At 42.2% G+C, this 115343-nt stretch carries 88 protein-coding genes, 1 other RNA gene, 1 pseudogene and 1 riboswitch (1 of these 91 running past the window's edge); of the genes and pseudogenes, 14 read left to right on the top strand and 76 right to left on the bottom strand.

Going from position 1 to position 115343, the window contains the following annotated elements:
• From G596_RS0103990 to thrC, 12 genes are all read right to left on the bottom strand, one after another.
• Positions 1-12: the 5' end (the start) of a hypothetical protein gene (locus G596_RS0103990; protein ID WP_022760549.1), read on the bottom strand. Its footprint begins 621 nt before the window's first position; 12 of the gene's 633 nt are visible here — the first part of the coding sequence; the start codon lies at positions 10-12; the stop codon falls past the left edge of the window.
• 91 nt (positions 13-103) lie between these two features.
• Entirely contained in the window at positions 104-433 is a 330-nt protein-coding gene (locus G596_RS0103985; protein WP_022760548.1) for a metal-sensing transcriptional repressor, read from the bottom strand.
• Positions 434-471: 38 nt separating this feature from the next.
• Positions 472-1218: an energy-coupling factor ABC transporter ATP-binding protein gene (locus tag G596_RS0103980; protein ID WP_022760547.1), complete on the bottom strand. Its 747-nt coding sequence runs from the start codon at positions 1216-1218 to the stop codon at positions 472-474.
• Between the two features lie 61 nt (positions 1219-1279).
• The gene (cbiQ, locus tag G596_RS0103975; RefSeq protein ID WP_022760546.1) at positions 1280-2053 is read right to left on the bottom strand and encodes a cobalt ECF transporter T component CbiQ; all 774 of its coding nucleotides are present in this window, start codon (positions 2051-2053) and stop codon (positions 1280-1282) included.
• Entirely contained in the window at positions 2053-3063 is a 1011-nt protein-coding gene (locus G596_RS0103970) for an energy-coupling factor ABC transporter permease (protein ID WP_022760545.1), read from the bottom strand. The genes cbiQ and G596_RS0103970 overlap by 1 nt, the downstream gene beginning before the upstream one ends.
• A gap of 448 nt (positions 3064-3511) precedes the next feature.
• Complete coding sequence (locus G596_RS20815) at positions 3512-5425, bottom strand: YgiQ family radical SAM protein (RefSeq protein WP_022760544.1); 1914 nt, start codon at positions 5423-5425, stop codon at positions 3512-3514.
• A gap of 11 nt (positions 5426-5436) precedes the next feature.
• Entirely contained in the window at positions 5437-6738 is a 1302-nt protein-coding gene (locus G596_RS0103960) for an aminotransferase (protein WP_026498512.1), read from the bottom strand.
• A gap of 185 nt (positions 6739-6923) precedes the next feature.
• A complete protein-coding gene (locus tag G596_RS0103955; RefSeq protein WP_022760542.1) occupies positions 6924-8150 on the bottom strand; it encodes an EAL and HDOD domain-containing protein in 1227 nt (408 codons plus the stop codon).
• A gap of 128 nt (positions 8151-8278) precedes the next feature.
• Positions 8279-8488, bottom strand: a non-coding RNA gene (ssrS, locus tag G596_RS24320) — 6S RNA.
• A gap of 150 nt (positions 8489-8638) precedes the next feature.
• The gene (locus tag G596_RS0103950; protein WP_026671187.1) at positions 8639-10456 is read right to left on the bottom strand and encodes an aminopeptidase P family protein; all 1818 of its coding nucleotides are present in this window, start codon (positions 10454-10456) and stop codon (positions 8639-8641) included.
• Positions 10457-10526: 70 nt separating this feature from the next.
• A complete protein-coding gene (locus G596_RS0103945; protein WP_026671186.1) occupies positions 10527-11900 on the bottom strand; it encodes a citrate/2-methylcitrate synthase in 1374 nt (457 codons plus the stop codon).
• 166 nt (positions 11901-12066) lie between these two features.
• Positions 12067-13551, bottom strand: coding sequence for a threonine synthase (gene thrC / locus G596_RS0103935; RefSeq protein WP_022760538.1), 1485 nt, complete (start codon positions 13549-13551; stop codon positions 12067-12069).
• Between the two features lie 185 nt (positions 13552-13736).
• Between thrC and G596_RS0103930 the strand changes: the two genes are divergently transcribed.
• Positions 13737-14567 (top strand): AP2 domain-containing protein, encoded by an 831-nt coding sequence (locus tag G596_RS0103930; RefSeq protein ID WP_022760537.1) that lies wholly within the window; start codon positions 13737-13739, stop codon positions 14565-14567.
• 98 nt (positions 14568-14665) lie between these two features.
• The gene (locus tag G596_RS0103925; protein WP_022760536.1) at positions 14666-15712 is read left to right on the top strand and encodes an FAD:protein FMN transferase; all 1047 of its coding nucleotides are present in this window, start codon (positions 14666-14668) and stop codon (positions 15710-15712) included.
• Here the strand turns inward: G596_RS0103925 and G596_RS0103920 are convergent.
• The 7 genes and pseudogenes from G596_RS0103920 to G596_RS24310 form a co-directional block, all read right to left on the bottom strand.
• The gene (locus G596_RS0103920) at positions 15709-16374 is read right to left on the bottom strand and encodes a flagellin (protein WP_022760535.1); all 666 of its coding nucleotides are present in this window, start codon (positions 16372-16374) and stop codon (positions 15709-15711) included. The two genes, G596_RS0103925 and G596_RS0103920, sit on opposite strands and share 4 nt — an antisense overlap.
• Before the next feature lie 288 nt (positions 16375-16662).
• The gene (locus G596_RS0103915; protein ID WP_022760534.1) at positions 16663-18942 is read right to left on the bottom strand and encodes a DUF6449 domain-containing protein; all 2280 of its coding nucleotides are present in this window, start codon (positions 18940-18942) and stop codon (positions 16663-16665) included.
• Entirely contained in the window at positions 18917-19819 is a 903-nt protein-coding gene (locus G596_RS0103910) for an ABC transporter ATP-binding protein (protein ID WP_022760533.1), read from the bottom strand. The genes G596_RS0103915 and G596_RS0103910 overlap by 26 nt, the downstream gene beginning before the upstream one ends.
• 70 nt (positions 19820-19889) lie before the next feature.
• Positions 19890-20255 carry a GntR family transcriptional regulator gene (locus G596_RS0103905; RefSeq protein ID WP_022760532.1) on the bottom strand — a complete coding sequence of 122 codons (366 nt, stop codon included), beginning with the start codon at positions 20253-20255 and terminating at the stop codon, positions 19890-19892.
• A gap of 192 nt (positions 20256-20447) precedes the next feature.
• The gene (locus tag G596_RS25935) at positions 20448-21302 is read right to left on the bottom strand and encodes an NADAR family protein (RefSeq protein ID WP_442855842.1); all 855 of its coding nucleotides are present in this window, start codon (positions 21300-21302) and stop codon (positions 20448-20450) included.
• A pseudogene (locus G596_RS25930) lies at positions 21285-21770 on the bottom strand (macro domain-containing protein); the annotation flags it as partial. The pseudogene G596_RS25930 and the gene G596_RS25935, both read right to left, overlap by 18 nt.
• Positions 21771-21809: 39 nt before the next feature.
• Positions 21810-22409: a DUF4234 domain-containing protein gene (locus G596_RS24310; RefSeq protein WP_022760530.1), complete on the bottom strand. Its 600-nt coding sequence runs from the start codon at positions 22407-22409 to the stop codon at positions 21810-21812.
• Between the two features lie 89 nt (positions 22410-22498).
• On the opposite strand from G596_RS24310, the gene amrA reads away from it, so the two are divergent.
• Positions 22499-23962, top strand: a complete 1464-nt coding sequence (gene amrA / locus G596_RS0103885; protein ID WP_022760529.1) for an AmmeMemoRadiSam system protein A — start codon at positions 22499-22501, stop codon at positions 23960-23962.
• Positions 23963-24028: 66 nt separating this feature from the next.
• Here amrA and G596_RS0103880 read toward each other — a convergent pair whose 3' ends face one another.
• The 4 genes from G596_RS0103880 to G596_RS0103865 form a co-directional block, all read right to left on the bottom strand.
• Positions 24029-24484, bottom strand: coding sequence for a hypothetical protein (locus G596_RS0103880; protein WP_022760528.1), 456 nt, complete (start codon positions 24482-24484; stop codon positions 24029-24031).
• Between the two features lie 159 nt (positions 24485-24643).
• Positions 24644-26173, bottom strand: coding sequence for a 4-alpha-glucanotransferase (malQ, locus tag G596_RS20800; protein WP_022760527.1), 1530 nt, complete (start codon positions 26171-26173; stop codon positions 24644-24646).
• Between the two features lie 103 nt (positions 26174-26276).
• A complete protein-coding gene (locus G596_RS23450; protein WP_022760526.1) occupies positions 26277-29438 on the bottom strand; it encodes a hypothetical protein in 3162 nt (1053 codons plus the stop codon).
• Positions 29439-29668: 230 nt separating this feature from the next.
• Positions 29669-31321, bottom strand: a complete 1653-nt coding sequence (locus G596_RS0103865; protein WP_022760525.1) for an aminoacyl-histidine dipeptidase — start codon at positions 31319-31321, stop codon at positions 29669-29671.
• Positions 31322-31560: 239 nt separating this feature from the next.
• Between G596_RS0103865 and G596_RS23445 the strand changes: the two genes are divergently transcribed.
• Positions 31561-33027, top strand: a complete 1467-nt coding sequence (locus G596_RS23445) for a methyl-accepting chemotaxis protein (RefSeq protein ID WP_022760524.1) — start codon at positions 31561-31563, stop codon at positions 33025-33027.
• Between the two features lie 86 nt (positions 33028-33113).
• Here the strand turns inward: G596_RS23445 and G596_RS20785 are convergent, their stop codons facing one another.
• The 16 genes from G596_RS20785 to G596_RS0103780 all read right to left on the bottom strand — a co-directional run bounded on the left by G596_RS20785 (position 33114) and on the right by G596_RS0103780 (position 59370).
• Entirely contained in the window at positions 33114-33764 is a 651-nt protein-coding gene (locus G596_RS20785) for a sortase (RefSeq protein WP_022760523.1), read from the bottom strand.
• A 107-nt stretch (positions 33765-33871) separates the two neighbouring features.
• Positions 33872-35065, bottom strand: coding sequence for a Cna B-type domain-containing protein (locus G596_RS0103850; protein ID WP_022760522.1), 1194 nt, complete (start codon positions 35063-35065; stop codon positions 33872-33874).
• 6 nt (positions 35066-35071) lie between these two features.
• Positions 35072-35950: a class C sortase gene (locus G596_RS0103845; RefSeq protein ID WP_022760521.1), complete on the bottom strand. Its 879-nt coding sequence runs from the start codon at positions 35948-35950 to the stop codon at positions 35072-35074.
• 245 nt (positions 35951-36195) lie between these two features.
• On the bottom strand, positions 36196-37635 hold the full coding sequence (locus G596_RS0103840) for a SpaA isopeptide-forming pilin-related protein (RefSeq protein ID WP_022760520.1): 1440 nt from the start codon (positions 37633-37635) through the stop codon (positions 36196-36198).
• Positions 37636-37749: 114 nt separating this feature from the next.
• Complete coding sequence (locus tag G596_RS0103835; protein WP_022760519.1) at positions 37750-42426, bottom strand: Spy0128 family protein; 4677 nt, start codon at positions 42424-42426, stop codon at positions 37750-37752.
• A gap of 34 nt (positions 42427-42460) precedes the next feature.
• Complete coding sequence (lepB, locus tag G596_RS20780) at positions 42461-43144, bottom strand: signal peptidase I (protein WP_022760518.1); 684 nt, start codon at positions 43142-43144, stop codon at positions 42461-42463.
• A gap of 147 nt (positions 43145-43291) precedes the next feature.
• Positions 43292-44359: a hypothetical protein gene (locus G596_RS23440; protein ID WP_022760517.1), complete on the bottom strand. Its 1068-nt coding sequence runs from the start codon at positions 44357-44359 to the stop codon at positions 43292-43294.
• A 165-nt stretch (positions 44360-44524) separates the two neighbouring features.
• On the bottom strand, positions 44525-50689 hold the full coding sequence (locus G596_RS0103820; protein WP_022760516.1) for a Cna B-type domain-containing protein: 6165 nt from the start codon (positions 50687-50689) through the stop codon (positions 44525-44527).
• A gap of 91 nt (positions 50690-50780) precedes the next feature.
• Positions 50781-50860: riboswitch (cyclic di-GMP riboswitch) on the bottom strand.
• Positions 50861-51220: 360 nt separating this feature from the next.
• Positions 51221-51577: a 50S ribosomal protein L20 gene (gene rplT / locus G596_RS0103815; RefSeq protein ID WP_022760515.1), complete on the bottom strand. Its 357-nt coding sequence runs from the start codon at positions 51575-51577 to the stop codon at positions 51221-51223.
• 63 nt (positions 51578-51640) lie between these two features.
• Positions 51641-51841 (bottom strand): 50S ribosomal protein L35, encoded by a 201-nt coding sequence (rpmI, locus tag G596_RS0103810; RefSeq protein WP_022760514.1) that lies wholly within the window; start codon positions 51839-51841, stop codon positions 51641-51643.
• Positions 51842-51961: 120 nt separating this feature from the next.
• Positions 51962-52474, bottom strand: a complete 513-nt coding sequence (infC, locus tag G596_RS0103805; protein ID WP_026498495.1) for a translation initiation factor IF-3 — start codon at positions 52472-52474, stop codon at positions 51962-51964.
• A gap of 241 nt (positions 52475-52715) precedes the next feature.
• Positions 52716-53705 (bottom strand): HAD family hydrolase, encoded by a 990-nt coding sequence (locus G596_RS23435; RefSeq protein ID WP_022760512.1) that lies wholly within the window; start codon positions 53703-53705, stop codon positions 52716-52718.
• A 13-nt stretch (positions 53706-53718) separates the two neighbouring features.
• Positions 53719-55008, bottom strand: a complete 1290-nt coding sequence (locus tag G596_RS0103795) for an adenylosuccinate synthase (RefSeq protein ID WP_022760511.1) — start codon at positions 55006-55008, stop codon at positions 53719-53721.
• 190 nt (positions 55009-55198) lie between these two features.
• Complete coding sequence (locus tag G596_RS0103790) at positions 55199-56365, bottom strand: SGNH/GDSL hydrolase family protein (protein WP_022760510.1); 1167 nt, start codon at positions 56363-56365, stop codon at positions 55199-55201.
• A 282-nt stretch (positions 56366-56647) separates the two neighbouring features.
• Positions 56648-58333 carry an alpha-amylase family glycosyl hydrolase gene (locus G596_RS0103785; RefSeq protein ID WP_022760509.1) on the bottom strand — a complete coding sequence of 562 codons (1686 nt, stop codon included), beginning with the start codon at positions 58331-58333 and terminating at the stop codon, positions 56648-56650.
• A 62-nt stretch (positions 58334-58395) separates the two neighbouring features.
• Positions 58396-59370, bottom strand: coding sequence for a hypothetical protein (locus G596_RS0103780; protein WP_022760508.1), 975 nt, complete (start codon positions 59368-59370; stop codon positions 58396-58398).
• A 170-nt stretch (positions 59371-59540) separates the two neighbouring features.
• Here G596_RS0103780 and G596_RS0103775 point away from each other — a divergent pair, with 170 nt between their 5' ends.
• From G596_RS0103775 to G596_RS0103760, 4 genes are all read left to right on the top strand, one after another.
• On the top strand, positions 59541-60563 hold the full coding sequence (locus G596_RS0103775; RefSeq protein WP_022760507.1) for a LacI family DNA-binding transcriptional regulator: 1023 nt from the start codon (positions 59541-59543) through the stop codon (positions 60561-60563).
• Positions 60564-60933: 370 nt separating this feature from the next.
• On the top strand, positions 60934-62304 hold the full coding sequence (locus G596_RS0103770) for an ABC transporter substrate-binding protein (protein WP_022760506.1): 1371 nt from the start codon (positions 60934-60936) through the stop codon (positions 62302-62304).
• A 107-nt stretch (positions 62305-62411) separates the two neighbouring features.
• The gene (locus G596_RS0103765) at positions 62412-63464 is read left to right on the top strand and encodes a carbohydrate ABC transporter permease (protein ID WP_022760505.1); all 1053 of its coding nucleotides are present in this window, start codon (positions 62412-62414) and stop codon (positions 63462-63464) included.
• Positions 63464-64333, top strand: a complete 870-nt coding sequence (locus G596_RS0103760; protein WP_022760504.1) for a carbohydrate ABC transporter permease — start codon at positions 63464-63466, stop codon at positions 64331-64333. The genes G596_RS0103765 and G596_RS0103760 overlap by 1 nt, the downstream gene beginning before the upstream one ends.
• A gap of 81 nt (positions 64334-64414) precedes the next feature.
• Here G596_RS0103760 and G596_RS0103755 read toward each other — a convergent pair whose 3' ends face one another.
• The 14 genes from G596_RS0103755 to htpG all read right to left on the bottom strand — a co-directional run bounded on the left by G596_RS0103755 (position 64415) and on the right by htpG (position 86302).
• Entirely contained in the window at positions 64415-64885 is a 471-nt protein-coding gene (locus tag G596_RS0103755) for a GAF domain-containing protein (protein WP_022760503.1), read from the bottom strand.
• A 244-nt stretch (positions 64886-65129) separates the two neighbouring features.
• A complete protein-coding gene (locus G596_RS0103750; protein WP_022760502.1) occupies positions 65130-65762 on the bottom strand; it encodes a hypothetical protein in 633 nt (210 codons plus the stop codon).
• A gap of 272 nt (positions 65763-66034) precedes the next feature.
• The gene (locus G596_RS0103745) at positions 66035-68851 is read right to left on the bottom strand and encodes a glycoside hydrolase family 3 protein (RefSeq protein WP_022760501.1); all 2817 of its coding nucleotides are present in this window, start codon (positions 68849-68851) and stop codon (positions 66035-66037) included.
• A 182-nt stretch (positions 68852-69033) separates the two neighbouring features.
• Positions 69034-70467, bottom strand: coding sequence for an adenylosuccinate lyase (purB, locus tag G596_RS0103740; protein ID WP_022760500.1), 1434 nt, complete (start codon positions 70465-70467; stop codon positions 69034-69036).
• A gap of 18 nt (positions 70468-70485) precedes the next feature.
• Positions 70486-71925 (bottom strand): amidophosphoribosyltransferase, encoded by a 1440-nt coding sequence (gene purF, locus G596_RS0103735; RefSeq protein WP_026498484.1) that lies wholly within the window; start codon positions 71923-71925, stop codon positions 70486-70488.
• A gap of 90 nt (positions 71926-72015) precedes the next feature.
• Positions 72016-73212, bottom strand: coding sequence for a hypothetical protein (locus G596_RS0103730; RefSeq protein ID WP_022760498.1), 1197 nt, complete (start codon positions 73210-73212; stop codon positions 72016-72018).
• Entirely contained in the window at positions 73212-74042 is an 831-nt protein-coding gene (locus tag G596_RS23430) for a hypothetical protein (RefSeq protein WP_022760497.1), read from the bottom strand. Before G596_RS23430 ends, G596_RS0103730 begins: the two co-directional genes overlap by 1 nt.
• Entirely contained in the window at positions 74039-75346 is a 1308-nt protein-coding gene (locus tag G596_RS0103720; RefSeq protein WP_022760496.1) for a DUF5716 family protein, read from the bottom strand. The genes G596_RS23430 and G596_RS0103720 overlap by 4 nt, the downstream gene beginning before the upstream one ends.
• Positions 75347-75400: 54 nt before the next feature.
• Positions 75401-78982 (bottom strand): DUF5717 family protein, encoded by a 3582-nt coding sequence (locus G596_RS0103715; RefSeq protein WP_022760495.1) that lies wholly within the window; start codon positions 78980-78982, stop codon positions 75401-75403.
• A 149-nt stretch (positions 78983-79131) separates the two neighbouring features.
• On the bottom strand, positions 79132-80349 hold the full coding sequence (locus G596_RS0103710) for an ABC transporter permease (protein ID WP_022760494.1): 1218 nt from the start codon (positions 80347-80349) through the stop codon (positions 79132-79134).
• A gap of 56 nt (positions 80350-80405) precedes the next feature.
• On the bottom strand, positions 80406-81620 hold the full coding sequence (locus G596_RS0103705) for an ABC transporter permease (protein WP_022760493.1): 1215 nt from the start codon (positions 81618-81620) through the stop codon (positions 80406-80408).
• Positions 81620-83197, bottom strand: coding sequence for an efflux RND transporter periplasmic adaptor subunit (locus G596_RS0103700; protein WP_022760492.1), 1578 nt, complete (start codon positions 83195-83197; stop codon positions 81620-81622). The genes G596_RS0103705 and G596_RS0103700 overlap by 1 nt, the downstream gene beginning before the upstream one ends.
• A gap of 42 nt (positions 83198-83239) precedes the next feature.
• On the bottom strand, positions 83240-83938 hold the full coding sequence (locus G596_RS0103695; RefSeq protein WP_022760491.1) for an ABC transporter ATP-binding protein: 699 nt from the start codon (positions 83936-83938) through the stop codon (positions 83240-83242).
• 243 nt (positions 83939-84181) lie between these two features.
• A complete protein-coding gene (gene htpG / locus G596_RS0103690) occupies positions 84182-86302 on the bottom strand; it encodes a molecular chaperone HtpG (protein ID WP_022760490.1) in 2121 nt (706 codons plus the stop codon).
• A 286-nt stretch (positions 86303-86588) separates the two neighbouring features.
• On the opposite strand from htpG, the gene G596_RS0103685 reads away from it, so the two are divergent.
• A complete protein-coding gene (locus G596_RS0103685) occupies positions 86589-87263 on the top strand; it encodes a DUF3990 domain-containing protein (RefSeq protein ID WP_022760489.1) in 675 nt (224 codons plus the stop codon).
• Positions 87241-87894, top strand: a complete 654-nt coding sequence (locus G596_RS0103680; RefSeq protein ID WP_022760488.1) for a helix-turn-helix domain-containing protein — start codon at positions 87241-87243, stop codon at positions 87892-87894. Before G596_RS0103685 ends, G596_RS0103680 begins: the two co-directional genes overlap by 23 nt.
• A gap of 105 nt (positions 87895-87999) precedes the next feature.
• Here G596_RS0103680 and G596_RS0103675 read toward each other — a convergent pair whose 3' ends face one another.
• The 21 genes from G596_RS0103675 to G596_RS20755 form a co-directional block, all read right to left on the bottom strand.
• The gene (locus G596_RS0103675; RefSeq protein WP_022760487.1) at positions 88000-89031 is read right to left on the bottom strand and encodes a right-handed parallel beta-helix repeat-containing protein; all 1032 of its coding nucleotides are present in this window, start codon (positions 89029-89031) and stop codon (positions 88000-88002) included.
• A gap of 94 nt (positions 89032-89125) precedes the next feature.
• The gene (locus tag G596_RS0103670) at positions 89126-90196 is read right to left on the bottom strand and encodes a peptidylprolyl isomerase (RefSeq protein ID WP_044927846.1); all 1071 of its coding nucleotides are present in this window, start codon (positions 90194-90196) and stop codon (positions 89126-89128) included.
• A 35-nt stretch (positions 90197-90231) separates the two neighbouring features.
• On the bottom strand, positions 90232-91635 hold the full coding sequence (locus G596_RS0103665; RefSeq protein ID WP_022760485.1) for an NAD(P)/FAD-dependent oxidoreductase: 1404 nt from the start codon (positions 91633-91635) through the stop codon (positions 90232-90234).
• 159 nt (positions 91636-91794) lie between these two features.
• Complete coding sequence (locus tag G596_RS0103660; RefSeq protein WP_022760484.1) at positions 91795-92232, bottom strand: SCP2 sterol-binding domain-containing protein; 438 nt, start codon at positions 92230-92232, stop codon at positions 91795-91797.
• 55 nt (positions 92233-92287) lie between these two features.
• Positions 92288-94282: a 2-isopropylmalate synthase gene (locus G596_RS0103655; protein ID WP_022760483.1), complete on the bottom strand. Its 1995-nt coding sequence runs from the start codon at positions 94280-94282 to the stop codon at positions 92288-92290.
• A gap of 221 nt (positions 94283-94503) precedes the next feature.
• Positions 94504-94878 carry a desulfoferrodoxin family protein gene (locus tag G596_RS0103650; RefSeq protein ID WP_022760482.1) on the bottom strand — a complete coding sequence of 125 codons (375 nt, stop codon included), beginning with the start codon at positions 94876-94878 and terminating at the stop codon, positions 94504-94506.
• Between the two features lie 35 nt (positions 94879-94913).
• Positions 94914-95480 (bottom strand): rubrerythrin, encoded by a 567-nt coding sequence (rbr, locus tag G596_RS0103645; protein ID WP_022760481.1) that lies wholly within the window; start codon positions 95478-95480, stop codon positions 94914-94916.
• Positions 95481-95645: 165 nt separating this feature from the next.
• Complete coding sequence (locus G596_RS0103640; protein ID WP_022760480.1) at positions 95646-97241, bottom strand: DUF4153 domain-containing protein; 1596 nt, start codon at positions 97239-97241, stop codon at positions 95646-95648.
• A 64-nt stretch (positions 97242-97305) separates the two neighbouring features.
• On the bottom strand, positions 97306-97521 hold the full coding sequence (locus G596_RS0103635) for a helix-turn-helix domain-containing protein (RefSeq protein WP_026498471.1): 216 nt from the start codon (positions 97519-97521) through the stop codon (positions 97306-97308).
• Positions 97522-97535: 14 nt separating this feature from the next.
• Positions 97536-98012, bottom strand: a complete 477-nt coding sequence (locus G596_RS0103630; protein WP_022760478.1) for a DUF2975 domain-containing protein — start codon at positions 98010-98012, stop codon at positions 97536-97538.
• Positions 98013-98239: 227 nt separating this feature from the next.
• Positions 98240-99670: an APC family permease gene (locus G596_RS0103625; RefSeq protein WP_022760477.1), complete on the bottom strand. Its 1431-nt coding sequence runs from the start codon at positions 99668-99670 to the stop codon at positions 98240-98242.
• 146 nt (positions 99671-99816) lie between these two features.
• Entirely contained in the window at positions 99817-100587 is a 771-nt protein-coding gene (locus tag G596_RS20765; RefSeq protein WP_022760476.1) for a PHP domain-containing protein, read from the bottom strand.
• A 5-nt stretch (positions 100588-100592) separates the two neighbouring features.
• Entirely contained in the window at positions 100593-101198 is a 606-nt protein-coding gene (locus G596_RS0103615) for a low molecular weight protein-tyrosine-phosphatase (protein ID WP_022760475.1), read from the bottom strand.
• Positions 101199-101300: 102 nt separating this feature from the next.
• Positions 101301-102497, bottom strand: coding sequence for a tyrosine-type recombinase/integrase (locus tag G596_RS0103610; protein ID WP_022760474.1), 1197 nt, complete (start codon positions 102495-102497; stop codon positions 101301-101303).
• Between the two features lie 579 nt (positions 102498-103076).
• A complete protein-coding gene (locus tag G596_RS0103600) occupies positions 103077-103307 on the bottom strand; it encodes a hypothetical protein (protein WP_022760472.1) in 231 nt (76 codons plus the stop codon).
• Positions 103308-103394: 87 nt separating this feature from the next.
• Positions 103395-103643: a hypothetical protein gene (locus G596_RS0103595; RefSeq protein WP_155829112.1), complete on the bottom strand. Its 249-nt coding sequence runs from the start codon at positions 103641-103643 to the stop codon at positions 103395-103397.
• Between the two features lie 5 nt (positions 103644-103648).
• Positions 103649-104536, bottom strand: coding sequence for a BRO family protein (locus G596_RS0103590; RefSeq protein WP_022760470.1), 888 nt, complete (start codon positions 104534-104536; stop codon positions 103649-103651).
• Complete coding sequence (locus G596_RS0103585; protein ID WP_022760469.1) at positions 104526-104753, bottom strand: helix-turn-helix domain-containing protein; 228 nt, start codon at positions 104751-104753, stop codon at positions 104526-104528. The genes G596_RS0103590 and G596_RS0103585 overlap by 11 nt, the downstream gene beginning before the upstream one ends.
• Positions 104754-105197: 444 nt before the next feature.
• The gene (locus G596_RS0103580; protein ID WP_022760468.1) at positions 105198-106517 is read right to left on the bottom strand and encodes an IS3 family transposase; all 1320 of its coding nucleotides are present in this window, start codon (positions 106515-106517) and stop codon (positions 105198-105200) included.
• Positions 106518-106552: 35 nt separating this feature from the next.
• Entirely contained in the window at positions 106553-107008 is a 456-nt protein-coding gene (locus tag G596_RS20760; RefSeq protein ID WP_022760467.1) for a hypothetical protein, read from the bottom strand.
• Positions 106977-108929, bottom strand: a complete 1953-nt coding sequence (locus G596_RS20755; protein WP_022760466.1) for an IS3 family transposase — start codon at positions 108927-108929, stop codon at positions 106977-106979. Before G596_RS20755 ends, G596_RS20760 begins: the two co-directional genes overlap by 32 nt.
• A gap of 586 nt (positions 108930-109515) precedes the next feature.
• Between G596_RS20755 and G596_RS0103565 the strand changes: the two genes are divergently transcribed.
• Positions 109516-110982 (top strand): leucine-rich repeat domain-containing protein, encoded by a 1467-nt coding sequence (locus tag G596_RS0103565; RefSeq protein WP_022760465.1) that lies wholly within the window; start codon positions 109516-109518, stop codon positions 110980-110982.
• 318 nt (positions 110983-111300) lie between these two features.
• Here the strand turns inward: G596_RS0103565 and G596_RS24305 are convergent, their stop codons facing one another.
• Complete coding sequence (locus G596_RS24305; RefSeq protein ID WP_022760464.1) at positions 111301-112677, bottom strand: tyrosine-type recombinase/integrase; 1377 nt, start codon at positions 112675-112677, stop codon at positions 111301-111303.
• Between the two features lie 3 nt (positions 112678-112680).
• Complete coding sequence (locus G596_RS0103555; protein ID WP_196805191.1) at positions 112681-113082, bottom strand: hypothetical protein; 402 nt, start codon at positions 113080-113082, stop codon at positions 112681-112683.
• On the opposite strand from G596_RS0103555, the gene G596_RS0103550 reads away from it, so the two are divergent.
• From G596_RS0103550 to G596_RS0103540, 3 genes are all read left to right on the top strand, one after another.
• Complete coding sequence (locus tag G596_RS0103550) at positions 113023-113325, top strand: helix-turn-helix domain-containing protein (protein WP_022760462.1); 303 nt, start codon at positions 113023-113025, stop codon at positions 113323-113325. The genes G596_RS0103555 and G596_RS0103550 overlap by 60 nt on opposite strands.
• A gap of 227 nt (positions 113326-113552) precedes the next feature.
• Positions 113553-114962, top strand: a complete 1410-nt coding sequence (locus G596_RS20745; protein ID WP_022760461.1) for an ISL3 family transposase — start codon at positions 113553-113555, stop codon at positions 114960-114962.
• Between the two features lie 12 nt (positions 114963-114974).
• Entirely contained in the window at positions 114975-115172 is a 198-nt protein-coding gene (locus G596_RS0103540; protein ID WP_022760460.1) for a mobility-associated LCxxNW protein, read from the top strand.
• Positions 115173-115343 lie beyond the last annotated feature (171 nt).

The raw sequence follows: 115343 nt of genomic DNA, 5'->3' as shown, positions 1-115343 counted from the left end.
AGTTTTATCCAACTTTTTAAACCCTCCTCATAAAGAAAATTTAAGAAAATAATCTATATAGTTTATCCTACCATTTTTCGATGTATTCCACAAAACAATTCTATTAAATAAACTTCTGAACAGCCTTCTGAAATTCTTCCACCGCACTGGTGTCGCCATCCTCTATGGCATGAATTATGCAATGAGTCATATGCTCGTTGATTATTTCCTTACCAAGGCTTTTAAGCGCTGAATTAACTGCTGATAGCTGCATCAATACATCTGCGCAATCCTCATCTTCTTCAATCATGGCTTTTACATGATTCAGATGTCCGATAGCTTTGCTAAGCCTGTTTATCTGCTTCTTTTTTATTTCCGGAGAATGATAGTGCGCATGACTATGAATATGTTCGGAATCGTGTTCGTGTTTATGTTCACCTTTTTTACTGCTCATTATTAGACCTCATACTACATGTTACTTTTTAAACCATTTTATACCTTCTGAAACCTCAGCGGCAATTCCAATCCGTGGTCTTCCAAAAGCTTCTTATCTCTTAGTATATCATCTGTTTTTCCGTCTGCCTCTATCCTGCCATCATATAGCAAAACCACTCGCTCGCAGGTATCCATTATGAAATCAAGATCGTGGGATGCAATTATTTTAAGGCATGAAAGCTCGTTCAAAACACCTATGAGATTGCGTCTGTTCCTTGGATCAAGAGCGATTGAAGGCTCATCCATAAGTATTATATCAGGTTCCATGGAAAGAATCGTCGCTATAGCGGAGAGTTTTTTCTCACCTCCGGAGAGCTTGAAGTTCTGCTTTTTTCTAAGCTCCTCGATATGCACCTTTTGAAGTGCCTCAGTCACTCTCTTTTCAACCTCATCCTTGGATAGTCCATAGTTTCTTGGTCCGAAGGCCACATCATCTTCTACTGTCGATAAAAAAAGCTGGCTGTCGGAATCCTGAAAAACGTAGCCTATGTGCTCCCTTATATGGTTTAAGTTCTTGCTGTTTACAGGATGACCTGCCACCTCCAGTTTCCCGTCATAATCAAGGTACAATCCCACAAGAAGCTTTAATAATGTGGACTTTCCGATTCCGTTCGCGCCGATAAGTCCGATACTCTCTCCTTCGGATGCATGAAAATTGATATCAAACAATACCTGGGCATTCTTTTCATAGGAAAAGTTCAGGTTTTCAATTGTTAGTAGTTCGCCGTGTACTCCGGTTTGCATATAGGTCCCCTCATCCACCCTTCGGGCACCTTCCCCCTGTGGGGGAAGGCTTTATTATTCATCATATTTTAATTATATTTCTTATAAATACAAATATCGCGATCCAGGCGATTGTGTATATTATATCAAAAGGCCTAGCCTTAATTTCTTCCATGTCAAAATCTCCTTTAAAGCCTCTAAGGAGCATACTCTCATAAACAACACCTGCTCTGTCCATACTTCTTATCAGCCACATTCCAACGAGGGTTCCCCAAGCCGAGTAGTGGATTCCCTTCTGGCGCGGTGCTCTGAGCTTATAGGCGGTGGCAATTCTGTCTGCCTCTTCGCCCATTATGAAAAAATATCTCTCAATCAGAAGAATTACAATGACTATAATCTTTGGAACATGTATCAGTCTAAGTGCATAACACAGTTTTTCAATGGATGTCGTAGCAATCAGTATATATGCGGCAAGCACTGCATAAAAACCCTTCAGCATAAGCGTGATCATTGAGATAACTCCGCCGCTTATACCAATCTCACCCACATAAAACAATATATCTCTGTCAAAAAACGGATTGAGAATTCCAACGAAAAGTACAAGCGGCAAAATAAGTCTCATGCGATAAATTCCCATTCTAAGGGACAACTCACCGACTATAAATCCGAAAGCAGGATATACAGCCATCAAAATAAGTGGTGCCAGGGCATATTTATCAAAGGATACCACAGTAAAAATGTACATAACGGAAATAAGCAGCTTCCCCAGAGGATGAAGGTCATTCATCCAGTGGGAACGCTGCCATAACTCCTGTATCTTTTGAAATTCACGTAATCTTTTTTCTATTGAATCCATTAAATATTTCCGACAGGTTTATCCTTCTTAAAGAACTTAAATGCGTAGCATGCACCGATCAGGATAGCAACAACTACCAAAGCACCTACTATTCCTGAAAAGCTCGTGCCGACAGCTGCTTCGCTGTTCTTAAACGCATAATCGGGAAGTAGTGATGTTGCTGTCTGAATGCTGTCTGCAACCTCATAAGCGCCGCCTGCTGCTTCAAGTTCTGCTGTTCCCGCAACCTTCTCCATAGACCACTCAAGTCCGTCCGGAAAAGCTGAAGCGAAAAGTGAAACAATACCACCACAGATTGCAGCAATAACACCAAGAACCACAATAGTATTCTTAAGTGAAAGTTTTCCTTCCTTTGCCTTGCTCTCATCTCCAACTCCCCAGAGAAGCTCAGGTCTTGCCTCATTAACAAAAATAAGTACCGCTGCTGTAATAAGTCCCTCAACCGCTCCGATCGCAAGGTGAATCGGCTGCATGGTAGCAACAAATACCGAGAAAGGAAGCTCTGTGATTCCTGAAGCCAGGGTTTCAAGTGTAACTGAAAAAGCTCCCATCTGAAGTGTCAAAACGCAGCCAAGTATTGAAGCTAAAAGTATTTTTCCTCTGGTTGCTCCTTTTTTCATAATGGTCTTCCATATCAAAAGGGCACCTACAAAACACCCATAAAAGGCCATATTCCATACATTACACCCCAAGGCTAGCAGACCTCCGTCCGCAAACAGCAGACATTGTACCAAAAGGACTCCAATCATGGTAAGGAATCCTGCGTAAGGACCAAGAAGAGCTGAAAGCATCATGCCTCCGCAAAGATGCCCCGATGAACCTGTGCCCGGAATTGTAAAGTTGAGCATCTGTGTTGCGAAAACAAATGCACCCATAACACCCATCACAGGGATTTTCTTTGGATCATTCTCCTCTTTAACCTGTTTGATTGAGTAAGCTGCCGCTCCTGTGGATAGTACATACATAGTGCCTGCTACTGCAGGTGAAACCAAAGCATCCGCCATGTGCATAGTAAAAAATCCTCCTGATTTGTCGAAAATACGTGGCAAAAAGCTCTTCAAAACTTTGAATTTTCTTTTTGCTCAAGAAGAATTATAGCTTTACAGGCAGAAGTCGCAAGCCCCCCAGGGGGTTATTTTTCGCCAAAAATCCGTATTTTTTATGTATCGTTATATTTTATGAGATATATTATAGAAAACGATAAACAGAAAAGTTGCAATCATATTTAAGAGTATATTTTACATTATTAGTTTAGTTTATGATTTTATTATAATTAGTTCAGACTTTGGTTATAAATCTTATGCTTCTTTTAGGCTATGTACATACTTTAGACAAACATTAAAGGTATTATACAAGTATCAGAAGTGAGAACTTCTGACTCCCCCAACAAAACTTTTTTCATACCAGAGCTGTCAGATTCCCCATCTGACAGCTCCTCCTCCATTAATGGGGATTTTTTTATTTTCGCCTTTTGTTCTTAGGGTTAGATTCCCTCATCCGGCGCTTCGCGCCACCTGTTTTATTAGAAGTTCTTTTTGAAGCATTTCCTTTTTCTTCATGCTTTATGTTTTGAGAAGGCTTTCGGGGCGGAATGAGGAACTGCGGTCCGAAGCCGATAAGGTCCTCTCTGTTCTCGCGAAGAAGCGCTTCCTTAACAAGATCGTAATTCTCAGGTCTTCTAAACTGAATGAGTGCTCTCTGCATCGCTTTTTCATGCGGATCTCTTGCCACATACACGCTCTCCATAGTAAGCGGATCAAGACCTGTGTAGTACATGCAGGTAGAAACCGTGCCGGGCGTGGGATAAAAATCCTGAACCTGTTCGGGACTGAGCTTATGCTTGCAAAGATACTCAGCAAGGGCTATGGCATCCTTCAGGGTGCTGCCCGGATGCGATGACATCAGGTAAGGCACTGCATACTGCTGCATTCCAAGCTGCTTGTTTACTCTATCGAATTTTTCAATAAAACGATCATAGACCTTAACGCCGGGTTTACCCATCTTACTTAGAACATTATCGGAGATGTGCTCAGGAGCCACTCTCAGCTGCCCGCTGATGTGGTGCTTACACAGCTCCCGTAAAAATGTATCATCCTTATCCGCAAGCAGATAATCGAATCTTATTCCCGACCTTACAAAGACCTTTTTAACCCCGGGCAGTGCGCGGAGCTTCTTTAAAATGCTGAGGTAGTCCTTGTGGTCCACGTCCATGTTTTTGCATACCTCAGGATGAAGGCATTTCTTATTCGGACATGCTCCGAACTTCATCTGCTTTTTGCAGGCAGGTTTTCTGAACTGAGCCGTGGGGCCTCCGACGTCATGGATATAGCCCTTGAAGTCCTTTTCTTCAAGAAAAAGCTTGGCCTCTTTAATGATGGACTCATGACTTCTAGCCTGAACTATTCTCCCCTGATGGAAAGTAAGGGCGCAGAAATTGCACTCCCCAAAACATCCTCTGTTGGAGGTAATGGAATATTTTATCTCATCAAAGGCAGGCACACCTCCCGCAGCATCGTATACGGGGTGCCAGGCCCTCATATAATCTCTCTCATAGACATCGTCAAACTCCTGCTGTGTAAGCGGTCTTGCAGGGGGATTTTGCACCACAAAAAGGCTGCCGTCATAGGTTTCATACAGTCGTTTACCGTTAAAGGGATCCGTATTTTTATACTGTATGCTAAAGCTTTCGGCATACTTTCTTTTATCTGACTTAATCTCTTCAAACGACGGAAGCTTAATCGCATCATAGATATCTTCCTCGTTTCTGGTCTTATAAACAGTGCCGTTTATGAAGGAAACATCAGCGATATTCATGCCTGAAGCCAGGGCATCCGCTATCTCGACTATGCTTACTTCGCCCATTCCATAGGATATAATATCAGCCCCAGAATCAAGCAAAATTGATCTCCTTACTTTATTAGACCAGTAATCGTAGTGTCCAAGTCTTCTAAGGCTGCCCTCTATACCACCCACAATTATGGGCTCATGCTTATAAACTTTTCTGATGAGATTGCAGTATACGATAGTCGCATAATCAGGGCGAAGTCCCATCTTGCCGCCCGGACTGTAGGCATCTGTCTTTCTGCGCTTTCCTGCAACTGTGTAATGGTTCACCATGGAATCCATATTACCGGCAGAGACCAGAAATCCGAGTCTGGGCGTTCCGAGAACCGTTATGCTGTTTTCATCCCTGAAATCGGGCTGACAAATAAGGCCCACGCTGTAACCGTGAGCCTCTAATGTTCTTGTTATGATGGCGGCACCAAAACTTGAATGGTCTACGTAGGCATCGCCGCATACATAGACGAAGTCAAGCTGATCTATACCGCGCTCTTTCATGTCTTCTTTGCTGATTGGAGGAAATTGATTCATTCTTACCTCTTTTATGCGTTCGCTTCGTTCATCTCTTTTAAGAGTTTGTCTGCATATACAAGCTTAACACATACTGTGAAGATCTCCATTGCTGTGCGAAGATCCGCAAGTGAAGGATATGTAGGAGCAATACGAATGTTGCTGTCCTTGGGATCCTTCTTATAGGGGAAAGTTGCACCGGCGCCTGTCATGGTAACTCCGGCCTTCTTAGCTCTGTCTACAATAGCCTTAGCACAGCCCTCAGGTGCATCAAAGCTGATAAAATATCCTCCCTTGGGTCTTGTCCAATCACCGATCTTATACGGAGCCAGATCTCTGTCGAGAATCTCAAGAACTGCTTCGAACTTAGGTCTTATGATCTCGGCATGTTTTTTCATATGTTCCTTCATGCCCTCGATATCGCCGAAGAATCTCACATGACGGAGCTGGTTAACCTTATCGTGTCCGATGGTCTGGTTTGAAAGCTGAGCCTTGATCTCCTCAAGGTTATTGAGAGAGGTTGCAAGGGCAGCGATTCCGCTTCCGGGGAATGTGATCTTGGAAGTCGATGAAAACTTGTAAACCATATCGGGACTTCCGGCCTTCTTACACTCTTCAAGAATCTCAATCAGATAATCCTGATCATCATCATAGAGATGGTGAATTCCGTATGCGTTATCCCAGAAAATTCTGAAGTCTCTTGCAGCGGGGCGAAGTCTTGCAAATCTTCTAACTGTCTCATCTGAATATGAATATCCCTGAGGATTGGAATACTTCGGAACGCACCAGATTCCCTTTATTGATTCATCCTCGGAGACGAGCTTCTCTACCATGTCCATATCCGGTCCTTCGGGTGTCATGGGAACCGGAACATTCTCTATTCCGAAATACTCTGTAATCGCGAAATGTCTGTCATATCCGGGTACAGGGCAAAGGAACTTAACCTTATCAAGCTTACACCAGGGAGTATTGCCCATGATTCCGTGGGTATACGCTCTTGAAACTGTATCATACATTACATTAAGTGATGAATTGCCGTAGATAATGATATTCTCAGGCTTGTTCTCCATCATAGCTCCGATGAGGACCTTAGCCTCATGTATGCCGTCAAGCACTCCGTAATTGCGGCAGTCTGTTCCGTCTTCACAGGAAAGATCAGCGCCGGAATTAAGCGCGTCCATCATTCCCATGGAAATATCAAGCTGCTCGTGGCACGGCTTACCTCTCGCCATGTTGAGGGTCAGATCCATGGCCTGGTATCTCTTGTACTCTGCTCGCATGTTGGCAAGCTCGCGTTCAAGCTCTTCTTTATTCATCTCCTTGTAATCTTTAATCATAACTGTAGGCTCCTTACTTCGATTTAAACTCTAAAGATTATACAACAAATATAAATAAATAGGAAGAAAATAAAAAAGCTGCTGCATTTTTATGCAACAGTTAGAGTCCCTCATCCGGCGCTGCGCGCCACCTTCCCCCAAAGGGGGGAAGGCACTATAGACTATTAACACTAAAAATATAATCAAATTGGATCAATCAAATCTCTGTACCACTTGAGTGCATCCGTGTAAGCTTTGTAGGTCGCATCCATGTCGATTTCTTCGGTAATCATGAGACGTGAAACCTCCTGCCAGGAAGCATTCTCATATTCGAACATGAACTGTAATACAGGCCACAGCTCACCGGTATGTCTAAGGAGAGCATCCTCAATCTTCTTGGATACATGCACCAGCTTAAGTGACTGTTCCATAGTCTGGTCAAGCATGACATCAAGAAGTGAAAACAGTCCGGCTAGGAAGAGCTCAGGTGCAAGGCCTTTTTGCTTAAAGCACTCAGCAAGATTTTCGGCAAATTTTGCTCTCACCATGGAAATACGTGTAATCTCACTTGGCTTATCGGAGCAAAGTTCCTTCGTTACCGCTGTATTTATCCATCTCTTAAGCTCTTTTTGTCCAAGCATTGCAGCCGCATGTCTTACGGAAGTAATCTCAGAATTAAGGCTCATGTGGTTAACCATTTCCAACATAGAAATGACAAGAGCGGCATCCTTTCCGATTACATCAGCAGCAGCCTGGAGATCAAAATCAGGATTGTTGACAACATTCAAAAGCTCAATATATGTAACCTTCAAAGGAGCTACGGTCTTCTCGGATTCTTCTACCGGAAGTCTGAAGAAAATACCTTCATACAGATCATAGGCCCCGTCTGAAGTAAGTCTGTCGTAGTCCTCCTTGGTGTCCACGCCAACAGCGCATAGCTTGATGTCAGGATAAGCTCTGGTAAAATATATCTTAGCACTTCTGATATTCACCTTGCGATGGTCAAGAAGAATATAATCGCACATCTCCAGAATAGGCTTATAGGTCTCAAACTGATTACCTGCAAGCTTTCTTATCGCAATCTTGTAACCCTGTCCTCGAAGATCCCACAGCCTTGACAGATAAGGCTCCTCAGGAAGCACCGAAGTATCCAGAAGAAGAACTATTATGTTCTTAGGTGCTCTGCACTGTTCCTCTATATTGGCAAATAGTGAAATATTGTTGATCTCAACGAAGACTTCCTTACCTCCGGAAAGGACATTTGTTCCAACGCTGTCCACAATGTCAAGACCTACAATGTTGACAACATTATCCAAGAACCCGGTCCCCATCAGATAAGGATTCATCAGATGATTATCTCTCTGTGCAAATACAGAATAGGCACAGACTTTCATTTCATCATCAAACAAAGGAATCAATGAAGCAAGCATTTCAATACTCCTTTCAAAGTTCGCGTACATTTGTCTGTCAATTTATTATATCATTACGAAAAAACATACACAATTGTTTCGTTTATTAAATATGTATGAAAAAAAAACAGCCCCTAAGGCTGTTTTGAAATAATCCCGAGAATGCCGGTTCCGGTTATTTGACTCCTAGCTAACGCCAGGTGGGTTACCGCAGCCCTTTTCGCTGTCTTCCTCTCCCATAGCTTGTCTGCACATGTGCAGGGCCGGAGGCGTGACATTGGAAAATGCAATCTAGGTGTCCCGTTTAAAGTAAATGTAGGTTCAAATTACACCGGAGTTGTCGAGCATCCCAGGCGAGCACTTGGCTCGAAACGCTGATCTGCGTCAGCTTCTAATTACATTATAAACCTACACCCCGCTAAATCAATAGATTTTGCCTAAAAAATTATTAATTTAATATGAAGAAAAGCGCATGAAATCTACACTTCACGCGCTTTTTTATGAAATAATTATTTAATCGGTCTGGTCTGTTTTTTAAGCCATTCTTTTATCTCATTCTCTTCGATAAGAGGTGAGATTGTATCATAAACCAGTTTCTGATATTCATTGATTGCATCAATCTCGCGAGACTGCAGATACTTTTTATCAATGGCATCAGGGTCGAGAGGTACATAAGTAAGATGACGGAATTCAAGGAACTGTCCGTCACTATTCTTCTCACCGTATACAACCTCAAGGATATTCTCGATGCGGATTCCATGCTTACCCTCGATATATACGCCGGGCTCATCCGACATGATCATACCTACCTTAAGCGGTGCTTCATCCTCAGAAGATCTGGACTTCCATCTTATGCTGTGAGGTCCCTCGTGAACATTAAGCATATATCCGATTCCGTGACCTGTTCCACACTTGTAATCGATTCCGATATTCCAAAGGGGCTGTCTTGCAAGAATATCAAGGTTTCTACCGTTGCAGCCTTCAAGGAAATGTGCATTGGCGAGCTGAAGCATTCCCACTGCGGTAAGTGTATAGTGCTTTTTCTCCTCATCGGACACGGGACCGAGAACTATGGTTCTTGTTACATCAGTTGTTCCGCCCATGTAGGTCGCTCCTGAATCAACAAGCAGGAAATCCTCAGGCTTAAGCTCTGCATTGGACTGCGCTGTTGCTTCATAGTGCATCATAGCAGCATTATCCTTATAGGCACTGATTGTCGGGAATGAAAGCTCAATGAATCCGGGAATCTGAGATCTCATCTCATCCAGATGCATTGCAGCGGTATACTCGTTCAATGTGCCGTTTTTAACTTCATTTTTAACCCAGTAGATGAACTTCGTAAGAACAGCGGAATCCTTTATGTAAACTTCCCTGATGTTCTTTATCTCAGTCTCATTTTTGCATGCCTTCATCATCTCTGTCGGATCGTAGATGTTCTTGATATTGGCACCGCTGCTTTCTGAATTATCCTTTATTGTTCTGTAAACCGAATAGCTTACATTTCTCTCATCATAAAGTGTTAAGTCTTCATACTCATATTCATCGAGCCAGTTTATTATCCTGTCATAGGAGATAATCTCGATTCCGTTATTGGCACAGTAAGCGCGGACCTCATCATTTAGCTCTTCAATCTGTACAAACATGCTTACAGACTTTTTAGTTATGAACAGGTAACTGAGTATAACGGGATTGCATTCCACATCATTTCCGCGAAGATTCGTAAGCCAGCAAATATCGTCAAGTTTGCAGAGAAGATATGCGTTTGCTTTCTCCTCTTCCATAACTTTTCTGATATCGGCAAGCTTGTCCGCAAAGGACTTGCCACAGAGTTCATCCGACAAAACATATATAGGATTGCAGGGAAGAGCAGGTCTTTCACTCCAGACTTCTCCGGCAAGATCCTTGTCGAACTTTATCTTTACCTGATTCTTTTTCAGCTTCTTTTCATAAGCAAGTCCCTCTCTTGCAGGAACCACTTTTCCGTCAAAACCGAGAACCTGTCCGTTCTTCATATTCTCAGAGAGGTATTCTGAAATTGTGGGAACGCCTTCCTCTCCCATCTTATAAAGAGTAACTCCTGTACCCTCCATCTCTCTCTCGGCCTGAATAAAATATCTTCCGTCAGTCCACATTCCGGCCCAGTCGGCGGATACCACGAGAGTTCCGTTTGAGCCTGTAAAGCCACAGAAATACTCACGTGCTTTGAAAAAATCAGCTGAGTATTCCGAGTTATGGTAGTCGGAAGTCGGCATCAGATAATAGTCAATGCCGTTTGCTGCCATTTTTTCTCTAAGGGCGGATAATCTGCCCATTATTAAATCATTCATCTTATTTTTTGCCTCCAAAAATCCCCTCATCCGGCGCTTCGCGCCACCTTCCCCCTAGGGGGAAGGCATTTTACCTGTCTTCCATAGGGATATAGTCTTTATAGTCGCTTACTGCCATGTAAGCAGGGCGAATAATCTTGCTGTTGTTAGCAAGCTCTTCCATTCTGTGCGCACTCCAGCCGACGATACGCGCAATTGCAAACATCGGTGTAAAGAGTTCCTCGGGAAGCTCGAGCATCTTGTAAACAAAACCTGAGTAGAAGTCGACATTTATACTTACGCCCTTGTACATCTTGCGCTCTGCGCTGATAACCTCGGGTGCAAGTCTCTCAACAGCTTCATAGAGGGCAAGCTCTTTTTCCATGCCCTTCTCCTCAGCAAGCTGTACAGTGTACTCCTTAAGGAGCACTGCTCTTGGATCGGACTTTGAGTAGATAGCATGTCCTACACCGTAGATAAGTCCTGCTTTGTCAAAGGCCTCCTTGTGAAGAAGTTTCTTCAAATACTCCTTGACCTCTTCCTCATCGGACCAGTCCTTAAGCTCTTTTTCCATCTGCTCAAACATATGAATAACCTTAATGTTCGCGCCGCCGTGACGGGGTCCCTTAAGTGAACCGATAGCCGCAGCAATAACGGAATAAGTATCTGTCATGGATGAGCTCACAACGTGAGTCGTAAAGGACGAGTTGTTACCACCACCGTGCTCCATATGAAGAATCAGGCAAATATCTAATAGTCTAGCCTCCAGCTCAGTATACTTACTGTCCGGACGAAGCAGATACAAAATATGCTCAGCCGTAGACAGTTCTGCCTTCGGCGGATGTATAAAAAGGCTCTTCCCTTCATGATAATGGTTATAAGCCTGGTATCCGTAAATAGCAAGGAGCGGGAACAGACTTATCATCTGAAGACTCTGCCTGAGTACATTGGGCATAGAAACATCGTCAGCATGATCGTCATAGGAATAAAGCGTAAGTACACTCCTTGAAAGGGTATTCATCATATCACGGCTGGGTGCCTTCATGATGATGTCTCTTACAAAGCCTGTGGGCAGAGATCTGTAAAAGCCCAGAAGCTCAGTAAAACCCTGGAGTTCATCCTTATTGGGAAGTTTTCCGAATAAAAGAAGATACGCTGCTTCCTCAAATCCGTACTTTGTCTTGCTTGCTGTTCCGTGAACGATCTCTTTAACATTTATTCCGCGGTAGTACAGTTCACCGTCTGCCGGTACTCTCTCTCCGTTTACCTCTTTTGTGGCATTGATGGTGGATATATTTGTAAGGCCTGTCAGTACGCCCTTACCGTTTAAGTCACGCAGTCCCCTTTTTACATCAAATTTTGTGAAAAGTTCAGGATCTATCCGATCGGCGGTCTCAACAATTTGCGCGAGACCGGATAACTGTGGTGTGTTATCTGTGTAAATGTTTGTCTCGTTATGACTCATTCCCATACAACCTCCTGTTTCATCCCCTCATCCGGCGCTTTGCGCCACCTTCCCCCAGAGGGGGAAGGCTTTATTTTTTTCCTTCCCCCAGAAGGAAAAGGCTTTATTTTTTGCCTTCCCCCTCTGGGGGAAGGTGGCAGCAAAGCTGCCGGATGAGGGGTTACATTCAACGCAAGAACTCTCTCACTGCATCAGCCAATGCATCCTTCGCCACAACCTTATCGTGTCTAACCTTAGCGTCGCGAATGCTGGTAACTGCTTCAGGAATCTCTACCCCTGAAACCTCTGAGAGCTTGTCTGCAAGCTGGAAATCGTCAAGACTTGCATCGTCTTTCCCGAGAGCCTGCATAACGCTTCTGGTGAACTTGTAAGGACTTGCGGTAGATGCGATAACCGTAACAGTCTTATCGCCCGTATCCTTTACATATCTGTCGTAGACGCTTGAAGCAACTGCTGTATGTGTATCGATAAGATATCCTGTGTTGTCAAAAAGATTCTTTATTGCGGAAGCTGTCTCCTCCTCTGTGGCAAATCCGCCGTAGAAGCAGTCAAGCTCCTTTCTCATAGAATCTGTAATCTCGTATTTTCCGTTCTCAGAAAGTTCCTTCATGTAGGAAGCATCTGCATTTGCATCATCACCTGCGATGTGATAAATAAGTCTCTCAAGGTTAGATGAGATGAGAATATCCATTGAAGGTGAGCTTGTGAGCACGAACTCACGGTTTCTGTCATACTCTCCGGTCTTAAAGAAATCATATAAAACCTTGTTGGAGTTTGATGCACAGATAAAGGTCTTGATCGGAAGTCCCATCTTACTTGCATAATATGCAGCGAGGATGTTACCGAAGTTACCTGTGGGAACCACAACATTTATCGGGTCTCCCTCTGCAATTCTGCCCTCCTTAAGGAGTCTTGTGTATGCATAAACATAATATACAATCTGAGGAACAAGTCGTCCTATATTGATGGAGTTAGCTGATGAAAACTGGAAGCCCTTCTCATCAAGTTCCTTTGCAAAATCAGGATCTGTGAATATCTTCTTAACTCCGGTCTGAGCATCGTCAAAGTTACCCTCAATTCCGATAACGCAGGTGTTGTCTCCCTCCTGAGTTACCATCTGCTTTTCCTGGATAGGTGATACGCCATTCTTGGGATAGAATACGCAGATTCTTGTTCCTGGCACATTAGCAAAGCCTGCAAGTGCTGCCTTTCCTGTATCTCCGCTGGTAGCGGTAAGAATAACGATCTCATTCTTGATCTGATTCTTCTTGGCAGCTGTGGTCATAAGATAAGGCAGAATTGAAAGTGCCATATCCTTAAATGCGATGGTTTTTCCATGATAGAGCTCCAGATAAAATGCTCCGTCAGCCTCGGTCATGGGTGCCATCTCGGGTGTATCGAATTTGGAGTCATAGGCATGTTCAATACAGTAGCGAAGCTCTTCCTCAGTAAAATCGGACAGTAAAAGCTTCATAACCTGATAAGCTGTCTCGCGGTAATCCATCTCCTTAAGCTCTGAGAGACTCTTATCAAGCTTCGGAATGCTGTCGGGAACAAAAAGTCCTCCATCCGAAGCAAGCCCCTGCAGAATAGCCTGTGAAGCTGTTACCTTCTTCTTATCACCTCTGGTACTTGAATACATAACGTTCATGTTGCCACGCTCCTTTGTTTTTCTTATTTTCTAAGTGCTGTCTAATATGATAGAATAATGAAAAGACGACTCTACACTGATGAGTGTTTGAACGATTTTCTTATGACATTACTTTGAGTACAAAGTATACCACAAAACTGCATATAAATACACAACTGAATTTAAGCTTATGGGGGTAAACTTAAATGACTGGTAAGGTTACGGGGGTGTATGAAACAAGTTTGAAGGACGGGACGAAATCCTACAGAGCGTCCATCACCTTCAGGGGGAAGCACATAGCATTGGGGTCCTTTGCCGATAAGAAGACCGCGGGGAAGGTCTACGATCAGGCTGCAGCCGTACTTTCTGACAGCAGCTGCACAATAGACTCCTATAAAAAGGGGCAGCCTCTGCCCTTTGAAAAGTTTGTGGTTCTTATCAACTTCAGAGACAAAGGGCTTTATATTCCTACGCCCATCTATCTTGAGAAAAAGTACTTTTTCTACTATCTCTCACCGAGCCACACACTTATTTTTGATATTGACGATCTCTTCTATTATTCATCACATAAGATAATGAAGAGAGGTTCACATCTTTTCGTGGCTGACTATGGCTCCCAGGTCAGCATCCTAAGCCGCTACGGAATCCGAAGTTATGCGGTTGAAGGGCGTGACTACCGCTTTGCCAACGGTAACTCCAATGACCTTCGATATGAAAATATCCAGATCCTTAATCGCTACCACGGCGTAAGGCAGTACGCTGAGCGCGGATTTTTGAAGTATAAGGTTGTGATTCATGTAAACGGAAATTTTGTGGTAGGAAAATACAATACTGAAAATGAAGCTGCCATCGCCTATAATAAGGCAGCCGATATTTTGAAGAAAAACGGTTACGATAAAAATTATATGCTTAATTATATAGAGGATCTGTCCGCTTCGGAATATGCAACCCTCTATACCAGCATCCGCATTTCACCCAAGATCATGAAGCTCTCCTCTCCTTCCGGTAAATCAGAGCGCATGGCCATGGATGCATAAATAATCTTCGAAGGATCATATATTTTATGCAATCACATACATTAAAAATACAAAACAAAATGTCAGTAAATACCCGCAATTACCTGCGGGTATTGTTTATGTTCATATGCTTTTTTACCGGCTCTATGCTCTCAGGCTGCAACAAGGTCCCGAATGATGAGTCAAGTCAGAAAGTCGGTTTCTTCTTTGATACCGTGATAACTCTTACCGCCTACAACAAGGACTTTGTATCAGAGGATTCCTCGTTTTTCACAAGAAACTCTGATGCCGAAAAAAGCTGCGACGAATTTCTATCAGAGTGTCTGACCGAGTGCTCCAGATATGAGAATCTGTTTTCGAACAAAAAGGAAGGAAGCGATGTCTGGAACATCAATCATGCCGGCGGCAGCGCCGTAGTGGTTGGCAAAGACACCTATGAGCTCATAGAAAAAGCGCTTGAATATGCCGAGCTCTCCGAGGGAGCTTTTGATCCTACGATCGGAACCGTTACTGATCTTTGGAATTTTCATGCAGATTCCGACAAGGCAGTTCCGGAATCTCCCATCATGTCTGATGCTCTTTTACATGTAGATTATAAAAATGTCGAATTAAATGAAGACGATGGGGAGTACACTGTCCGCCTCCTTGATAAAGGAGCCGAGCTTGATCTTGGCGGAATAGCCAAGGGATATATCGCTGATAAATTAAAGCAGTTTTATTTGGAAAGAGGCATAAACAGCGGGATCATAAATCTTGGCGGAAATGTGCTTTTGATTGGCCAAAAGCCGAATAAATCAGGTGGTTTCACAGACTTTACCACAGGCGTCCAGAGACCCTTTGGCGATGAAAATGATCCCATAACAACTCTTTCTCTTTCAGACAAATCCGTTGTAACCTCCGGAATTTACGACCGCTATTTTGAAAAAGACGGCGAACTCTATCATCATATTCTGGATTCTAAAACCGGTTTTCCGATAAAAAATAATCTGTACAGTGTTACTATAATATCAGATTCTTCCGCGGACGGTGATGCTCTCTCAACTATTTGCTATATTTACGGCATAGAAAAGGGGATGAAGCTCATTGAGTCCATCCCCGATACCTACGTAATGTTCATTACGGATAATTATGAAGTTGTAACCTCAGAAGGTTTTCCCACTGATTAAAGCATAAGATTCATCATGTTGCTCTTTTGCTGCTCATCATCCTGCTGCTTCTTCTGCATCTGCAGACGATATGCATCCAGTGTCTGGTTCTTCTTAAGCTCTGTGACCTCCTGTGCAATATCGGTATCAGCTATTGAGCTCTGAGCACTTAAGAGGTTCTCTCTTGCAATGTTGCTGTAGCTTACATTGTGCTCAAATCCGTTTGTTACTGCACCTACCTCGCCTCTTGCATTGCTTACATTCGCAATTGCTGCATCAATGGAATCGAGATTGTTAACATCAAGCTTATCAAGTCCAAGTGATTTCATCTGGGATGAGTCAAGCTGCTGGCCGATTCCCTGCATCAGCTGTGAATTTGCATTTGCAATATCGCTCCTGTCGCTTGCTGAAAGTGTTCCGTTCTGAGCATAAACTGCGTTCTCACGAATGCTCTGAAGATAATCGGTAACACCATCAAGTACGCCGTCCTTAATGTTCAGCTGGCCAATGTTCTCCAGTCCGTTCCTGGCCTGAACCTTCATGGTTCTCTGCTCTTTTTCCATCTTCTCATTGATAGCGAGTCCGGCAGCATCGTCAGCAGCACTCTGTAACTTCTTACCGCTAGCTATCTTGCCGTATTGAGAGTAGTTGGAATAACTATTATTGCTTATGCCTCCTATCATATGTGCGCTCCTTTCTTTCCTCCGTGAAAAAGGATAAATCCATTTTTGCGCCGCAGCCTCATCTCCGGTCCCCACCATTAACTGACTGCTCGTCACACCATCTGCAGAGTGATAATGTGATTAGGATCCTTCCCAATACTCCGCCACTCAGGGTAGAGTAACCTATAGTTATATAATAGAATAACATTTTGCTGTGATTTTGTAAATAGTATTTATTATGTGATTATCTATAAAAATATATAGCCAATTTAGGTGATATTCCCCTCATCCGTCTGTGAAGCAATACATTTACCTTAATGATACGCAGTCTGTCCAGCCCACGTTTCCGTTATCAGCCTGTCCTACTTCATCCTCAGCCGCATCCGGGAAGCAGAGATCTACAACAGCCTGGGGAAGTTCCTTTTCATTGAAGAGGAGTGTAGATAATGACCTTGTTTCATTGCTGCCCTCAATATCTGTGCTGAAGCTGATATTCGCAAACTTCTCTCGGTCATAGGTGAAGCCTCTCCACTTTTCATTTACATCGCCTGTAGCTCCATAAAGTGATTCCGGTACGGTGTATTTGAGAACATCATTTATTTCATTTGTATTCTCACTGGTCCAATACTCATCATGACCGTATTCACCGTCTTCTGTATAAATTGTCATACCCACTGTGGCCTTAACAATCTTATCCTGTCCATCCTTCCAATCGGTGGGAATTCCGTTCTTTTTGAGGAACTCTCCTGTCTTTGTAAAGGACGGGAATATGAAGAAATTATATAAATAATTACTGTCATACGGATTATCGGTATTCTTTAAACCTGAAATTTCTATGCTTGCAAGCTCCTTTGTCAAATCGTCAAAGGTCTGATTCATCACGTCTTCTCTGTAAGCCTCAAGGAATTCTTTCATTTTTGCAGAGCCTATATTCTCTTCAAAATAACCTGAAAGTGTTTCATAGCCGATCTTATCGATCTCGTTTGGCTCCATAGTCAAAGCAGGGAATTTCCCGTATTTATACTCATCACTATTGTAGATAGCTTTGTAAGCATTCACCAGTTCATCGGTATCAAGATCAACATAGTATGTTCTTCTGATCTTTTTACCGTTTTTCATGTTCCACTGAACATTTATTATTGTGTTATAGGCTATTTTCCCGTCCTCTCGAATCACAGCAAGTTCACTCTGGCCATACCGGTCACCACGATAAGCTACTCTGTGGTTATTCTTGGCATTTATGGCTCCCTGTTTTGTCAGCTTTTCAACATTTTCCATGTCCTTAAGCTTCATGTTTCGGAAAATGAACTCGGAATCACTTGTCCCCCAGTCGTAATATAAATTATCCTCGGGATTATCCATTGTTCTGTACAGAGGACAGTGAAGATTTGCAAATACCAGGTAATCATCGATTGCAACACTCTCAACTTTGTCAGGCATAGGCTGCCAGCTCTCATAGCCAAAGATATCAAACACAAGCGCAAGCAGTAAAACCGCAGCAATTCCCGTGCCAACAAAAAATGAACCAAAGTGCTTAAAGCTTGCCTTAAAATCAAATTCATATATTGTCTCAATTACAAAGTGTACCACAATAAGGCCGCATACCATTCCGAAGATAAAGCTTCCGAGACTTCTGGTATCACCGATGTAAAACATTGTTATTCCGCCGCCAAGAGAAGCTACCACAAGCATAACAACCTTAATAACAGGCTTTGTAATATCAAAGGCCATCGCTTTTCCTGCAGCCTCAGCATGTCTCTTTGTGATCAGAAACCTAGAAAGGCCGTACCCTGCCACTGCAATAAGAATTGTTAATATAAATGGTACTATTGCACGGCCAAAGCGGAATGCTATCTCATACTGTCCGTCCCCGCGAAGTGCATTCACAAGATCAGTCGACAGTGTTATGGGTGAGCCCTTAAATAAGCCTGATCTGGGTACGTCAGATGCATAACTTCCGAAAAATGTTCCCATCAGTACTTCTTTCAAAGTGGCCACAACAGGACCAAGAAAGAAGAATACTCCGCAGCCAAGAGCCGCAATCACAACATGTCCTGTAAGAACTGCGGCGAGCACGCAAACCTCGTAAAACATAATATAAACAAGTATTACTATCAGCGCAGATGCTGCATAAAGGGGAAGCGTTTTTGCCTCAACATAGCCTCTTGAAAGCCCCATAAATACTGTTATTATGTGGCAGATAATATAAGGCACCGCAAACACTATAATTCCCATGAGATTGGCAACATCAAAGAGCTTAGTCCTTTTGACCGGAAGCGAATAATAAAGATCCGTCTGCCTGGAGTCAAAGAGGTAACTGTAGCCCTGGAGCGCAATTAGCAGAGAAAGCCCAAGAAGAATTAAGAAAATCGCAACATTCTGCATTCCACCGACTTCGTAATAGAATGCTCCTCTCACATCATAAATTGTTGTTCGCCCATCGATAATTCTTTCTTTGTAGCGTCCTATCATCAGAACCGCCAGAACTATCTGTGCAAAAAAGTTTGCCGAAATTGAAAGTGCGATGGGCCAGAGCCTCCTTTTGGAATTTTCCTTAAGCAGATCAGCAAATAATCTTTTTGATGTCATATCCCTCTACCCCCGTTTCGCTTATAAATATCTCCTCAAGAGACAGCGGAAGAATTTCCATGAAAACAGGACTTTCCGCTCTTAAAGCGTCGTTTATTTCATCCTCCTGACCTCTGATGGTCATTGTAACGAGTTTTCCCCGTTCCTCTGTGGTGAGAATACACAACCTCTCTTCTATCCTCTTTCTGCTGACATCATCCCTGAATACGCACTGCAGCTTATGTACATCCGCCTTAGCATCATCAAGGTTTTTGGATAAAAGTATTCCTCCCTTGTGAAGAAGTCCTACTGTATCGCAGATATCCTCCAATTCTCTGAGGTTGTGGGATGCGATAATAGGTGTGAATTTTCTCGAAGCCATGTCTCCCATGAAAAGACTCTTAACCGCCTGTCTCATCACAGGATCAAGACCATCGAAGGTCTCATCGCAGTACAAATATCTGGTATTTGCTGCGATACCAAGTATAATTGAAAGCTGCTTTTTCATTCCTTTTGAAAAAGTCTTTATTTTTCTGTTTTTATCAAGTCCAAAGTTTCCCATGAGAGTATCAAATCTCTTCATATCATATTCGGGATAGATGCAACCGTAGAAAAAGGCCATCTCCTTCGGTGTTGTATTCGGAAAGAAAGCGGTGTCATCCGAAATATAGAAAAGATCCTTTTTTACCTCCGGATTCTCATAAACAGGCCTCCCGTCAATTATTACGGAACCTGTATCCGGCCTGAGAATCCCTGCCGCCAATCTTAAAAATGTACTCTTACCTGCGCCGTTTGTCCCCACAAGTCCGAAGACCTGACCGTCGTCTATGGTAAGGTCAATACCGGCAATCGCCTGTATATCATCAAAGCTTTTGGATAAATTACTTACCTGAATCATACACTTCCTCCTGTTTTTTCATTTCTTTGTCCTCACATTCCTGTGAGGTTCCCCTCCGAAAAAAGTGGTGCTAAGTGGTCATTTTCTTACTGACTCTGTCGATTAGTTCTGCAGAAGTCATACCGATCTTTGCGGCCTTATCAACAACTGCGTCAAGCTCATCCAGTATCTCCCGCTTCTTCGCAGGAAGTACTTCGTCTGCCGATGCTGCGAATCTCCCCCTTCCCGTGACAGAGTAGCATAGCCCTCTCTGCTCAAGAGCATCGTATGCCTTCTGAATCGTGTTGGGATTGATGGAAAGATCCATGGCAAGCGACCGAACAGACGGAAGCGCTTCATCAGCACTTATCACGCCGCAAAGGATCAGCTCTTCAATTTTCCCTGAAATCTGCTCGTACAGAGGTCTTTTGTCTCTGTAATCAATCTCTATCAGCATGTCATCCTCCTGTTTGGTGTGTACTATTGTAACTAGTACACTTAGGATAATAGTTTATTTAGTAGAGTTTGTCAAGCGCTCCCCTCATCCGGCGCTGCGCGCCACCTTCCCCCTGGGGGGAAGGCGATGTTCAACGCAATAAAAAAGCCTTCCCCCTTTGGGGGAAGGTGGTGCGCAGCGCCGGATGAGGGGCTACCTGTCCTTAAACCAATCTCTCACAGCCATGAGCACGAAGCCCAATTCATTCTTGGCCTGAAAATCGGATTCTTCTTTATGCCAGTTCTGCGGTGGAATAAGAAGTTCCCCGCTCTCGGACAGCAGTTCTTCTTTCGATAAACCTGCTCCGTAAATATCATCCGTGGGGCTTGCTTCTATCAGCACAGCATCACCTGTAGATAGTAGTACATCGGCAAAGTCCTTATCGGAAAGGAACTTCCCGATATTACCGTTAAAGATAATTTCGCGGTTGCAGCTTCTCCATACAGCCTCATCAAAATTTGAGATTTCTCTGCCAAGCTTTTTGCAGATGGCAGGATCCTCTTCGTTCATGATCTTACTGTAAGTATCGAAATCATTAAAAAGCAGGGCCTTTTCAGACATCATATACTGCTCCGCAGTGCTATATTTTCTTCCGTTTATGAAAATCGGTTTTCCCTTATACCACTGAGAAAACTGACAGTATTCACTTGTCTTTTCTGCAAGAAAGAAACATACATAAGTATGTTCATTGCCATTTGCAACCTCATCAATCAGCCAGTCGATATGATATTTATTGTAAGGAGCACCGGGCAAAGAAGGAGAAACCGTTGGGACGGGCAATTCTATACCCGGCACTTCGCTCATCGAAGTAGTTTCTACAGCTTCATTTTCTGCAGCTTCATCTGTATTCCCCGTTTCATTAGCGCCATCTTCACTCCCGGGCTCGATGTCTGCGACTTTTTCTTTAGCCTTTTTTGCGCTCTTTTTCTTTGGCTCCGCCTTTTTCTTAGGCTCTGTTTTCTTCGGTGCAGCTTCCTTTGCAGCCTCAGAATATGTATTAAAGCTCAGATCATCCGGAACAACAAAGCTGATATCATCAAAGGCGTCCGGATTTTCGGCAACAAAATCAGAGACTGTAGCTATAGCAAGCTTTGCAGCCTTATCAACGGGATAGCCATATTCACCTGTAGAAATGGAAGGAAATGCGATTTTGCGAATGCCATTTTCGAGGGCGATTTTCAAAGCGCTGACATAGCAGGAGGAAAGAAGCTCCTCCTCGCCTGCCGTACCGCCCATCCATACAGGACCTACGGAGTGAATTATGAAATCACATGGAAGGTTATAACCAAGCGTAAGTTTGGAATCACCGGTTTCACAGCCGTTTAACCTGCGGCATTCCGTTTTCAGCTGAGGTCCGGCAGCTCTGTGAATCATTCCGTCGAGACCGCCTCCACCCAGAAGAGAATTATTAGCCGGATTAACGATTGCTCCAAAACCTGTAACTTTTGTGATATCACCTTGCAAAACGTGAATCATGATGTCCCCCTTTAGGTCTTGTATGTATAGAATTAGGGATTAACCCTGGAATCCAACTGCTTTGTTGATTGCATCCTGTGCAAGTGCATAGTTTACGATGCCGAGACCAACAATCTGAAGAATGATAAACAGAACAGCAGAGCTTCCGTTCGGAGTATTCTTGATCTGATCAGTCTTCTCACCCATCTTGTAAGCCCAGTACCATCCGTAAATACCACAGGTTACAAAAGTAAGCAGGAACGCAATTACACCTGATGTCTCATGGCTGCGTCCGCTGAGCTGATTGGACTCATCTGTAAGAACGATGAACCAGTAAATACTGTAAATACCACAGGTAACAATTGAAAGAACGATTGCAAGAGCAATGCTTCTTCCGCTAATTCCGCCTCCGTAGTAGGGCGCGGGCTGATTAGGCTGAAAGCTGTTGTAACCGCCTGAATTCTGGGGATCAAAGCCAACAGGCTGATCATTCTGAGGTATAAAACCGCTATTCTGATCATTCATTGAACCCATGCCCGCATTCTGATTAACCTCGGGACCTGCACCCTGACCCGGATTCGGAACTCCGAGAGGCGCACCGCAATTGGTACAGAATTTGGAGCTATCGGGATTTTCTGCTCCACAATTAGTACAAAACATTTCTGACTCCTCCTAAATATAGTTGTTTGAATTACCTGCTTATTATATCACAATATAGTGTATAATTATGCTAAAAGGGGGAAAAAATTATGCCGATTTTAGGAGCTTTCATGGTACCTCATCCGCCTATTATCCTACCCGAAGTAGGTGATGGCGAGGAGAAAAAGATTTCCGAAGTAACAGCAGCTTATGAGAAGGTAGCTGACGAAATTGCAAGCCTCAAACCTGATACTATCGTTATCTCCAGTCCTCACAGCATCATGTATGCGGATTATTTTCATATTTCTCCCGGGAAAACTGCTTATGGAGATATGGCTCGTTTTAATGCTGAGCAGGTAAGCTTTGACGCCGAATATGATGAAGAATTGGTAAGCACCATCTGCCGGATTGCTGAAAAGGGCGGCATGGACGCATCTGACAAGGCTAACGACTCAGATAGCGAAGGTCAGGGCGGTCTGGCTCTGCATGAATTCCCCGCAGGCACTATGGGCGAGCGCGACCCTTCCCTGGATCACGGAACAATCATTCCGCTTTATTTCATTTGCAAAAAATATACTGATTTCAAGCTGGTTAGAATTGGACTCTCCGGCCTTCCTCTGGCACTCCATTACCAGATGGGGCAGATTATTCAGAAGGCTGTGAACGAAACCGGAAGACGTATAGTCTATGTTGCAAGCGGTGATCTTTCTCATAAGATGAAAGAAGAAGGCCCCTACGGCTTTGCTCCGGAAGGACCACAGTACGACGAGCGTATAATGGACGTCTGTGGCAGCGGCGACTTCAAGCGTCTGTTTGAATTTGAAGACAGTTTTTGTGAAAAAGCTGCTGAATGCGGACACAAATCCTTTGTAATGATGGCGGGTGCGCTTGACGGTCTCTCCGTAAAGTCCGAAGCTCTTGTCCACGCTGCAACCTTTGGAGTAGGCTACGGAATCTGCCGTTTTGAGGTAGGCGGCCCTGATGAGAGCAGGCATTTTCTTGATATATGGAGAGATGAGAAGTTAGATGAACTAAGAGAGAGGCAAAAGGATGAAGATCCTTATGTAAAGCTTGCCAGATTTTCACTTGAGAACTACGTCAACGCAGGTAAAACCTTGCATGTAAAGGACGTTATGGATATGGATCTGCCCAGGGAAATGTATAAAAACCAGGCGGGCACTTTCGTCTCGATACATAAAAACGGTGCCCTTCGAGGCTGCATCGGAACCATAGCACCGACCTGCGGCTGCATAGCAGAGGAAATCCTGCAAAATGCCATAAGCGCAGGAACTAACGATCCAAGATTCCCGATGATAACGCCGGATGAACTCCCCTGGCTTGAGATAAGCGTGGATGTTCTTGATGAGCCGGAGCCCATATCATCACCGGACGAACTTGATGTTAAGCGCTACGGAGTAATAGTTCGAAGCGGATATAAGCGCGGTCTTCTCCTTCCTAATCTCGATGGAGTTGACAGTGTAATACAGCAGATAAATATTGCCTGCCAGAAGGCGGGGATCCCCAAAGGGGAAGAAATTAGTCTTGAGAGATTCGAAGTTGTAAGGCATGAATAAAAAGCAATAATATCAAAAAAGCTTATCCATCAGGCCTGTTTTTCTGATGGATAAGCTTTAATATTTTTATCTTTTTTCAGATTTATTATCTGTAATGCTATCTATCCCGTTTTTCATGGCTTTGGATACCTTGTTGTCCATCTCAGTGTTTATCTGGGTACTGAGCATATCCATGATCCTGCTACTGCCCTTGGAGAAATTCATGGCCGAGTGGCGATCCATGGACTGCTTTTTTCTGTCCTCTTTGTGATTCATATCATAGCTCTGCCTCATTGTATTATTCAGAGTACGCATAGCCTGGAGTGAATCATAGACATCGGAAAACTCTTTTCCCACCTTCTCTTTGGCTTCGTCAGCTTTTGAAAAAGAACTGGAAATAGCATCTACGGCGCTCTTTTTGTTACCTTTTCCAAGTCTGTAAATGCCATCGGAAGAAAGCAGTGATCCACTGCCCGAAAGTCCTGTCTTATCAAGATATAAATCTGTCAGTCTTCCCATAGAAGAGGATAAATCGTAACTCATAATATGCCCTCAGTCCAAAGTTTCCATAAACTACTAGTCATTATCACTCATGCATCTAACTCTCATGTATACTTTCGCTATATATATCGGCATATTTTTGCAAAAAATAAACCCACATCACCAGGCATAAGCCGGCAGATATGGGTTTATATATCATCTTTATTCTTCTGATTCTTCCTCTGATTCGTTCTTAGGCGGTGCTGCCGGTATTCTGCTGTAGGTCTCTGCCATCAGTCTTATACTTCTGGCAAGATCCTCCGACAGATAGTTTGGCAAAAGTCTCCACATCCAGTTGCCGTCAGCTGTTCCGGGCGTGTTGATTCTTGCTTCTTTTCCTTTACAGAGATAATCCACAAGAGGAACTATACACAGATCCGCCACCGATCTGTATGCTTCTCTTATAATATCCCAGACAAGAGCACCGTAGTTCGTATGCAGCGAATTGATATATCTTCTGGTAAAATCGCGCTCTCCGTCCGATATCTCCTGAACCCATGCAAAGGTCGGAGTATTATCGTGAGTTCCGGTATATACTACACTGTTTCTCGTGTGCCTATGATTTACATAGATGCTGTCCCAGCTTGTAAAGCCGTATTGCAGAACCTTCATCCCGGGGAATCCCGAATCCTCGAGGAGCTTTATATTCTCCTCTGTAGTGGTGCCGAGGTCCTCAGCAATCATATTAAGCTTACCGAGCTGTTTCTCCAGCGCCTTAAACAGATCCATTCCGGGGCCTTTCATCTGCTTTCCGCCCCTTGCATCCTTATCGCCGTAAGGGACCTCATAGTATTCAGCAAAGCCATGGAAATGATCGATTCTGATGACATCAAACCATTCGTAATTGCGCTCTATTCTCTTTACCCACCAGGAATAGTCGTTCTTTTTAAGATAGTCCCAGTCGTAAACAGGGTTACCCCAAAGCTGGCCATCCTTTGAGAAAGCATCCGGAGGACATCCGGCAACCGCCTTAGGAACAAGATCCTTATCCATTTGGAAAACCTCGGGGTGCGACCAGCTGTCAGCACTGTCCATAGCCACATAGAACGGAAGGTCACCGATAATCTTAACCTTGTGTTCAAGGGCATATTTATGAAGCTTTTTCCACTGTTCATCAAATTTAAACTGCTCAAAGCAGATAAATTCTATCTCGTCCTTAAATTCGCCTCTTGCCTTATCAAGAGCCTTGGGGTCTCGTTTTCTTATATCCTCAGGCCAGTCAAGCCATGATTTTCCATCCTGAGCAGCCTTTATCGAAACATAAAGCGCATAATCCTCAAGCCAGTATTCATGCGTTTTCCTATATTCCTTAAAGGCCTTCATATCACCTTTTTTGAGGAAATTCTCATAGGCTTTTTTGAGAATTAATGGTCTGTTTTCATAAAGCTTTCCGTAATCGACTTTTTCCTGATCACTTCCAAAATCGATACCGTTAATATCGTCCCAGGTCAAAAGGCCTTCCTCTATAAGCTTCTCCGGTGAAATAAAATAAGGATTGCCCGCAAAAGCTGAAATGGGCTGATACGGAGAATTTCCAAAACCTGTCGGTCCAATAGGAAGAATCTGCCAGAAGCCCTGATAAGACTTTTCAAGAAAGTCCACAAAATCATAGGCTTCTCTTGAAAAACAACCGATACCAAACTTAGACGCCAGTGAAAAAACCGGCATCAGAATTCCGCTTTCTCTGCTCATAATTCTCACTCCCCTCTCAAAACTTATACAGCTATTGTAGCATAAAAAATGCAGAGCGCCACATTTCGTGACGCTCTGCGTTGTCAGATTTTATGAAAAGCTCTTACTGCACTTCTCGTTTTTTCTTTTTTCCTACGAAGAGAAGAATTGCCAATGCTGCAGCTGCTCCTATAAGAACAAAGAGTCTTGCTGTATTTGTGGAATCTTCTGTTGCTCCTCTTCTTGAGCCAAGTACTTCACCCTTCTCCTCAGAACCGTTCATAGGTCTGATTGCACCAAGAACCTTCTTTTCCTCTGTGGGAGGATTATCGTTATTCGGTGTCGGATCATAGTGGTTAGTCTTCTTCGGCTTATCAGGCTTTTCATGCTTATTGTGCTTCTTCGGCTTATCCGGCTTGTCAGGAGTCTCAGGATCCTTCGGCGGATCACTCTTCGGATTATCCTTAACGGTAAGTGTTCCGGTAACCTGCTTAATACTGTAATCAAGAGGCTGAACCACATTCACAAGCTTATAATTAAATGTGTTAGGTGTGCTTCCGACCTCTGTCTGAGAAGCAAAATCAGTATACTCTGCACTGTCGCCTGTTGCAAATCCGTCTGCACCTACTGTGATATCAGTAGCTGTAAGAGGTGTTCCGTCATAAAGCTTCTCTGCTGAAGGAGAAACAAGCTCAACCTCTCTGGGAAGGATATACAGATGTCCGATTACGGCACTTGTAGGCTGCTTCTCTTCTGCATTTACTGAAATTCCGGAATCAAAAACTATCTTGAACTTATCGGATATGTCTTTCTTAAGTCCTTCAACAGTAATCTTCTTATTCTTGGTCTCAACAGATATCGGATATCCTGCTCCATCTGGAAGAACGTGCTTACCGTATCCGCCTGTTACTGTAAGTCCACTTACAGTAATGTTAAACTTAATACCATTATCAAGGCTAACCTCGACCTTCTTATCATCTACAGCGAAGACCTTATCTTCCTCAGCAGCACCCTCATTAAGGGCTACAGGTTTTCCTGAAGAAAGAGCTTTTATCTGCAATGCTTCAGAAAGTGAAACAGCTTTGGGCTCAGGCGTTACAGCACTACTGTTAAGATCCAAACCGTCAAGAGCATTCTTAATAGTTTCTGTATCAACAACAACATCTACATCCATGTTTCCACGGTGGTTTGAACCATCATACTTAATATATGTATCGCGGCCGTCCTGATCTGATGCAGCCTTGATCTTAATAATAATTGTTATAATCGAATCGGGCAACCAGACTGCATAGAAGTCTGTATCACTCATAAGAATTTTGCTGTCGCCGGGATCATAGTATTTTCCGTCTTTATCCATCCAGCAAAGGAATGAATATCCTTCAGGTGCCTTAGTAAATACTCCTTTATCATCACTTGCATCTGTTTTGGAATATTCTTTAAGTACATGTGATGATCCTGTCAGCTGTTTCTCAAACGGAACAACATCCGGCTCACCCTTAACATCTTTAGGATAATTTGCATGATATCTAACTGTTACATAAGCGCGGTTGAGGTATCCATCAATATGATATGCCTTTTCACCTTTAGCTTTATCTCCAACATTTTTGTACACATACCATGTGATATCACTTGCCTTAGGACTTCTTAATTCATTAGTTGTTTCATCAAGAACTTTATACTTCTTCAATACGTCATCGTTCACAAAATCCGCATCTATCAGATCTGTCGGCACAGTATCAATTTCAGCATTAATCCTGGCTCCTGTAGGATCCCAAACGTTTCCGTTCCCGTCTCTTTCACTATCGGGTATTGCGTAGAGATCTCTATGTGCGGTTCCAAGCCACTTCTCATAGCTATAACCTTTGTTCATCTCGGGATAATAATTCTTATCATCCTGCTGAGTTGAATTAGCCGGTATTGGCTGATTAGGAAGAAGCACATAATATGCTACCTTTGTTTTTCCTAATGATTTAGGATCCACCTTGTAATATATTACAAAAGCATTCGTATCAGGATCATTATTCGGATTATCTACTACTTTGTCGATAGTAGTAACATTGTTTTTATTTTCCTTATCGAATCTATATATAGTGTTTCCAAGAGAAACATTATTCTCCGGAGTGAGAGTTAATGACTTATCAACTACAGCTTTCAGGTTACCAAAAGGATTTACCTCATCAGTTGAGTTGAACACAAATGAAGGAGCATCTGTATATTTGCCATCATTATCGCTTATAAATATTTTTACATTATAAGTTGTTATTACAGGCACTTCAGTATTTCCACCTGATGTTTCACCCTCACCAGTTGTATTGCCACTACCATTTCCACCGGATGTTTCATTTTTTTCTGTCTTTGTGCCTTCAGCATTTCCATCTGACGGGCTCTGAGCATAAACAGTAGTTGCAGGAGTAGGTGTCTCTTCAACAGTAGCATCGGGATCATCAATGATTGCGCCCTCGATAAACCATTTTTCTCCTGTTACATGAGAAATCTTATTCCACTCAACTATCTTATTCTCACCGGGAATAACATTGGCAGCTGCCCAATTGTAGAAGCCTTCTGTAAGTCTTGCAGCAACAGCATCTTTCTCAGTAATATCTACATTACCTGCCTCATCGGTAGGATCTATAGAAGTAAAATAGTCAGTCAAAGTAACTTCTGCGCCTGTGTTCTGATTAAAGGTATCGAAATATATTGTCTCGCTATCCTTAATAACAGAAACAACCAGCATGCCCTTCTCTACAGTAGGAGCTTCTTCTACGGTCTCTCCGCCTTCAGCGGGAGTTACAGCAGGTTCTTCTGCAGCAGGAGCTGCTTCTTCAGCTGCAGCGGGTGCTTCAGGCTCTGCAGGAGTTTCTCCGTTTTCACCATTTTCAGGCGTCTCAGCAGGAGCTGCTTCAGGAGCTACGCTTTCGCCCTCTGCAGGTGCGGGAGCCTCTTCGACATTTCCTTCTTCAGCACTAGGTGCGGTAGCCGGCTCTTCTACTGTCTGAGGTTCTTCTGCAACTACCGGTTCCTCTGCCGGCTGTTCCGGTTCCTCTGCAGGTGCTTCAGGTTCCTCTGCAGGTGCAGCGGGAACTTCAGCTATCTCAGCTACTTCAGTTGAAGGTTCTGTGTTTTCAAACACTTCGCTTAAGCGAACTGTTTCTTCAACTGAGGTTACTTCTTCATTTGTACCCTCGTCCGCTCTTACACCAATGCTGTTATAGTCAGACACGAAGGTCCGAAGCATCAGCACAAGTACAAGTGTAAAAGCAAGTTTTCTCACTATACTCTTCTTCATAATCCCTCCTAAGATTAAAATTTTCATTCGACTATATAATTATATGAATTATTTTTTCACTTTTGGTTACGAAATATGAATAATTCTGTTCATAATTCGTACTTGACAAGAACATTTTTTTGTGATTATCCGATTTTTTATTATCAGTTTCCTAGTGCATAGAAAAAAGCGCAGGCCTTTATTATTCCTGCGCTTTAGTTTCTAAATAATAATATCAAATTGGTATGAAATTACAGTGCTTTAAGTACCTCACACAGGTACTCCCAGGTTCTCTTTGTAGAAGCAACGCTGAGTTTCTCACCTGTAGAATGAATATCCTGCATATCAGGACCTATTGAGACACAATCAAGGCCATCGATTTTTTCGGAAAACAGACCGCACTCAAGTCCTGCATGAATAGCTTCAATTCTGATATCCTTTTTATAGAGTTCCTTATAGACCTTGGCCATTGTATCTCTAAGCTCAGACTTCTCAGCATATGCCCATCCGGGATATTCTCCGGTGACTTCAAATATTCCGTTAAAGCCCTCGATTATTATCTCCATCTTACGGATAAGAGCTTCCTTTGCGGGAGCAACCGAACTTCTGACAGAATAGTCAAGAAGGAAGGCCTCATCCATAGTTCCGGCGCTCTGGCTCGCAGCGCCTTTTCCTTCAACCGCTCCGGTCTGACTGCTTACTATCTTCAGTATGCCCAGATTCAGTGAAGTCTCAACCAGACCTTCAATGGATGAACTCATTGACTGAACACCGTAAGGCATAGCACATATGCATCTTGCGAGTTCTATAACCTCTGCGCACGGAATAACTCCTGAAACCACTTCTCTCTTCTCATGAGTCTCCGTAAAGGTATCAACACTTGAATCAAGATTTACGGATGCCATATTTGAAATATCGGTCTTTTCGGGCTCGAGAGTCTTTTCATGTACTTCTTCTACAACAATTGAAAGTCCCGGATCTCTGCTTCCAAGTTCTGCCTTGAAATCAGCTTCCACTTTATAAGCAATTGAAGACAGTTTTCCGAAAAGTGAGAAGAAAGATACATCAGGTCCTACAATATTACCGTGCATCTGAGAGGCCAATCCCATAAGCAAAAGCTCAGCCTCACAGTCTGTAGCAATCGCGTTGTCGGCAACACCGCCGTTAAGGCTTATAATACCAACCTCGAGAGCATCGGTTATCTCGAGAAGAAGTCTGCCCATGATCACATTGGCATTGCCGCGGCCTTTTCCTATCATTTCACCGGAATGTCCACCCTGAAGCCCCTTAACATGTATCTTAACCTTTATTCCGCTCTTATTCTCTCTTGTCAAAGGAAGATATCCATGAAATCTTGCGCCACCTGCACAGCTTACGATCATCACGCCTTCTTCCTCGTTGTCGATATTTATCATCCTCTTACCTTCGATGTCATCGCATTTAAGAGCCATTGCTCCATCCATTCCAACTTCTTCATTAGTAGTAATGATGACTTCAAGGGGCGGATGCGGAATCTTTTTGCTGTCAAGAAGCGCCAGACAGTAAGCCACAGCTATACCATCATCTCCGCCAAGACTGGTCTTATCAGCCCATACAAACTCCCCGTCTGTTTTTACATCAAGTCCGTCCTTCTCCATATTGATCTTTGCGTCTTTTTCCTTAACCGCAACCATATCCATATGTCCCTGAAGGATAACCGGAGCATGCTTCTCATAGCCCTTGGTTCCCGGCTTTTTTATTATTACATTAAGATCGTTGTCCTGACGAACGTAAAGGTCCCTGTCCTTCGCAAACTTTACAAGAAAACTGCTGATCTTCTTCAGATTTCCCGATCCATGTGGAATTCTGCATATTTCCTCAAACCATTTAAATACCTCTGTGGGCTGTAATTTTTCAAATGCCATTATATATACCTCTCATCTCTATATTAAATATTTGTTGAGCAAACGCTAACATCTAAATATATCATCTACCATAATAACACACTTTTTATTTCCTGCCTTCGCAGACGATGGTTTTATCGTTTTTTTATTATTTTTTTAATCCCTTTTCAGTAAATTTGCACTGGGTGCATGTTAAAATCAAAATGATATATAGTGAACATTTAACATGCACGAATTAAGCGTAGCAGAAAGGATGGCCTATGAATGCACAACAGTACAGGCGCGCCAATAAAGTCAGTTTTATTGTTTGTATTATCATTATTGCCAGCGGCACAGTTCTTGCATTGAATAATCTGCTTGGTAAAGGACAAACGCTTGGTGTTATAGCTATAATTATCAGCGCCATATTCGGCATACTTATGGTGGTTGCAGGCAATTATAAATATCCCGAAGTAAAAAAGGGATCAGTACTTATCATGGGCGGTGCTACAATCTTCTACTTCGTTTTGCTTATCGCGTCCGATGATCTGATTTACTTCGCATTCGGACTCCCAATTCTGATCAGCAGTATGATCTATTTAAATATCAGACTTTCCCGAATTGGTATTGCTGCAATAACCCTTTCCTTTGCAATTACCTGCATCAAGGCTCTTGCCTCAGGCAAGCTTTCTCTTGAATATGTACCTCCGCTTATTACTCTTGCTCTTGCATTCATCACAAGCTTAAGTGTTGTAGGTCTTCTTACCAACTTCAACAATGAAAATAATGATAAAATCAATCGTCATGCTGAAAAGTCGTTGAAAACCGGTAATCAGATGGCTGAAATAGCTAATACAATCACCGATCTTTTCAACAACTCACAGAGCAACTTATCCAGCCTTCAGGAGATCATCGAGTCTCAGCAGTCCGGGATGAATGATATAGCAAGCAGCATGGAAAGCACCTCACAGGCCATAAGCCATCAGGCCGACAAGGTTCAGCAGATTCAGTCCGAGACACAGACCACAGAAGAACACACACAGGAGATGTCCCGTGTATCAAAACAGACCCAGGATACGGTTCAGGAAGGTGTGAGGGTTATCGAAGAACTCAAGGAAAAATCACAGAATGTAGCTGCTACCAGCCAGGTTACAGTAGAAGCAACTCAAGCCGTTATCAATAAGGTTGAAGAAGTCCAGAAAATTGTTGGCGCTATCATGTCAATTTCCAAACAGACTAACCTCCTGGCACTAAATGCCAGCATTGAGGCTGCCAGAGCAGGTGAGGCCGGAAAAGGATTTGCGGTTGTTGCTAATGATGTCCGCGACCTTGCAGGCGAAACCAACAACGCTTCAACCGAGATTACAAGAATCATAAACGAGCTTACCGAAGATGTTCAGAAAGCTATGGCAAGTATCGATGACAGCATTTCATCCGTAACAGAGCAGAATGAAATGATTGAAACCGTAGGAAACAATTTTGACAGTATTAACGCAAATGTAACGGATATGCTTAACAGATTCAGTGATATCGAGCGAGGCATGCAGACTATTGCATCTTCTACCACTGAAATAAATGATGGAATCAGTAATTTGTCCGCAACAAGCCAGGAGGTTGCCGCTCTATCCAATGACGGTGCCCGGGCTGCCGATACAGCTGTAAGTCAGTTTGATGACTTCAAGGGAATACTTCTCGAGATATTCCAGCAGGCAAATAAACTGCAGGATATGCAGACAGATAAGGATTGATACATCAGATAATAATCACTGCAAGGTGTATAAAAAATCCGGTTCGAGAAAAAAACTCGAACCGGATTTTAATATTTATATCTTCTTTATTGATTTTCATCTGCTGAAATAGCGTCTTCTATTTCCTTGGTTATCTCGTCTCCGGAGCCCGGTGCTTCAACCTTAACAAAATCGCATCTTACAGTCACACGGCTTGCGCCTCCGATGGTACAGGTAAATACTGTGAAATCCCAGGTTCCTTCATCCATCTTGTCGACTTCATAGGTTCCTATGTCCTCAATATAGGTAACCTCGTAGTAGTACTTTCTTCCATCTACATCGGTCACAATGATTGTATCTCCTGCAACCAGGTTTTTCAGATTACCAAAATGCCTCTGATAGTTATGTCCCGCAACAATCAGGTCGTTCTCATATACAGAACCCTTATATCTGCAGGGTGAAGTCTTGGCATTCACGGAAGACCACTCTGTCTGTATCGGAAGTCTTATGTCAATAGTCGGGATATCAATTATTCCTATAAAGGACTGTCCATTTACATCAACTGATTTCATCGGTCCCGTAGGATTCATATCAATAGGAGCATTTGTTACCTGTGCCTCAACCCCTTCAAGGAGCCCCGCTGCACTTACTCCGGCCTCAAGATCCTCGTTCTGGTTATGCACTATGATATTAGCGGCAATTCCAAAACACAGGAATCCCATAAGGATCATTATTCTACCTTTTGTAATTATTTTCATGTTAAGCCCACCTTTTATTCTTAAAGCAAGCCCCCATTATTTGTGTCATGTCCAAATCATCTTAGGACTATAAACACTTTTTTCTACCTTATCTCCAGCTGTCAGATTTATTTTCTGTGCTTCTCACTTCTAAATCCAAAGACTATAAGAAGTATACCCAGAATAGCAAGTACAGGAATCGGCCACCAAAGCTGTCCTGTCTGAGGAAGTCTTCTTGCACCTAAAACCTCGGGAAGCTCTCCGATAAAGTCTCTGATAGCTCCAAGTACATCAGGCGTATCATCCGGTGTCGGATTATTCGGTGTATCCGGGTTTTCCGGTGTCTTAGGTGATTCCGGATTATCAGGTTTTGTAGGTTTACTTGGCTTGTTCGGCTTATCCGGTGTTTCAGGAGTTTCAGGATTCTTAGTATTTACAACAATGAATGAATTCTCATTTCTTGAAACATTTGAAGTATAATCATCGGTATTCATTACTTCTTCTACCGTAAAATTATGCCCCTTTTCATATTGCCAACTGTACTGCCAGTTATTTTCATTTGAAAGATCTACAGTCTCGAGAAGGTTTCCATCACAGTAAATCTTAACTGTAATTGACTTTGGTCTGTCCTCTCCGCCGTTATCAATCCACTGCTTATACACACTGAAAGGTTCCGGATCATCTTCAAGGTGAACAGCCTCTCTTTTGGGAATAGCAATTACATCATAGGATGCATTTGACCATGTTCCGTCCCATCCGTTACCCTGATTCTCTTCGAGGTTGTTAGGCCCCGGAACTACTGAAAGGAAATCCCAGTATTTATACTGAATCTGATCAATTACAAGCGGATCACTTATTCCAAGATAAAGACCCTTATCAACTTTTCCGAATTTTGCATAACCTTCTGCATCGGAAGTAGCTGTATAACTGGGCTGAACACCATTTGCCGCGATACATTTGCTCGCCTCTGTAATGATGTTATTCCACTTATCCTGGTCTGCTATTGAATACATATCTTTAATATCAAGCCCAAGACTGTCAAAGGGTGATACAACAGTAAACTGACCTGTCTCAGATATGGATGCAATCTTGTAGGCTTTAACGTTAACTCCTGCCATCTTTCCATACTCAGGAATATCTCCGTAGGAATTAAAGTAGTAGTAAACCGACAATGTAGCGTCCTTATTCATGTCAATGGTACCAAGTCCGTTGTTATTATTCGAACTTGCACTCGCTACCACTCCCGGAAGCAGGAACATCGCTGACATGCTAAGCGCCGCAGCTCCTACTATCAGTTTTTTCACCTTCTCAAAAATCTTCATAAAAACTTACCTCAAATGTCTGCGTAAATCCTCTACTGTCGCAGATTTTTTCTTTTTCCCATGGTCTGATGTACTAATCACAAACCAAATAAACAGAACTAATATTATCGGTCCTGCGATAAACGGTGCAACAAGAAGATTATTTATCTTTGTCGCATCAGCAGGTACTATAAGCCTTGATTCTTCATTATAATCAACACGCCTGCCCCTTACGAGCATTCTGTGAGTGTTTACACCGTAAGGTGTACACGTCACCAGCGTGACATAGTCTTTGTCAGGATAAATCGTCAGGCTCTGCGTCTCCTCAGGAAGTACTATAGAAATATTATCAACCTGATATGCAAAAGTCTGATTCATTATATGCAGAAGGAAGGTATCTCCTTCTATCATCTGATCCAAGTCAGAAAAAAGTTTAGCGGACGGAAGTCCTCTGTGTCCGGACAAAATCGCATGTGAGCCTGTTGTTCCGGCCGGAAGCGATGATCCCGGTATATGTCCGATGCCGACCTGCAAAACAGATTCGGTAACATCGTGATAGATTGGCAGGTCAACTCCAAGCTTTTCTATTTCAATATGTCCCATTACTCCGGTTCCGGTGGGATCAAGTATTGAATGGTACTCTGCCAGTTCTTCTTCTGATAAATTAAAATTCATTCCGCGAGAAGCAATTTTCTCATTATACTCTTGAGCCTCATTCCAAAACTTCTCGTAGTCCGCACTTGTTAAATCTTCCAGAGCCTCAGAATATGTATCAATGGCTCTTGTCTGGTTCTTGGTATTAATATAATTACTTACGGACGGATACAAAAATATACCAAGTCCAACAACAAATATTGCTGTAAATATGATGTTTGGTAATTGCTTAGCAAAGCCCTTACTCTTCATAATTTTTCCGTCCAAATTTACAAACAATCGATAGTCAGTCAGGCTATAAAAGCCTTCCCCACAACAAAATTCTCCCCCTTATTCCTATAAAGCCCCTCCGAAATAATATATCTGTATCCCGGATCGGGCGGATGAGCCCGAGCCGGTGTACAGTATGTTTCTATATATATTGTCTACAGAAACAAGATTCAATTATTCCAGTAATAAAATACGTGTAATAATCCCTCTACTTCAACGAACTTGAATTACTCAGCGTCAGCCTTTCTGCGTACTACGAAGAATACAACAGCTGCTACGATGAGAAGTCCACCGATGATGTAGAAAATTGTTGTACCGATACCACCTGTTGAAGGAAGTGTAGCACCGCTATAGTTTGCAATCTCTCTGAGATTCGCAGGGTTGCTGACAGATCCATCAGTTCCTAATGTATCGTCCTCTAAATCAAGGTTGAATACTGCATCATCACCTGCAGGAAGGTTATATCCTTCAGGAGCCTTTGTCTCTCTCAGCTGATAATTCTTGCCATCCTCAAGACCACGAATAATGATCAGACCATTAGCATCAGAAACAACTGTTGAAGATGCATCAGCTTCATCGCTGGGATAATATACACCATTGTCATGCTTAACCACTTTAATCTCTGTTACTTCTTCTCCATTTACCATCTCAAGAGTAAACTCAGCGCCTGCAAGATTAGCATTTGTAACACCATCATACTTATGAGCACCGGTCTTCTTTAAGCCATAAGGAACCTCATCCTTTGTAATGTAATTACCATATCTAAGCTCTGCTTCGTTCTTTCTGCCTGTATCAACGATAGCATCCTTAGTTACTCTAGCCTTGAAAGTGATTTTACCTGCCTGAGAAGCTGGTTCTGTAGATGTTGTTTTAGCAAACTTAAAGCCAAAACTATATCCTTCAACAGCATATTCCTCATAAGAAGTTGAAATACCAGAAACTTCAGGAGTTCCAACTAATTCAAGACCGGAAGACATCTTATCCAAAACTATAATATCTTCACTTGTGTTGTAAGGTACAGTAACATCAATGCTATATTCAATAATGTCTCCAACCTTAACTACAAGTTTATCGTCTGAATAATCTCCTACGTTCTCTTTTCTCTGTTTCTTATCAAGAGTAGGATAAACATTCTTCTCTTTTACAGTACCACCATCAACAAATGTGTTAGCGATAAGCTTTGTACCAACAGATGAAATAATAAGATAGTATCCGTCATCGCCTACAGGAATTTTTGTCGCGCCTGCTGTAGCCGGTACATTAGTTGCAACTGCAGTAAATGCGTTTGTACTAAGCTTCTCCTGAATAGCCTTAGCTAATGCATCTCCATCAGTTCCTGTAAAGTTTGCAAGATATCTTGTCTCTCCGTTTACTGATACCTGTGAAAAAGTAAAACCGATCTGCTCAAGAACAGCTTTCTGATTAGTGTCTGTTACATAATATGTATACTCATTATTGTCTGCTTTCTCAGCACTGAGAATCTTATATACAGTGTAAGTCTGTGCTTCTACTGCAGCTTCATCCACGCCTGTCTGAGTAGCTGAAGAATCTCTTGTGATTGTGATGTCAGCAGCATTTGCTGTCATTGCGGAACCTGCAGTAAATGTTATGGAAAATGCCATAGCACCGGCAAGGATTCCTGTGATAAATTTCTTTAAACCTTTCATGTAAAACCTCTCTCCTTTTGTCTTGAATCTTGTCTGTTTTAGACGTTTTTTAGTTGCTTTGTTACTACTTATATCAGGTGCAAATGAGCACCTTGTTAAAATGCTTTTAGCATTTTAATCCTTTTTTCTGCGGCCAAAGAGCAATGCTCCTGCTGCCGCTGTTATCATAACAATTCCGATTATCATGAACGGAACCGTTCCCATGCCGCCGGATGATGGAAGTACATTTACAACAAGTATTCTGTTCGTAATAGTTGCATTTCCATAACTGTTTCCATCTCCAAGACTCATTACGAATCCCGGTTGAACAGAATTGTTATTGTATTTGTAGGAAATATCATATGTATCATATGCTTCTTCCTCAACAGTGTACTCATAGGTATTACCCTGAGCATCGATGATAGGAAGTCTCTCCTCATTCCAGGTCCATCCGTTTTTATCAGTGAGCTGAATGGTTTTATAAACCTTCCAACCATTATTATTTCCGGCAATCCTCTGCTTAATGTAAGCTGTAATTTCCTTAGGTATTACTTCTCCGTCATTAGATTCGGGTTTAATCCACTCTTTCTTGACTGTAAGAGTTCCATACGCTGTGTTATTAAATACAACCTTGCTTGTAGCATTTGAGCACCTCACCTTATAAGCTGATGTGTCAAGCGCACCTGTCTTCGGATTTGTTCCAAGGTAAACCTCACAGGTTTCTACAAGCTGTGTGCAATTTTCATCCAGGTAATAATAAACATCCGCACCAAGATAATGGAATTCTTCCGTCTGATTCGTCGAATTAGGTATACCCGGATTAGCAAGCTTCGAGTATGTATAACTCTTAGTGAAATAGGTGTCCTTCTTACCAACAACAACTACAACATAATATGCCTTGGTATCATAATCCACCCCGGAAGCATCACCTTTTTGCTCCGTAATCTTGTACTTGTATGTACCCTCGTATCTGTACAGGATATTTCCGAAATCAGCTATAGCAACGCCATTTGTCTGTTTATCCTTACCCACTGTCACAGTATTATGCTCAGGCATAGGTTGAGGATCACTGTTTGAATACGGCATTCCCTCAGAATTTGTTATATTGTATCCCATAGGTGTAATTTCAAAGGTGAATTCCATATCATCAAGCCAATTACCACCTAAAAGATTCTTAGTAGCCCTGATAGGAGCAAACGGAGGACTGTAGTAATTTGATATCTGTACAGTTTCTGTAGCACCACCTACATGGACATTTTCAGGCGGATTGTAACTCTTATTCTGAACATTTGATGAGAAAACGGCTCTAAAGTTATTTCCGCCGTCGCCCATGTATTTGCCACCTTCAGAGTCAACTGTAACCGCATAATGCGTAACACGTGTCAGCTCTGCGTCCTGCTTAACAGTGATTGAATCATTTGAAGGATCATACTCGAATGTAAGTCCATCTCCAACCTCTGTAACTGTATAAGTTCCTGCAGGAAGGTCAAATATAGTCCACTGCGCACTGTCGTTATAGACGACTCTGTATTTGATATCCTGTTTAGTCTTTTTATCCTTCTTAGGCTTATGCTTAGAGGTGTATTCATAAGCATAGTCTTCTTTTCCGGCACTTCCTACAAAGCCCCTAAACCAGATATATGAGTCGTCTCCCTCTCTCTGCAGTTTGAAGTAAACATTCTGCAAGATTGCAGAATTTCTGTCTTCTCTTACCTGCTTTTCTCCAAACTCGTTAACAACCATCTTATGAATACGAAGGTTACCCGTCGCACTGTCATGAACGTTGTTAATGCCGATACTTGCCTCTTCATTGAGACGCTTTCTTACTGTAAGCTTATGTATTTCCTTCTTCTGGTAAATATAGTTTGCAATAACAGCTCCGGGAACTGCTCCATTATCAATAATCACCTTAGCCTCAGGAGCAAGGAATGTTCCTGATACTGTATTCAGAGAAAGCGTACCCTGATAAGGAAGTAAATTATTGTTGCTGTCACGCTGCAATGGATTGATGATTATCTGATTTGCAATCTCATTCCAACCCTGTCCCGTGGGAATTATATTTCCCGCAGCATCTCTTACAGCGAACTGCGTGATATCATAATTACCACCACAAAGTGTAAGATCAAGATTTATTACAAGAAGCTTATTACCAAGATCGATACCATATCTTGTCAAATAGTTATTAACAGTATCTTCATCCAGTGTATTCTTATAAGCTTTTGTAACATCCTTTCTAAAGCCATCACTTGTTCCAATAGCATTTATAACTATTACGTCATCGCTACTCTTTAAAAGAGCAAGCTGTTTAGAAACATTCTTAGCTGTATCAAGTAGCTCTGATGCTTTATATACTTTTCCTTCATAAGTCTTTCCTTTACTGTTATTAGGGAAAGAGTACTCAGTATAAGAGCCATCTCTATTCTTAACAACAACCGTATTTCCATCGATTGTCTTCAGTGCATCATATAAGTTTGTACCGGTCTCATTGCTCTCAACAAATGAAGTACTGAATGTTCTGACTATATCCTTGTCACTTTCAGTAACGAACGCATTTGAGTCATACGTTACGGTAAATTCAGTATTATTACTCTTGAAAGTACCTCCGTTAGGAACTATGTTTCCACTAGCCGGATCAATCTCATACACATAAAATCTTCCATATGATTTCAGTGTTTCTTTACTAAACGCATCTAATAGACTAACCGTTTCAGATTGACCTGTAACATTTATTCCGAAATATCCAATATTCTTTGGATTGGTATTCTTCTTGGTATATTCCTCAGAATATAAACCGAAGTAGAAAACACCGGGTTTTGTGGAGTATTTTGTAATATTGTATCCATCATAGGAAACATGTGTATAAACCTCTGAAGAATTACCAAAATCAATAATTTTCTTCAAATGATTAACAGCTATGTTAGCCTCGATGTCAGCATCTCCGGATCCCTCGTAAGTATCTGCTACAGCACCAAACATTGTGCTGTCACCAAGAGACCTTACAATCTCATCCGCAGACATTGTGTTCGTTCCTTCCCAGGAAATGATATTGCCCCACAAATAAACCAATGCATATGTTGAGAATGATCCTGAATCAAATGAAACATTATCTGATTCTTCTTCGAACTCAACCTCTACGTTGTTTTCTTTTTCATCAAGGACTTCTACTTTAACATCTTCAGCAGTAAAGTCAGTTGCTTCACTCGTAGCATCTACATTTTCCATAACAGCTTCGGAAATAGGCAGATGAACAATTGAGACATCCTCGGGCTTTACAAATCCATTGTCTTCTGAAATAGGTTTCTCATTCAGCTTCATGGATACTGTAACCGCACCTGCCTCAGGCTGATATTCAACCCCGTCAAGTTTGAAAGCTATGTCATAAAGAAGAGTATTAGTCTCATCGAAAGTCTGAGCTTTTTCTTCCTCATTACGATCTGCAATCTTATCAGCATTGTCATTCATCGCCTTAAGATATGCATCATAGTTATATCCTTCTGTCTTAGCATTGATCTCGGTAACACAAAGCTCTATGCCTTCAGGGAAAATACCCTGTGAGTTCATAGTCGCAACAACTGTTACCTTATCATCAGAATATGTAAACTCTGTCTCTGTACTTGCCTTGTAATATGTGAGGATTATCTCAGCATCTTCATTTACTGTAATGATCTGTCCGTCTTTAGTTGTTAACTCGTAAGAAGAAGCTTTGTTTGCACCCTCAGCAGCATTACCATCAGAAACTGCTGCATTTTCTCCAAGTACAGCCTTTATTGATGTGATTTTCTGATTGTTATAAGCAGCGCCAATATAGAAGTAGTTCTCGATAGCTTCAACATTTTCTTTCTTTGAAATGCCAAGCTCTTCACCTATATTAAGCTTAGTTGCTTCTCTGAGTTCTGCTCCATCCTTATCAACATACTTAGCAGTAAGTGTTATATCGCTTTCTACTACCAGCGCATATGTAAGAACTACCGTCTTGTTTTCCTTTATGGAAACAACTGTTTCATCTTCAGCAGTAACTTCGTAATACTTGTGATCGTTTGCGTCCTTCTTTGCTACGATCTTGGTGATTACTGTTCCGTCGATTGCAGCATTTACAAACTCATAACCTTCCTGCTTGGGAGCTTCGGTAGTAAAGTCGAGGCTCTCGGAAAGGTTGATCTCTTTTTCGTCAGCAATCTTCTCGCCAGCTTCATTCACATAAGAAACTGTGAGAACAACATCCTCTGTAAGCTCGATGTCATTGTTGCTAGCAAGCAATGAATTATCTTCTGTATTCTCAGTCTGCTCTTCAGTTACAGCTTCCTCGCCTGCTACGTTCTCTTCTGTGCTTTCACCCTCAGTAGAAGCATTTACTTCTTCTGTAACAGCAGTCTCTTCTGTGCTCTCACCTTCATTTGAAGTTTCAGAATTCTCTGTATTTTCTACATTCTCAGTCTCTGAAGCACCTGTCTCACTTCCAGCGGAAGCCTCTTCACTTGTATTTGCGCTTTCAGCTTCTTCACTTGAAGCAGATGCATTCTCCTCAGAGCTTTCACCTTCTTCACTATTTTCTACAGGAGTCGCGTTTTCTGTGCTTTCTTCTTCGTTTGTAACTCCGGCTTCTTCAGTTCCCTCTTCGCTGCCTTCACCGGTAAGCACCATTCCCACATCTTCTGCGGTCTCCTCAGATACTGCGGATGCCGCTTTATTAAGGGCATACATTGTTGTGCAGGTAACAAGTAGTGCTACAACAAGCATCACAGATATCCATCTTTTTAAGAAAATGTGCTTTTTTACAAACCCCTCAACGCGATTGTTATCTAGATTCCTCATTCTTTCCTTCCCTTAACCTGTTCTCCATCCCGTTTTACTGCAATTCCGGCTCTTCCATGCTTTCATTGCCGGTGCTGGCCTTACTTTCAATTCCCCCGAAATCCTTAAAAGGATATATCCTGAAAAACACTCCGCCAATCAGCTGTTCTGCGGAAACGCATCCAACTGTGGTGGATCTTGAATCAATCGAAACCGATCTGTGATCTCCCAGAACAAAGTACCTCTTATCCGGTACCTGATACGGGAACTCAACCTTGTCGCCTTCTCCCATTCCGGCAGCATACTGACTCGGATCCGAAATATACGGTTCATCAAGTTCTACGCCATTGACAAATACCTTGCCGGTCTCGTCAATGTTGATCCAGTCTCCCGGAGATCCAACAACTCGCTTAACAAGCACCTTGTTATTGTAGTAAAAAGCGATCAGTTCTCCTGTTTTGAACTCAGAATAGTTATTCGCTATTACTATCTGTCCTGTCTCCAGAGTGGGAGTCATGCTGTCACCGGTAACCTTAAGAACTGTGATAAAAAAGCTTGATACAAGTACCGATAGCGCCGCAACAACTACGATAACCACAAGAGTATTCCTTAGGGCTCTCTTATAGTCGTGCTTTCTGTATTCGCGCTTAAGCTCTGCCTTCAGTTCATCCAGCGACGGTTTATTCAATTGATCATTTGGAGTTTCTTCGACTTGGACTTTTTTGATTTCCGTATCCATATTACTCCTTGTTTAGTCCAGGCTAAAACGCACTTGAATAAATGCGATTCAGCGGGTAGCTTTTTCATTATAAGTGAGGTACAAATTTTTATGTTTACGAAATATGAAATGATTTATTCATAATTCGTACTTGACAGCGTTGATTACTCATGCTTCATCCGCAGCGGCGGGGTTTTCAGTGGTGGTTGAATTTTCAGTTTCCTCAATTTTTTTTGCTTTTTTTGATTGAGTTTTCTTAACCTCAGCTATTTCACCGCTTTCAGCCTCATCATCTGTCTTAGTTTTCTTGGAGGTGGCTTTCTTTTTTGTGATTGAGTTTTTTTCGGCTGTTGTTTTTTTAGTTGTTGCTTTTTTAGTTGTCGATTTTTTAGTCGTAGTTTTTTTCGCTGTCGTTTTCTTTACGGTTTTCTTTTCAGTTTTTTCATCGGCAGCTTCCGAAGTCTTATTCTCATCAACATCAGCTTCAACTAACTCTTCAGGGTCAGCGGCCTTTTCAGCTGCCTCTGCCTTCTTAAGAGTTCCTGAAAGTCTCTTAATCCTGAGCATCTCCTCGGATTCGCCCTTTTCCTCAGGTTTAAATCCGCGCTCAGCTTCTGCTATTCTCATAGCCTCTATCTTCTTTACAGTCTCTTCATACTGCTCTGCGGCCTTCTTGGCAGCCTCAAAGAAGCCGTTTATGGAAAGCACCGCCTCAGCAAGTGTGCCTGCATCTTCTATCTGTTGTAACTTCTTCTCTTCCTCAGCGTGAAGGGCATCTCTTTCTCTCTCAAGGCGTGCATGAAAGCCCTTGAACTCTCTTTCATGCCTGGCCCTTAGTCCCGTGATATCCTTTTGGAAAAGTGCCTCTGCCTTTGCCTTCTGTTCATTGAATTTTTCACGCATCTCAGCCTTCTCTTCGTTGAAGCTGTTAAGAAGCGCAGCTCTTTCAATGGCGGCCTGCTGCATATATGCTGCCTTCTCCTTTGCGTACTGGGCCTGAAGTTCTTCCTTTTGCTGCGTGAATTTGCTTCTCATCTCAGCCTTCTCTTCATCGAACTTGGCCAAAAGATCCGCTCTCTCGTCAGCCATCTGCTGAAGGAGCTGTTCTCTCTCCTTGTCGAACTGTTCCTGCATCTCCTTCTCGTGGGCTCTTATTGCCTCACTTTCTTCGGAAAATTCAACAAGCATCTGAAGAAGTTCTTTTCTGTTAAGTTTTCGTAATTCTTTCTGTGCCATGGCTCACCTCTATGAACACCAATCTTTGATCGCAACAATTATTAGATTATGACTTAAAGAATACATTACAAAAAACGCATACACATTATAGCCCAGTGCTATTATTTTCGTAATAGTCATTTTTGACTATAATTTATAAACTTTTTAACCAAAAGTATAATTGTACTACAATTTTCTATGTCCGTACTTCTTCAGCAGCATGATGGCCAGGCCTGCAAAGGCAAGCATAATAAGAGCCAGTCCGCCAAGATAATATCTCATCGTGCCACTTCCACCGGAATTAGGAAGTGTATAACCTCCGCGCTCATTTACTACTTTAAGCTTAATGAACGGGAAATTGTTTCCCGAAACATAGGCAAGGTTCCAGGTCGTCGTACCCTGACTTCCTCCGTTATTCCTATCCGTAAATCCACGCGCATACCTGTAATCGGAGAGTTTTGTCACATTATTGTAATTGTAATCATAGTAAGTACGCAGATTACTGTCGGGATAAGGATTTCCGTCTTTATCACACTCACGGATATAGTATACATACTGCTGCTCCGCATCATGCTTTCTTTCAACCGCAACCTCATAAGTCCAGTCATTATCTGCAGATAAAACAATCGCTGACTGTATTAGTTTTATACCATTTATACCGCTTGATGCATCACCCTGATATGCTCCGTCATCGCCGGAGTTTCGATAGGACTGATAAAGGTTTACGAAAACAGCACCAAAGCTCTTTGCACTTTCAGCAGAAACAGGCTGACCGTTTATTGTCCACTCCTTCTGAATTATGAGGTAAGGAGTATTGTGGAGAACAAACTGTGTTGAGCCATCTTTTGCTTTCTCAGTATATTTGTCGGTAAGCTTATATCCGTTTACTGTCGCTCCGTTCAAAGTAAGCTCTGTTTCCTGGCCTTCATACATACAGTACTCTCTTACAAAGTACTCTATCTTGTTGCCCTTTGAGTCATAAGCCGGCATATCCTCGAAAACTATCGGGTTGGATCTTCCTGTCCATACGCTCGGATATCCGCCTCTTCCGCCAAGTCTTTCCTTCTTTGAATCAGCGGTTGAATTATCGGATACGCTAATGGTCTTGGTTCCGACCAGTGTCTCTTTTCCATCCTCTTTCGAATAGAGCTTAACTATTACATCGAAAATGTTATCAGGTGTCCAGGAATCCGTAAGCGGAGGTCCCACAAGTGAATCCCATTCCTTCACAACATAAATATCCGCACTTGCACCGGTCTTATTTTTAAATGCCACATCATCATCTGTCACTTCATTTGTGCAATATGATGGCGCCAGAGAATTATTGGCAAATAATGCATCAGTATCCGAGGACTCATAAACTTTGTAATAGTGAATTTCAGCTGTGCCTATCGCTGTATAATTCACCTTTGCAATTATTGCACCCGGATCCATCGTGCAGGTAGTTTTATTGTTTTCGTCGCACTTACCCTCTCTGAAGAGGAAGTAGTAAGTTCCGCCAACCTTCATTTCCCATGCAGCTGGATCGATTTCATAATCAATTGCTTTTCCGTTATTTGCGACCCAGTTGTGATCCGGAAGATATCTTCCCTTACAATCGCCTGTCTCTTCATCATACATCCTTACCCAGAAGTAGTACTTCTCGGTTCCGGGATCCTTTGCATCAAGAAGCTTGTTCATATGCAGCTTAAGAGACATTCCGGTATTGGTAATGCTTACTTTCCTTAGTCTCTCGCATCCTGTGCTCGAATCCTTATAGTTTTCCGTGATAGTAGTTACCTTCTTACCCTCTGTCTCAGCATCTGATGAAAATCCCTCAGGAATCAAAGTCTCTTTTGCATAGTAAACTATCGGCTCTCCCTGGGAATCAAAGGCAGGAAGTGTCTTCCAGGTGTATGTCCATGCCGTGTCAGCACCTTCAACTGTAGGCGTAATATTATCAGTTACCACAACCGGCTCAATACCTGTTGCCTGATCCTGGATATTTGCTGAATTCATCCAGAGCTCTATCTTTACCAGACTCTTATCCGGAAGATTTTTCCCATCAAGTATCCAGTTCTTTGTAACCTCAAAGTCTATTACCTGAGTATTGGTTATTGTTACTTCGCCGCCGTTACCGTCAACAAGCCCAACTCTCTGCCATGAGCTTCCGCCATAGGTAGACTTCATATTCGGAACCGTAGTGCTGTAGCTTACCACATATCCATTTGAAGCTTTGCTTATTCTCACATCTCCGCCCGGAAGTACTGCACTTTGCCCGTCCGAATACTTAGTGACATTATTAGCATCAGTGTCACCATCGTCATAGAGAAGCAATCTGTGGTCACCGGCATTAAGTCTTGCAAGAATTGTATTGTAATCCAGCACGTTGCCGTAAGCATCTATCGCATTTACTTCTGCAACCCTGTAGATAATAGGACTACCCTTTGCAGTAGCTGTTGTCAGGTCTGTAATTGTTTCAGTCCAGTTATTCTCCCAGCTGAGCGTTACTAATCTGCTTTCTGAAGTAATATCCTTACCACCTGCACGTCCGCATACATACACATAAATGAACGGATATTTAAAGGAATCGTAGTTCCAAACTTTCTTAATCGTAAGACTTCCGCCCTTGGTGTTATTGAAAGCGATATCATCATCATAAACACGGTGTGCAGTATTGCAGTAATTAGGTGCCTGAGAAGGATTCTGAAGAACATCACTGTATCCGTAATATACCTTCTTTTCGCCTTTTTCATCCAGTATAATCTTACCTTCCGTGTCCTCCTCATACATCGGAACGCGGTAATAGTTTATTTCCTGCTTCGCCGTACGATAATCCTTAACCTTCACTAGGATGAAGGATCCGTCCTTAGTGTAGGGCGAATTGTCAGGAAGTTTATTTTCTGTAAATCTGAATACATAGGTCTGTCCGACAGTCATATCCTTAAGATGATCATTTAGAGATATATCCTCAACCTTAAAGCTTATGTTGCTGCCTGCGTTTTTAATATCAGATTCAACCGTATCCCATCTGGTTTTATTGTCAACAAGTCTCTCCAGCTTGAAGGAGAATGTTTCCGTCACATTTTCTTTTGAGCCGTTGATTTTTTTAATAACATTAAATTCGAGTGATCCGCCTACTTCGCCTTCGCCGTCGCTGATTGTAACGTTGCCTTTGAGCGTAAGGTATCTCTGAACAGTAATCTTATGAATCTCACCGCTTGCATGATTTACAGTACTTCCGATGATTGTTCCGACGTGGTTACCGGATTCGTGCTTGACGTATGCCGAAGGCGCAACAATCGTGCCGGAGGTTGTCTGAAGAGTAAGTGCTCCTGTATAGGGCACATATTCGCCGTTAACCTTCTGAACAGGATTTATAATTATCTGATTTGCGACTTCTTCCCAGTCCTGACCGCTCTTCGAGCCGTTCGCAATAAACTGGGTTATTGCATAACCCTTATCTACAAACCTTGTAAGATCAAGATTTATTACCAAGAGCTTGCCGCCAAAACTAAAGCCTCCGTTTTCGGCTGTAATCCAGTTCTGATCTTTTCCGAGGGCATTACCCACATCTTCCCTGAAGTTTCCTGTTGTCGCCTTAATATTCACAACTTCAACCGAATCATTGGTCTTTATATATGCCAGAGATTTTGATAATGAATATGCCTGCGAAAGAAGGCTTCCAACATTTACAGGATAAGGACTTGTTAAAGCCTCATCCTTAACGTCGTCTCCCGTTTTCCTGTAAACCTTGTTCTCATTCTTTACATAGAGATTGATTGTCTGTCCATCCACTTTCTGAATGACATACTGAGGAGAATTACCATTCATGTTCTCTACATAGTTATCGCTGAATTTTCCGATAAGGGAATTATCTCCTTTGCCGTTATCCGTAGAAACATACTTTGCTGAATCAGTTATAGGCTTACCCTGAGAATCAAGCTCAAACACGAAAAGATTAGTATACTGCTTAGCATCTACAGGAACGGTATAGGTTCCGCTTCCACCGTTACTGGTAACATCTATGCTGAAAGTATGAACCGGATTACCCTCAGCCTTGGAATTTGAGTAAATCGCAAAATTATATCTTCCGGCTCTTGATGCTTTTCTTGTAACCGTGAGGTCAAATCCGCTGATGTGAGTATAAACATTCGTAGAATTACCAAGTGCATTGCCTGCGGCGCCACCTTGAAGATTTACAACGGCAACGTTTCCTTCAGAGTGAGTAGCTAGCGCAAGATCATTTGCAACAACGCTGAAATAAATGTTATCGCCAAGTCCCTCTGCAATCTGGGAAGATGACATGCTATTATTTCCGGTCCAGGTATAGGTTCCGTTGATAGTTATAGCCCAGGCTGAGAAGGAATCTGTTTCAAACTCAACACTGTCCTTGTCTCCTTCAAGATTTGCATTGCTTTCAGGCATAACTTCGATGGAGATATCTCCTGAGGAAATGTTTGTAGCTTCCTCAGTTGAATCAACATTCTGCATTACTTCCTCGGATACGGGCATGTGGATTACAGTTACGTCCTCCTCATTTTCTGCGCCGAGATCCTCTGAAAGCTGATTCTCTATAAGCTGCATGGAAACAGAAGCTGTTCCCTCTGCAGGCTGATACTCAACGCCATCCAGCTTGAAGCAGATGTCATATATAAGAGTATTGGATTTGTCATAAATCTGAGCCTCTTCCTGTCCGCTGGCAGAGGCAATGCTTTCTGCATTCTCGTTCATAGCCTGCAGATATGCATCATAGTTGTATCCGCCGGAATTCTCATTAATTTCGGACACTACAAGTTCCACTCCCTCCGGAAGTGATCCGGGATTGGAGAGTTTAACTGTAACAGTTACCTTGTCATTGGTTACAGTGAAGGTATCCTGAGTATTAGCATTAAGATAAGTGAAGGAAATCTCGGAGTCCTCTGTAACCTCGATAGTCTCACCTTCAACAGTAACAACCTCATAGGTCTTATATGTGGTTGCACTGCCTTCCTCTATCGTTCTGGTTCCATCCTCAGCTTCCACGATTATCACAATATTCTTTCCTGTGGAAGATGTACCTGAAGCTTCGGAAGTTTCACTATCAGCAGCTGTTTCATTAGCTGCATCTTCCGCTGCCGTTGCAGAACTGTTTTCAGAAGAATCGCTCGTTTTCTTCTCCGTCAGCTCGACAGACTTGCCTTCTTCGATGGCCTTGTCGATCATTTCATCAGTGATGTCTTTTTCAACAATGTTTACCGAAGCTACTTTCTTATCCTGATAAGTAACCTCCTTAAAGAAATATCCATCTATCTTTTCAGTCTCTTCCGCCTTGGAGAGATCAAGATTTTCTGTAAGCTCAAGTTTCTGGTCTTCCTTGATATGCTCGCCTGCAGAATTTACATAAACTGCGGTAACAGCAACATCATCGATTATTACCTTTGATCTCTTGCCTTCGATCTCTGCCACCTCCTCTTCGGATTTAAGATAGGTGATTACAAGCTTAGCATCGGAAGTGACATCATAGGTATTTCCGCTTTCATCGGTAGCTTCGTAATACTTAAATCCGCTTTCTTCGCCTTCGGATTCAAGTCTTTTAACAGTAATTCCGGTTACAGGCACGTCATCAAGGGCTGCACCTACATAGGTGTAACCCTCTATTTCACGCACATCGCTGCTTCCTGCTGTAAGATCAAGTCCCTCTGAGAGGTTCATCTCTCTTTCATCAGCTACAGCATTTCCTTCCTCATCCTTAATAAGTTCGCCTGCTTCGTCAATATAAGAAACTGTGAGTCTGACATCTGCTGAAAGTTCTATACTATCAGGTGCTTCCTCTGCAAGCTCCTGTGTTGTTTCTTCGGTTGTCTCTTCAGCATTTTCGTCTTCTATAGTCTCTTCAGAGCCTTCCTCTATACTTTCATCATTTCCCTCTTCTCCTGAAGTCTCCTCATTTTCCACAATTTCCTCAGAGCTCTGTTCGGAATATTCCTCAGCTTCTCCGGCATCAGCAACATATTCTTCCTGATTTTCTGCGGACTCCTCGCCGCTGCCTTCTTCGGTATATTCCTCCTCAAAAGATTCCTCAGATGACTCCTCGAAGGATTCTTCTGCAATCTCTTCACCGGACTCCTCACCGGATTCTTCCTCAGAGCTCTCCTCTGCGGATTCCTCTTCACCGCCCTCAGGACTACCCAGAGCTTCGGGATTAAGGACCATACCAACTTCCTCAGCTCCCTCTTCGGTAACAGCTGAAGCCGCCTTATTCATGGCATATAAAGTAACGGTAGTAATCAGAAGACCGACAACCAGCATTACTGAAAGCCACCTTCTTAAAAAGTCGTGCCTTTTAGCATAGTTTTCTACTGTATTTTTTCGGAAATACCGCTTTGCCATAAATATCCCTCAAAAAAGAACGCCCTGTTTGAAGCTTCTCAAACAGGGCAAATCATCACTGCGAATTTAACCGCGCTCCTAAAATAAAAGCGCAGGCAGCTGGCTGTCTGAAAAGCCTCAGACCCTGTAGCTTTGCGTCACTACCTCACGATAGCTTTGCCCTGAATTCCATCCATATTAAACTACGGACTAAAAAGTCAACCTGTTTGGAAAACTTTTCAATCATAATTGAAACACATTTTCACGCGTTTCGCTTATTTTATGATATTATATTTGATTTAAAAAATCAACACTAAATGTCATTTTTTAAATGTTTTTTTCATATTTTTCCATTTTTATGATCACTTCTCTATCTTGTACTTTACCCTTACAAGCCAGTATTTACAAGGATTTACATACTTTTTTCCCAAAGAATTTATGCTTGTTTATAAAGTTTATTCTAGGTTAATCATTCTTTCAAAATGTACGAAATTTGAAAGTTTTTGGGCATAAAAAAACCGCTCCCAAATCATTGGGAACGGTTCGTAATAGTTATGCTATCTTCTGCTTAGCGATCTCTGTAAGAGTCTTGAATCCTTCAGGATCATTTACAGCCATCTCAGCAAGCATCTTGCGGTTGATCTCAACCTCTGCAAGCTTGAGGCCGTGCATAAGGTTTGAATAAGACATTCCGTTAAGACGAGCTGCAGCGTTGATACGTGTGATCCAAAGAGATCTCATATCTCTCTTCTTCTGCTTACGACCAGCGAATGCTGATGTAAGTGCTCTCATAACTGACTGCTTAGCAACTCTGTACTGTTTTGATCTAGCGCCTCTATAGCCCTTAGCGAGCTTTAAAACTCTCTTATGCTTCTTCTTGGCATTCATGCCACCTTTAATTCTTGCCATTTCGTTTTCCTCCTAAATTAATTTCGAATAACCGGTACTGCTCTTATACGATAATACTTAAGATTAAACGTAAGGCAGAATCTTCTTCATTGTCTTTACATTGGTAGCGTCAACTACTGCTGCCTGTCTGAGATTTCTCTTTCTCTTTGTAGACTTCTTTGTAAGAATGTGACGCTTGTACGCCTTGTTACGGATCAGCTTACCTGTGCCTGTTACCTTGAAACGCTTGGCAGCAGATCTGTTTGTTTTCATCTTGTGCTGCATAACTAAATCCTCCTATGCTTGTAAATTATTTCATTATCCGTCCGAAAGGACAGTGTAATCATCCAATAATCAAGCTGAATAATTACTTATATATGTAACTTGCCTTATGAGCAAGAGACATTACTTCTTCTCGGTAAGGAACATGGTCATAGAACGTCCCTCAACCTTAGGCTGCTTATCAATCACAGCGATATCAGCAAGAGCCTCAGCAAAATCTGTAAGAATATGCACACTTGCTCCCATGTGAGCCATCTCACGTCCTCTGAATCTCAAAGTAACTTTAACTCTGTTACCCTTCTCGAGGAACTTCTTAGCAGCGTTAACCTTTGTATTAAGGTCGTTAGTGTCGATATTGGGTGAAAGTCTTATCTCCTTAATCTCGACATTTTTCTGCTTCTTACGTGCTTCCTTCTCTTTGCGAAGCTGCTCATACTTGAATTTACCGTAATCAACAATACGGCAAACCGGCGGCTTAGCATTGGGTGCTATCTTAACCAGATCAACTCCGGCCTCATCAGCAAGCTTTCTGGCATCCTGAATTGACATAACGCCAAGCTGCTCATTGTCTACCCCAATAACACGAACTTCTTTGTCTCTGATCTGTTCATTGATGAATAAATCGTTATTGCTAATAGCTTTGTACCTCCAAAACTTGTATAAAAAAAAGTGGACTCACAAAGGAAGTCCACTTAACAATCAATCAGAATACCCGCGTAGTCCAATATCTGCGGTATCTAAGATGTATTAACACCTGCAAGCTGTGCGCCACAGGGTGAGAGTGGAAACCTCTGCTTTGTTTTACATACTCGGATAATATAACACTCTTATCGTTATACTGTCAATACTATTTTTATAAAAATCAAAAATCTTCACATTACATCTCAATCTTACAGGTAACCCCAAGCTTTGAAAGCTCTCTGTCTACCTGTTCGTAGCTCTCAAACAATATTGACTTCATTCCGAAATCACTTGCAGCATCTACATTTCGCTGAAGATCATCTATAAATACACACTTACCCGGAATAAGGTCGTATCGTTCGCATATAAGTTCAAAGATTTTTCTGTCGGGCTTTATTATCTGTTCCTTATAACTAAGAATTCCGCCATCAACCTCATCAAGGAATTCCTTCATAAAGGGGTTGGCATCCTCAGCCTGCTTTGAATAATTGGAAAGAACAAAAACCTTAAAGCCTGCTTTCTTAAGCGCTCGTATCCAGGGAATAGTCCGCTCTCTTTTCCTCAAAAGACCACTAAGGTCAGAGAAAACATCATACAACTCCGCTTCCATGGAAGGATTGTTTTTTACAAACCCCTGTATTACTTCCATAGTATCGAGAACACCTCTGTCAAATTCATCCCATGCGGGAGATTTAATGCTGGCTTCTGCGATTTTGTTTACTGTATCCTCAACGTAACCCTTATCCTTGATGAACTGTTCCCAGCAAAAATCAGCGAGAACTCCGCCGATATCAAAAATCACGGTATCGACTTTTCCATTGGATATCCTGTCGTGTTTCCCTGGTACCGAGGAAGTCTCGGACTTATCTGTAGATTCCTCAATATTCAGGTCTTCTGCCTTTATCTCATCCTCAGATTCGTCTTTCTCATTTCTCCCATAAGGATCCGGAGATGCTACTGTTCTTTTTCCTGTAACGGCCGAAAAAGCCCACACAAAGAGCCAGACTACTATTGGTATTGCAACAGTAGACACAGCAGCTGTCATAAATGCACCCGGCGTATCAAAGGTCCCTCGAACAGCCTTTGTGAAAAAGATACCGTTTACTCCGAGAAGAACCAAAACACCTATTATTGCCAATATACGTCTGATAAGCGGAGTTTTATCATTATTGCCTCGTTTAGCCATGTATAATCCTCAATTATTTAATCGGGCTCTCGCGATAGATGATATCTTCTCTGGCAGGTCCATTAGATACCATGGTGATCGGATATCCTATCTCCTTCTCGATGAACTCGATGTACTTACGGCAGTTCTCCGGAAGATCTTCATACTTCTTTATGCCACGGATATCGCTCTTCCATCCGGGAAGTGTCTCGTATACGGGCTTAGCCTTCTCAAGTAGATGTGTTACAGGGAAGTCCTTGGTAACCTCACCATCAATCTCATAACCAACACATACAGGTATCTCATCGAGATAGCCAAGTACGTCAAGAACAGTGAAAGCAACGTCGGTTGCACCCTGAAGTCTGCAGCCGTACTTACTTGCAACGCAGTCATACCATCCCATACGACGAGGACGTCCTGTAGTTGCACCGTACTCACCGCCGTCACCACCGCGTCTTCTGAGTTCATCAGCTTCTTCGCCAAAAATCTCTGATGTGAAAGCACCTGCTCCTACAGCAGAAGAATAAGCCTTGTTAACTACTACAATCTGCTTAATCTCATAAGGTGCGATACCTGCTCCGATTGCTCCGTATGCAGCCAATGTTGAAGAAGAAGTAACCATAGGATAGATTCCGTGGTCAGGATCCTTCATAGTTCCAAGCTGGCCCTCAAGAAGAACTGTCTTATTTTCCTTAATTGCTTTCTCAAGGAACAACGCAGTGTCTGCAACATAGGGCTTAACCATGTCTCTCCACTCATGAAGAGTATCAAGAAGCTCTGCAGGACTGATCTCCGGCTTGTGATAAAGCTCCTTAAGAAGGATGTTCTTTGTAACAAGAACTCTCTCTACCTTCTCCTTTAAAAGCTCCTCATCAAAAAGTTCATTAACCTGGAAACCGATCTTTGCATATTTATCTGAATAGAAAGGTGCGATACCTGACTTTGTTGATCCAAAGGACTTACCGCCAAGTCTCTCCTCTTCATACTGATCGAAAAGAATGTGATAAGGCATAACTATCTGACAACGATCTGAAATAAGAAGATTCGGAGTAGGCACATTTTTCTCAATTACTGAATTAAGCTCTCCGATGAGTACCGGAATATTAAGTGCCACACCGTTGCCGATGATATTTGTTATATTTTGGTGGAATACACCTGAAGGAAGAGTATGCAGTGCAAACTTACCATACTTATTAACAATGGTATGTCCTGCGTTCGCGCCTCCCTGAAAACGTACAACCACATCAGCCTGATCGGCCATCATATCTGTGATCTTACCTTTTCCTTCGTCTCCCCAGTTTGCTCCAACTACTGCTTTAACCATTTTATTTCTCCATTCTGTGTTACACGGTTTAGTTTACTAAAATAACCACATGATAATATACTACAGAATCCTCCATAAGTAAATTATTTTGCAAAATGGATTTCATATTATGAATAAAAAATCAGCAGATACAAAACCGCCTGTTTCGATCTGCTGACTTGAATTTACATTTAATTATGTATAAAAAGGTTCATTCCGCCTTATCAAGAATATAGTTCCACAGTCCTTTATTGGGCTTTGGTGAATAATGCACCCCGTCTTTCGAATCAATAGATACCTTATTTGCGATGTAGTCGTTCATTGATACGGTCTTTACCTTTTTCTTTTTTCCTGCCCAGTCCATCAGCTGGATATTAAACCTGTTTATAACTCCGGTGTTGAAAAGCGGCTGTCCGCCCTCATCAAGAAATGCGTCCCTTGTCATTCCAACAGAACAAACCACCAGCTTTTTCCCTTTCGAAACAAGCCTGTTGTATTTAACTATATAAGGCTTAAAATGACCGAAATCATTTGCTCCCATCCAGGTTATTATCATGTCGTAGTCGCTAAGATCCGAATGATCAAGTACTTCTCCAAGGAATCTCACATTTGCGCCATTCAAAGCACAGACAACTATATCGTTATGAACCTCGCCAAACACCGATTCAGCCGTTGCCGAGAACAGGTCAACGCTTCTGGAATCACCTACATAAAGTGTCCGCACAGTACTCTTTGCTACAGTGACATATATATTGCACTTATAAGTTTTTTTCTTTTTTGTTTTGTAAACAACCTTAACGTTTGCCGTGCCGTACTTATTAGCTGTGATTATTCCGGCATTATTTACTGATGCAACCGACTTCTTATTGGAACTAAACTTCAAATATTTATTGTTTATCTTTTTTCCCTTAGATTTAACAACAATCTTTATCTCTTCACCGATTGCCACCTTATCATAATATCTTGGCTTTTCTGCGGGTAATTCAACCGTAAGCTTTTTTTGCCTGCCCTTAGGCGCCTGCTTTAATACGGTTTCAGATTGTCCCTCCTGCTTTCCGGATTCTGCCTGTTTCTGAGAGTTTTCCTGCTTCCCGGTAGTCTTATTCTGCTGGCTTTCCTGCTTTTTGGCATTTTCTCCTTCAGATTTCTTTTCTACCTCTTCTAAACTAATTTCCTCGCCATCATCGTCGTCTTCTTCATCTTCTTCAACATCATCTTCTTCACCTTGCTCTATTTCCTCAACTTCGCATTCCTCTTCCTCTTCTTCAGCAGCATATACTTTCACCGGTTTTGCACACGGAATCATCTGTAAAAAAATAAGCATGGCACACAGAAGCACCAATGCTGTTTTTAGCTGCTTAAACATAAATTTTCTCATTGTTACCCCCGTTCCTCCCCCGTAAAAACTGCGCCTTTTCACGCTTTTGCGGGAAATCATATTTGTTATCCATATTGTACTGATAACATATAAATATTATTGATAGAAAAATTATCAATATATAAACCCGGGGTGAATTCTTTTAGAGTACACTATTATTTTTTTGTTACGATTAATAAAGAGAAATAAAAATTGTTATAAAATAGGTATATAAAAAAAGAAAACCGGGCCAAAACGCCCGGTTTTCCTAAAGAAACACCTTCATGTAATATTTATGAAATTTTACTTTATTATTTCATAATCATAAGATGCAAAATCAGCCTTAAGCGAGATCTTGTTTCCGTTATTCTCCCATGTAAAGGTAAGAACCGAACCATCCTGTTTAAGATCAAGCTTTGCATCAAAACCGAATGCCGGATTGGTATTACGAAGTCTCAAAAGTTCAAGCTGCTTCTGCACAACCGGTTTACTAAGCTTTTCCAGCATCTCCTCATTTGAAAGATTTGTGCGGTTAATCTCCTTGTGTCCGCCCGCGCCAGCTCGTTCTACTGCAGCGTAGTCGTTCTCTCCCGCAAAAAGATCGAGATACCATACCTGAGGCTTACCCGGCATGAACATCTGAACCGCTCTCGCAAAGAGCATCTTCTTATCATCAGCGCCAAGAGCGCTGTAATAAGTTGAATTTACCTGATAGTACATATTCTTCTGTCCGTGAAGATTCTTAACAAGTCCGCCTCTTCCGACAATAGTCTCTATCAGCTTCTCGATTTCCTCATCGGGAATAAGACCCTTCAGATCAAGAACCGGTATGCCATCGTGGCATCCAAGCATATTTACCACGCGGATTTTCTTATCCACAAGTTCCTTAGCCCAGCGTGCAAGTGCTTCACCGTTTTTCTGCTCCATCGCATAGATAAGAAGTCCCGGGAGGAAGAAATCATAGGTCATATAGCCCTTGCCTGCAACCTTCTCATAGATGCCGGCACCATAGCTGTCGTGAATCTCAGGAAGGAGTCTCAAGCTGTTCTTATCTGCAATAGTCCTTACCTTCTCAAGAACATCCCAGGTATCAGGCTCGTTAAGGAAATTCTTCTTACCAGGCTCCTTAGGAGCATAAGCAAAAGCATCAAGTCTAACGATGGCAGCTCCATATCCTGAAAGCGCCTTAAGTGTATTCTCATAGTGCTCCCAGACAAGATCTGATTTGATATTCAAATCCATCTGTCCGAGATATTTTCTTCCGTTTGCAAGGAATTCAAGAATTGCCTCGCGATATTTTGCATATTTACCGAAATCTATTTCCTCCGGCTTTTTCCCCTCATCAAGACCCTCGCAGACACACTTCGCAATATTCTCTGCAGTCATATACTGAATTCTCTCGGATCCCTGTCCGTCAAATTCCTCTACTGCATTAATAATGTCCTGAGCATCCGGTCTTCTGTACTGAACCTCCTGATAGAAGGTGTTCCAGTACGGTATCTCCTTTCCGTCAGGCATTCTTACCATAAGGATCGGAAGTCCGGGCTTTCTGAAAAACATGTCCTTTATATACTTCTCATCAGGCTGGATATAACCGTCCTCGGTCATCTCTCCGCAGCCATCCCAGAATTTGTTCCAATTTATGAAAAAGTCTGCATATTTTGATTTCTCACCGTTTTTCAGAAGATCCTGGAACTGCGGTGAAAGAACTGATGCATGATTTAAGATGAAATCAAGCTTAAGGTCAATTCCAAGGGCGCGGAGTCTGTCCAAATCAGCCTTTGAGCCAAGCTCCTCATTAATACCATAATCAATTACGGAAAAGCCCCTGTCTAGATCGGTATTGTAAATGCTCGGAAGGATATAGAATGAACTGAAGGTATCCTTAAGTTCATCCTTCTCAAGGAAGGTTACAATATCGCCGAGTGTACCGCCGCAGCTGTCGGGGTAAGCATTCAGCATAGGTCCGTTATCTACAAATTTACTCATTGTGTTTCCTTTCTTTTTTGCCTTCCCCACTGGAGAAGGTGCCCGAAGGGCGGATGAGTTTTTCAGATACCCATCAATTTCTTATAATCATCGTAGCTTATGATCTCACCCTGCTTGCTGACAATTATCTTAGCCTTGTGAGCCTGTGCCATAAGCTTGTTCTGCTCAAGTTCAAGAACCATCATTGTAAACGGACTGTCTACTTTGCCGTCACGTGCACGGCTTCTTCTGTGCTCAAGAGTCTCCTGAGGTGTGCTGTTAAGAAGAATCGGGATATCAACCTCTTTCATGCAGTCAGTATTGCCGTGAGTCCACTCTATGATAAGAACCTGCTTCTTTGACATATCAACTTCGTCGTACCAGAGTGTGCATTCATCTCTGCCCATTCTCTTGAGCCAGAGCTTGTCCGCACCATCTTTAAATGCGGCAAGAATACTGTCTACTTCAGCAAAATCTGTTTCTGCGGGAGTTCCGAGGTATTCGGAAAGGCCCTTTTTACCTGCTTCAAGATATGATGAAAACCAGGGATTCTCCTTTGCATGTTCTGCATTGGCATCATCGCCCTGTTCCTGCCACTCCTGAACCTTCTTTAAGTTCTCTGCGTTCATCGCACCGCCGTCTACCATTCCACGGATAGCGCACTGTCTGAATGTGTGAAGTCTCTCCGCATCATTATACATAGGAATGCGATGAGGATAGTTGTCTCCTGACATTGTGTAGCTTCCGATACCGGACTCTTCAAGCATATAAGAAAGAAGTGAAGCAATCTCCGACTTTCCTACACCTGATCCCCCGCATACGGTAATAACCGCTCTTCCGTAAGGATTAGCTGCTGTTACCTTTGTAAGCTCCTCCAAAAGTCTGGGGAATATTGTCTTTGCCTTGGCGATGTGACTTTCGCCGATCTCTATCTTATCTCCGGGCATGTCTCCATGCGGTATATCCGAAGGAATCTGTATATCCTTTCCTCCGAGTGTGGAGGTCATGTCTGCGGTTATTGCATTCATAGGACTAATTTTGCCGTAAACAGTGTTCATTTCTACTTCCTTTCAAAAATAATTTTGGGGTGTTTTTAACTTTAACGCAAAAGTTTCTATATTTATGTGCATTTTGAGATTTTTGACAGCGCATTTTCGCTGTGTTATTTTTACACTATAATCATTTTTGAACTTTTGTAAAGTTAATTTTTTTAGTTAATGGATTTTTTATGATTACAATTAAGGAAATCGCTAAGCAACTAAATATGAGTACGACCACTGTTTCCAACGTTATACACGGAAAAACAGGTGAAGTATCTCCGGCTACAATTAAAATTGTAGAAGATTATTTGAAAAAAGTTGACTACGTGCCTAACATCAACGCACGCAATCTTGCTCAGAACGAGTCAAAGATTATAGGCGTGGCGCTCAAGGCAAGAGCCGACAAGTATGAGAATCTTCTAATGGATCCTTTTGTATCCGAACTTATAGGTGGTATTGAGGAATCGATACGAAATGCCGGCTACTTCATGATGCTCTACATCTCAAGTGATACTACCGAGATCATGAGACATGTTTCCACCTGGAACGTTGATGGTCTACTGCTCTTCGGAATGATTGATAACGACGGTATCCGCGTCAGCGAACGCTATAAAAAGCCTATCGTCTGCATTGATACCTATAGTATAGAGGGACTAAAGCACTTTATTAACGTTGGTCTTAATGACAGACAGGGATGCTTTGACATGGTTAACTATATGATCAAGCTTGGCCATAAGAAAATAGCATTTCTTTCAGATAATATGAACGGCGTAGACTATGAGCGCTTCTCAGGTTACAAATATGCTCTTGAGGGAAATGGTATTCATTATGAAGAGGACTGGTTCCTTAAAATAAGGCCAAGAAGTGATGAAATAGAGGAATCACTTGAGGAAATCTGTAAAAGAGCTCCCGAATTCGACGCCATCATGTGTGTATCCGATTTATATGCGGTTCAGCTGCTCTCCGCTCTTGAGGATCGCGGCATAAGAGTTCCCGATGATATCTCAGTTGCCGGTTTCGATGATACTCTGCTTGCACAGTTCCATCGCCCTGCCGTAACCACTGTTCATCAGGATGTGAAGCTAAAGGGAATAACTGCCACCGAGACACTTCTTAAGAGAATTCGAGGTGAAAAGACTCCTAACCAGATACAATTACCGACAAAACTTAAAATAAGAGATACTGTCAAAAAAATAGAGCCTGTCGAATAAACTTAGTTTCCAAATTCGATATAAATCAAAGAAACCGGTGAAGGTGTTAACCTCTCGGTTTCTTTTTTTGTCCCAAAAAGTGTACATGTTACACAACAAAAACGGGTCTTACTACGAAAACGATTGAGCAAAGTGCCGACAAATTATAAACAGGATTTTTATTATTTTTTTAAAAATTTAATAATTTATATAAAGCCAGTCGTAGTCAGCTTTTACGCATAAGGTGTTGCAAAATCTGGAGACTTTAGAAATTTTTTACTTGCATTTTGATTATCATCGTGATATTTTAGACTAAGCATAAAACTTATGCGCAAAAGTAACCGCCAATCAACACATCTGATTGGCAAAGTGCACAATTAAGGAGGGTAACATGAAAAAGAAAGTATTATCTATTCTTCTGGCTGGAACAATGGTTCTTAGCATGACAGCTTGCGGCGGCAACTCAGGTTCAGGTGCCGACACATCTGCTGATACAGCTGAGTCTACAGAGACAGCCGCTGACACAACAGAGGCTGCTGATACAGCCGCTGACACAACAGAGGCTGCTGATACAGCTACAGACTCTACAGCTTCTGCAGGAGCTATCCGTCTTCTTAACGGTAAGCCCGAGATCAACGATCAGCTCAAAGAGCTCGCTGAGCTTTACAAATCTGAAACAGGTAACGAAGTTGCTATCGAGACAATCGGTGGTGACACAAGCGCAGGTGATGAGCTTAAGAAAATGTACCAGGGCGACAACATGCCTGACATCTTCGTAATCGAAGCTAACCAGGCTGCTACATGGGACGGCATGCTTGCTGATCTTGCAGGTGAGGAATGGACAGATAAGACAGGATTCGAGCTCGTTGATGCTAACATGGGCACAATCGGATTCCCTTATACAGTAGAGGCTACTGCTCTTGGTTACAACGCTGACATCCTTTCACAGTGTGACGTTGATCCTTCTTCTCTTACAAGCCCCGCTGCTTGGAAAGAAGCTTGCGAGAAGATCGACGCTAAGAAGGATGAGCTTGGTCTTACAGCAGTATTTGCATGGTGCGCAGAGCCCACAAACCTTGGATGGTCTTCAGGTACACACGTATTTGGTCAGTACCTTGATGCTGGTCTTAAGGCTGATGACACAAAGTACATCGACATGCTTAACGATGGCGGTACAATTGATGAAGCAAGAATGAAGGATTTCGCTGAGTTCGTTGGAATGATGAACGAGTACGCAGATAAGGATCACCTTCTTGTTGACGGAACATATGACGAGCAGGTTGCCGGATTTAAGGATGGCAAGTTCGCATTCATCACACAGGGTAACTGGTGTGTAACATCTCCTGATGATGTAAGCTTCGAAGTTGGTTTCGCTCCTTATGCATTTGAGGATGGTATCAACACAATCATCGCAGGACCTCCGTCATACTGGGTAGCTTACAAGGACGGCAACGTAGATGCAGCTAAGGCATTCTTCAACTGGTGCGCAGGTTCTTCTGCACAGGATATCCTTGTAAACAAGGCTGGTCTTGTATCTCCTTTCGATGATTGCGAGTTTGAAGCTACAAATCCTTTCTACAAGAGCATGAAGAGCTACATCGATGCTGGCAACTACAGCGGATGGCACACAATGCTTAAGAAGGATGGTCTTCAGAACGAGACATGTCAGGTATTTGCTGATTATGCTAAGGGATCAATCGCAGATGCTGACGAGTTCGTATCTAAGATTTCTGCAGTAATCAAGAGTTACTACGCTGAATAATCAAAGTTAAAACTGTTAGTTATCGGGCAGAGCAAATGCTCTGCCCGATTTATCTAAACCACTGAAACATCGTCACCCCATTATCCCGGAACAAAGGAGCTTCCACTATGAAAACACCTTCTACCTCAAAAGGAGTATTTTCTTTCATTTGTCTGATAGCAGGTCTTGGTCTTCTGATTTGGTCTCTTATGCTTGACTTCACGAAGTCCCAGGCTTCATTCCGTGGTGCCACACTCATCATTGGTATTATTGGAATAGTTTTAGGTTTATACTTTTTCCCGACACTTAAATATCATCGCACAATTATAAATATACTTTTCTTATTCCCTCTTCTGTTTGCCTTTTTGGTAACAGTTATCATTCCTCTTTTCCTCGGTATCGGATATTCATTTACCGATTGGGATGGTATCAGGGTTAGGAATTCCGTTGGACTCACAAATTACACAAGTATGTTTTCACAGCCCAGTTTCCTCTGGTCTATATTTTTAACATTCTTGTTTGTTGTATGTAACATGATAATGGTTAATCTGGTTGCTTTCCTTCTTGCCCTTCTTTGCACATCAAAAATCAAGGGCCTCGGATTTTTCAGGGCAGCTTACTTCTTACCTAACCTTATCGGTGGTATCGTACTAGGCTATATATGGCAGTTCATTTTCAGTAATGTTGTAACAAAACTCTTAAATACACAGTATTCAATGATTGCCGATACAGGCACTGCTTTCCTCGCGGTAATCATCGTATACATCTGGCAGTACGCAGGTTATATAATGCTCATCTATATCACAGGTCTCAATACAATACCCGGAGATGTTCTTGAAGCATCTGCAATTGACGGAGCTAATCCCATGCAGACTCTTTTCGAGATAAAGATTCCCATGATTGCTCCCACAATCACGATTTGTACGTTCCTTACTCTTACAAGTGCTTTCAAGCAGTTCGATGTAAACCTTGCACTTACTAATGGTAAAGGATCTGTAGATATTTTCGGACAGTACCTGACAAACGGAACCGAGATGCTCGCTCTTAACATCTATAACACAGCTGTTATAAAGAACAATTACGCACTCGGCCAGGCAAAAGCCGTATTGTTCTTCATCATACTGGCTTGCGTTTCAATACTTCAGGTTCGCATATCTAACAAGAAGGAGGTGGAATTATAATGCATACCAAGGAAAAGACTTCAAACGTTATTATCCGTTTCATTATTGCAATTATAATCGCAGCTTATGTGCTGTTCCCTTTCTTCCTTGTAGTTATCAACTCTTTCAAGGATTCCAATGAGATTACAGCAAATCCCATCGGACTGAATGGAGCATCTTTTGCGAAGCTTGTTAGAAATCTTAATGATGTTATAAATAACTCCAGTTTCACATTCTGGCAGACCTTTGGATATTCAGCACTTATTACTGTTCTTTCCCTTGCACTGCTCGCTCTGTTCGGAGCAATGGCAGCATGGGTTATCTGCCGTAATAAGACTGTATGGTCAAATGTGATTTACTTCACATTCATCGCATCAATGATCATTCCTTTCCAGGTAGTTATGCTTCCTCTTATCTCTACTTTCAGAGATGTCGGAAAGTTCATTGGTATCCCGATGCTTAAGTCAGTTCCCGGTATTGTTTTCGCATACCTTGGATTCGGCGGCGCAATGACAGTATTCATTCTTGTAGGATTTATTAAGGGAATTCCTTATGATCTTGAAGAAGCAGCATCTATTGACGGATGCTCACCCGAGCAGGTATTTTTCAAGGTAATTTTCCCGCTCCTCACACCTGTTATCACAACAGTAACCATTCTTAATGGTATGTGGATCTGGAACGATTATCTTCTGCCTTCAATGATGCTTGGTCAGAACGGTCCCGTAAAGACTCTTCCTGTAGCAGTTCAGGCCTTTGTCGGTTCCTACGTTAAGCAGTGGAACCTGATTCTGGCAGCTGCACTTCTTGCTATCCTGCCCATGATTATTCTTTTCCTGATCGCTCAGAAACAGATTATGGAAGGTATGATTGAAGGTGCAGTAAAAGGCTAATAAAACCCATTCCATTCTTTTACCCCATGGCAGTTCACCTCTGCCATGGGGTATTTTATTTGTGAGAGGACTCGATATGTATCAGTTTATTGTTTTAGGGATAATATTTGATATCAGTTCCGCACATTTTTCAAGGTCTGCAGATTCTTCATTGGCTTCAGAGAAGCGGCCTTCTGTGTTGCTGTCGATGTCGAGGACTCCGATGACTACCCCGTCTTTGTTTCTGAGGGGGATAACGATTTCAGAGCGGGCTTCGCTGTCGCAGGCGATGTAGCCTGAAAACTGTGATACGTCAGGGACGATGAGCGTTTTGTTTTCAGAAGCGGAAACGCCGCAGACACCGCGGCCAAGTGCAATATGAGTGCATGCCACTTTTCCCTGGAAGGGTCCAAGGATAAGTTCTTTATCGTTACCCTTATCAGTCATTAAATAGAATCCCACCCAGCTTACATCAGGGAGCTGTTGCCACAGGCAGGCTGCCACATTGGAAAGATTTGTGATGTACCAGTCATTTTCTTCTATTACTGCTTCTACATAATTTGATAATGCCATTTATCTATTCCTCCGGAATTTTCTATTTTGTACAATCTAATCAATGTCAGTATCATATCACAAATGACAAAATCATGAAACAATACACAAAAAATCACGTACCGAACTGCCCTATAGACTAGTCCGGTACGTGCATATAACGTTTTAACAACGTTTTGTACTTTATTCAGTTTGTGATGAAACTTTTTTCAAACTATCCTACTAATGGTCTCCTGCTATATAAAACGATCGTATTCTGCAAATATCAGTTTACATTAACCATGATAGCTGCTGTTCTGCCTCCCTTGTGAGCGTAGATACGTGTTGAGCCATGTCCCTGAGCTCTGATGTTACCATGATCATCAACTGCAGCAATTCCCCAGTCCTCACTCTGGAACTGTACACTACCGGTCTTGCCTTCTTCAATTGTGTATGCCCATACAGAATATCCCTCGCCGAGGTCAAGTGTTACTGCGGGCTTGCTGAGCCAAATCTTATAAACCTTGCCCTTTTCGTCAGAGCCCTTTCCGCTGCGTGCAAGATAGCTTCCCTTTGCAACGTCTACACAAACAGTTGCTGAATAGCCCTTCTTATCCTTAACCTTAATCTCAGCGCTTCCAACCTTCTTAGTCTGGATTACTCCATCCTTTGTTACTGAAACAACTGCTTTGTTGTTAGTCTTATAAGTTACATTTCCTGTTGCCTTCTTAACAATAATCTGAGCCTTTGCACCAGGCTTAAGAGTGATGCCTGCTCCACCGTTGCCGTCCTTAGTCAAAGTAACTTTGACTGTCTTATCAGCAGCCTGTGCACGAGTAGGTATTGCTATAAAGCAAAGTGTTGCAGCCAATGTGACTGCCAACATAGTTGACATAATTCTTTTGAAAGTATTACCCATAAGACAAATTCTCCTTTCACAAAAACCATCACATATCTTTTTTCTTTGCTTTTCCCCCACAGTTATATTATTAGCACTTCTATATTGAGAAGTAAACGTTTAACCCGATAACTTAACCAACATTTTAGAATTGATTTATAGTTCCTTAAAAATAACGAAATTTTAATCTATTCTTAAGTCGAAACCCCTTTTTAAAAACCAAAAATAACAAAAAAGTACCCTATAGCTCAAAGAGTTTATAGGGTACTTATGCACATTATTATGCGTGTTTATCAAAGCAGTGCCGGATCATGTCTGAACATACTCTCTATATCTTTTGTGAAAATAATTTTAGCTGACTTGATTTCAAGTCCGCCCTGTGCAAAATAGAGCTTAAGGTAGAAATTTCCAATCATCGCAGGGCCAAGGCCGATTTTAATGGTCTGCCATTCCTTATCCATTCCGGTCAGAGTAACTGATTTTACCAGCATCTTATCCTGGAATACAGAGAACGGAAGCTGGGCTACATCAGGCTGATTATTAGCTCTGATGACGAGTTCTAAATCTGTAAGACACTTTCTGGGTGTGGTTATTACATAAGTAGTTGTCTCTCCCTTTCCAACCTTTATCCTGGAAGCGTCCAGGTCAAGCTCATCGCCATCAAACTTAAGCTTTATCATATCCTGAAGGACAGCATCTTCTGCCGAAATCGCAGCTGCAAGTTCCTTATCAAGTGCGGATTCCTCTCCGAGCATATGTCTGTAGGCCGGAGTTTTCAGCAGGAATTTGCAGATATTTATTGCACTTCTTACAAGCTCTGCACGGGTAAGTCTTCCCTCTGCAAGGGCCACGTCAAGATCATCCTTGTTTGAATTATCCTCTGCGCTGGTATTTACCATATTCAGATCATTCTGGGCACGAACCTGAGCGGATACATTCTGATAGCTTCCTGCAGCACCTGCCTCATCGTTACCCATTGCCCACCAGTCGGTCATGACGATGCCATCAAATCCCCACTCTTCTCTCAAAATTGAAGTAAGAAGGTCATAGCTGCTGGCTGTCCAGATACCGTTTAAAGGTCCGTAGGTACTCATAAGTGCACGGGCTTTTCCCTCTCTTACAGCAATTTCAAAGCCTTTAAGATAGATTTCGCGAAGTGCCCTCTCCGATACGACGTTGTCAACAAAATGTCTCTTGTATTCCTGTGTATTGCCCGCAAAATGCTTAATTACACCTGTTACATCATATTTATGAAGACCACGGAGCTGAGCTGATACAAGCTTACCAGTGAGTATCGGATCCTCTGAAAAATACTCGAAGTTTCGACCGTTCAAAGGATTTCTGTGAATGTTCATACCGGGGCCGAGAAGTGCATCGATTCTGTTTCTCCTAAGGTCAAGTGCCTCCCAGTTAAAGAGCTTTTCATTTAATTCTTCATCAAAAGTACATGCAAGGCAGGTTCCGTTCGGAAGTGAAAATGCATGGGTTCCGCAGTCCATACGTATACCGCTGGGCCCATCGGAGCAGCCTCCGACAGGAATACCAAAATCTGAGAGTCTGTCTGTCACTCCGCCGTAAGCACCTGCTATTCCCGCAGTTACCTTGGGAGAACACATTCCCTCGCCGCGCATCATAGCAATGAGGTCCTTATCGGAAAGCTGGGCTATGAAACCCTCAATGGAAACATTCTTCTCTTCCACGTCCTTAAGCTTAAAGCCTTTGTCACCGGAATAAGGAAGTGCTTTTGGAAGTCTGTCTTTTCTCTTTTTATTAGGATCAAGCGTCCTAATAGGTGCTTTCTCATATTTTGCAGTGTAGCTATTGCCACCCTTTCCACCGGCACAAGGCTTCAATCTCTCAAATTCCTTAACCGGGGCGTAGCTCTCCTCGCACTTACAGATTACTTCGAGCTTCTTAAGCTCAAATTCACCTGCTGCTTCTGCGCTTCTGACATCATTACCTGCATAGATTCTGTAGGTTCCGGCCTCCATGACATAGGATGACTTATTTTTTGTAGCCCCACCGTCATCATAGGAACTCATCCAGTACTTTGGAATATCAAACTCCATGCTCTGCATCTGACCGGGCTTAAGGACGTCTGTCTTTGCAAAGGCTACAAGTGCTCTGGAAGGTTTGCCAAGAACACCCTGCGGAGCCTCAACATAAACCTGAACAACCTCTTTTCCTGCCCTGTCACCTGTATTGGTAACAAGAACTTCCAGTGAGGCGCCTTCTGTCGCGTCGTAATCAAACTCGCCTAAAGCTATATCAAAAGTCGTATATGACAATCCAAATCCAAAAGGATACATTACCTTGTCCTTTGCGAAGGTCTCAAAATAGCGATATCCTACGTAAATATCCTCAGACTGGAAGTTCCTCTTCTCTGAGCCGAAATTCGCTGTGGAAGCATAATCCTCGATATTATAAGCAATTGTATCGGACAGTTTTCCTGAAGGGTTCACATCCCCCGTGAGCACATCCAGAACGGCATTTCCGCCCTCCTGACCGCCCTGCCATACATAGAGAACAGCCTCGGGGTTAATCTCTGTTACCCACTTCATATCGATGATATTACCGACATTCAGAAGAACAATCGTGCGCTTAAAGGCCTTGCAGACCTTCTTCAGGGCAGCCTTCTCCTCATCTGTAAGAAGATAGCTTCCCTGCTCATTTTTATTGTCCTGATCCTCTCCGGCGGTTCTTCCGATTATAAAAACCGCAGCATCGGATTCAGCTGACGCTTTCTTTAAAAGCGCATCCTCAAGAGGCATCTCCTTCTGAAACCAGGGCTCTCCTGCCCATCCTATGCCGACATCAAAAGGATTCTCTTTTACGAATGCCTCATAGGCTTTGCGAACATCCTTGTTTACTTTGATTTTCTTTGAAGCGGCCAGAGCCTCATAGATTCCGACAACATAGTCAACGTTAACCATTCCGCCCGAACCGGTTCCACTCTTGTAGTAATTCATCTGGCTTCTTCCGAAAACAGCGATCTTTGTACCCTTCTCAAGGGGAAGAGCATTTTTATCATTTTTCAAAAGGACGATACCCTCTGCCGCAGCTGCGCGTGCAGTTTTTGCAAACTGTTTTATATCCCATGTTTTTCCCATAAAAAACTACCTCATTTTCCTGTATTCATACACCGCATTATAAACAACAATGCGGGATACTGATTTTTGCATATCATAATTATGCAACATAAAAACAAGAAAATGAAGTAGTTATATTTGTCTTTTTATGTATTTTTCAAATAGAAGTTCTGCTTCTCGCGCTGGGCCGGGCAGAACGGCTCTTATACGTTTATCTCAGCGGAGAGGCCAAGCTCATCCTTGTTGGCTTCGAGAATGGGATTCACAACCTCGTTTAAGAATCTCTCAACCTGATGTGCACTGCAGCCTGTGTATTTCTTAGGATCCATGCACTCCTTGATCTTATCCTCTGTCATGTGGAAAGCGGGATCCTTAACGATCATATCAAGAAGATCGTTGTCGAGTCCGTCCTTCTTTACGTGGTCTCCTGCGATCATGGAAAGCTCTCTAATCTTCTCATGAAGCTCCTGTCTGTTTCCACCAAGCTTAACGGCGTCCATCATGATGTTCTCAGTAGCCATGAAAGGAAGCTCTGACATGAGACGCTTCTCGATAACCTTGGGATATACAACAAGGCCGTCTGTTACATTCATGCAAAGATCAAGAATACCATCAATTGCAAGGAAGCCCTCGGGAATTGAAAGTCTCTTGTTTGCAGAATCATCAAGTGTTCTCTCGAACCACTGTGAAATCTCGGTGATAGCGGGATTCAATGTATCAACAATTACGTATCTTGAAAGTGAGCAGATTCTCTCACTTCTCATGGGATTTCTCTTATAAGCCATAGCTGAAGAGCCAATCTGTTTAGCCTCATGGGGCTCCTCAACTTCCTTAAGATGCTGAAGAAGTCTGATATCCTGAGCCATCTTTGTAGCAGATGATGCGATTCCCGCAAGGACATTAACAACCTTCATGTCGATCTTACGGCTGTAGGTCTGACCTGAAACCGCCATACAACCCTTGAAGCCCATCTTGTCAGCTAGCATGGGATCCAGCTTATCAACCTTTGTAAGGTCTCCGTCAAAAAGTTCAAGGAAAGATGCCTGTGTTCCGGTAGTTCCCTTTGAACCAAGAAGTTTCATATTATCCAGAACATAGTCAAGGTCCTCAAGATCAATAGTAAAGTCCTGAAGCCAGAGTGATGCTCTTTTTCCTACTGTTGTAGGCTGTGCCGGCTGAAAATGTGTAAATCCGAGTGTCGGCAGATCCTTGTACTCATCAGCGAACTTTGCAAGGCAGCTGATAACATTGAGTAGCTTTCTGCGAACAAGCTTAAGTGCCTCGGTCATGATAATGATGTCTGTGTTGTCTCCGACATAGCAGCTTGTAGCGCCGAGGTGAATGATTCCTGCAGCCTTGGGACACTGCTGGCCGTACGCATATACATGGCTCATTACGTCGTGGCGAACTTCCTTCTCACGGGCAATGGCAACTTCATAGTTGATGTCTTCCTGGTGTGACTTAAGCTCATCAATCTGTTCCTGTGTGATGTTAAGTCCGAGTTCCTTTTCAATTTCCGCAAGTGCGATCCAGAGCTTTCTCCAGGTCTTGAATTTCATGTCCTGTGAAAAGATGTACTGCATTTCCTTACTTGCATAACGCTCTGAAAGCGGGCTACTGTATCTGTCTGTACTCATATTATCCTCCTAAATGATTTACGCTTCGAAGTCTCCCCTGATATCTTCATCCGGCGGAGCAATGGGGTAATCTCCCGTGAAGCACCCCTTACATATATCAAACTTGTTATTTACCAGTTCACTGAGTCGTTCCTCTCTCAAATAACCGAGAGAATCAGCTCCGATAATCTTACATATCTCATCGATACTGCGGTTATAGGCGATCAGCTGCTCTCTTGCAGGTACGTCGGTTCCGAAGTAGCAAGGCCATAAAAACGGCGGCGATGATACTCTCATATGAACCTCGGTAGCTCCCGCATCCCTGAGCATTCTTACAATCCTGTCCGAAGTGGTACCGCGAACGATTGAATCGTCTATCATTATAACTCGTTTTCCCTCAACGGCGTTTTTAAGGGCATTCAGTTTTACCTGAACACTGCTCTCACGGCTCTTCTGCCCCGGCTTTATGAAGGTTCTGCCGATATACTGGTTCTTCACAAAAGCCTGTCCGTAAGGGATACCGGACTCCATTGAATATCCAAGTGCAGCGCAGTTACCTGATTCCGGAACACCGACAACCACATCCGCTTCCACCGGTGAATCCATTGCCAAAAAGCGCCCTGCTTTTATTCTGGATTCATAGACACTCACTCCGTCAAGCACGCTGTCCGGTCTTGCAAAATAAATATATTCGAATATGCAATGGCCGTGCTTAACGCTGTTGGTCATCTGAAGATTGGATTCAATACCCTTCTCCGGAGAGATGGTCACTATCTCTCCCGGCTCAACATTTCTGATGAACTCTGCGCCGATTGTATCAAGCGCGCAGGTCTCGGATGCAAGAATGTAGCTGTTATCTCTCTTACCAATTACAAGCGGTCTGAAGCCATTGGGATCCCTTGCTCCGATGAGCTTCCTGGGCGACATGATAACCAGGGAATACGCACCCTTGATCTTCTTCATCGCGTTGGCAACAGCACCCTCAACATTGGGAGTATTAAGCCTTTCTCTTGCAATATGATATGCGATAACCTCTGAATCTATCGTAGTCTGGAAAATCGCACCGGTATACGCAAGTTCCTCTCGAAGTTCCGGCGCATTTACAAGATTACCGTTGTGCGCCATCGCAAGTGTCCCCTTAACGTAATTAAGGACAAGGGGCTGAGCGTTTTCTCTGGTGCTGCTGCCGGCAGTTGAGTATCTCACATGCCCTACACCTATGTCACCATGCATCCCTGAAATGATCTCATGGTTAAACGCTTCATTTACCAGTCCCATGTCCTTATGACTTGTTACTTTTCCTTTCGGACCCATTGTTTCACTGACAGCAATACCGCAGCTCTCCTGCCCTCGATGTTGCAGGGACAACAGTCCGTAATAAATCGAGGGTGCAACATCCCCGCCATCGAAATCATAGATTCCGAAGACACCGCACTCCTCACCTATCTTATCGTGTTCATTGTTAAAATATTTTGCCATTGAATTACCTACAAATAAATCTTTCCATACCCAACACAAAACATAGTACATTATCTCCTATTTATTAGCAATAAAAATAAAAAAAGAATTTTATGCTCCGGGATATCTTTGTTCGAAGCGGTCGACCATGTCGAGGATTTCCTGGCGATAGACAGGATATTGGCGTACGAGCTCTTCTATCTCGTTTTTGGCATTGCCTGCCACAACATCGCGGTTGTAATCCATCTGCTTACGAAGAGACTGCCTCTGCTGCACAAGCTCGTGACGGATCTCGACCTCCTCGTTGTGATTTATGAGAGCAATCGCCTGGTGAATCCAGATCTCGGGATCCTTAATCCTGTACTTACGTAGTGCAAATACAAGCGCCTTCTGATTGGTATCCAGCTGCTTTTCTGCAATGGCATAGCGCTCGCGTTCATTTTTTTCCATAAGGTACTTATTGTACATCTGAAGCAGTTCCTTGGAATTGCTGATACCATACTTTAAGCACTCGTAATCTATAAGATTCCTGTTATTTACATAGCGGATCTTAACCGTATTCTGCAGCTGAATAAGACGTGCGATGGAATTAAGAATCACCTTCTTTTCTCTTCTCGCCTCATGAATCTTCTGATTGAGGAAAAGGAAAGCCAGCGCAGCTACCGTTATCGCCACCATATAGCCATAAATAACATTGAGCTTAAGTGCCAGAGATAAAACAGCAAGAGCTACCGTGATAACCCCAAGCGCCACAGCAACCACCAACATAAGTCTCTGCATATTGTCCAGAGATACCTCAATCTCGGCTCGTCTGAAATCATAAGCCTGTCTCTCTCCGTCCAGTCTTCTAAGGTCATTCTTAACCTTTTTCTGGTGCTCCTCCGTCTCCTTTAGAGTTTCCGCGCTCTTCTTGACCTGATTATGAAGACGCTCCATCTTCTCAAATTCCTGGTCGGTCATTCTGCTCTTACGTCTGTTGAAGGTCTTCTGCTGCTCTTCACTGTCGAGAATACGCTGAGCACACTGATTAACCTCAGCGCGCTGCTCGGGCGGAAGTGCATCAATCTCTTCCATATCCCGCAGGTGTGAGGTAACTACGCGGTATTCGAACTGAAGGTTATCCATCTCCCTGCTGGCCTCAGCCATCTGCTGAAGACAGTTTTCGATGTACTCATGCCTCTGTTCAGGGTCATCCATGTCTATATTTTTTCTTGTATAGACAATATCATTCCAGTTTTCCAGTTCGTTTTGCTGATGACGTTCTATTCGATATGTATCTTTTTTCTTGAAAAAATCAAAGAACCCCATTATTCAACCAATCCCCGATATTCTTCCTTCATATCCTTAGTAATTCTCTCCACCTCTTCGTAGTACTCGCTCATCTTAGCCCCGGATCGGTACAATTCGAGACTTCTGACCTTGATATTCGCAGTGCTCGCATCATACAGATCATTGGCTTCATCCATGCGCTGCTCAAGCTTTAAGGAAAGATTATGTGCCTCCTTATGTGAACTTACAAAGGAAACATACTCCTTTTCATCCATCATCATGCGTTTCGCGGCAAGATAACCGAGATAAGACTCGTCTGCTCCGCCGTCCTCCCATGCCTTATGGAAAAACTCCGCAGCCACGTCATACATAAAAAGATGTGCGTACATGACACCCTGATTATGCTCTATCTTGGATTTTATATTTTTATCCATTTCCGGCATATGCTTCAAAAGATAGTCGTATTCACTGAAAGCCTGAGTGATATGCCCCTGCTTCATCAAAAACTCAGCCCTGGACATGCGCTTTTCATAGATATCCATGTCCGCATTGCTTCTGAGTGTCTCCTCTGTGCTGTCGATTTCTTCCTTCGTGGAATATCCGACATAATCAAGAATCATTCCCGCAAGGGAAACAACAGAACACTTGTGAACTATCATGTGTCTCAGCTCATCGGCAAGCTTTTCAAGACCAAGTTCATTTCCTATCCAGTCTACAAGACTCATTTCAAAAGAATCCGCATCGATAAGAAATGCGTTCTGAGTTATACAATAGCAGAGCTCTTCTATTGAATAAATACGTCTGCCGATTTTCTCAAGATAATAAGGTTTTAAAGCGTACCTTCCGGTACAAAGAATAAGTCCTCTCATACCGAAATCTCCTCGCTCCACGACAGGCCGGAATTCTCAAAAAGCTCTCCGAAGCCCATGTCCTCGATATGTATTATAACCTTGTCCGCAGCCCTCATAGAGACTTTCATGCGAAGTCTCGTGGTTCTCGGAGGACGCTCCGGAAGGTCATTAAGTTCAATAGTATGTACATGCTTCTCACCTGCAGTGAGTGATGTGATGATAATATCTATATAATTCTCATCTTCCAGAATAAGGTCAAGGCTTGTGCCGATGTCATACCAGTTTTCACCGGCATCAAGAAGGGCATGATATGCCTCCTTACCCTGCTTTTTTACAAGAAGTCCGATATTTGATTTTAGTTTTCCGCCGTCAAGGAGCACATATTTTTCCATGCGCTCGCTGGGACCCACTTTCTCTCTGGCCGCAATGCTTGCACCCTTGCTAAAGAGATTGTTTCCTTGGAATACACGCCTTGTTCTACATAAAAACTCCAGAGATTTCTGCATCCACTGATCCCTGAATCCGTCGCCCAGTAAAAATACGGAGCTGACAATTCTGCCCTCCATGGTCTTTTCGGCAAACTCCAAAAATTTCTGGTCAAGCCTTACTACCTGCTCCTCGCGCTCCTTCGCATTCTCGGAGAATCTCCCCTGCGAAAGCACCATCCCGCCGTATGTCGTTTTATCTATGGTAACAACAATGGGCTTTGTTCTGTGGTTAAGCTTCATGTCATAGACAGTCATCTCGCCGAAGCTGTAATCACAGGCGATAACCGCATGTGACAGAAGATCATCGGGCTGATAAAGCATGTAGTGATAAAGGCTGTCCTCATAGCTCTGATAAAAGATATTCTTAACAGGAAGCGAAAGTGCTCCCGTAACCTCGGATAAAACCTCTATCATTCTGCTGTCCATGGTCCTTGTCGTAAATGCGATGGCATCTACCATGTCCATTGACAGTTCCATCGAGAGCAGGGAAAGTGTTCTTTTTACAAAAAGAGTCAGAAGCGAAACGGGATCATAGCCTGTTCCGTCTACATTCACACGCTTCCCTGATCTGGCAGCTTCAATAAGGCCGTCAACTCTGACGCCCTCCTCCGCTTCAATCTTAGCGATGGCTTCCTTTCCGTAAAACCACTGGTTAACGTCCTTGCGCTTACATAAAACAGTAGGGATATTGTAAGCCTCTGCGCCTGCAAGGGTTGAGAGTGTCTCCGGAAGGTCGGAATCAGACGCAAGAAAACTAATCTGCGAGACATCCTCTCCCAGATCGTAACCAAGTACATATCTTCTTGCGTTTTTTGATTCTTTGAAAAATTGCATTGTGCCCTCATCCGTCAGCTACGCTGACACCTTCCCCCACAGGGGGGGAAGGCTTTATAACATCCTAAATAATTTATTGGTCATGAAACGCTTTCTGTAATACTCGGAAAGGAGTCTGTCCACAGTATCGTAATCCTGAAGCGTCTTGCCGATCATAATGTCGTTGATTATAGAGTAACGTCCGACAATGGTCTCCTGAACTATATCGTTCTTGGAGATAGCTCCGCTCTCCGTCAATTTCTCACCGCGGCCGTTGTAGTTCTCCTCGGTGATGTAATACTGGATCTGCTCACCAAAGAAGAGTATAAATGAGGCGTCATATATACCTCTGTACATCTCCTGCATAGGTGCGGTCTTGTACTCCTCGTTCTCGTCCTCACTGGAGATATAGTGAACGATACACTTGGTCCCCGGTGTGGTTCTGTACTCGATTATTGACTTATCGCAGAACTGCCCCATCTGCGGAAGCTCGTTCTGATAGTACATGAAAAATGAAAAGTACACATTCTGATCCAAAAGCCTCTTTAAGAAGTCCTTCACAATCTCCTTGTCAGGCTTAAGGCCTACGTGGTTAGCCTCGGTAAAGCTCCTAAGGTATGCCATTCTGCACACATCAAGTAGCTCTACGCCCTCCTTCGAAAGTGTGGCAATTCTCTCAAAAACATAGCTGTCCGTAACCATGTTGTCCACGAAGTAATCGTTGGCCGATTTTGCAAGAAAAGCTCTCTCAAGCTCATCTCCGCCGCCGCTCTTTTCCACATAGCTTCTGAAAAGAGTAATCTTATCGCCGATGTGTGCTCCGGTGTAAAGTATCTGAGTAAGAATTCTCTTAGACAGTTCAAATACATCAACACTTAGATTGTTCGCGGTTTTCCAGAGGTCTCTCATCTCCTTGACGGTTCCGCTATAGTTTGCCGCAAGGAAAGTCAGAAGCTGCTCATCATACTTCGCATGAGAGAACGCATACCAGGCTATCTTAGCATTGTCCTCAGTATTCTCGAGCGACTCATTATCCATAAGTCTGCCGAAAAGTCGCATAACAATTCTGGGATCAAGCTTGTGCGTGCCAAACCTGTGAACCAGCTTATAAGCCTTATCGTAGTTACCTGACATAACCATGAGCTCAAACATCGTGCTTCTGTCAGCAGTTCCGAGATCCTCCATAGTAACCTCATCCATGTACTCCGCAAGCTGACGCTCAAAGTTATTTTCATAATAGAACCTTATAAGGCTCTCTCTTATATGCTTTCTGCAAATGGACCTGATCTTGGGATCACTGGCAAGCTCCCTGAACCTTCCGACATTTTCCATCGTGATGGTATAAGAATTTTTCTCAATATCACAAAGGAAAAGCTCCACGCTCTCAGATCCCTTCTGGATATAAGGCGTTGCATAGGATGCAAGCTGTCCCACCAGCATGAGCTTTGAATTTATAAATGGTATGCCCTCTGCAAACCTGTTGTCATCGGCATCCGCAAGGAAAACTGAGTAATCGCTGCCATACAAAGGAACATAGGCAACTCCGCCCGCAAGCGGATACTCCACCTCTTTTTCCAGCTTGTCGTAGACAACAATCACCTTGGTCATGCGCTTGTTGTCAGTCCTTATCTCATTGCTGTATAAAATTCTCAAAACCTTGTCGGCATTGCTGGCATCAACCATCTGCCTCGTGAGCAGATTTTTATATAAATATCCGAGATCCTTGTTAATCCTCCCCTTGTCCACCTGCTCTACGAGATACTTCTCAATCTGAAGCCTGTAGGAATCATAGATATCAGGATACTCGTCTCTGTGTTCATGAAGATACCTGTAGAGTATCGCATTCTTTTCATAATCAAGATTGCTCTGATAGGAAAAGAACATGAGTACCATCTTGGATATCTCGCAGGGAAGCATTCCATCCTCATCGAGATAAATGGCAGCCATATAGTACTCATAAAGCCTTGTGATATGAAGCTCCTCCTCAACACCGAGGGCATACCACTCGAAGGATTCGGGATCTGTTCTGTTCCCCTTTATCAAAAGCGAACATATTGCTTCCAGCGTAATCTTATCGGGATTAGTCTGATAGCAGGCCATGAGTATCTTGCACAGCTTCTCATTGTAGCCGCGCTCTCTGGAGCCTATGTAAACTATCTGGTCTATCAGATTCTGCTGAAGAACGCCCTTTTTCACTCCATAGGCAAGAGTCTGAAGTTCAAACTCCGAGGCCTTGGTAAGAAGTGTTGGCGACTCAAACATAAGGTTAAGTGCTTCTATAAAAATAATCGGGCTTCTGCAGCCGTCCTGGAATTGCTGCTCCATAAGCACCCATCTGCTGGTGGGGCTGTTAGCATACTCCTCCGATATGTATAAAAGAAGCCATGCGATTCTCCAGCTATCTGAATTTCTGGAGAATATACCTTCCATCATTCTGGATACTTCGTTGGTCGCATACTCATCTCTCTCAACAAGAGTAGTGAGATATAGATAATAACAGTAAAGGGTATCGTCGTCCGGATACTCCTCCTCCAGAACCGGCTTCATCTGGTCGAGTATCCATTTACCCTCGCTCACTCTCGATGCTGTAATCAGATACTGAGCTGTATATAATCTGAAAGCGGGATCCTTGGCATCCACCGCGTTCATTCTGTTAACAAGTTTTCCGCTCTCCGAAAGCCAGTCCCTTGAACCAATCTTCTTAAATCTGAAATCCTCATAGAGCTTAACAAGTTCTACTATGAGCTTTTTCTTCTCCATCTGTATGGATGAAAGGTGTTCTAATCCGAGATTCACCTTGGCGGTAACAGGAATCTTAACCTCCATATAAGGAGTTCTGAAGGTTATCAATCCAAAGTTATTGCCCTCATGCAAAAGACTTGCATCCACACGAAATTTAAAAAAGCAGTTATTTCCGATAAAATCGCTGTCGGTAAGGTCAAGAGAATCCGTGGAAAGAAAATCTCCGTCAAATTCAACTTCAACGCGCGTATACCCCCAACCGTTCCTGGAAAGCATCACGGTATGCTCCGAAACAGCTGTCGGATTATCTATTACAATCTCAGTCCTGTCGGGAATATAGCTTATCGGCTGTTTCTTTTTTATGGAAATAAGAAACTCCTCCATGTTCGCTTCGGACATGGGGACAGAAGAAAGCCCTCTGTACAGACTTTCAAAGCCACTCTCATTCTCCTGAAAAACATCGATAAATTCATCGGAATAAAAGAGTTTTCTTGCTTCATCCCAGTCGGTTTTTGCAAGATTTACAAAGTGAAACATGTTGCGAATCGGTCCCATACTGGACATCACGTGACTAATCTCCACGTTCACAACAAAAGGAAGCTGATATTCTCCCTGATTGGATATGACGGAGAACTCACCCTTGATGACATCACCGGCGCTAAGCCCCGTGCCATCAAACCTAAATCCCACCTCATATTCATAACCGGAAAAATCAGCTGTCAGAACCTGCATACGGAGCTCAGAAGTAGAGATGAGCCCTTGCACAACCTTGTCCTTAGGTCCATAGATAATGAAGCTCCCTTCACAGACCTCCCCCGGTTTAATATTTAATTCCAGGCGCGGAAGTGAGAAGCTGAGCGTTCTTTCTATATTATCAAATTGTCCATTTAATAAGCGGTCAATTACACTATTCACGTAAAGAATTCCCCGAAAGAAAACATATTCCAAATTATTATAGCACAAAAAACACAAAGCCACCCATACAATTGAATGTATGGATGACTTAATTTACGAAAATCCTCTGTTTGTTTTTACATATATAATTATACGTTATATGGCGCACATCACTCCTGCCTGAGAGCTTCGATAGGATCCATCTTCGCCGCTCTTCTCGCGGGATAAATTCCAAAGAACAGTCCATCGGCTATCGAAATCGCAACAACCATAAGGACGTTCATCGGACTGATTACCGGCGGGAACGACATGAAATTCTCCGCAATTTTTGTAAACAGAAAGCCCATAAGCATTCCGATCATTCCGCCTATCAGTGTAATGATCGCAGACTCTGTCAGGAACTGTATCAGAATGTATGAGGTTCTGGCTCCGAGAGATTTCCTGATTCCGATTTCTCTGGTTCTCTCTGTAACCGTAACCGTCATGATATTCATAACGCCGATTCCACCGACTACGAGCGAAATTGCAGCGATGAGAGCAACTACAAGTGTCACGACATCAAGAATACTGGTATATGCTCCTGCAATGCTCGCAAAAGACTGAATCTGTACTGCTCCTTCGCCTCGAAGCTCAAGCATATTTTCGGTTACACTTTTTACTTTAAGAGCTGTCTCGTCCGCCATCCCCGGATTGGTATAAATCTTAAAGCTTGTAATCTTATCCCCGGCAAGCCCGAATCTTCCGGTCAAAAGAGCATACGGTACATAAATTGAGCAGTAGTAATAGGCCTCTTCTTTTTTCTTTATAGCTTCCTTTGCAGATTCAATGTCTTCATCACTGCTCTTTGCAACGCCGACTATCATCAGATCAACACTCTTGGCCCCGATGTCGACCGTAAATGTCTTATCAACAACATCATCCGTCCTGAACAAAAGGAGAGCATCCTGCTGAGAAATTACACATACTGCCGTTCCGGCTTCCGCCTCGTCATCCCTAAAGAATCTTCCGGCATGCATTCCTTTCGTCTCTTCATGCGAAATATCAGCAGTTCCGCCGGTAATTCCAAGTTGCCTGTCATCCTTACCATCATTATAGGTTCCGTCCGAGTTGATAGTCATTGTTATTCCCTGCATCTCAGGAACGGCATCCTTTATCCTTTCAAAATCTTCCGGTTCCAGATATCTGTCGGTTTTCTTGGGATCAAGATTGATTGTTACTCCGCCGCTTGAAATTTCATCAAGACTGCTGTTTACAAAGACCTTCATTCCGTTACCTATTGAAAGTATTGTTATAACAGAGGATATACCGATAAAGATACCAAGCATGGTAAGGAAGGTTCTTCCTTTATTCTGTTTTATACTGGAAAATGCGCTTTTTATGTATTCCAATTCTTACCCTCATCCGTCAGCTTCGCTGACACCTTCCCCCCAAGGGAAGGCATCTATCAATTCCTTGCAAGTGCGTCTATCGGCTTAAGTTTTGCTGCTTTTCTTGCCGGATAGATGCCGAAAAAGATTCCTATCATCATAGAAAAGAGCGTTGCTCCTATTACAATTTTGAAGTCTATTATAGGTTCAAGATCAAGAAGTATGCATCCTACATAAGCACCCGCTATTCCAACGATGACGCCCACGATTCCGCCCATCAGGGAGATGATAGCGGATTCAGCCAGGAACTGGATCAGAATAGCCTTTGTTCTTGCACCGATTGATTTTCTTATACCTATCTCTCTTGTTCTCTCAGTCACAGTAACAAGCATGATATTCATAACACCTATACCGCCGACCAGAAGGGATATGGCCGCAACCAGTGAAATAAATGCTGTTATCGCTCCCATAATAGAGTCTACCTGGCCTGATACATCTGACATACTCATGTAATAAACCGCATCCTGTCCGCGAAGTCCAAGTCTGTTCTCAACAAAGCGAACAATACTTTTAACAATAGTACCGGGCTGAGTATTATCCCAATATATCTCGACAGTATGGAATTCAGAGATGTCCTTACCAAAAGCTCTGGCATAGGTTGTTAGCGGCATCTCAATCATAGCTGTATAGGAGTCGGTTTCCATATCAATCATCTTGGAAATCATCTCACTCCAGTTTTCTCTTATTCCGATGACCTCCAGCTCGATAGAACTGCCACCAACGGTTAATTCAAAAGTTTTACCAAGTGCATCGGCTGTTCCGAAAAGATGCACCGCATCATTTTTCATCATGACGCAGACTCTTGCTCCCTGATCCACCTGATCATCGGTAAAGTAGGTTCCCGTCTCAAGCTTGGTCAGTGTGGATTTCTGATAATCAGATCCGGCAGCAGTGATAAGCGTATCATAAGCACCTCTTGGTCCTGAAGAAACGCCGTATTCATTGTCATAAAATGTCGCACTGACCCCGGGGAAGTTGTCCTTGATTTCTCTTATATCGTCGTTATTAAATCCCCTGTCCGCAACCGACATATCAAGATATATATCCGCAACGTTTCCGCCTATAGCATCAACCTCGTTTCCTACATATCTTGCCATTCCGTTTCCTATGGTAAGCGCCGCGATGACCGAAGCAATTCCGATTATGATTCCCAGCATCGTAAGAGCTGTTCGCATCTTATTGCCAAGAATATTTTTTATGGCACTTTCTATATATTCAAAAAATGTATCCATTACTCGCTCATCTCGATGACTTTGGTTCCTTCGACAAGGGTTGTGGGATCGGTGGTAACGATGGTATCACCCTCGCTGACACCTTCCTTTATCTCTGCATCTGTACTGGTGGTAAGTCCCAGAGTAACAGGCTGTCTCTTAAGAATTCCGTTATCAATAACAAATACGAAATCACCCTCAGAATCAGTTCCGATGTACTCATAAGGAAGGACAAGAACACCCTCTGCCTTCTCGGTGTGAATCTTATTAGTTGCTTCTACTCCGAGAATAATGCTGTCATCGGGATTCTTTATCTTAATTTTGCCATCAACAACAGGAACTCCGCTTGCGTTATTCTTAGCTGTTCCGGAAATCTGTGTCACTTCGCCTTCGTACTCATTGCCGTTAATCGTGACATCCACCTTCTGTCCCTTCTTGATCTTACTAAGATCTGACTTTGAAATCTGGATATCAACTCTGACATCATCGGTACTTTCGATAGTCATGATTTTGGTTCCGGGAGCAACTGTTGAACCCTCGTTTGCACCAATCTCTGTTACTACTCCTGAAAAATCAGCTTTAATTCCGCCCTCTGCCTCTTCAATGTCAGTGATGGTATTTGTACTCTCTAGCTCCGCAAGCTCTCTCTGAGCTGCAAGTGAGCTCTTTTCACCTGAAGTAAGAGCACTCATCTCAGCGGATGACTGCTCGGAAAGATCCTGCTTTTCTTCATTCAGGGCAGTTATCTGTCTGTTCCACTCCTGAATCTCCGGATCGTTTGACAACGCATACTGGACATCGGAAATGGCATCCTGAATCTCTAGTGCCATCTGGCTCTCGCCGTCCTCTGTTCTTCTCTCATTAGGTGCTTCGTTTTTCTGTACAGCATCATAGCTGTCTGAAACCCTGTTCTGATCAACGTCCTGGCTTACCTTCTGAAGGTCTGTCAGAGTCTGATTCATTCTGGAAGTCTTCTCTGTAATCTTGTCATTGATTGCATCTATCTCATTTGTAATCTCGTCAAGACGATTGTTTATATCGTGAATGCTTCTTCCTTCAAGAACATCAGTAGCCTTATTGTTCTTTTCGATGCTTCCGCTGTAGCTGCCGTTTGCCTGCTGAAGATTGAGCTCAGCCTGCTTCTTTGTCTTTTCAAGGTCAGCTTCATCATAGGTATAAATAACATCGCCCTTATTGACCCTGTCACCTTCCGACAAACTAAGTGTTCCGATCGGTGCCTGAAGCTTCGCGTAATAGCTCTTTGTCTCGTCAGATGCAACATTTCCGCTGATTGAAACGATGACTTCGATGTCTCCCTTTCCGACTGTAGCAGTTGTGACCGGCGTAGGAGCATTTTTTGCCTTTATATTATTGAAAACCACCCAGCCGATAATCAGCACTATAAGTCCCAGAACGATAAACTTCACAAAGCCCTTCCTCTTACCGGGAGTATAGCTTGGCGTGTCTTCTTTCACAGCATAAGTCTTGGTTTCCTGCGAAACTTCTGCCTTTACATCCTTTGCCGCATCTACCTTAGCTTCTCCATTTACTTCCTGTGTGTCCTTTGAATTCTTCTTTTTCCCCAAAACCAAATTCATAATTACTTGTCTCCTCGTAGTCTAAAAACAAAGCCTTTCATGTTACAAAGTAAAATTCTCGTTTATCTCATCCTTTGCGATTTTTCCGTCGCTTATGGTTATAATCCTCTTAGCCTGTGCCGCAATTCCCGGGTCATGGGTGATAAGTATCACCGTTCTGCCCTCGGCATACAGATTTTTAATAGTAGCAATAATCTCTCTGCTGGAACCACTGTCAAGGTTACCTGTAGGCTCATCCGCAAGAAGTATCGGCGGAGCCTGCGCTATCGCCCTTGCTATAGCAACTCTCTGCTGCTGACCTCCTGAAAGCTCCGCAGGTTTGTGCGTCATACGCTTCCCAAGACCAACATGTTCCAAAGCTGCTACAGACAACTCGCGTCTTTTTCTCTTGGGAACACCTCTGTACATAAGCGGCAGCTCAACATTTTCAAGCGCAGTAAGTGACTGAATCAGATTAAATCCCTGGAAGATAAATCCTATCTCCCTGTTTCTGACATCTGACTGTTCATCGTCACTCATATGGGAAACATCCATTCCATGGAGCAGATATCTCCCACTTGTAGGTGTATCAAGACACCCAAGCATATTCATCAGTGTAGATTTTCCGGAACCGGATTGACCGATTATGGCCACGAATTCCCCTTCTTCTATTGTAAGGCTCACATGATCAAGAGCCCTGACTTCATTCTCCCCGGGATTATAAATCTTGCATATATCCCGTACCTCAACTAACGCAGGCATTACTCCTCCCCTTTGCTTAATTGGACTGTTCAAAAAACTTTTTACATAGCAAGGTTAAAATAAACCATCTACCATAGTATATAACGAAACAACTTCTATTGTATCTTCATTTATTAAAAAATAAATGATCTTTTTTCCTGATTTCAAGGGTAAATTTATCATATATATAAATACAGACCGAAATGTACACTTATTTCGGTCTGTTTTACACTTAAAAATATTTTCCCAAAATATGAGAAATAATTACTTAGCAAGAAGCATCATGATATCATTACTTCTCTGAACGAACTTAGTCATGGACTCAGCGTCGAGAGGTGCATTCTGGATGCGGGCAAGGTCATAGAGCTGCTCGCAGATTGTGCTTACGTTCTCACCGTCCTCGTTGTCCATAACATATTTAACAAGAGGATGGTTAGCATTGAGGATAAGAGTCTGGCCGCCCATACCAAAGTCGCCCATCATCATTCCGTTTGCTGCATACATCTTCATCATATCCTGCATACGGCGGGTATCCTCAGATACAGTGAGCATTGAAGAAATCTTCTTATCCTTGAGCTTTTCAACCTTAACAACAAGCTGTTCGTTCTTAAGAGCCTTCTTCATCTTCTCGCCGATGTTCTTCTCGATCTCCTCGAATTCTTTCTCAGCCTTCTTGGATGTTCTGCTCTTAAAGGTATCTGTAAGATCAGCATCGATTCTCTGGAATCTGATGTCCTGATTCTTGGACTCAAGCTGCTGAATAAAAGGCACATCTATGTTGTGATTTAAGATGAATGCATCCATCTTCTGAGCCTTGAACATGTTGATGTACTGGCTCTGCTGCTGTTCGTCTGTTACATAGTAAATGGTGCGGGGTTCCTTTTCCTCGTCTTTCTTGTCATCGGCCTTGTCAGCTCCGTCTCCGCTTACTGTATTGCCATTCTCATCTACTACTTCAGCTTCTACTGTATTACCGTTCTCATCCTTAGCTTCCTCAGCTGCGGCAGCCTCCTCAGCCTCCTTGTTGATCTGGAGTGCTTCGGGAAGTGTGAGATATTTTCCATCAAGGTTCTTGAAGAGGATGTAGTCATTCATCTTCTCGCAGAACTTGTCGTCCTTGAGGCAGCCATACTTGATGAAAGGAGAAATGTCCTCCCAGTACTTATCATAGTTTTCCTTATCTGTCTTGCAGAGACCTGCAAGCTTCTCAGCTACCTTCTTGGAAATGTAGTCTGAAATCTTCTTTACAAAACCGTCGTTCTGAAGTGCACTTCTTGAAACATTAAGAGGCAGATCAGGGCAATCGATAACACCCTTAAGGAGCATCAAGTACTCAGGGATTACTTCCTTGATATTGTCAGCGATGAATACCTGGTTATTGTAAAGCTTGATTACGCCCTCAGCTGACTCGAACTCCATGTTGATCTTAGGGAAGTAGAGGATACCCTTTAAGTTGAAAGGATAGTCCATGTTAAGGTGAATCCAGAAAAGAGGCTCCTTGTAATCGCGGAACACCTTTCTGTAGAATTCCTTGTACTCATCATCGGTGCAATCCTTGGGAGTCTTTCCCCAGAGAGGATGTGTATCATTAAGGAGCTGAGGTCTCCTCTTGATCTTGAGTTTCTTCTCCTCTTCCTTTTTCTCCTCTGAAGTCTCGCCATCTTTAGCTTCTTCCTTCTTCTCAGGCTCGATGACTTCGATTACAACATCATCATCGCGCTTCTCGGATTCCTTGATGGTCTCTGTGCCTTCCTCGTTCTCTCTTGAAAGGTAAATCTCATAAGGCATGAATGAGCAGTATTTCTCGATTACTTCTCGAGCCTTGTACTCATTGCAGAACTCAAGGCAGTCATCTGAAAGGTGAAGAGTAATAACTGTACCTACGTCCTCCTTATCTCCATCCTTCATCTCGAAGTCTGAACCGCCGTCGCAGGTCCAGTGTACTGAAGCCGCATCTTCCTTATATGAACGAGTATCGATCTCAACATAATCAGATACCATGAAGGTTGAGTAGAAACCAAGTCCAAAGTGTCCGATAATCTGGTCTGCATTTGCCTTATCCTTGTACTTGTTAAGGAAGTCTGTAGCACCTGAAAAAGCTACCTGGTTGATGTACTCTTCAACCTCTTCAGCTGTCATACCGATACCGTTATCAATAATCTTTATTGTCTTATCCTTATCGTTAAGAACAACGTCAACACGGGGTTTAAAGCCATCGGGAAGTGTATACTCTCCCATCATGTCCATCTTCTTGATCTTTGTGATCGCGTCACATGCGTTGGAAATAACCTCACGATAGAATATGTCGTGGTCTGAATACAGCCACTTTTTGATTATAGGGAACATATTCTCTGAGTTGATTGAAAGATTACCTTTTTTCTCCATTGTAGTGCCTCCATTACTATCGCGAAGCGGGATGAAAACCGGCCCCTCCGCGTTTTTTATTAAAATATTATTGCGGCGTGTTCTACTAAATATAGAATACCCACAAATATGAGTTTAAGACTGTGAGAGACAAAAGTCAATAAAAAATTAGCACTCAATTGAAGCGAGTGCTAATAAACGGTTAATTCACGAATTGAAGGTGTATATTGCATAATATACTGCTACGGAAGTATAATTATTATATACTTCTACAGAAGTACTTTTGTGGTTTTAGGAGATTATTTTTATGGAGATGACTATATATCACGGTTCTGTGCAAGTTGTAAATAAGCCTGTTTTCGGCTATGGGAGAGATGACAATGACTATGGCAGAGGCTTTTACTGTACAGAAGATCCTGAGCTCGCCAGGGAATGGGCAGCAATAACTGATAAAGGAGGATTCTTAAACACATATCGTCTCAATACTGAAGGTCTTAAGATCCTGCGATTGCTGAGTCCTGATTTTCATATTTTAAACTGGCTCGCCATTTTGCTTGCCAATAGAAAAATAAGATATTCAAGTCCTATAGAAAAAAGAGGCGCGGAATATATACTTGATAATTATCTTCCCAATACAAAATCTGCTGATGTTATCATCGGCTATAGGGCTGATGACTCCTACTTTTCTTTCTCGAGAGCATTCCTCAGTAATACCATAACGCTAGAGCAGCTCTCATATGCCATGAAATATGGTGATCTTGGCAAGCAGGTTGTGCTAATGAGCAAAAGAGCATTCGACAGCATCACCTTTTGGGAAGCCGCACCTGTCAACGGACTTATATACGCGCCAAAGCGTATAAAGCGCGATGCTGACGCCAGAGAATCATATCAGAAATTGTTGGGAAAGGAACAAACTGAAGGTATCTATTTAAATGAAATTATACAGAAAGGAATAAGCGATGAACAGCTGCGCATACTCTGAGTTATATTTACATGATGCCATGAGTAATCTTGGCGAGCTTGTAGAATACTTGGTTGAAGCAACTCCCGATATCAAGCCTGACGATTTTTTTCAGATGATGATTATCAGCGGCTTTGCTGAACGTTTTGAAAAGGGCGATCCCATGGTTGTCAGCGGAATGTCCGGCACTGAGCTTCATCACAGAGTTTTGGAGACCTGCGGATTCTCTGACAGAACCTGGCCTGAGCCTCTTATTCGCTTCGATACCGGGGTGGATTACTGGTGCGGATACATTCTTGCCTACTATCAATGGAAGAAAAATATCAGTTTTGCCAGAATATTTGAATCCCTAAATTACGAGAAGCTGGCAAAACTATATAACACAGGCCATACCACCTCAGACGACCACGCATTGCTTTTGATAGAAAATGTCTCATTTTCCGTTGCAAGCAAAACAGTAACACGAATCCAGGCATACAGAAAACTCATAGGTTTGTCCCAAAAAGCTCTGGCGGATGCTTCCGGTGTGAACCTGCGAACCCTTCAGCAATACGAGATACGCGATAAGGATATAAATAAAGCCTCAGCAGAAAAGGTCCTCTCTATGGCAAGAGTATTGAAGTGTAGACCTGAGGACTTAATGGAAAAGTGAATTTCTACCAGGTTATCAACTGAATATTCATTTCTATCATTTAATTACTAAAAAAAGTTCCCGGATATAAGTTTTTAGGCTTACATCCGGGAACAACCTGTAATTTTAGTATTTATAGTATTTTTTTATCTTACACTTCTTCACTTTTGTTTTCATATTTTTATTATCATAAAAAGTTCCGGTAATCTTCGTATTTTTTAATGTGAATTTTTTACCTGAATAATTGCTTACATCTCCGCCAAAATTACATTTTATAATCTTTACATTTTTAGCACTCGCCATCTTGGGTTTAGATGGGTCTTTTATAGTTTGAAATGCAAAGTACCAATTAGATGTTCCCTGCTTTACACAAGTTACTTTGGTGTTTTTAATAGTAATATTCTTACATACTTCATCTGCTGGAATTTTTCCATTTACTGCATTGGGCTCTATATTTATGCCGCAACTTGGTTGAGCACCCTTGGCCTTCAAAATCTTGCAATTATCTATAGTTACATTATCTGCATCAACTATAGCTATATTGTTTCTTCTGTTATTTGAAATCGTACAATTGGTAATGGATACTCCATCACATCCATAAAGACTATCCTCAAGGTTCATGGATCCAAGATAAATACCATCTCCCCAGTTGTTACAAATTGTCATATCAGAGATGGTAACATTCTTACAATCTATTACTCCGATGCCATGTCCATCAGCTCCGGACTTTCCATTAGATGATCTATCTCCAGTGATCTTCCCGCCAGATATTTTGAATCCATCTGCTTTAACACTTATAACGCAGTATTCACCGATAGTAGTCGGCTTCACCTTTAGTTCCGTTCCTTGGGCAAGTTGGAATGATATGTTTGGCTTAGTAATATTAATTCCAACACCATAGCCGTCGAAATCCAAAATATTTATGTCATATGTTCCGGAGTCAAAAACAATAGTCCCACCACCGGATCCAATTGTTTCGGAGATAAAGTTATTAATATCAGCCGTATCAGACTTGTTATCATCAGGCTTAATCCCATAATCAGAAAGCTTATAAGTGTTTTCCGCCTTAACCTCTCCTGCCGGTACAGATACCGCAAGCATAGGAACCGCAACAACTGCCGCCATTACCAAAGATACAAATTTCGTTCTAACCCTCATAAGAAACCTCCTTAGGAAATAACGTTGTTATTATAATATTAACAGAGGCGCAAATAATGCGCCTCTTAAATAATTATGAAATTTAATATACGTTTCATTCAGAAAAATGTTTGCGATAGATATCGAAAAAATCGCTGCCACTGCCATCGGATGTTTCTGCTATATGAATTTTATCGTACAAGCCCTGGTTAAGTATCTTTGAAAGATCCGATGCAAAAGCATCATACTGCTGTCCAAATACTTCCCGCTTTCTCTCCTCAACAATCCTTACCTTGTTGGCCTCTGTTTCTTCCCTGTTGAAGGTACTTATACATTTCAATATAACGTATGAATCCTGAGCTTCAATTACCCCGCTTATCTCTCCGTTATCGAGGTTAAACGCTGCAGTCTCAATCTCGGAATCCACATCACCCTTACCTATGGAAACAGTTCCCTCCTCAGCCTCATTATATTTTTCCATGAGTACACTGAAGTCGGTTCCCTCTCCCAGTTCTCTTTGTATCTGAAGTGCGGTGTTTCTGACCGCTTCCTTCTCAGCGCCCTCGAGCGGAATTTTATCTCCCTTGGAATCAAGCTTCCAGGTATTAAGCACTATCTGCTCAACCGTAATGGTTCTGGCTTCGTCGTCACTTATCTCGGGATTGATGTCTCTTATAATGTAGTTATAGAGCTTATCCGCAGTGGCATACTCTGTGTACATCGCCGTCAAAGTCGCTTCGTCTATATCTCCCATCATCTTCTTTTCATCATCGCTGAGTGAAGATAAATACTCGGAAGCGGCCACTGCTGCAGTACTGATTTCGGATTCCGTGAGTTCAATTCCTTTCTCCAAAGCGAGAAGATTCATTGCTTTTATCTGAGATATTGCAACAAGGCACTTATCCTTAACATAGCTCTCCATGCTGCCATCGCCTATGTTCACATTCCAGATTTCACTGCCAAAGCCTTTTTCATAAGTCTTCTGAGAATTATAAAGGTACACCAAAAACTCAGACTCCAGGCATGATTTGTCCTCTATTCTGAAGAGCTCATTTTCCTTAAAACCTGTGGTAAATACAACTCTGGTATTATCAAGGGCAGCGCATCCTGTCAGTGAAAAGGTCATAGCCGCAGCCATCGCAATTGCCACGGCAGTTTTCCGGATTCTGTATATTCTGTTTTTCATAATATTTCTGTTATCTCCGGTCACGACTTTTCGCATCATTTAAGTTTATTAAGAATACTCCTTGCCACTTTAAGTCCGTTAGCACTAGCCTGCTGAAGGCCTCTTGTTATTCCGGCTCCGTCACCGATTGCACGAAGGTGTCCGATGCTGGTCTCAAAGTCCTTGTTCACGATTACCTTGTTGGAATAGAACTTAACCTCAACACCGTAAAGTAGTGTCTCTTCGGAGGCAATTCCGGGAGTGACCTTATCAAGCGCCTGAATCATTTCATCAAGGTCAACCATGATTCTGTGCGGGAAAACAAGAGAAAGATCTCCGGGAACCGCATCCTTAAGTGTGGGAATCAGGTTGTTTCTTGCAAGTCTCTCATCGGTTGTTCTTCTGCCTCTTCTGAAATCTCCGTAAGTCTGAACAAGAATTTTGCCGTCGCAAAGCATATTTGCAAGCTCCGCAATTTTCCTTCCGTATTCAATAGGAGTCTTGAAAGGCTTGGTGAAATTCTTGGAAACAAGCAGCGCAAAGTTGGTATTGTCTGTCTTGTAATCACTGCTCTTATAAGCATGTCCGTTTACTACCGCAAGTCCGCCCTCATAATACTCAGTCGCAACCTCTCCGGAAGGATTGGTACAGAAGGTTCTGACTTTGTCATCAAAGGTAGGTGTGTGGAAGATGAGCTTAGCCTCATACAGATTTTCATTCAAAAATTGCATAACCTCATCTCTGACTTCGACGCGGACGCCCACATCAACCGTTCCGGGCTTGGTCTCAATGCCGATCTTATCGCACACTGAATGAAACCAGTCAGCGCCCTCACGTCCAACTGCCGATACGATTTCCTTTGCATTTACAACGGTGCCGTCATGAGTCTTTACACCGGTGGCAATGCCGTCTTCCACAAGGATCTCTTCAACCATTGTATTGAACACAAGCTCCACGCCTTTTTCCTCAAGGTGCTCCTGGAGCTTCTTATAAATCTTATAGCCTTCCTCGGTGCCGAGATGTCTGATGGGACACTCTACGAGTTTAAGGTTGGCATTGATCGCCTTCCTTCTGATCTCGCGAATCTCCTCAGCCTTATCTATGCCGTATACACTCTTATCTGCACCGAATTTCAGATATATGTCATCAGATTCCTTGATGAGAGCCGTTGCCTCGTCATAACCAAGAATGTCGGGAAGCGTTCCACCTACATCAGGTGAAAGAGATAATTTTCCATCGGAAAAAGCACCTGCTCCGGCGAAGCCTGTGGTTATAGAGCAGGGTTTGCATCCCATACACTTTCCTGTTTTTCTCTTGGGGCACTCTCTTTTTTCAATGGATCTGCCCTTTTCAATAATCATTACTTTTAAATCCGGGCGCTTTTCAATGAGCTCGTAAGCGCAGAAAATTCCGCCGGGCCCCGCACCAATTATGAGTACGTCTACTTCTTTGTTTGTCATAAAAAAACCTTTCTAATATACATTCCCCCTCATCCGTCAGCTAGCGCTGACACCTTCCTCCAGTGGGGGAAGGCATAGGGATAAGAATGGCTGCCACAAAACTGTAGCAGCCATTAGTCCGTTTGATCACATGTTTTTTAAAAAGTTACCGTCTGAAAATTATTTGGTAGCTTTTTTAGCCGGAGCCTTTTTAGCTGTAGTTTTCTTTGCAGCAGGCTTCTTTGTTGCTGCTTTCTTTGCAGGAGCCTTCTTGGCAGGAGTCTTCTTTGCAGGAGCCTTCTTACCAAAGTCCTTTAAGAGCTCTGCCTTTCTGAGGTCGCCCTCAGCACTGATTTTTCCTGAAAGATGCGCATTAACAAAATCTGTCTTGCCGTCAAGAATGTCCATAAGATCAGCAGCTGATGTATACACAAGAATGTCACGATCAAAATACTCATAAGGCTCAACATTCAGCTTACCGTTATCGATCTCAACATAGAAAGCGCCTTCGCCCTCACCGGAAATATTGAACTGGTAAGCAGCATGCTCGTTAACATCGCTGACATCAACATCCTTAAGTGCATCTTTTACCTTTGCTACTACTTCTTCGTAAGTCATTTTCTCCTCCACTTCATAAAAAACTTTTTCAAAACATTGTTATTATATCACAAAATTACCTACTGTTGCTACGATACTGCACAGGGGTCATTCCGTACTTTTTCTTGAAGAGCCTGTTAAAGTGCTCAACGTTCTGATAACCTGCCGCTTCAGCGACTCTCTCTACCTTCATGTTTCCGTTCTTTAAAAGAATGCTTGCCTTTTTTAGACGAATCTTTTTAACGTTCTCTCCGAAGGTCATGCCGGATTTTTCCTTGATATATTTTGAAAGATACGGCTTTGATAAATAAAACTCTTTTGAAAGATCATCAAGTGTCACTGTCAGGTAATTCTCCTGGATGTAATTGAGAATTGCACTGATTCTCTCATCCTTCGCATCTGTGCTTGCCTTTACTTCGTCAAGCTGGTTGACGGCAATTGTAAGAGCGCTCACGGATGATCTGATGATATCCTCGTCAATGCCAACTCCCCAGAATTTCTTGCCGTTGCTTGTGATACCGACATAGGTTACAGCCTTGGATGAAGAACCGCGGCTAAGCGCATGCTCCTCATAAACAGAAAGCTCATAGCTGATGTTGAAGTACTGTTTGAAAGCATTACTTACAGCATCAAGACGTCCGTTTCCGTTAGCCTCAACTATATGCTCTTTTCCTGCATGAGCAAGTGTAACCTCTGCAAGGATACCGTTTGTCTGCTTGAAGTGACAGTCTGCAACTCTGAATACAGAATCGTTGTGAACATATTTGTCTTCAAATATCTGATAGATTCTTCCGGGTGCAAGCTCAGCATGCTCTCTGTCGGAAACATCCTTTATTGTGTAGCTGATGTCTGCCTGCATCTCTCTCGGAACCATCATGCCGTAGTTGTTCTTTAATATGTAGCTTACGCCGCCCTTTCCGGACTGAGAGTTAATTCTGATAACATCGCCGTCGTACTCTCTTCCAAGATCCTTGGGATCAATAGGAAGATAAGGAACGGTCCAGATTCCTTTGTCTTTTCCTGCTTCATGCCATGAGAAGCCCTTGCTGATAGCATCCTGATGAGATCCTGAAAATGCTGTAAATACAAGCTGTCCTGCATAAGGCTGTCTCTCGAAAATGCGCATTCTTGTAAGACGCTCATAAGTCTCGCCGATCTCATTTATGTTGCTGAAGTCAAGCTTCGGATCAACGCCGTGCGAATACATGTTAAGAGCAAGTGTAACGATATCAACATTACCTGTTCTCTCACCGTTTCCAAAAAGTGTTCCTTCTATTCTGTCAGCACCTGCAAGACATCCAAGCTCAGCATCACTGATTCCCGAACCTCTGTCATTGTGCGGGTGAAGAGAAAGCGTTACCGCATCGCGGTACTTAAGATTTCTGTGAATATACTCAACCTGAGTTGCAAATACGTGAGGCATAGCAATCTCTACGGTTGTAGGAATATTGATGATAACCTTATTTTCCTTCTTGGGCTTCCATACATCGAGCACTGCATTGCAGACTTCGACCGCATAGTCAACCTCTGTTCCGGGGAAACTCTCTGGTGAATACTCAAATGAGAAGTTACCCTTTGTCTCCTTTGCAAGCTTGTCAAGAAGCTTTGCACCATCTACAGCTATCTGCTTAACATCTTCTTTATTCTTTTTGAAAACCTGCTCTCTCTGAGCTACGGATGTGGAATTGTAAAGATGGATGATCGCTCTGGGCGCACCCTTTACAGCCTCAAAGGTTCTCTTGATGATGTGCTCTCTCGCCTGCGTAAGAACCTGAACGGTTACATCATCCGGAATCATGTTCTTTTCAATAAGAGTTCTCGCAAACTCAAACTCTGTCTCGGACGCTGCGGGAAATCCTATCTCAATCTCCTTAAAACCAAGATTTACAAGCATTGTGAAAAACTCAAGTTTCTCATCAAGGCTCATGGGCTCTATAAGTGCCTGGTTACCGTCGCGAAGGTCAACGCTGCACCAGACCGGCGGCTTGTCAACGTAATCTTTTTTCACCCAATCATAGGTAGCCTTGGGTGGCATGAAATACTGTCTCTGATACTTCTCGTAGTTCTTCATAATGCTCCTCCTAGTTATAAAATATTCAGTATTTTCAGTCGATTTATTACAATCACTCTACCTGTTTGTAGTGGAATTAATCGGATTCTATATTGTTATCGACACAAAAATAAAAATCATCAACTAATATTGATGATTTTTATTTTAGCACTTGTTTGAAATTTTAATAGTGACGGATTTAATCAGTTTTCTTGATTTATTTTAATGTAACACTCCGATTATTAAATATCTGCTTTCCAAAGTCCATGGAGATTGCAGTACTCATAAGCAGCAACGGCCTTCTCGCCATCTGCAAGAACAAACTCAGCAACAGGCTTGTCGGAAGGAGTGAGTTTTTTCTGCATGTAGCCTTTATCGGTCTCAAGCCAGATGTACTGAATATAATGGGCGTCCATCATAGGATGCTCAACTTCTCCAACCTTAACGGTTACCTTATTTCCACCAACTTCGACTACCGGAACGTGCTTCTCATGAGCGCCGTCAGAAGTTCCGGGAACGAGAGCTGTCATAGGATCACCGCAGCAAACTGGCGTGCACGCAGCATCATTGATTTTAATCACCATACTACCGCATTTTTCGCACTTGAAAATGTTCATAAAAACCTCCTTTTATATCATGTATTTTAGAAACATTAATAATTCTCAGCTTTTATCTGGAAATAAGCCTGAGGATGGTTACATACAGGACATACCTCCGGAGCGGAAGGACCGATTACGATATGACCGCAGTTTCCGCACTGCCAAATACAATCGCCATCGCGAGAGAAAACAAGCTTGTCTTCAATATTCTTAAGAAGCTTCTTGTAACGCTCTTCGTGCTCTTTTTCTATTGCTGCTACGCCCTCGAAGAGTTCTGCTATCTCATCAAAGCCTTCTTCTCTGGCTGTCTTAGCGAAAGACGGATACATCTCCTGCCATTCATAGGCTTCGCCTTCTGCAGCTTCCCTCAGATTTTCAATAGTGCTCCCAATTCCTGTCAGTATCTTGTACCAGATTTCAGCATGCTCCTTTTCGTTTGCAGCTGTCTCCGCAAAGATATTGGAAATCTGAACAAAGCCATCCTTCTTAGCCTTCGAAGCAAAGAATGTATATTTGTTTCTTGCTTCAGATTCTCCTGCAAAAGCCGCCTGAAGATTTTTCTCTGTCTGAGTTCCCTTTAAATCATCAGCTCTGCATCTCCACTTGTTGTTTTCTGCCATTTTATCCATCTCCTTCCCAATATTATTTGATTCCTACATTTCTAATAATAGCATAATCTACCGCTATAATTTATTAGATTTTTATAAAAATATTTGTCGCAATATCGTAAAATAATCAAATCTAGATTATATGTGTAAAATGTTTTTTGACATGATTTTGCTATATCATTTCCCACTATACAGTATCTTCCACGCTCTGTATCTGGAGAAATTGAACTTCCTTATCTCCTTATAATCCTTCTCGTAGTAGCCGCGCTTATCACTAAGTCCGGTCTCGTACAGTTTCAGCAACTCTTCGTTTCCGACATAGGCCGGAACAGCATCCTCGGATATTTCTTCAGTAAGGTATCTTGTCATTGAGCTCTCGTATCTTCCCACTGAGTCTGTGCCGCCTGAGGTTTTCATGTATGCAAGGTCATACTTTGCAACATGGTAATCAGGGTTAGCAAAAACGAACACAATATACATCGCAGTCATCGCTATCATGCAGCACTTAAATACCGGGAAGTTGTCATTATACAGTCCGATAATCAAGAACAACAGGCAAATCGCAAGCACTGCAAGAAACCATAATACAAACACTCTGAGGAAAGTAAGGTGGTAAGCTTCTATATACATAAACATTCTGAATGCACTTGAAGCTATCATTATATAAGTACAAACACCAATCAGAGTCAGAATCGCCTTAAGGACATTATTTTCTGAAAAGAGCTTCTTACACACAGTGACAATTGCAAGGTTGAGCACACTTACTGCAAGCAGCTGATAGAAGCCCTCGTGTGCATATTCTGCAAAAGTATATTTTGCGGGAAGTGTCATATTTCCCATGAAGAGGAACACAATCTGTATCACACTGAAAAGCAGATATACAATCGCAAGAAGGCTTGAAAAGGTGATGGCCACGATTGCGTTATATCCGCAATTCTTATTCTCTACAGTAACACCCTTCTTGGTAAGCACCTTAGCAACTGTATAAAAGAGCCAGAGAGTCCAGGCAAGCATCCAGAGTATTCCGATCACATCCCAGAAATTATCAGGAAGCTTGAAAAGCCCAAACACTTTACCAAGAACATCAGAGAAAATTGCATCCGCGGAAGCAAGAAGTGCAAGCACAATTGAAAGAAGCGGAACTGCAACACAGATTCCGGCAAGTACTGCTATCAGGTTCTGCTTATTCTTTGAGCTAACCTTGGCTCCGCCCACCTTGAAACACTCAACGCAGTCCAACACCGGATCAGGCAGATTAGTTAAAGGTGACACAACCACTAACAATATTCCGATAAGATTACTGATAATATCCCACTGCTTAGTATCAGCGTACAAATGTGTCATAAAGCTGAACATCAAAAGGAATATGGCAAATCCATCAACAAATAAAAGGGACTCATTTGCAGTGGTGCACTTTGAAATTGATAAGAGCATTAACGAAATTATGTAAAATAAGTTAAGAGCGCTTTTCCCGTCTCTGTCTTTAAAAAGTGACAAACCGTCGCTTTTTCTGGCAAATGCAATAAGTATAAGTGTGCCTGCCATAAAAAACGGATATGTAATTCCTGAAGTATTTCCATAAAGGCAGAAGGTATGCAGAATTGAAAAAATTACAGCCAACGCTCCATACTTTTTAAAAGAAACTGCATCTCCCTTAGCCTTAGTCTGAACGGCATCCTGCACATAACATGCAGCTCCCACAGCGGTCTCGGCCAGGCATGCCTGCTCCACACCATTCTCCTGTGATAATCCCCCATTTATTGGTCTTTCCATGGTGATTCCTCCTTTTTGTGAAATGCCATAATAGCAAATCACATTTTATTTGCGGTCATTAAATTCAAGTATCTTCATCCGGGATGAATTCGAGAATATCTCCCGGCTGACAATCCAGCTCTCTGCATATCGCATCAAGCGTCTGAAGCCGCACTGCTTTTGCTTTGTTGTTTTTCAATATTGATAGGTTAGCCAGAGTTATATCAACCTTCCCGGCCAGCTCTGTGAGGCCTATCTTCCGCTTCGCCATCATCACATCCAAATTTATAACGATTGCCATCTCTTCCTCCATCCTTAGATCGTCAGATCGTTCTCTTCCTTGTAGCTGACTGCCCTGTCAAAAACCTTTGCCAGAACCTTGCTGAGTATTCCCGCAAAAAGAAATACCGCTGCAGTCACTAAGGAAGCAGGTGTGAAGTAGATAAAATTCCTGAGGATTTTTACCACCGCAATCGCAAATGCATAATTCCCCATTCTCGACAGGCTTTCAACATTCTCCCTGATAAAACAATTGTCCTCGATAACCGTTTTCATCATCTTTCTGAGTTCAAAAAGAATGAGTAGTGCCAGCCCACCGGCAAGCATTATGGAAATTATTGCAAAGATGTAATGGTCCATAATTTCTGCATATTCAGTCGTATCTCCGAGAACCGTCATGGTGATCTCCACTGCCTTTTTTAGTCCGAACGGCACTGCAAGCTCCATGATAAGTCCAACAACAAGACTGATATCCAAAAACTTCTTGAAATAAACATTTAAGCGGTCGCTCATTATTACCGGTCTCACTCCTTTTCATGCGCATATAAATAATCTTAAGATATTTTCGTTATATCACAGTCGTTTTTGAGAGTCAATAATTTTTTATCGTTTTACGATAAATAGAATTTCACCACAGAAACAAACCAAGCCGATAAAAATGGATAAAAAAACTGCGCATGACCCGCTAAAAGAGCCATGCGCAGCGTAACTGCCAAATATTTTATACAGCTTTTTGTCCTTTATTTGTTCCCTGTCTTTTTCTCATTCTTTGCAATAATGGGAAGCACAACTCCGAGTGCGGTAAGCACAAGAGGAGTGATTACATTAAGTGCAAAGGTAAAAGGATCTGTATCATACATACCGAGAATGCAGCTTGCTGCAGTCACGATAAAGCACCATGCTCCGAAGAAAAGTGCAACACCCTGGTTCTTGACAAATCTATACTCAGCGGGGAACTTATCACCTGCTTTTCTAAGTGCCATATACGCAAAGAACACCCAGAGATAACGAAGAGGCATACATACGGAATTGAGCTTTGTAAGCTGCTTAAGTACTGCTGCCGCACCGGGTACAAATGACTGAATAAGAATGATTGATCCTGAAAGAACCGCAACCATCTTGATTCCGTTTACATACGCACCGACATCATTTTTCTTAAGAAGACCTGAAGGGATGAACTCTCTTGCGTCCTCGTTATCAAGAAGCATACGAAGAGGTGCATCAATACTGATAACAAGAGTTGAGAGCTGGCCTATCATGTTGCATACAGCATAGATGATAAGAAGAAGATCACCTACATGATAGTAATTGCCAAGCTTCTGGAATGCCCAGTAGCTTCCGTTTGAATTGTAAGCATTAAAACTCTCTGCAGATGCGTTGATCTCAGCAGGGTCGAACATCATACCCATTGAAATAGTTCCGAGAATAGCGCATACAACTACCATGATAGCAAGTGTGATCATGGATCTGGGGAACCCTTTGCTGGGATTCTCAACCTTGTTTACGTAAGGAGAAATCTTCTCGCATCCGCCAACAGCAAATACAAGGATTGAAAGTGATGTGAAGTATTTAACATCAAACTGAGGGATAAGATTTTTCATCCCAAAGTCCATTGACACAAAGCCAGCATTCGGATTGATTGCCGGAGCTGCAAACATCATAAGGATATAAAGAATAGACATCACAAACATACTTGTTCCAGCAATTGTTGCAAGCTTCTTAAGAGGATTAAGACCTCTTGATGCAACAAAGCAGAAAAGAAGAAGAATTGCAAAAGTCACAAGCTGAACAGCAAGTGTCGGGAATGTGTCGTATGTCTCACCGTTTCGGAAAATAGCCCAGCTAAGAGCCTTAAGACCGCCTGATGACTTTGACGCAATATAAGTGATATGGCATGCCCAGTAGGTCCAACCCGCGTAATAAGCAACCTTGGGACCTGTTGTACTGAGTATCCATGAGCTTACTCCTCCGCCTGATGTTTTGAAAGCGGAGCCAAGCTCACCGACCATAAGTGCATAGGGAACAAAATAAAGTGCAAACATTAGTATCCAGCTGAAGATAACCTGAATACCATTGAAGTAAACGAAACCATTTAATACGTTACCAAAGCCCCACACCGTAGAGAAGGCCATGAACGCCAAAGTGGTCCATTTCATACGTTTTGAATCCATTTCTCTAACTACCTCCTAAAAATTCATAAATCTTTCGTTTGCAAAAACAGATTCGTTTTGAGTGCAACTTTTCAAGTTTACACCCGAATTATAAAAATGTCATCACTTAGTTTCAAAAATGGTTGATATTGAATAAAAACAGACGATTAATGCATTATCACAGGAAGCGTATGCTCCTTGGAAAAAGTTGTTTGAGCAGCTGAACTCTCAACCGGTACAAATTTGGTATCCTTTGACTCGGGATTGATTCTAATCATCGGTGTTCCGTCACCCGCCATAAAAGCCTTAACATATTCATCAATGTTATTTATTTTGTAAGGAAAACTCATCGCTCCCATGGAAAGCTGCGGGAAGGAATGAATGTCGGATCCGGCTGACATAAGGAAATTGTGCTCTTTTGCAAAGAGATAACCAAGAGCATTCTGCCAGTCAGGATTGTTGGAATTATAAATCTCGGCCCCATCACAAACCGAAGGTGTCAGATGAATAGCCGATAAATAGCCCCTTTCTCTATAAGGATGCGCCTGTATCATTATTCCGCCGGCCTGATGGACGAGATCGTAGACCTCTTTTCTTGATTTCTCCATGATGTCTTCATTCTCAAGGAGCCAGTTTTTATCAACTCCGTAAAGAAGGTATTCGTCGCCCTCAAAGTTGAATTCAATGCCAAACATAACCGTGAAATCAAGCCCATCGGCAGCATCCAGCGCGTGCTCATAGCCGCTGCAATACTGCTCCACCCTGTTCTCCCAGGGCAGAACCCTTGGTATGCAGCTGTTTCCGTTAAAAAAGTGGTCGGTAACAATAAGACCGCTGTAGCCAAGGTCCATCATGTATTCAATGTAGTCACCGGCCGGCGTAATTGAACAGGCACTTGCCTCCATCGTATGCAGGTGTGTTTCGTAAAGGTATTCCATATATTTTATCCTCTCGGAAAATCATCGTGAATCAGTCCCAAGTCATAGTCCTGATCGTCATCATAATCATATACATTATTATCTTCCGAACCTGCGCTATTGCCAAGTACTTTCGCATACTCAGGATTCATAAGAATCTCTCTGAAAAGTCCATGGCAGCCCTCTGAGCAGTCCCTCCAGGTATCATCAAAATTACCGGTGTACCACGGATCAGACACATCTCCGCTCCTGTCCGCAAAATCAAGCATCTTATATACTTTACCCTCGGGATCATTATTGAAAAGTCGCTTCAAATCTCTGATATTGGCGCTGTCCATACCAATGATAAAGTCAAATTTGCCGTAATCAGCCCTTGAAGTAAGTCTTGCTCTTTTCTCAGACACTCCAAGTTCATTGTCCGGAGTTCCTATTCCGTGCTCACGAAGCTTCGCCTTAGCCGGAGGATAAACAGGACTTCCCTGACCGTTCCATATCTCATCAGTGTGAGTGGCTGATGATTCTATATGAAAACAGTCACTTAAATGCTGCTTGCGGACAATATCTTTCATAATAAATTCTGCCATTGTGGAACGGCATATGTTGCCGTGGCAGCAAAAAAGAATTCTGATCATTTTTTACACCTTTCAAAGCCTTGAAATTACTAACTTTTTGAATTTTACGTTTGTATGCCATATGGCATTTTACCACTTTTTTGTGGTAAAATGCCACTTCTGTTACTTATTCATAATCCTATCAACTTCTTCATAAACCATGTCTATATCTACATGTGCATAGTATTCCAAAGTGGTATCTATTCTGGAATGTCCCATAATGTATTGAAGAACATTTGGCTTCATTCCTTCTCTCACCATTTTAGTGCAGAATGTGTGTCTGCAAATATGCGGAGTCACATAAATGTTATAGTTCTTTTCGTTATATATTTTTTCACATACCCTCTGAAAGTACTTTTGTATCATACTTGGAAGAAGCGGAATTCCCCTATGGTCTATGAAAAGGAATTCATCACCGCCATCAATATTGACTGTCTGTATCTGCTTTTCTCTTACATCCAATATCCTTTTTACAGAAGCTTTTACATCATTGGACATAGGAATCTTCCTAAATCCTGATTTTGTCTTCGTACTGCCCACCACATACTTTCTTGCAAACCTATTAAGAGTCCGCTTGATAACTATATAACCGCGCTCAAAATCAATATCACAAATACATAGACCACACAATTCCGCTATCCTCACTCCGGTATTAAGCAAAATAAAAAACATATCATAATATCTACAGAAATGAACGTCGTTTTTAACAAAGGCCATGAACAACGCCTCTTCCATGATAGATAGTGACTCCCGTCTCGTCATATCATTTATAACAACACCATCCAGTTTAAAATCAAAGGGATTTCTCTCCAGCTTCTCATCCTCCACAGCCATTTGAAATGCCTGCCTTACAACACCGCGAATAGTATGGATTGTGCTATAGCCTTTACCATTTGTTTGAAGAGATATTAGCCATTTCTTGGCATCAGCAATAGTTATGCTGTCTATCTTTCTTGTACCAAATTCTTCTCTACTAAGATGGCTACGAACTGTCTCATATCCACACTGTGTTGATGGCTTTACATTCGTTCTGATTGCTATGTATTTGTCGACAAGTTCCGTCACTGTAACTCTCTCATCAGAATTTAATCCTTTTAATTCCCATCGCTTTTCATACTGCGCCTCAGCCTCTTTTTCACGAAGAGATTCACATTGTCTTTTACCCTTCGGTTTAACATCAGTAGCTAACAATCTCCAGCTATATAAATATCTGGTCTCTCCTCCGGCTGTTTGATATCTATAAACATATCTTCCATCGCTTCGTTGATGCTCATTAGTTCTTAATAGTCGTCCTTTATTGTCTCTTCTTTCTTTTGTCATAATAAAACCTCCATTTATGCATGATGTCTAAATCTTACATAAATGGAGGTAGTTACAAATTCATATAGCGGTGTATTTATAGCCCTGCTTTTCAAATTGTTCTGCAAGAAGTCCGCACTTTTCCAATACTACGCCCACCAATATCACCTTTTTATGATTAAAGGGTCCTGTAACCAGAACCCTTTAATCTACGCAGCTAAATTTATTCTGCTCATATTTATCGTCTCCGCAGCGGAGAAGCCAGGAGCTGCCCCCGGCATATCTTTTCTGTTCATAGATAGTTTATTCTGTTTTCAATTTGCAAAAAAATCAGCGTGTTCTTTTCACTATATATTTACAGCGATTATCAGTGCGCTTATAATAACAGTGATCAGGTTACAGAAACTTGTGATGCCTGTGACCGGAAGGAGGACCCACGGGCCCTTCTTTTTTACAAAAAGACATCCCATATCAGGAATGTCCTTCTAACAAGAACTCCGGACCGGACAGCTTAGCATCTGCCTTACATCCTCATGCAGTTTGCGACGATTTACCTCGCTTAAATAAACATATCATGTATTGCTCAAAAGTAAAAGCATATTATTCTGAATGTTGAGATTTTAGAATTTCAGAAAGATTCTGCAAAACAAACTCTTGACCTGTCTTATCATATTCAATTCTGTAATATGATGCTCCGCTTATACTTGTTTGTAAAGAATGTGTTATCCCAACAGCCTGCCCCTTTTCTGTAGTTAATGTTATTTTTTTACCAAGCTGATTATCCTCTTTTTCTATCAGATAGCCATTCTTCTTGAGCCAGTCCGTTATCACTTTGTATGACAGCTTCTTATATTCCTTTTCATTTATCCCTGAATTCAGTTGTTCTGTAAATCTTGTTATCGTTTTTGTCTCTATAAACTAATAGCCAGAAAGTGACTCCATAGGAAATTCTTTTTTCTTAATACCTGAAACCCTACCTATCACGCCACCATTATCCTTAAGGGCTGATAGGACATCTTTTATAAAAAACATACACCTAATAACGTTGGGATCATTCATAACCTCATCGTTATCTGCAGGCATATTGTTTATAGGATTTTTTCCATCTGCTATACGCTCTACATAAATAAGTGCTTTTTCCAATTTATCTAAATCGAATTGTTCCATATAAATCATTCTCCATTCTCATTATCATTTTCAGACTCTATATCTATAATATTCTCTATAAGCCCCACAACAGCGTCATTTAATTGCTTCGCATTTTTACTCGTGATGACTGGTTTCCCTGTTTCTTCTTCAATATTCTTTCTGGCATCACCTGCAATCTGCCCGCCTCTTTTTGCTATTGTTTTGTTTTCATCAAGTCCTTGCGGATTATGTACTTTAGTAAGTTCAGTAGTAGTTGCTTCTGCCAACATGTTTAATGCAAGCTCAAGAGTGCTCATGTTATCTCTGAGATTTTCTTTTTTGAGTCCCTTAAGATTCTTATACTGCCTTGTTGACATACCTGACCATGCTCTGGTAACTTCATCGGTCAAAATAGCAAATTCTTTGCCCTGCTTAACACCATGGCCTTTCCACTGATCAGTTAACTCTTTCCTTGCACGAATTGTCTGAAGTCTTTGATTGATCCAGTCCGCATCATATCCAAGTCTTGCATATGTTTCCAAAGCACGGTCTATCGTAAGTTCAGGGTCTATAGTCTCCTCAATCCTTTCACGTCCAACCTGAGCAAGCCACATCTTAAATGGCTCAGCTTTCTTTGAAGGAATTGACTGTATAATTCTTAAAAGTTGCTCAGTATTCGCTACGTCAGTTTTATACCTTTTCCCATCTTTGGGAGACTTCATTTTCAGTTGGTTACAATTTGTAACCAACTGATTTCCTTCCTCTTTAAGCCTGCTTTTTAGCACTTTCCAATAGTCACGAGCTCCATCAAAGCTCTGTTGCTCAGTTAACGCGCCTACCACATCAACTATAGAAAAATACCACTCTTCCTCATCCTCGACCCATGCCGTCCTAATTGGCTGGTCTTCAAATAATTGAACTTTATCTGTCATGATCATTATCCCCATTTCTCTCTACTTTATTATTTCCTGCAAGCTTTTCCATTTCGATTTTATACGCCATCAATCTCAAAAGATAATCCGGCATTTTCCTATTTCCCAATTCCCAATCCTGCAATGTACGATATGGAATCTCAAAATAAGCACAAAACTCCTTTCTCGACATTCCAGTATCGTTTCTTAATTCAATCAAATATTCTCTGCTGTCCATATAAGTCCCCTTCGTTAAATCAACATCGTTATACTCATTGCGTATCATTAGTATTTCATACACATTGCGTATTGTCAATAGAAGCTATCGCTTATCAAATTTAAACCGGTTCGAAAGTCAAGGACTTTTTTGTGACAGATTTTAAGGTTGAATGGAATCATAATAGACAGTGCAAAAATATATATGACAGTGATGGATTTTAAGTAGTACTACGATAGACTTTAGGTTGACAGTAGTACTTTTTTTATGGCTTTTTGTAGGGGATAATGATAGAGGGTACAACAAATAGGCCAGAGGATTCCCTGGCAATCAAAAAGCTGTACCGTCAGAGAGTGAGGTGAACTCGCATTTGCGATAAGCCAGACCCTTACTGCCACGATACAGCTGCGTTTATTATACAGCTGTAAAGTATTTAAAAATATAAGATTTTGAAGAATATATAGATCAGAACAGTTCGTTCATCATGAATACATAACTTAATTCAGTATATTTTCTCCATGCAAGTGGTTCTTTAAGCTCAGAGCGTTTGTCTTCTGTAAGTGACTTTATGAACTGAAGAGCGCTCTTGGCCTTTTCCAGGACAGCCTGCATTTTTGTGATCTGATTAGATGCTGTCATTTCCTTATCCTTCCACTTATCTATTACTGACTTAAGAAGGCGTTGGTCACGAAGTATTACTTTTTCAGGATCAACAAGCCGTTTTTCTTCACGATGCTTTTGGGATGCTTCTCTGCGAGCTGCAGCTTCTTCATCAGCATATCTGCGTCTTACTTTCTTCAGATCACCACCTGTCATCATAATTGATGCAGGAACACCAAAGTAGTTGTCAAGTGGATAAACTCCCGTTGTGGCATACTGATAGAATTCCTCAGGAGTAAGTCCTGCAAGATCATACTGATAATGCTCTGAATTGTATGCCTTAAGGTAACCATCCACAAGCTGTCTTGCAGACGTAAAATCCCTGCACATAGCAACCATATCGAGGATGGCTGTTTTAAGCCTCCCAAAGAAGCTCTCCATAGGTGCGTTATCCTGAGAATTGCCTCTGGCTGATACAGACTGTACAAAGCCATCATCGTGAAGTAGCTCAGTAAAGGAAGTGGCAAGGTACTGACTCCCCTGATCATGGTGCACATAAACTTCATTGGTCCTCATGACTTCCGCAAGTTCGCCAGCATGACCACTCATCATATCCCGGTAGGCTTCTTCTACGAGTTTTAGAGACATATATCTCCCTATGCTCCAACCAAGGTTTTCACGAGTATAGGCATCTCTGAATACGCACAGATAAAAAGTGGTTCGATATTCACCATAGTAAAGATATGTTATATCTGAAAGAATGACTCTTCGCGGAGCGATGAAGAAGTTCTGGTTCACCGCATTTACCGGCGCCGCGCACACGTGATTATGTGATGCCTGATGCTTATATGCATCTTTATGCGGCATCTGTGCCTGTATGTTCATCTCAGCCATAAGCGCCGCTATCTTTTTGGTATTCACAGTCCTGCCAAATCTTCTAAAAAGCTCCACCCTGAATGTCCTTTTCCCAGGAACCACGCCATTTCTGGCAATGATAATCCTACGCATAAGTTCCTTGATTGCATCCCTGTCGGCTTTTTTCTCCGCCTGTTTTCCAAATATATCTTCCTTACGGCCTTTCCATGCATAGTAGCCAGAGTCAGACACTCCAAACATACGCAGGCATTGTGAAACGTTATACCCATTGTGTTTCGACTTCTGCTTATTTATGAATGAATCAACCATAACAAATCTGTCTGCCCGGATTTCCTTTTCCTCAATCAGGTAAAGTACTCCTCCAATTCGGATCGGATTTTTTTTTGAGCCAAAAGCATTTCTTCAAGATAGTGGTTACGCGCTACAAGATATGCCCGTTCTTCTTCTGGCGTGAGATTTCCCATCTGTTCACGGGAGACGGAGCCGTCATAATTCGTCTCATCTACAGTAAAAAGTTTGTTGTCTCTGGCCTTCTGCATTACGCGCTTTCCGGCTGAATAGGCTCGGTCTTCTCCCAAGATATTTGTGTCAAATCCAAGCGCATTATAAGCCTGAACATATGTCATTCCTTCATCATGGATTTTCTTGTACAGGGCAATGTCAAAGTCTTTAGAGTAGAAGATCCTGTCCTCTTTGAAGCCAGTAACAAACTCATTATCGAGAAAGGGAATGATCTTTTCATCAGGTCTGTCACTGCCGTCCTCATATTTATACTTTTTTGAATGATCCACCAGTTTCATCGTTTAATCCCCCAATACTTTTTTCTGTAAACTCCTTATAGCTTCTTGCAGCCATGTGAGCGTTTTTTGCTGACTTTACCTTCATCTTTTCAAAGCGTTCTTCTTCTCTCGCCAGATATTTGGCGAATTCTGCTTCACTCATCTGTTCCAGGTATTGTTCATACTCTGCAGGTGTCATCTTTTCTCTATCCCACATGCCTCTTTCATTATTATAGTAAAAGCCATATCTATCAATACATTCCTGCAACTCATCCAAAGATTTACAAGCTTCATAAGGGCACTCATCTTTAAAATGTCCAAAGAATGATTCCTGAACTGCATTATCCCAGCAGTTCCCGCGTCTTGACATTGACTGCGTAAGTTCTCGTTCAACAACTGCAGCCTGAAAGTCATCACTCATGTAAAGTATGCCCTGGTCGGAATGAAGTATTGCACCACTTTTGGCAGGGTAAGAATCCATTGCGGCCAGGGTATCAAGCGCAAGCTGAAGATCATTGTTTTCACTAACAATGAAGCATATGAGTCTGCCTGTAACCGGATCCACAGATGCTGAACCATAGGCACGCAGACCATCACCATAGTCAAGATATGTCACATCTGTAAGCCTTATTTCATTGGGTCTGTGAAGCCTGAATCTCCGCATGATGAGGTTGGCTTTTTGGTTTCTCGCTATGAGTTCTTTCATTGCTTTTCTATTCCGGCTGGGACGTCTTATTGTTGTTCGGATTCCGTATTTATTCATAAGCCTGCGTATCTTGTACATGCTAAAAGACTGTCCGGTAACCCTTGGCATAAGCATATATACCTGGCGTATACCTTTCTCAAAGCCTTTGTATGCAAGTACCTGGCGAATTATTACTATATCTTCCTCATCTCTGCGACACCTGTTAATTTTGCCTGTTCCATATGTTTCATTATGTAGCAGTGCGTAATAGCGGCTTTTTGATAAATCCATCAGTTTCAGTATCCTTTTTCTGGAATAGTATCCCCAAGGATCACTGGGGAGTCCATCTGCCCATCGACAAACTTTGCGCTGAATATCATAATTGTCAGTTTTGAATATCTGTCCTAATTCGCAAAAACCTTTTCTTACTTCCTGGAACATCATAGAAGCCCGTCTATTCTGTATCTCCAAAATGCCTTCATTACATGGAATAACCTCTGTCTCCAAAGGCTTCCATGCTTGCAAAGATGAATTGATCCGCGTTTTACTCCAGGTATTCACCAAGCTATCATCAATTCCGTATATCTCAAAAATCTTTGAAAGCGGAATGGGTATCATGTATACCTCATTAAAGAAGGCATTTTTCATGTACAGATTTCCACGTACTATCTTTTCTACATAGGGATTCTCTAAGAGCTTTGGAGAGGCTGCAGAAACATGATACTCGACTTTTGAAACAGCTTCAGACGCAGCATATCGTCTGAATATTTCTCTCTTAAAAGCCTGTTCCAATCTGACGATTCTTTCACATCCGACATCAAGTGGATCAATCCCATTGCGCCTTAACATATCTTCAATTGATGTGTCAGGGTAAGCTTCCATTAATTCTTGGCGAAATCCGGGATCTATCGTCATTCCGAATCCTCGTTTCTTTCTGTAAAACTTCCCTGACAGTATCAAAGGATTAGTTTCTTTATATTCCGGATCTATTTCAGGGTGAGATTTTTCTGTAGGCAGAGGATATCCGCCGTATTTGAATCTTGCACATATATCTTTAAATGAATGGGATAAGAGGTCTATTGCCAGAATATCAACTTTCTTAAGCTCTTCCTCTATGGTTTCAGGGGTAGGGTTTTCTTTCCATTTTTCGAAGAGTTTTATCCTAAAGGGAAGTGTAAATCCCACTGTTTCACCATAGATGGTTTCGACAACCGGATTATCATTTAGCTTTTTTCTGTTTATATCCCTTCCATACATTATGATAGATTCCTCCTGACAATAGAAATACCCAGACAATGGGTATTTCAACTGTCATGTTGAAGTCCATCATCTGGGTATCAGTTTAATTAGTGTGGTACCCCATTGAAAAAGAGCAGTCGTTTCAGAACAACTGCCCTTTATGTAAAATCCTTATTCAATTCGAATGAAGTATTCCTATTATTATATTGGGGTAAGTCTGGGGTAAAACCAGTTTTTTCATGTCTAAAAACGCCTTAAAATCTGGGCTTTTTCACATTTCCCGCAACCTATGCCGTGGCAGACGAATAAAATTCTTATCATTCAATCTCTCTTTCCGAATATGCTCTCTTATGCGCTAAAATGCGCTAGTTTGCGTGGTCGATATTTAACCAATTCATTGTACATAAAATCATTCAAAATGGCAAAACTTAGCGGAACTTTCCATATTATACCACTGAAACGTAGTAAAATCGTAGTCAGTTTTGGAGATTCGGACTACTGGTCTTTTGCCTTATATAGTAGAAAATCATTTACAAAATCAATCATATATGGTATTTTAAATGCTGTTGGCCTATGTTTATATGATTTAATAAATGGAGTTTAAATGAAGAAGTGTTTACTGACTGCTGCCGCAGTTGTTTTATCGGCAGCAGCTTTTATATCAAAGCCGATCAAGGCTGATGCTATGGCACAGGCAAGGACTTGGAATGTTTATGTTACTGAGACTGGATATTTTTATGGAACATTGGAACCTCGTCTCAAACGTATTTATAATGCACATGGGATGCTAATGGTAGAAAAAAAGTCCAGATTGATATCGAGGTTTGACATTGATGCTAAGCTTGGCTTTACAAATGACGATGAGAAGGTAACTGCTGAAGAAGGGAGTATTGTTGCTGCAGCTTTTGCTTATGACCATCCTGCGTTGGTTGCGCGAGTAAATGAAACTAGTACTGATATTATTATCGATGAGTTAGCTACAAATCAGGTATTACAACAGGCTGCTGGGGTAGCTGCTTCTGCTGCCGGGAAAGAAAAGAGTGAAAAGGTAAAGATTTATCATGATTATATTGTTAATCATGTGGAGTATATAAGTAATGCTGCTAATAAACAGATAGCGTATGGGGCTCTTATTGATAAGGCGGCTGTTTGCGAGGGGTATGCCCGTGCGTTTGCTACAATTTGCCATATGGGAAATGTGGAATGTATTCTTCAGTATGGCAGGTCTATGGGAATGGACCATGCGTGGAACCTTGTGCTGTTACAGGATGATGAATGGTACGAGGTGGATACTACATGGGATGATAATGGTGACGATTATCCCCCTGCTTATGATAATTTTTTAAAAACCTATCAACAGATGGAGAATCATTATCATATTCATTATAATGAGAGTGCAACTGATTTTGCCGGTTATTATCGTGGCTTCTCAACACTACCTGTTGCTGCTGGCACAAAGTATGCTTTTTCATCGGCAGCTCCGGAAACTGCGACTGAAAATAATGAGACTTCTGCCAATAATGGCACTGAAAATCAGAATAATACTGATTCCGATGTCGAAAATATGTCTGTTCCAGAAAATACGGCTAATAGTACCAATGTTCCTTCTCAGAATACGGCTGCAAATTCTGTTGTTAACCCAACTGCTGTGTCTGATTTTTATAGTGGTGAGCATGTTGCAAATTCTGGTGAAATTGTTACCCTAAATGAAACAGGGGCTACCATCGTTAAGGGTAGTGGTAACAGCGTTCCTTCATATGTTACAGTATGTTTGGACAGATACTACGAGGTAACGGAGATCGGTGATGGTGCTTATAGCGGTAACTCCAGTCTTAAGAGTATAACAATACCCAAGACTGTAAAGAAGATCGGGGCAAAGGCGTTCTATAACTGCAAGAACCTAAAAAAGATAAAGTTCGCGGGTAAAAAGGTTAATAAAATTGGAGCAAAGGCATTTGGTAATATCGGCAAGAAAGCAACCATATCTATTCCTAAAAAGGTTTATGACAAGTATGTGAAACTCTTAAAAAAGAGCAAGCCGGTTAAGGGAATTAAGTATAAAAAGAAGTAAAATGGCTACACCAATATAATAGACTTCTTACAATATGCTATAATAATAGTGTGATATCACATCAAGGCAGTACCATCAGGCGCGTGTATGGCGGAAATCGATTCCGATTTCCACGCGGAATTTGGACTGCAGCAGCTGCCTTTGCTCACGTTTCGGGCGTTAGGCTGAAGCAGCATTGCACCAGCCAAGTAAAGGAGCTAAAATAAAAAATCCGCAAAATCTTTCAGATCAGGCAATTATTGCCCGCTTCCGGAAAGATCTGCGGATTTTTTATTTCAAAATTACACCCCAGCCGAAGCCAGGTTTTTCATTCAATCCTTATGAAATTTTAAACTCCCTGATGCTGGGAACCTCTTCCTTTTTCTCTTTGCAATCAAGCTCTTTTCTTACTTTCTCAAGCTTCAATAGTTCATCTGCCGCATCCTCTAATCCCAAATGGGTGTACGTATTAAGCGTTACGCTTATGTCGCTATGTCCCATCAGGTATTGGAGTGTTTTAGGATTCATCCCGGCTTTGGCCATATTACTGCAGTATGTATGCCTGCACACGTGCGGTGTGATGTTAGGAATCTGAATCCTATAAATGTTGTTATACCTTTTCACCATATTATTAAAGCGGTGTTCCCAGTGCATGGCCACAAGTGGCATTCCATTCTCATCCAGGAAAAGAAATCCGGTATAACCGTCAACCATCTTTTCTATGGTGTAATCTTCTCTTTCTTCAAGTATCCGCCTAAAGCACTCTGCTACATCATCTGTTATAGGCAGTTTCCTTGTTCCGGCATTTGTCTTTGTGCTTGCAATTACATACTGCATATCCGAGGTGCGCTGGAGCTGATGATCTATGTTTATCACTTTATTTTCCAAATCAATGTCGCTTACTGTAAGTCCGCAGAACTCTGAAATTCTCATGCCGGTATGGAAAAGAATATAAACTGTATCGTAATACTTATAATAAACATTATCGTCATGGATGAATTTCAGGAATTTTCTCATCTCATCCTTTGTGATTGCTTCTCTTGTCACGGAGTCATTAACCACAACTCCTGCTAGCTCAAATCCAAATGGATTCTTCTGCAAGCAGTCATCATCGACAGCCATCTGGAATGCCGGCCTGAGCACTCCTCTTATTGTTTTTACTGAACTGTATCCTCGGCCATCTTCCTTTTGTAACTTTGCAGTCATTTTCAAAGCGTGACAATTTGTCACGGTTTCATTTCCTTCTTTTTTCAGTCTTTGTTTAAGCTTTCTCCAATACGTTGTACCAGGCTGGTTCAGTTTTAATTCATGAATTTCTGAACCAAGCTGGTTCAGTTTTATACTGTCAGTATCCAACAGTCTTTCCATATCTGAAATCAGAGTCAGAGTAGCACTATTCGAAGAATAGAATGTATACCATTGTTTCATAAACCAAAGATTACGTGCAGAAAAACCTTTCGCATCAGGAAATGCAGCCCGTAGATCAAGACTCAGCTGCTCAACAATGCCATTTCCCCATTTTTCTTCTGCCTTACGTACTACAATATCTCTACCAAGCTGCCAGTTAAAGAGAAGCTGTTCAGAATTCACCTTTACAGCAGCTTTAATTTGAGAATTTCTAAATCGTTGCTTTATATCTTGAATCCAATCAACATAGTCATGATCAAGCGTAATACTATGTGAACGAACAACTCGTGGTTTTTCATTTATTGCCATGATTTATTTGCCTTTGCCTCCCATATTGCTATTCAGGTAGTCATAAAGCTTTTCAGCAGTACTAAAATCAATGTTGTTACCATCCTGATCAGTAATACATCCATCTTCATATTTTCGACCATAATCTAATTCATAAATAAAATAGCTTATATCCTCTCCCTGGTCTTCCATAAGCTTTTCTAAAAGCTTAACAACAATAGGCTCATGAGAAATCTGCAAGCTTGCGCCATTACAAAGATCAAGTTCTAGGTTTTCTCTGCTATTTTGAAACAGTTCGTCTACTTTATTTACAAGGTCATTCACTTCTCTCAATCTTTCAATAATATCAAATGAAGGAATAATTACATGAACGAAGATTATGGAAATCAGATAAAAGAATACAGAATCAGCCTTGGTCTTACCCAAAACCAAGTTGCCACGGAAATGAATGTAACTCCTGGATATATCAGCAATGTAGAAAATGGCAGAACCGCCATGTCACTTAGAATGCTTATTTATTATGCCAAGTTAATGGGAATAACACTTGATGCTCTTGTAGGCCAGCTAGAACCTGAATACAAGAGTTCCGCTTTGGACAATGCTCTTTTACGCGAAATATCTAAGCTCGATGAAACTTCAAAAGAAAAACTGGGTAATCGATTTTCGTGAGGGGCTACCTTCGTGAGGGTCTTTTATGAGGGTTGCTCGTGAGGGGCAAACTTGAGGGGCTGGTTTGAGGGTTATTCGTGAGGGTTTTACCTAAAAAAATAAGAAACAGGATTGATCATCAACGTGTTTGTTGGTTAATCCTGTTTCTTTTTTGAAGGATCATTGTCCTTCTTTCTCCCTTCTCGTATGATACTTTTTGCGGAAAATACATCAAAGAAGGAGGATACATGAATAGTATCACAGATTTATTAGACCTTGAAGATGGCGACCTCTGTATCACAGGAACCCAGATTCAAGGTCACACTAAAACTCTCACCATTGAAACAAAGCCCGTAGCTCATTATTGCCCTAACTGTGGCTACAGGATGTATTCAAGAGGTGTCAAAAAACGAAAGGTCAATCATCCTATTCTTCAGGATAGCTACTCACTTGTAATTATTCTGAAACAAAGAAGATGGCGCTGTACAAATCCTGAATGCCTTTATGACATCAGTGAAAACTTCAAGTTCGTTAACAAACGCCGCCGTACTTCAAACGCTACAGATATGTTGATTGTTAGCGCCTACAGAGATCTTATGGAAACATCCGTCTCTATTGCCAGGAAATTTCATGTTTCAGATTCTCATGCTCACGAAGTCTTCGACAGATATGTGAAGCTTGACCGTCTGCCGCTGACAGATGCTGTCTCCATTGATGAAGTCTGCATAGATATGGATGAACACTGCAAGTATGCCCTGGTCATACAGGACTTCCATACTGGAGATCCAATCGACCTGCTACGCAGCAGAAGAAACGATGTCACTGAGCCCTATTTTTCAGCAATTCCGATAGAAGAACGATTAGCTGTAAAATATCTGATCTCTGACATGTACAAGCCATATATCGCCTATGTAGAGAAATATTTCCCCAATGCAATCCCTGTTGTGGATTCCTTTCATGTGATTCAATGGATAACCCGCCTGATAGACAATTATATCCGTCAGCTGATAAAGAAGTACCGTCAGCGTGACCGCGAACTTCAGGACAAGCTTTCTATTGAACGTCATGAACCAGTCTCTCTTCCGGTCTCTGACGAGGTATACATTCTGCAGAAGTACCGGTGGTTAATCCTGTCCAATCTATCAAATATCCGTTACCATCATGATCTTCGTATGGATCCACATTTCCACAGGCTTATGAACACATTTGATTATGAAGACGCTCTATTCAGAATAGATCCCAACCTTCAAGAATTCAGGGATCTTAAAGAAAAGTATGTGCAGTTCAATTCACGCAACAGCGGCAATCCTCATTCAGCAAGACTGGAAATAGCTGTGCTGATAAAAGAATACAGAAGTTCCCGGCATGATATATTCCGCGATTTTGCCTCACTTCTTGAAAAATTTGAAGATCCCATAATCAATTCTTTCATAATGGTTGAAAAAATGGGAAATGGAAAAATCTATGACAGCAGGCTTTCCAACGGTCCTATTGAATCAATAAACAGGAAAATAAAGGATCTGAAGCGCATGGGCAGAGGCTTCAGAAACTTTGAACACTTCCGCAATAGGTTTCTGTATTCAACCAGATCCGCTCCTATACTTAACGGAGTATCGGATTATAACCCTGTCGTTTACTTTGAAGAAGATGAATTTTAGGAGGACTAACAAATGCTTGATTATTGTGCTTTCAGTAAAGACCATAAATGTATCAAATGGGAGGATTATCAGATAATGCTTCAGGAGATAGAAGAAGCAGACTCACTTTGCCATGGCAACTGGATAGAGATAGAAAAGCAATACAACTACATCCTGGAGCTGCAGGCAATCCTTGATGAACATGGAATTGATTATCCTATTTTACTGTAACTTATTAGAGGGTCTGGAATCATAACTCCAGACCCTCAAGTTTGCCCCTCATGAATGACCCTCACGAACGCCCCTCACGAATAACCCTCACGAACTCCACTAAAAAAAGGGCCAGCCCCTCACGACTGACCCTCATTAACTTTGGGAAACCCTCACGAAAATCGATTACCC

The organism is Butyrivibrio sp. AD3002 (assembly GCF_000420905.1).
Classification (GTDB): domain Bacteria; phylum Bacillota; class Clostridia; order Lachnospirales; family Lachnospiraceae; genus Butyrivibrio.
Note: the sequence above shows the minus strand (reverse complement) of the source record. Positions and strands in the feature narration are given on the sequence as shown.

What these genes read in the sequence shown, in the direction of transcription:
- G596_RS0103985 (WP_022760548.1), bottom strand. Translation starts at nt 433, where the DNA reads ATGAGCAGTAAAAAAGGTGAACATAAACACGAACACGATTCCGAACAT.
- G596_RS0103980 (WP_022760547.1), bottom strand. Translation starts at nt 1,218, where the DNA reads ATGCAAACCGGAGTACACGGCGAACTACTAACAATTGAAAACCTGAAC.
- cbiQ (WP_022760546.1), bottom strand. Translation starts at nt 2,053, where the DNA reads ATGGATTCAATAGAAAAAAGATTACGTGAATTTCAAAAGATACAGGAG.
- G596_RS0103970 (WP_022760545.1), bottom strand. Translation starts at nt 3,063, where the DNA reads ATGCACATGGCGGATGCTTTGGTTTCACCTGCAGTAGCAGGCACTATG.
- G596_RS20815 (WP_022760544.1), bottom strand. Translation starts at nt 5,425, where the DNA reads ATGAATCAATTTCCTCCAATCAGCAAAGAAGACATGAAAGAGCGCGGT.
- G596_RS0103955 (WP_022760542.1), bottom strand. Translation starts at nt 8,150, where the DNA reads ATGCTTGCTTCATTGATTCCTTTGTTTGATGATGAAATGAAAGTCTGT.
- G596_RS0103950 (WP_026671187.1), bottom strand. Translation starts at nt 10,456, where the DNA reads ATGAATGATTTAATAATGGGCAGATTATCCGCCCTTAGAGAAAAAATG.
- G596_RS0103945 (WP_026671186.1), bottom strand. Translation starts at nt 11,900, where the DNA reads ATGAGTCATAACGAGACAAACATTTACACAGATAACACACCACAGTTA.
- thrC (WP_022760538.1), bottom strand. Translation starts at nt 13,551, where the DNA reads ATGAACGTTATGTATTCAAGTACCAGAGGTGATAAGAAGAAGGTAACA.
- G596_RS0103930 (WP_022760537.1), top strand. Translation starts at nt 13,737, where the DNA reads ATGACTGGTAAGGTTACGGGGGTGTATGAAACAAGTTTGAAGGACGGG.
- G596_RS0103925 (WP_022760536.1), top strand. Translation starts at nt 14,666, where the DNA reads ATGTTCATATGCTTTTTTACCGGCTCTATGCTCTCAGGCTGCAACAAG.
- G596_RS0103920 (WP_022760535.1), bottom strand. Translation starts at nt 16,374, where the DNA reads ATGATAGGAGGCATAAGCAATAATAGTTATTCCAACTACTCTCAATAC.
- G596_RS0103915 (WP_022760534.1), bottom strand. Translation starts at nt 18,942, where the DNA reads ATGACATCAAAAAGATTATTTGCTGATCTGCTTAAGGAAAATTCCAAA.
- G596_RS0103910 (WP_022760533.1), bottom strand. Translation starts at nt 19,819, where the DNA reads ATGATTCAGGTAAGTAATTTATCCAAAAGCTTTGATGATATACAGGCG.
- G596_RS0103905 (WP_022760532.1), bottom strand. Translation starts at nt 20,255, where the DNA reads ATGCTGATAGAGATTGATTACAGAGACAAAAGACCTCTGTACGAGCAG.
- G596_RS24310 (WP_022760530.1), bottom strand. Translation starts at nt 22,409, where the DNA reads ATGTTTTGTACTAATTGTGGAGCAGAAAATCCCGATAGCTCCAAATTC.
- amrA (WP_022760529.1), top strand. Translation starts at nt 22,499, where the DNA reads ATGCCGATTTTAGGAGCTTTCATGGTACCTCATCCGCCTATTATCCTA.
- G596_RS0103880 (WP_022760528.1), bottom strand. Translation starts at nt 24,484, where the DNA reads ATGAGTTACGATTTATCCTCTTCTATGGGAAGACTGACAGATTTATAT.
- malQ (WP_022760527.1), bottom strand. Translation starts at nt 26,173, where the DNA reads ATGAGCAGAGAAAGCGGAATTCTGATGCCGGTTTTTTCACTGGCGTCT.
- G596_RS23450 (WP_022760526.1), bottom strand. Translation starts at nt 29,438, where the DNA reads ATGAAGAAGAGTATAGTGAGAAAACTTGCTTTTACACTTGTACTTGTG.
- G596_RS0103865 (WP_022760525.1), bottom strand. Translation starts at nt 31,321, where the DNA reads ATGGCATTTGAAAAATTACAGCCCACAGAGGTATTTAAATGGTTTGAG.
- G596_RS23445 (WP_022760524.1), top strand. Translation starts at nt 31,561, where the DNA reads ATGAATGCACAACAGTACAGGCGCGCCAATAAAGTCAGTTTTATTGTT.
- G596_RS20785 (WP_022760523.1), bottom strand. Translation starts at nt 33,764, where the DNA reads ATGAAAATAATTACAAAAGGTAGAATAATGATCCTTATGGGATTCCTG.
- G596_RS0103850 (WP_022760522.1), bottom strand. Translation starts at nt 35,065, where the DNA reads ATGAAGATTTTTGAGAAGGTGAAAAAACTGATAGTAGGAGCTGCGGCG.
- G596_RS0103845 (WP_022760521.1), bottom strand. Translation starts at nt 35,950, where the DNA reads ATGAAGAGTAAGGGCTTTGCTAAGCAATTACCAAACATCATATTTACA.
- G596_RS0103840 (WP_022760520.1), bottom strand. Translation starts at nt 37,635, where the DNA reads ATGAAAGGTTTAAAGAAATTTATCACAGGAATCCTTGCCGGTGCTATG.
- G596_RS0103835 (WP_022760519.1), bottom strand. Translation starts at nt 42,426, where the DNA reads ATGAGGAATCTAGATAACAATCGCGTTGAGGGGTTTGTAAAAAAGCAC.
- lepB (WP_022760518.1), bottom strand. Translation starts at nt 43,144, where the DNA reads ATGGATACGGAAATCAAAAAAGTCCAAGTCGAAGAAACTCCAAATGAT.
- G596_RS23440 (WP_022760517.1), bottom strand. Translation starts at nt 44,359, where the DNA reads ATGGCACAGAAAGAATTACGAAAACTTAACAGAAAAGAACTTCTTCAG.
- G596_RS0103820 (WP_022760516.1), bottom strand. Translation starts at nt 50,689, where the DNA reads ATGGCAAAGCGGTATTTCCGAAAAAATACAGTAGAAAACTATGCTAAA.
- rplT (WP_022760515.1), bottom strand. Translation starts at nt 51,577, where the DNA reads ATGGCAAGAATTAAAGGTGGCATGAATGCCAAGAAGAAGCATAAGAGA.
- rpmI (WP_022760514.1), bottom strand. Translation starts at nt 51,841, where the DNA reads ATGCAGCACAAGATGAAAACAAACAGATCTGCTGCCAAGCGTTTCAAG.
- G596_RS23435 (WP_022760512.1), bottom strand. Translation starts at nt 53,705, where the DNA reads ATGGCTAAACGAGGCAATAATGATAAAACTCCGCTTATCAGACGTATA.
- G596_RS0103795 (WP_022760511.1), bottom strand. Translation starts at nt 55,008, where the DNA reads ATGGTTAAAGCAGTAGTTGGAGCAAACTGGGGAGACGAAGGAAAAGGT.
- G596_RS0103790 (WP_022760510.1), bottom strand. Translation starts at nt 56,365, where the DNA reads ATGAGAAAATTTATGTTTAAGCAGCTAAAAACAGCATTGGTGCTTCTG.
- G596_RS0103785 (WP_022760509.1), bottom strand. Translation starts at nt 58,333, where the DNA reads ATGAGTAAATTTGTAGATAACGGACCTATGCTGAATGCTTACCCCGAC.
- G596_RS0103780 (WP_022760508.1), bottom strand. Translation starts at nt 59,370, where the DNA reads ATGAACACTGTTTACGGCAAAATTAGTCCTATGAATGCAATAACCGCA.
- G596_RS0103775 (WP_022760507.1), top strand. Translation starts at nt 59,541, where the DNA reads ATGATTACAATTAAGGAAATCGCTAAGCAACTAAATATGAGTACGACC.
- G596_RS0103770 (WP_022760506.1), top strand. Translation starts at nt 60,934, where the DNA reads ATGAAAAAGAAAGTATTATCTATTCTTCTGGCTGGAACAATGGTTCTT.
- G596_RS0103765 (WP_022760505.1), top strand. Translation starts at nt 62,412, where the DNA reads ATGAAAACACCTTCTACCTCAAAAGGAGTATTTTCTTTCATTTGTCTG.
- G596_RS0103760 (WP_022760504.1), top strand. Translation starts at nt 63,464, where the DNA reads ATGCATACCAAGGAAAAGACTTCAAACGTTATTATCCGTTTCATTATT.
- G596_RS0103755 (WP_022760503.1), bottom strand. Translation starts at nt 64,885, where the DNA reads ATGGCATTATCAAATTATGTAGAAGCAGTAATAGAAGAAAATGACTGG.
- G596_RS0103750 (WP_022760502.1), bottom strand. Translation starts at nt 65,762, where the DNA reads ATGGGTAATACTTTCAAAAGAATTATGTCAACTATGTTGGCAGTCACA.
- G596_RS0103745 (WP_022760501.1), bottom strand. Translation starts at nt 68,851, where the DNA reads ATGGGAAAAACATGGGATATAAAACAGTTTGCAAAAACTGCACGCGCA.
- purB (WP_022760500.1), bottom strand. Translation starts at nt 70,467, where the DNA reads ATGAGTACAGACAGATACAGTAGCCCGCTTTCAGAGCGTTATGCAAGT.
- purF (WP_026498484.1), bottom strand. Translation starts at nt 71,925, where the DNA reads ATGGCAAAATATTTTAACAATGAACACGATAAGATAGGTGAGGAGTGC.
- G596_RS0103730 (WP_022760498.1), bottom strand. Translation starts at nt 73,212, where the DNA reads ATGGGGTTCTTTGATTTTTTCAAGAAAAAAGATACATATCGAATAGAA.
- G596_RS23430 (WP_022760497.1), bottom strand. Translation starts at nt 74,042, where the DNA reads ATGAGAGGACTTATTCTTTGTACCGGAAGGTACGCTTTAAAACCTTAT.
- G596_RS0103720 (WP_022760496.1), bottom strand. Translation starts at nt 75,346, where the DNA reads ATGCAATTTTTCAAAGAATCAAAAAACGCAAGAAGATATGTACTTGGT.
- G596_RS0103705 (WP_022760493.1), bottom strand. Translation starts at nt 81,620, where the DNA reads ATGGATACATTTTTTGAATATATAGAAAGTGCCATAAAAAATATTCTT.
- G596_RS0103700 (WP_022760492.1), bottom strand. Translation starts at nt 83,197, where the DNA reads ATGAATTTGGTTTTGGGGAAAAAGAAGAATTCAAAGGACACACAGGAA.
- G596_RS0103695 (WP_022760491.1), bottom strand. Translation starts at nt 83,938, where the DNA reads ATGCCTGCGTTAGTTGAGGTACGGGATATATGCAAGATTTATAATCCC.
- htpG (WP_022760490.1), bottom strand. Translation starts at nt 86,302, where the DNA reads ATGGAGAAAAAAGGTAATCTTTCAATCAACTCAGAGAATATGTTCCCT.
- G596_RS0103685 (WP_022760489.1), top strand. Translation starts at nt 86,589, where the DNA reads ATGGAGATGACTATATATCACGGTTCTGTGCAAGTTGTAAATAAGCCT.
- G596_RS0103680 (WP_022760488.1), top strand. Translation starts at nt 87,241, where the DNA reads ATGAACAGCTGCGCATACTCTGAGTTATATTTACATGATGCCATGAGT.
- G596_RS0103675 (WP_022760487.1), bottom strand. Translation starts at nt 89,031, where the DNA reads ATGAGGGTTAGAACGAAATTTGTATCTTTGGTAATGGCGGCAGTTGTT.
- G596_RS0103670 (WP_044927846.1), bottom strand. Translation starts at nt 90,196, where the DNA reads ATGAAAAACAGAATATACAGAATCCGGAAAACTGCCGTGGCAATTGCG.
- G596_RS0103665 (WP_022760485.1), bottom strand. Translation starts at nt 91,635, where the DNA reads ATGACAAACAAAGAAGTAGACGTACTCATAATTGGTGCGGGGCCCGGC.
- G596_RS0103660 (WP_022760484.1), bottom strand. Translation starts at nt 92,232, where the DNA reads ATGACTTACGAAGAAGTAGTAGCAAAGGTAAAAGATGCACTTAAGGAT.
- G596_RS0103655 (WP_022760483.1), bottom strand. Translation starts at nt 94,282, where the DNA reads ATGAAGAACTACGAGAAGTATCAGAGACAGTATTTCATGCCACCCAAG.
- G596_RS0103650 (WP_022760482.1), bottom strand. Translation starts at nt 94,878, where the DNA reads ATGAACATTTTCAAGTGCGAAAAATGCGGTAGTATGGTGATTAAAATC.
- rbr (WP_022760481.1), bottom strand. Translation starts at nt 95,480, where the DNA reads ATGGCAGAAAACAACAAGTGGAGATGCAGAGCTGATGATTTAAAGGGA.
- G596_RS0103640 (WP_022760480.1), bottom strand. Translation starts at nt 97,241, where the DNA reads ATGGAAAGACCAATAAATGGGGGATTATCACAGGAGAATGGTGTGGAG.
- G596_RS0103635 (WP_026498471.1), bottom strand. Translation starts at nt 97,521, where the DNA reads ATGGCAATCGTTATAAATTTGGATGTGATGATGGCGAAGCGGAAGATA.
- G596_RS0103630 (WP_022760478.1), bottom strand. Translation starts at nt 98,012, where the DNA reads ATGAGCGACCGCTTAAATGTTTATTTCAAGAAGTTTTTGGATATCAGT.
- G596_RS0103625 (WP_022760477.1), bottom strand. Translation starts at nt 99,670, where the DNA reads ATGGATTCAAAACGTATGAAATGGACCACTTTGGCGTTCATGGCCTTC.
- G596_RS20765 (WP_022760476.1), bottom strand. Translation starts at nt 100,587, where the DNA reads ATGGAATACCTTTACGAAACACACCTGCATACGATGGAGGCAAGTGCC.
- G596_RS0103615 (WP_022760475.1), bottom strand. Translation starts at nt 101,198, where the DNA reads ATGATCAGAATTCTTTTTTGCTGCCACGGCAACATATGCCGTTCCACA.
- G596_RS0103610 (WP_022760474.1), bottom strand. Translation starts at nt 102,497, where the DNA reads ATGACAAAAGAAAGAAGAGACAATAAAGGACGACTATTAAGAACTAAT.
- G596_RS0103595 (WP_155829112.1), bottom strand. Translation starts at nt 103,643, where the DNA reads ATGGAACAATTCGATTTAGATAAATTGGAAAAAGCACTTATTTATGTA.
- G596_RS0103590 (WP_022760470.1), bottom strand. Translation starts at nt 104,536, where the DNA reads ATGACAGATAAAGTTCAATTATTTGAAGACCAGCCAATTAGGACGGCA.
- G596_RS0103585 (WP_022760469.1), bottom strand. Translation starts at nt 104,753, where the DNA reads ATGGACAGCAGAGAATATTTGATTGAATTAAGAAACGATACTGGAATG.
- G596_RS0103580 (WP_022760468.1), bottom strand. Translation starts at nt 106,517, where the DNA reads ATGGTTGATTCATTCATAAATAAGCAGAAGTCGAAACACAATGGGTAT.
- G596_RS20760 (WP_022760467.1), bottom strand. Translation starts at nt 107,008, where the DNA reads ATGAAACTGGTGGATCATTCAAAAAAGTATAAATATGAGGACGGCAGT.
- G596_RS20755 (WP_022760466.1), bottom strand. Translation starts at nt 108,929, where the DNA reads ATGTATGGAAGGGATATAAACAGAAAAAAGCTAAATGATAATCCGGTT.
- G596_RS0103565 (WP_022760465.1), top strand. Translation starts at nt 109,516, where the DNA reads ATGAAGAAGTGTTTACTGACTGCTGCCGCAGTTGTTTTATCGGCAGCA.
- G596_RS24305 (WP_022760464.1), bottom strand. Translation starts at nt 112,677, where the DNA reads ATGGCAATAAATGAAAAACCACGAGTTGTTCGTTCACATAGTATTACG.
- G596_RS0103550 (WP_022760462.1), top strand. Translation starts at nt 113,023, where the DNA reads ATGAACGAAGATTATGGAAATCAGATAAAAGAATACAGAATCAGCCTT.
- G596_RS20745 (WP_022760461.1), top strand. Translation starts at nt 113,553, where the DNA reads ATGAATAGTATCACAGATTTATTAGACCTTGAAGATGGCGACCTCTGT.
- G596_RS0103540 (WP_022760460.1), top strand. Translation starts at nt 114,975, where the DNA reads ATGCTTGATTATTGTGCTTTCAGTAAAGACCATAAATGTATCAAATGG.